The sequence below is a fragment of the Myxococcaceae bacterium JPH2 genome, assembly GCA_016458225.1.
Taxonomy (GTDB): Bacteria; Myxococcota; Myxococcia; order Myxococcales; family Myxococcaceae; genus Citreicoccus.
The window spans coordinates 226,193-340,917 of sequence record JAEMGR010000001.1 but is presented as its reverse complement, the minus strand read 5'-3'; the positions used below and the strand labels follow the sequence as shown (position 1 = coordinate 340,917).

General features: G+C 68.7%; 95 protein-coding genes and 1 pseudogene (2 of these 96 running past the window's edge). 51 read left to right on the top strand and 45 right to left on the bottom strand.

Annotated features, from left to right (window positions below; translation table 11 throughout):
- The 3 genes from JGU66_01490 to JGU66_01480 form a co-directional block, all read right to left on the bottom strand.
- Positions 1-1,478 carry the 5' portion of a serine protein kinase gene (locus JGU66_01490; protein MBJ6759415.1) on the bottom strand. The gene continues 586 nt to the left of window position 1, outside the view, so 1,478 of the gene's 2,064 nt are visible here — the first part of the coding sequence; it begins with the start codon at positions 1,476-1,478; the stop codon falls past the left edge of the window.
- Positions 1,479-1,804: 326 nt separating this feature from the next.
- Complete coding sequence (locus tag JGU66_01485) at positions 1,805-2,602, bottom strand: ABC transporter permease (protein ID MBJ6759414.1); 798 nt, start codon at positions 2,600-2,602, stop codon at positions 1,805-1,807.
- The gene (locus tag JGU66_01480; GenBank protein MBJ6759413.1) at positions 2,599-3,354 is read right to left on the bottom strand and encodes an ABC transporter ATP-binding protein; all 756 of its coding nucleotides are present in this window, start codon (positions 3,352-3,354) and stop codon (positions 2,599-2,601) included. Before JGU66_01480 ends, JGU66_01485 begins: the two co-directional genes overlap by 4 nt.
- Before the next feature lie 221 nt (positions 3,355-3,575).
- Between JGU66_01480 and JGU66_01475 the strand changes: the two genes are divergently transcribed.
- Positions 3,576-5,153 carry a glycosyltransferase family 39 protein gene (locus tag JGU66_01475; GenBank protein MBJ6759412.1) on the top strand — a complete coding sequence of 526 codons (1,578 nt, stop codon included), beginning with the start codon at positions 3,576-3,578 and terminating at the stop codon, positions 5,151-5,153.
- 74 nt (positions 5,154-5,227) lie between these two features.
- On the opposite strand, the gene mltG is transcribed toward JGU66_01475, so the two are convergent.
- Entirely contained in the window at positions 5,228-6,298 is a 1,071-nt protein-coding gene (mltG, locus tag JGU66_01470) for an endolytic transglycosylase MltG (protein MBJ6759411.1), read from the bottom strand.
- Positions 6,299-6,754, bottom strand: a complete 456-nt coding sequence (gene ruvX, locus JGU66_01465) for a Holliday junction resolvase RuvX (GenBank protein ID MBJ6759410.1) — start codon at positions 6,752-6,754, stop codon at positions 6,299-6,301.
- Positions 6,755-6,967: 213 nt separating this feature from the next.
- On the opposite strand from ruvX, the gene JGU66_01460 reads away from it, so the two are divergent.
- Together JGU66_01460 and JGU66_01455 are read left to right on the top strand one after the other, a co-directional pair.
- Positions 6,968-8,476, top strand: a complete 1,509-nt coding sequence (locus tag JGU66_01460) for a hypothetical protein (GenBank protein MBJ6759409.1) — start codon at positions 6,968-6,970, stop codon at positions 8,474-8,476.
- Between the two features lie 8 nt (positions 8,477-8,484).
- Positions 8,485-9,015 (top strand): tetratricopeptide repeat protein, encoded by a 531-nt coding sequence (locus JGU66_01455; protein ID MBJ6759408.1) that lies wholly within the window; start codon positions 8,485-8,487, stop codon positions 9,013-9,015.
- Between the two features lie 147 nt (positions 9,016-9,162).
- On the opposite strand, the gene JGU66_01450 is transcribed toward JGU66_01455, so the two are convergent.
- From JGU66_01450 to JGU66_01435, 4 genes are all read right to left on the bottom strand, one after another.
- Positions 9,163-10,356: a M48 family metalloprotease gene (locus JGU66_01450; GenBank protein MBJ6759407.1), complete on the bottom strand. Its 1,194-nt coding sequence runs from the start codon at positions 10,354-10,356 to the stop codon at positions 9,163-9,165.
- 48 nt (positions 10,357-10,404) lie between these two features.
- Positions 10,405-11,571 (bottom strand): tetratricopeptide repeat protein, encoded by a 1,167-nt coding sequence (locus tag JGU66_01445; GenBank protein MBJ6759406.1) that lies wholly within the window; start codon positions 11,569-11,571, stop codon positions 10,405-10,407.
- Positions 11,572-11,774: 203 nt separating this feature from the next.
- Positions 11,775-12,893 (bottom strand): ArsA family ATPase, encoded by a 1,119-nt coding sequence (locus JGU66_01440; GenBank protein MBJ6759405.1) that lies wholly within the window; start codon positions 12,891-12,893, stop codon positions 11,775-11,777.
- A complete protein-coding gene (locus JGU66_01435) occupies positions 12,890-13,804 on the bottom strand; it encodes an ArsA family ATPase (GenBank protein MBJ6759404.1) in 915 nt (304 codons plus the stop codon). Before JGU66_01435 ends, JGU66_01440 begins: the two co-directional genes overlap by 4 nt.
- Positions 13,805-13,977: 173 nt before the next feature.
- Here JGU66_01435 and JGU66_01430 point away from each other — a divergent pair, with 173 nt between their 5' ends.
- Positions 13,978-14,280: a hypothetical protein gene (locus tag JGU66_01430; GenBank protein ID MBJ6759403.1), complete on the top strand. Its 303-nt coding sequence runs from the start codon at positions 13,978-13,980 to the stop codon at positions 14,278-14,280.
- Positions 14,281-14,285: 5 nt separating this feature from the next.
- Positions 14,286-15,086, top strand: a complete 801-nt coding sequence (locus JGU66_01425; protein MBJ6759402.1) for a ParA family protein — start codon at positions 14,286-14,288, stop codon at positions 15,084-15,086.
- 6 nt (positions 15,087-15,092) lie between these two features.
- On the opposite strand, the gene JGU66_01420 is transcribed toward JGU66_01425, so the two are convergent.
- Complete coding sequence (locus tag JGU66_01420; protein MBJ6759401.1) at positions 15,093-15,758, bottom strand: transcriptional regulator; 666 nt, start codon at positions 15,756-15,758, stop codon at positions 15,093-15,095.
- Between the two features lie 165 nt (positions 15,759-15,923).
- On the opposite strand from JGU66_01420, the gene JGU66_01415 reads away from it, so the two are divergent.
- Entirely contained in the window at positions 15,924-17,648 is a 1,725-nt protein-coding gene (locus JGU66_01415) for a zinc-ribbon domain-containing protein (protein ID MBJ6759400.1), read from the top strand.
- A gap of 6 nt (positions 17,649-17,654) precedes the next feature.
- Positions 17,655-18,407, top strand: a complete 753-nt coding sequence (locus JGU66_01410; GenBank protein ID MBJ6759399.1) for a hypothetical protein — start codon at positions 17,655-17,657, stop codon at positions 18,405-18,407.
- A 3-nt stretch (positions 18,408-18,410) separates the two neighbouring features.
- Here JGU66_01410 and JGU66_01405 read toward each other — a convergent pair whose 3' ends face one another.
- A complete protein-coding gene (locus JGU66_01405) occupies positions 18,411-18,632 on the bottom strand; it encodes a twin-arginine translocase TatA/TatE family subunit (protein MBJ6759398.1) in 222 nt (73 codons plus the stop codon).
- Between the two features lie 116 nt (positions 18,633-18,748).
- Here JGU66_01405 and JGU66_01400 point away from each other — a divergent pair, with 116 nt between their 5' ends.
- Positions 18,749-19,471 carry a glycerophosphodiester phosphodiesterase gene (locus tag JGU66_01400; GenBank protein MBJ6759397.1) on the top strand — a complete coding sequence of 241 codons (723 nt, stop codon included), beginning with the start codon at positions 18,749-18,751 and terminating at the stop codon, positions 19,469-19,471.
- Here the strand turns inward: JGU66_01400 and JGU66_01395 are convergent.
- From JGU66_01395 to JGU66_01385, 3 genes are all read right to left on the bottom strand, one after another.
- On the bottom strand, positions 19,468-20,385 hold the full coding sequence (locus JGU66_01395) for a hypothetical protein (protein ID MBJ6759396.1): 918 nt from the start codon (positions 20,383-20,385) through the stop codon (positions 19,468-19,470). The genes JGU66_01400 and JGU66_01395 overlap by 4 nt on opposite strands.
- Positions 20,386-20,553: 168 nt before the next feature.
- A complete protein-coding gene (locus JGU66_01390) occupies positions 20,554-23,814 on the bottom strand; it encodes a PDZ domain-containing protein (protein MBJ6759395.1) in 3,261 nt (1,086 codons plus the stop codon).
- A gap of 213 nt (positions 23,815-24,027) precedes the next feature.
- Positions 24,028-24,855 carry an EI24 domain-containing protein gene (locus JGU66_01385; GenBank protein ID MBJ6759394.1) on the bottom strand — a complete coding sequence of 276 codons (828 nt, stop codon included), beginning with the start codon at positions 24,853-24,855 and terminating at the stop codon, positions 24,028-24,030.
- 59 nt (positions 24,856-24,914) lie between these two features.
- On the opposite strand from JGU66_01385, the gene JGU66_01380 reads away from it, so the two are divergent.
- On the top strand, positions 24,915-26,252 hold the full coding sequence (locus JGU66_01380) for a glutamate--cysteine ligase (GenBank protein ID MBJ6759393.1): 1,338 nt from the start codon (positions 24,915-24,917) through the stop codon (positions 26,250-26,252).
- 24 nt (positions 26,253-26,276) lie between these two features.
- Here JGU66_01380 and JGU66_01375 read toward each other — a convergent pair whose 3' ends face one another.
- From JGU66_01375 to alaS, 5 genes and pseudogenes are all read right to left on the bottom strand, one after another.
- Positions 26,277-26,903 carry a hypothetical protein gene (locus tag JGU66_01375; GenBank protein ID MBJ6759392.1) on the bottom strand — a complete coding sequence of 209 codons (627 nt, stop codon included), beginning with the start codon at positions 26,901-26,903 and terminating at the stop codon, positions 26,277-26,279.
- Positions 26,904-27,046: 143 nt separating this feature from the next.
- Positions 27,047-28,840, bottom strand: coding sequence for an Hsp70 family protein (locus JGU66_01370; GenBank protein ID MBJ6759391.1), 1,794 nt, complete (start codon positions 28,838-28,840; stop codon positions 27,047-27,049).
- A gap of 2,427 nt (positions 28,841-31,267) precedes the next feature.
- A pseudogene (locus JGU66_01365) lies at positions 31,268-31,720 on the bottom strand (TIGR02266 family protein).
- Complete coding sequence (locus tag JGU66_01360; GenBank protein ID MBJ6759390.1) at positions 31,717-32,373, bottom strand: hypothetical protein; 657 nt, start codon at positions 32,371-32,373, stop codon at positions 31,717-31,719. Before JGU66_01360 ends, JGU66_01365 begins: the two are co-directional and overlap by 4 nt.
- Positions 32,370-35,066, bottom strand: a complete 2,697-nt coding sequence (gene alaS, locus JGU66_01355; protein MBJ6759389.1) for an alanine--tRNA ligase — start codon at positions 35,064-35,066, stop codon at positions 32,370-32,372. Before alaS ends, JGU66_01360 begins: the two co-directional genes overlap by 4 nt.
- Before the next feature lie 219 nt (positions 35,067-35,285).
- Between alaS and JGU66_01350 the strand changes: the two genes are divergently transcribed.
- The 3 genes from JGU66_01350 to JGU66_01340 are packed head-to-tail and all read left to right on the top strand — an operon-like array spanning position 35,286 to position 37,812.
- Entirely contained in the window at positions 35,286-36,035 is a 750-nt protein-coding gene (locus tag JGU66_01350) for a HEAT repeat domain-containing protein (protein ID MBJ6759388.1), read from the top strand.
- On the top strand, positions 36,032-36,772 hold the full coding sequence (locus tag JGU66_01345) for a signal protein (GenBank protein ID MBJ6759387.1): 741 nt from the start codon (positions 36,032-36,034) through the stop codon (positions 36,770-36,772). Before JGU66_01350 ends, JGU66_01345 begins: the two co-directional genes overlap by 4 nt.
- The gene (locus tag JGU66_01340; protein MBJ6759386.1) at positions 36,769-37,812 is read left to right on the top strand and encodes a hypothetical protein; all 1,044 of its coding nucleotides are present in this window, start codon (positions 36,769-36,771) and stop codon (positions 37,810-37,812) included. The genes JGU66_01345 and JGU66_01340 overlap by 4 nt, the downstream gene beginning before the upstream one ends.
- Positions 37,813-37,815: 3 nt before the next feature.
- Here the strand turns inward: JGU66_01340 and JGU66_01335 are convergent, their stop codons facing one another.
- The 6 genes from JGU66_01335 to JGU66_01310 all read right to left on the bottom strand — a co-directional run bounded on the left by JGU66_01335 (position 37,816) and on the right by JGU66_01310 (position 44,774).
- Positions 37,816-40,737: an exonuclease gene (locus tag JGU66_01335; protein MBJ6759385.1), complete on the bottom strand. Its 2,922-nt coding sequence runs from the start codon at positions 40,735-40,737 to the stop codon at positions 37,816-37,818.
- Between the two features lie 55 nt (positions 40,738-40,792).
- Positions 40,793-41,218: a cupredoxin domain-containing protein gene (locus tag JGU66_01330; GenBank protein ID MBJ6759384.1), complete on the bottom strand. Its 426-nt coding sequence runs from the start codon at positions 41,216-41,218 to the stop codon at positions 40,793-40,795.
- 78 nt (positions 41,219-41,296) lie between these two features.
- A complete protein-coding gene (locus JGU66_01325; protein ID MBJ6759383.1) occupies positions 41,297-42,475 on the bottom strand; it encodes a hypothetical protein in 1,179 nt (392 codons plus the stop codon).
- A gap of 43 nt (positions 42,476-42,518) precedes the next feature.
- Entirely contained in the window at positions 42,519-42,953 is a 435-nt protein-coding gene (locus tag JGU66_01320) for a hypothetical protein (GenBank protein MBJ6759382.1), read from the bottom strand.
- A 40-nt stretch (positions 42,954-42,993) separates the two neighbouring features.
- The gene (locus JGU66_01315; GenBank protein ID MBJ6759381.1) at positions 42,994-44,046 is read right to left on the bottom strand and encodes a diguanylate cyclase; all 1,053 of its coding nucleotides are present in this window, start codon (positions 44,044-44,046) and stop codon (positions 42,994-42,996) included.
- A 107-nt stretch (positions 44,047-44,153) separates the two neighbouring features.
- Positions 44,154-44,774, bottom strand: coding sequence for a tRNA (guanine-N7)-methyltransferase (locus JGU66_01310; GenBank protein MBJ6759380.1), 621 nt, complete (start codon positions 44,772-44,774; stop codon positions 44,154-44,156).
- Between the two features lie 84 nt (positions 44,775-44,858).
- Here JGU66_01310 and JGU66_01305 point away from each other — a divergent pair, with 84 nt between their 5' ends.
- The 8 genes from JGU66_01305 to JGU66_01270 all read left to right on the top strand — a co-directional run bounded on the left by JGU66_01305 (position 44,859) and on the right by JGU66_01270 (position 54,459).
- Positions 44,859-45,785, top strand: coding sequence for a bifunctional riboflavin kinase/FAD synthetase (locus tag JGU66_01305; GenBank protein ID MBJ6759379.1), 927 nt, complete (start codon positions 44,859-44,861; stop codon positions 45,783-45,785).
- A 194-nt stretch (positions 45,786-45,979) separates the two neighbouring features.
- Positions 45,980-47,680 carry a type IV-A pilus assembly ATPase PilB gene (gene pilB, locus JGU66_01300; protein ID MBJ6759378.1) on the top strand — a complete coding sequence of 567 codons (1,701 nt, stop codon included), beginning with the start codon at positions 45,980-45,982 and terminating at the stop codon, positions 47,678-47,680.
- 42 nt (positions 47,681-47,722) lie between these two features.
- Entirely contained in the window at positions 47,723-48,844 is a 1,122-nt protein-coding gene (locus JGU66_01295; GenBank protein MBJ6759377.1) for a type IV pilus twitching motility protein PilT, read from the top strand.
- 55 nt (positions 48,845-48,899) lie between these two features.
- On the top strand, positions 48,900-50,156 hold the full coding sequence (locus JGU66_01290; GenBank protein ID MBJ6759376.1) for a type II secretion system F family protein: 1,257 nt from the start codon (positions 48,900-48,902) through the stop codon (positions 50,154-50,156).
- A gap of 58 nt (positions 50,157-50,214) precedes the next feature.
- Positions 50,215-51,747, top strand: coding sequence for a PAS domain-containing protein (locus JGU66_01285; GenBank protein MBJ6759375.1), 1,533 nt, complete (start codon positions 50,215-50,217; stop codon positions 51,745-51,747).
- Positions 51,748-51,764: 17 nt separating this feature from the next.
- Positions 51,765-53,207: a sigma-54-dependent Fis family transcriptional regulator gene (locus JGU66_01280; protein ID MBJ6759374.1), complete on the top strand. Its 1,443-nt coding sequence runs from the start codon at positions 51,765-51,767 to the stop codon at positions 53,205-53,207.
- Positions 53,204-53,755 (top strand): GNAT family N-acetyltransferase, encoded by a 552-nt coding sequence (locus JGU66_01275; GenBank protein ID MBJ6759373.1) that lies wholly within the window; start codon positions 53,204-53,206, stop codon positions 53,753-53,755. The genes JGU66_01280 and JGU66_01275 overlap by 4 nt, the downstream gene beginning before the upstream one ends.
- A gap of 53 nt (positions 53,756-53,808) precedes the next feature.
- A complete protein-coding gene (locus JGU66_01270) occupies positions 53,809-54,459 on the top strand; it encodes a WbqC family protein (protein MBJ6759372.1) in 651 nt (216 codons plus the stop codon).
- On the opposite strand, the gene JGU66_01265 is transcribed toward JGU66_01270, so the two are convergent.
- From JGU66_01265 to rffA, 4 genes are read right to left on the bottom strand one after another with little or no spacing between them, the layout of a single operon-like run.
- Positions 54,449-55,303 (bottom strand): class I SAM-dependent methyltransferase, encoded by an 855-nt coding sequence (locus JGU66_01265; GenBank protein MBJ6759371.1) that lies wholly within the window; start codon positions 55,301-55,303, stop codon positions 54,449-54,451. The genes JGU66_01270 and JGU66_01265 overlap by 11 nt on opposite strands.
- Positions 55,303-56,100, bottom strand: a complete 798-nt coding sequence (locus JGU66_01260) for a phytanoyl-CoA dioxygenase family protein (protein MBJ6759370.1) — start codon at positions 56,098-56,100, stop codon at positions 55,303-55,305. Before JGU66_01260 ends, JGU66_01265 begins: the two co-directional genes overlap by 1 nt.
- Positions 56,097-57,092, bottom strand: a complete 996-nt coding sequence (locus JGU66_01255) for a glycosyltransferase family 2 protein (GenBank protein ID MBJ6759369.1) — start codon at positions 57,090-57,092, stop codon at positions 56,097-56,099. Before JGU66_01255 ends, JGU66_01260 begins: the two co-directional genes overlap by 4 nt.
- Positions 57,089-58,243 (bottom strand): dTDP-4-amino-4,6-dideoxygalactose transaminase, encoded by a 1,155-nt coding sequence (gene rffA / locus JGU66_01250; protein MBJ6759368.1) that lies wholly within the window; start codon positions 58,241-58,243, stop codon positions 57,089-57,091. Before rffA ends, JGU66_01255 begins: the two co-directional genes overlap by 4 nt.
- Positions 58,244-58,371: 128 nt before the next feature.
- Here rffA and JGU66_01245 point away from each other — a divergent pair, with 128 nt between their 5' ends.
- Positions 58,372-60,108, top strand: coding sequence for a glycosyltransferase family 39 protein (locus JGU66_01245; GenBank protein ID MBJ6759367.1), 1,737 nt, complete (start codon positions 58,372-58,374; stop codon positions 60,106-60,108).
- 60 nt (positions 60,109-60,168) lie between these two features.
- Here JGU66_01245 and JGU66_01240 read toward each other — a convergent pair whose 3' ends face one another.
- Positions 60,169-61,932 carry a tetratricopeptide repeat protein gene (locus JGU66_01240; protein MBJ6759366.1) on the bottom strand — a complete coding sequence of 588 codons (1,764 nt, stop codon included), beginning with the start codon at positions 61,930-61,932 and terminating at the stop codon, positions 60,169-60,171.
- Positions 61,933-62,208: 276 nt separating this feature from the next.
- Between JGU66_01240 and JGU66_01235 the strand changes: the two genes are divergently transcribed.
- A complete protein-coding gene (locus JGU66_01235) occupies positions 62,209-63,933 on the top strand; it encodes a tetratricopeptide repeat protein (protein ID MBJ6759365.1) in 1,725 nt (574 codons plus the stop codon).
- Between the two features lie 8 nt (positions 63,934-63,941).
- Here JGU66_01235 and JGU66_01230 read toward each other — a convergent pair whose 3' ends face one another.
- The 4 genes from JGU66_01230 to JGU66_01215 all read right to left on the bottom strand — a co-directional run bounded on the left by JGU66_01230 (position 63,942) and on the right by JGU66_01215 (position 67,271).
- Positions 63,942-64,709, bottom strand: coding sequence for an ABC transporter permease subunit (locus JGU66_01230; protein ID MBJ6759364.1), 768 nt, complete (start codon positions 64,707-64,709; stop codon positions 63,942-63,944).
- Positions 64,706-65,686, bottom strand: coding sequence for an ABC transporter ATP-binding protein (locus tag JGU66_01225; protein MBJ6759363.1), 981 nt, complete (start codon positions 65,684-65,686; stop codon positions 64,706-64,708). The genes JGU66_01230 and JGU66_01225 overlap by 4 nt, the downstream gene beginning before the upstream one ends.
- Positions 65,667-66,593, bottom strand: coding sequence for a pilus assembly protein PilG (locus JGU66_01220; GenBank protein MBJ6759362.1), 927 nt, complete (start codon positions 66,591-66,593; stop codon positions 65,667-65,669). Before JGU66_01220 ends, JGU66_01225 begins: the two co-directional genes overlap by 20 nt.
- Before the next feature lie 93 nt (positions 66,594-66,686).
- Complete coding sequence (locus tag JGU66_01215; protein ID MBJ6759361.1) at positions 66,687-67,271, bottom strand: prepilin-type N-terminal cleavage/methylation domain-containing protein; 585 nt, start codon at positions 67,269-67,271, stop codon at positions 66,687-66,689.
- A 224-nt stretch (positions 67,272-67,495) separates the two neighbouring features.
- Here JGU66_01215 and JGU66_01210 point away from each other — a divergent pair, with 224 nt between their 5' ends.
- From JGU66_01210 to JGU66_01120, 19 genes are all read left to right on the top strand, one after another.
- Positions 67,496-68,533 carry a prepilin peptidase gene (locus JGU66_01210; GenBank protein MBJ6759360.1) on the top strand — a complete coding sequence of 346 codons (1,038 nt, stop codon included), beginning with the start codon at positions 67,496-67,498 and terminating at the stop codon, positions 68,531-68,533.
- Between the two features lie 13 nt (positions 68,534-68,546).
- Entirely contained in the window at positions 68,547-69,683 is a 1,137-nt protein-coding gene (locus JGU66_01205) for a two-component sensor histidine kinase (GenBank protein MBJ6759359.1), read from the top strand.
- 37 nt (positions 69,684-69,720) lie between these two features.
- Positions 69,721-71,139: a sigma-54-dependent Fis family transcriptional regulator gene (locus JGU66_01200; GenBank protein ID MBJ6759358.1), complete on the top strand. Its 1,419-nt coding sequence runs from the start codon at positions 69,721-69,723 to the stop codon at positions 71,137-71,139.
- Positions 71,140-71,345: 206 nt separating this feature from the next.
- Positions 71,346-72,428 carry a type IV pilus assembly protein PilM gene (gene pilM / locus JGU66_01195; GenBank protein ID MBJ6759357.1) on the top strand — a complete coding sequence of 361 codons (1,083 nt, stop codon included), beginning with the start codon at positions 71,346-71,348 and terminating at the stop codon, positions 72,426-72,428.
- 27 nt (positions 72,429-72,455) lie between these two features.
- Positions 72,456-73,133, top strand: a complete 678-nt coding sequence (locus JGU66_01190; GenBank protein MBJ6759356.1) for a PilN domain-containing protein — start codon at positions 72,456-72,458, stop codon at positions 73,131-73,133.
- 21 nt (positions 73,134-73,154) lie between these two features.
- Positions 73,155-73,739: a type 4a pilus biogenesis protein PilO gene (locus JGU66_01185; GenBank protein ID MBJ6759355.1), complete on the top strand. Its 585-nt coding sequence runs from the start codon at positions 73,155-73,157 to the stop codon at positions 73,737-73,739.
- A gap of 43 nt (positions 73,740-73,782) precedes the next feature.
- Positions 73,783-74,340, top strand: a complete 558-nt coding sequence (locus tag JGU66_01180) for a pilus assembly protein PilP (GenBank protein MBJ6759354.1) — start codon at positions 73,783-73,785, stop codon at positions 74,338-74,340.
- A gap of 55 nt (positions 74,341-74,395) precedes the next feature.
- Positions 74,396-77,287, top strand: coding sequence for a type IV pilus secretin PilQ (gene pilQ, locus JGU66_01175; protein ID MBJ6759353.1), 2,892 nt, complete (start codon positions 74,396-74,398; stop codon positions 77,285-77,287).
- A 38-nt stretch (positions 77,288-77,325) separates the two neighbouring features.
- Positions 77,326-78,012, top strand: a complete 687-nt coding sequence (locus JGU66_01170; protein MBJ6759352.1) for a hypothetical protein — start codon at positions 77,326-77,328, stop codon at positions 78,010-78,012.
- 40 nt (positions 78,013-78,052) lie between these two features.
- A complete protein-coding gene (locus JGU66_01165; protein ID MBJ6759351.1) occupies positions 78,053-78,418 on the top strand; it encodes a hypothetical protein in 366 nt (121 codons plus the stop codon).
- Positions 78,419-78,556: 138 nt separating this feature from the next.
- Positions 78,557-79,138 (top strand): elongation factor P, encoded by a 582-nt coding sequence (gene efp / locus JGU66_01160; protein ID MBJ6759350.1) that lies wholly within the window; start codon positions 78,557-78,559, stop codon positions 79,136-79,138.
- 38 nt (positions 79,139-79,176) lie between these two features.
- Entirely contained in the window at positions 79,177-79,761 is a 585-nt protein-coding gene (gene accB / locus JGU66_01155) for an acetyl-CoA carboxylase biotin carboxyl carrier protein (GenBank protein MBJ6759349.1), read from the top strand.
- Positions 79,762-79,824: 63 nt separating this feature from the next.
- Positions 79,825-81,210: an acetyl-CoA carboxylase biotin carboxylase subunit gene (accC, locus tag JGU66_01150; GenBank protein MBJ6759348.1), complete on the top strand. Its 1,386-nt coding sequence runs from the start codon at positions 79,825-79,827 to the stop codon at positions 81,208-81,210.
- Between the two features lie 192 nt (positions 81,211-81,402).
- Positions 81,403-84,474, top strand: a complete 3,072-nt coding sequence (locus tag JGU66_01145) for a tetratricopeptide repeat protein (protein ID MBJ6759347.1) — start codon at positions 81,403-81,405, stop codon at positions 84,472-84,474.
- 27 nt (positions 84,475-84,501) lie between these two features.
- On the top strand, positions 84,502-85,440 hold the full coding sequence (locus JGU66_01140; GenBank protein ID MBJ6759346.1) for an AAA family ATPase: 939 nt from the start codon (positions 84,502-84,504) through the stop codon (positions 85,438-85,440).
- A gap of 5 nt (positions 85,441-85,445) precedes the next feature.
- Complete coding sequence (locus tag JGU66_01135; protein MBJ6759345.1) at positions 85,446-89,366, top strand: translocation/assembly module TamB; 3,921 nt, start codon at positions 85,446-85,448, stop codon at positions 89,364-89,366.
- A gap of 14 nt (positions 89,367-89,380) precedes the next feature.
- Positions 89,381-92,443, top strand: coding sequence for a BamA/TamA family outer membrane protein (locus tag JGU66_01130; GenBank protein MBJ6759344.1), 3,063 nt, complete (start codon positions 89,381-89,383; stop codon positions 92,441-92,443).
- Positions 92,443-92,991, top strand: a complete 549-nt coding sequence (locus JGU66_01125) for a hypothetical protein (GenBank protein ID MBJ6759343.1) — start codon at positions 92,443-92,445, stop codon at positions 92,989-92,991. Before JGU66_01130 ends, JGU66_01125 begins: the two co-directional genes overlap by 1 nt.
- On the top strand, positions 92,988-94,043 hold the full coding sequence (locus tag JGU66_01120) for a hypothetical protein (GenBank protein MBJ6759342.1): 1,056 nt from the start codon (positions 92,988-92,990) through the stop codon (positions 94,041-94,043). The genes JGU66_01125 and JGU66_01120 overlap by 4 nt, the downstream gene beginning before the upstream one ends.
- 8 nt (positions 94,044-94,051) lie before the next feature.
- Here the strand turns inward: JGU66_01120 and JGU66_01115 are convergent, their stop codons facing one another.
- Positions 94,052-94,798: a sulfite exporter TauE/SafE family protein gene (locus JGU66_01115; protein ID MBJ6759341.1), complete on the bottom strand. Its 747-nt coding sequence runs from the start codon at positions 94,796-94,798 to the stop codon at positions 94,052-94,054.
- Positions 94,799-94,880: 82 nt separating this feature from the next.
- On the opposite strand from JGU66_01115, the gene JGU66_01110 reads away from it, so the two are divergent.
- The 3 genes from JGU66_01110 (at position 94,881) to JGU66_01100 (ending at position 98,016) form a co-directional block, all read left to right on the top strand.
- Positions 94,881-95,786 (top strand): LysR family transcriptional regulator, encoded by a 906-nt coding sequence (locus tag JGU66_01110; GenBank protein MBJ6759340.1) that lies wholly within the window; start codon positions 94,881-94,883, stop codon positions 95,784-95,786.
- Positions 95,787-95,995: 209 nt separating this feature from the next.
- A complete protein-coding gene (locus JGU66_01105) occupies positions 95,996-97,243 on the top strand; it encodes a M20/M25/M40 family metallo-hydrolase (GenBank protein MBJ6759339.1) in 1,248 nt (415 codons plus the stop codon).
- A gap of 89 nt (positions 97,244-97,332) precedes the next feature.
- Positions 97,333-98,016 carry a hypothetical protein gene (locus tag JGU66_01100; GenBank protein ID MBJ6759338.1) on the top strand — a complete coding sequence of 228 codons (684 nt, stop codon included), beginning with the start codon at positions 97,333-97,335 and terminating at the stop codon, positions 98,014-98,016.
- 57 nt (positions 98,017-98,073) lie between these two features.
- Here the strand turns inward: JGU66_01100 and JGU66_01095 are convergent, their stop codons facing one another.
- Positions 98,074-99,699 (bottom strand): hypothetical protein, encoded by a 1,626-nt coding sequence (locus JGU66_01095; protein ID MBJ6759337.1) that lies wholly within the window; start codon positions 99,697-99,699, stop codon positions 98,074-98,076.
- A 270-nt stretch (positions 99,700-99,969) separates the two neighbouring features.
- Here JGU66_01095 and JGU66_01090 point away from each other — a divergent pair, with 270 nt between their 5' ends.
- Positions 99,970-101,295 (top strand): 1-acyl-sn-glycerol-3-phosphate acyltransferase, encoded by a 1,326-nt coding sequence (locus JGU66_01090; protein MBJ6759336.1) that lies wholly within the window; start codon positions 99,970-99,972, stop codon positions 101,293-101,295.
- Here JGU66_01090 and JGU66_01085 read toward each other — a convergent pair.
- From JGU66_01085 to JGU66_01055, 7 genes are read right to left on the bottom strand one after another with little or no spacing between them, the layout of a single operon-like run.
- Positions 101,285-102,589, bottom strand: coding sequence for an MFS transporter (locus JGU66_01085; GenBank protein ID MBJ6759335.1), 1,305 nt, complete (start codon positions 102,587-102,589; stop codon positions 101,285-101,287). The genes JGU66_01090 and JGU66_01085 overlap by 11 nt on opposite strands.
- Positions 102,586-103,527: a Ppx/GppA family phosphatase gene (locus JGU66_01080; protein MBJ6759334.1), complete on the bottom strand. Its 942-nt coding sequence runs from the start codon at positions 103,525-103,527 to the stop codon at positions 102,586-102,588. Before JGU66_01080 ends, JGU66_01085 begins: the two co-directional genes overlap by 4 nt.
- Positions 103,528-103,541: 14 nt before the next feature.
- A complete protein-coding gene (locus JGU66_01075) occupies positions 103,542-104,726 on the bottom strand; it encodes an aminotransferase class V-fold PLP-dependent enzyme (GenBank protein MBJ6759333.1) in 1,185 nt (394 codons plus the stop codon).
- A gap of 51 nt (positions 104,727-104,777) precedes the next feature.
- On the bottom strand, positions 104,778-106,067 hold the full coding sequence (locus JGU66_01070) for a PD40 domain-containing protein (GenBank protein MBJ6759332.1): 1,290 nt from the start codon (positions 106,065-106,067) through the stop codon (positions 104,778-104,780).
- Positions 106,064-106,840: a TonB family protein gene (locus JGU66_01065; GenBank protein MBJ6759331.1), complete on the bottom strand. Its 777-nt coding sequence runs from the start codon at positions 106,838-106,840 to the stop codon at positions 106,064-106,066. The genes JGU66_01070 and JGU66_01065 overlap by 4 nt, the downstream gene beginning before the upstream one ends.
- 3 nt (positions 106,841-106,843) lie before the next feature.
- Complete coding sequence (gene tolR / locus JGU66_01060) at positions 106,844-107,311, bottom strand: protein TolR (protein ID MBJ6759330.1); 468 nt, start codon at positions 107,309-107,311, stop codon at positions 106,844-106,846.
- A 13-nt stretch (positions 107,312-107,324) separates the two neighbouring features.
- Complete coding sequence (locus JGU66_01055; protein ID MBJ6759329.1) at positions 107,325-108,035, bottom strand: MotA/TolQ/ExbB proton channel family protein; 711 nt, start codon at positions 108,033-108,035, stop codon at positions 107,325-107,327.
- A gap of 164 nt (positions 108,036-108,199) precedes the next feature.
- Here JGU66_01055 and JGU66_01050 point away from each other — a divergent pair, with 164 nt between their 5' ends.
- The 3 genes from JGU66_01050 to JGU66_01040 all read left to right on the top strand — a co-directional run bounded on the left by JGU66_01050 (position 108,200) and on the right by JGU66_01040 (position 111,342).
- The gene (locus tag JGU66_01050; GenBank protein ID MBJ6759328.1) at positions 108,200-109,225 is read left to right on the top strand and encodes a hypothetical protein; all 1,026 of its coding nucleotides are present in this window, start codon (positions 108,200-108,202) and stop codon (positions 109,223-109,225) included.
- Between the two features lie 111 nt (positions 109,226-109,336).
- The gene (locus tag JGU66_01045; protein MBJ6759327.1) at positions 109,337-110,152 is read left to right on the top strand and encodes a glutamate racemase; all 816 of its coding nucleotides are present in this window, start codon (positions 109,337-109,339) and stop codon (positions 110,150-110,152) included.
- Between the two features lie 224 nt (positions 110,153-110,376).
- Positions 110,377-111,342, top strand: a complete 966-nt coding sequence (locus JGU66_01040; protein MBJ6759326.1) for an IS630 family transposase — start codon at positions 110,377-110,379, stop codon at positions 111,340-111,342.
- Between the two features lie 47 nt (positions 111,343-111,389).
- Here the strand turns inward: JGU66_01040 and JGU66_01035 are convergent, their stop codons facing one another.
- The gene (locus JGU66_01035; GenBank protein MBJ6759325.1) at positions 111,390-112,244 is read right to left on the bottom strand and encodes a fatty acid desaturase family protein; all 855 of its coding nucleotides are present in this window, start codon (positions 112,242-112,244) and stop codon (positions 111,390-111,392) included.
- Between the two features lie 245 nt (positions 112,245-112,489).
- Between JGU66_01035 and JGU66_01030 the strand changes: the two genes are divergently transcribed.
- Positions 112,490-113,071 (top strand): hypothetical protein, encoded by a 582-nt coding sequence (locus JGU66_01030; GenBank protein ID MBJ6759324.1) that lies wholly within the window; start codon positions 112,490-112,492, stop codon positions 113,069-113,071.
- Between the two features lie 124 nt (positions 113,072-113,195).
- Positions 113,196-113,627, top strand: a complete 432-nt coding sequence (locus tag JGU66_01025; protein ID MBJ6759323.1) for a PAS domain-containing protein — start codon at positions 113,196-113,198, stop codon at positions 113,625-113,627.
- A 30-nt stretch (positions 113,628-113,657) separates the two neighbouring features.
- Here JGU66_01025 and JGU66_01020 read toward each other — a convergent pair whose 3' ends face one another.
- Entirely contained in the window at positions 113,658-114,386 is a 729-nt protein-coding gene (locus JGU66_01020; protein MBJ6759322.1) for an SDR family oxidoreductase, read from the bottom strand.
- A 141-nt stretch (positions 114,387-114,527) separates the two neighbouring features.
- Here JGU66_01020 and JGU66_01015 point away from each other — a divergent pair, with 141 nt between their 5' ends.
- Positions 114,528-114,725 carry the 5' end (the start) of a LysR family transcriptional regulator gene (locus JGU66_01015; GenBank protein MBJ6759321.1) on the top strand. Its footprint extends 810 nt past the window's final position, so the window shows 198 of its 1,008 coding nt (coding positions 1-198); it begins with the start codon at positions 114,528-114,530; the stop codon falls past the right edge of the window.

Genomic DNA, 114,725 nt, shown 5'->3' with positions numbered 1-114,725 from the left:
AGGCCGGCCTCCAACTCGTTGAGGACCATGAAGGGATTGATGCAGCCCTCGCCCTTGTCGCTCACCAGCGCGTTGGAAATCTTGTCCTGGATGTAGCGGGCGCTGATGCCTTCCAGGCCCTCGCGGACGCTCTCCTTGCGCAACTCCTTGATGTTGTCCTCGGTGAAGTTGGGGAGCGTCTTGCCGTTGTAGAGCTTGAGCTTCTGCAGGAGCGACAGGTTGTGCTTCTTGGGCTCCTCCAGGCGCGTGAGCACGGCCCACATGGCCGCCATCTCCAGGGTGTGCGGCGCGATGTGCTTGCCCTTGATGGCGCGGGAGTTGAAGTCCTTCTCGTAGATCTTCACCTCCTCGGTGAGCTTGGTGATGTACGGGATGTCAATCTTCACCGTGCGGTCGCGCAAGGCCTCCATGAACTCGTTGTTCTCGAGCTTCTTGTACTCGGGCTCGTTGGTGTGCCCGATGATGACCTCGTCGATGTCCGTCTGAGGGAACTTCTTCGGCTTGATTTTGTGTTCCTGCGACGCGCCGAGCAGGTCGTAGAGGAACGCGACGTCCAGCTTGAGCACCTCGACGAACTCGATGATGCCGCGGTTGGCGATGTTGAACTCGCCATCGAAGTTGAAGGCGCGCGGATCCGAGTCCGAGCCGTACTCGGCGATCTTCCGGTAGTTGATGTCGCCGGTCAGCTCGGTGGAGTCCTGGTTCTTTTCATCCTTGGGCTGGAAGGTGCCGATGCCCACGCGGTCCTTCTCGCTGAAGACGAGCCGGTGGACGCGCACGTGGTTCATCACCTTGCCGAAGTCGCCCCCGTACTGCGTCATCAAGTCCTTGAAGACGAAGCGGCAGGCGGGGCACAGCTCGCAGCCATCGGGGATGGTGTAGCCGCCCTCGGTGGAGGACAGCTCGCCGAACACCTTGGTGCGCCACTCGCGGGGCACCAGGTTGAGCGGCTCCTCGTTCATCGGGCAGCGCATCTTCTCCTTGCTGACCGAGCCGTCGGGCTGCTTCCTGTCCGTCACCCAGGAGAAGGTGTAGGCCGCGCCCTCGGGTGTCTTGGAATACTCCTCGATGCCCTTCTTGAGCAGGCGCGCGATGGTGGACTTGGACGAGCCCACGGGGCCATGAAGGAGGATGACGCGCTTCTCGGTGCCGTACCCCTGCGCCGCCGACTTGAAGACATTCACGAGCTTCATCAAGGGCACATCGAGCCCGAAGATGGCGTCCCGGCCGCCGAACTTCTCGTCACTGAAGAAGTGGTAGCGGATGAGCTTCTTCTTGTTGTCGATGTACTCCGACTTCCCGTGGCTGAGGATCATGTCGTAGATCCTCTGGAAGGCGGTGCGGGTGACCTTGGGGTTCTTGCGAACGATTTCGAGGTAGTCCTCGAACGAGCCCTCCCAGTTGAGCTCCGCGTAGGTCTTGATGTCCTGGAGTGCGGCAATCCTGGAGACCCACGAAACCTTCTCAGCGTCCTTCATGTCTCTCCCTCGGGGCCGCCCAGCGGGTGCGAAAAGTCGCCGCCGACAGGGGCCAAAATGGTGAACCTGAAGGGCTGGATAGCCATTCCACACCCACCCCAACGAGGTCCCAGGCACAGCGCCAGCCCTGTTGCCCCTTCGGGACCCCGCCGCGGAGTGGGACCGCGCGTCAGCTCGTGGAGGGGCAAGCGCATCCCCACCACGGGGTGAAAAGGCAGCCTGATTATAGGGAGCCTCGTCCAAGGGGGTAGGTCCCCCCTCACGAGGATGCGATTGGTGAACGCCCGCGCCACGCTGTCCACGTGACTAGTGGACGTTCGCTTCCCTCAACTGTGGGGCAGCGTCCCCGTCCGCTCCACATGTCGGCGCGCGGCGGCGAGTGCGAATGCGGCCAATGGCCACAACACGGCACTGAAAGCGAGCAGAACGCCCCAGGTGGAGAGCAGCTCAGGGATTCCCGCACCCTTCAGCGCGGCGGCTCGCAGCCCATGCAAGGCATGTGTGGCGGGGAGCAGGCGTGCGAGCGCATGCAATGTTGGAGGGAGGACGTCGGGTGGGTAGAGAACACCCGCGAACAGATAGCTGGCCATGTCCAGCGCATAGGCAAAGGGGTCGCCGCGCTTGAAGACGAGCACGAACGCGGCGGACAAGAGGCCCAGCGCGCCAAAGGACACGACGCTCAGGATGAGCGTCACGGCGAACCCCAGCGGGTTCAACGACAGACGCGCGCCGAACAGCAGCGTCCCCGCGGACAACAAGATGCCCGCGCGCACCAGACTCGCCGCCACGGGGCCCGCGGCCATCAAGGTCACGACCTGGACGGTGGGGAGCGGCGCGGCGAGCAAGGGTTCCAGCGAGCCATCGTTCTGCGCGGCGCGCACGGCCTCGCCAAAGCCTCGCTGAAGCGAGCGCAGCAGCGTGGCGGTGGCGAGCCCCACGAGCGCGAAGGAGTAATAGTCCCCGCCGTACCGGCCTTGGAGGGCCGCGGGCTGTCCCACCGCGCGGGCGAGGAAATAGAAGAGCGTGAGGGTGAACAGCCCACCCGTGGCGAGCAGCAAGGCGTTGAGGCGATAGGCGGTGGCGACCTGGAGGTCGCGCCGGAGGAAGGCGAGCAGCCGCCTCATGCGGAGTCCTCGGCGAGCGCGAACAGCGCTTGCGCGGCCGGGTGGACATCCGCGTAGGGACCCTGGGATGCGATGCGGCCCTGGTCCAGCAGCACCACGCGCGCGGCGACGGCTCGGACTTCTTCCAGGTCATGGCTGGCGAAGAGCACGGCGGTGCCGCGCGCCGCCGCCTCGCCGAGCACCCGGGTGCGCACGCGCCGCGCGGCCCCTGGGTCCAGCGAGCGAGTCACCTCGTCGAGGAGCAGCACGCGCGGCTGGTGGAGCATCGCGCGCATGAGCACCACGCGGGCCTTCTCCCCGGAGGACAGGGTGCGCACCTCCCGGTCCAGCAGGGGCTGGGCTTCCAGCATCCGCGCCAGCTCCTCGATGCGCGGGTCCACGTCGCGCGAGGGCACGTCGTAGAGCGCGGCGAAGAAGCGCAGGTTCTGTCGCGGGGTGAGCCGAGGGGACAGGCCCCGGTCATCGCTCAGGGCGGCGCCCACGTGACGGCGCACCTCGGGGCGTCCCTCGACGACATCGAGCCCCGCCACCCGCGCGTGTCCTCCGTCTGGGAGGAGGAGGCCGCAGAGGATGCGCAGCAGGGTGGACTTGCCCGCGCCGTTCGGTCCGATGAGCGCGACCACTTCGCCCGCGTCCACGTGGAAGGAGAGTCCGCGCAGCGCGGGTCGAGCCGTCGCGCGACGTCCGCGCGCCCACGAGAACGGTGGCGGCGGATATGTCTTCTCCAGGGAGACGACCTCGACCTGCGGCATCCGCGCATTGGAGCCGAAATCGCACCGGGTGTCTCCCTGCTGCCTCGGTGCGTGGGCTTCGCCCGCTCGCTCGTGGCGTCCGGCCCACGGATGGTGCGAGGGGCGTGTACGGGTGCTCCCAGGGCGGGCGAGCCTTGGCTCACTCGCAGATGAGCAAGCAGCTCACAAGAGCGCGGCGGCGGCTTGGTTTTGCGTACTTCCTGCGTATCCTCCCGCGCTCCATGGCGACTGCCCCCAGCTCCGCAACCGTTCCCCCCGCCACCGCGCCCGGCCTCGCGGCGGTGCCCGCGCCCGACGTCGAGCCGAGCACCCGGCTGCTCCTGGGCCTGTTGTTGCTCTTCGCGCTCGTGCCTCGGCTGGTGGTGTTCGCCGTCAACGAGAACTTCTACGGCGACGCGGTGGTCCGCACGGAGCTGGCCGAGCGGTGGTTGCAGTCTCCGCACGTCATCAAGTCCTACGGCGACGGGGCCTATCAGTTCGGGCCGCTGCACGTGTACGCGGTGGGCGCGGCGCTGTCGGTGATGGACCGGGAGGTCGCGGGGCGCGCGGTGAGCCTCCTGTTCGGCGTGCTGTCCGTGGTGCCGCTGTTCGCGTTGACGCGGCGGTTGTTCGGGTGGCGCGCGGGCATGGTGGCGGGGCTCGCGTTCGCCGCATGGGGCATGCACCTGCAGTTCTCCACCACGGCGGGCAGCGAGGCCGTGTCGCTCTTCTTCATGCTCGGCGTGTTCGCGCTCTACGCGGAGGCGGTGGACGAGAACCGCTTCTCGCCCTTGTTCTGGGCGGCGGTGCTGCTCAACTTCGCCTGTGCGACGCGCTACGACGCGTGGATGTACATCCCGCTGCTCACCGTGTCGCTCGTCTTCAGCAGCGAGGACAAGGTGGTGGCGCTGACGCGCGCGGTGGGCTTCGGGTTGGTGTGTCTGCCGTTCCCGCTGCTGTGGATGCAGGGCAACGAGATGGCGCACGGCGATCCGTTCTTCCCCATCAAGGCGGTGGAGAACTTCCACAAGCAGTGGGTGGCGGACTCGGGCGGCGGCTCCATTGGGTGGCGCCTGCAGCAGGTGGGGTTCTGGCCCGGGGTGGCGCTCTTCACGCTGACGCCCGGCGTGGCGCTGCTGGGCATCGTGGGCATGGTGAAGGCCTGGCGCGAGCGCCCGGAGACGCGCTGGCTGGTGGTGGCGGCGGTGGTGCCGGCCGCGTACTTCACCTTCCGCGCGGCGGTGCTGCTCAACTTCGTTCCGCTGGCGCGCTTCACGGTGACGCAGCTGGTGGTGCTGCCCGTCTTCGTGGCGCTGGGCTTCAGCGCGGTGGTGGCGGGCCGCGCGGCGTGGGTGCGGCAGGGCGTGTTGTGGCTGAGCGGCGTGCTCGCGGTGGCGTTGCCCGTGGCGCTGGGCCTGTTCACGTTTCGCGCGGAAGGGGGCCTGCGAGACTCGCTGCGGCCGGTGAGCCCCACGTCCACCAACCCGGTGGCGGTGATGCAGGTGGCGCGCTTCCTCAAGGACGAGGTGGCGGCGAAGGGTGGCGCGGCGGCCATCGACGATGACCCTGGCTACATGGACCTCCAGCTCGCCTTCTTCTCGGGCCTGCCCGAGATGCGGATGGCCCGCGTTCGCTGGGACACCTTCCGCCAGCGCCTGAAGGAGACGCAGCCGCAGGTGCTGGTGCGCTTCGACCAGGGCGCCCTGGTGAAGGACGCCGGAGTCCGGTTGGAGGGCCGCACGCTGGTGCTCGACGGCGTCACGTATGAGGAGCAGGACGGCTTCTCCGCGCCCCTCCACGTGTACCGCCGCCGGCCGTAGCCTCCGTGTGCGCAGGCGGACACGTGTGTCCGCCACTCCTCATCTCATCGGCGGACACGCGGGTCCGCCCGGGGTCACGGATGCGCGGTGTTCGCGCCCTGCTTCTGGGACTTGCGGAAGAACTCCACCTGCCACTTGCGCACGTTGGCCTCGTGGCACTCGTAGGTGGGGCAGAACAGGTGCGTGCCGTCGTTGCGTGAGACGAAGAAGAGGTCCTCGCAATCGATGGGATGCAGCGCGGCCTGGAGCGCGGCGGTGCCGGGGCTCGCGATGGGGCCCGGCGGCAGGCCCGCCACCTTGTAGGTGTTGTACGGGTGGAGCGTCTCCAGGTCCTTGCGCGTGATGTTCTTGTTGTACACGCCGCGCAAGAGCCGCATGGCGTAGATGACCGTGGGGTCGGTCTCCAACCGCATGCCCTTCTTGAGGCGGTTGTGGAACACGCAGGAGATGCGCGGGCGCTCCTGCGGCGCGCCGGTCTCCTTCTCCACGATGGAGGCCAGGGTGAAGGTCTGGAGCAGGTCCAGCTTCACGCCGTTCTTCCGGTCCGCGTCCGCGTGCTTGTACTCCTCGAGCGCGCGCGCGACCATCTTGGTCAGCACGGACTCCTCGGTGGCGTTGCGCGTGAACGTGTACGTGTCCGGGAAGAGGAATCCCTCGATGCTTTGCGTCGGGACGCCCGCCTTGCGCAGGAACGCGGGGCTCGCCGCGAGCGTCTCCAGCTTCTTGAGGTCGAGCTTCAGCTCGGACGCCGCGACGATGGGGAGGATCTCCTCGGCGCGCAGACCCTCGGGGACGGTGAAGCGGTACACCTTCACCTGGCCGGAGAGGATCTTCTCCAGGGCCTGCGTGGGCGTGAGGTCGCCGCTGAACTCGTACTCGCCGGCCTTGAGCTTGGGGCCCAGGTTCTCGCGGCGGATGTAGAGGTAGAGCAGCTCCGCGTCGGTCGTCACGTGCTGGTCGGTCAACAGCCGGGCGAGTGCGCGCGGACCGGTGCCCGAGGGGATGTCCACGGTGACGGGCGTGGCGAGGGTGACCGCGGTGGCGGCGAACTCGGTGATGCGCTGCTCGCGCAACTGGTACCAGCCGCCCGCGGCGGCGCCCGCGAGCAGCGCGAGGACGAGGAGGGCGAGGAGGACTTTCTTCACTTACGGCTCCGGGTCGTAGTCATCGGCGTGGAGATGGGTCTCGGGCGGCCGGTGGGCATCGAGCCAACCCTGAAGGATGAACTGCGCCGCGAGCTGGTCGATGACTTCCTTGCGGCGGGCGCGCGAGACGTCCGCCTCCAGCAGGGTGCGCGTGGCGGCCACGGTGGACAGGCGCTCGTCCCAGAGCTCCACGGGGATGGACAGGGCCTGCGACACCACGTCCGCGAACTTGCGCGAGGCCTCCGCGCGAGGGCCCTCGGAGCCGTCCATGTTGAGCGGCAGCCCGATGACCATGCGGCTCACCTCATGCTCCTGGGCCAGTCGGGCGAGCGCGGCGAGGTCCGCCTTGAGCGAGGTGCGCCGCACCGTGGTGACGGTCTGCGCGGTCAGGCCCAGGCCGTCCGAGACGGCCACGCCGATGGTCTTGGTTCCGTAGTCCAGGCCGAAGGTGCGCATGGGCGCGGGACTCTAACCGCAATCTCCCTCAGCGGACCGCTCCGTCCGCGGTCGGGGACGCGTCCTGGTTGGTCGCCGACCTAACTGGCGGATTTCGCTGGAGGGGCTCCCGGCGCGGTGCTCGGCACCCGTGCTGCAACCCTCACGGCCCGTCCGACAGACGGAGCGCGGCGTCCAGCGGCAACCACTCGAACCCGCCGCGCGGGAGTTTCCATGCTCGATGTTTTGAAAGGTGTGGCGAACCTGCTGGGCGGTCCCATGAGCAGCGTGGTGGACCTCGCCGGCAACGCCCTGGGCCTGCCACCTGTCGTCACGAACGCCGTGAAGACGGTGGGGGGCGTGATGACAGGCAACGTGATGATGGCGGCCAGCGGCGCCATCGGGGTGGCCGAGGAGCTGTCCAAGCATCCTCCCGCGAAGACGGAGTACCGAGCCCAGCAGGACACGTCCCGCGCCTGTGACGGCTATGCCCGCCCGTCCCCGCCCTCCACGACTTCAGGCAGTCCGCTGGACCCGAAGCTGCTCGACCACGAAGTGGCGCTCAAGACGGTCGAAGCGAACTTCAGCTACCTGGACCTGCTGGATGGGAAGAAGGACGGCTCGCTGTCCAAGGCGGACCTCCAGCGCGTCGCCGCGGACCGCGACGTGTCCCCCGCGTTGCGAGACGCCGCGCGCGTGCTGGTGTCGGACTCGGCCCGCTTCGAGCAATTGGAGACGACGCCGGGGCCCTCCGCGAATCCGTGGGCGGTGCTCACCTCGATGCGCGATGACGACCGCATCACGTTGCTCAACGTGCGCGGCGCGCTCGCGATGCTCTCCGCCGACTTCGCGAAGTACGGCCGTCCGGAGAAGCCGGGCGCCTCGCGCCCGTGTCCGCCATCCGAGCCTCCGCCCAAGGACGTCGACGCAACTCCGTCCACGCCGGGAGGCACCTCGGGCACGGGCTGTTCGCCCAAGCCGGGCGGAGGGTCGTCCTCGGCGGGAGGAACGTCGTCCTCGGGAGGGACGGGAGCAGGTACGGGCTCGTCGAAGGACGGCGCCATGGACCCCGACTTCGAGGGCTATCGCGATGCCCTGAAGGTGCTGTCGGGGAACTGGGACACCTTCGACACGGCGGTGGGGCGCAAGGACGACAAGCTCACGATGGCCAACTTCCACGCCATCCTCGAGGACAAGGCCGCATCCCCCACGCTCAAGCGCTGCGCGCAGTTCTTCGTGGACCACTCGGCGTACTTCAACCGGCTGGAGATGGCGGCTGGCATCGGCGGGCCAGATGGCACGGCGAGCCGCAAGGACCTGACGGCGGCGCTCCAGTCGGTCGCGGCGGTGCCGGAACCCGAACCCTCTACGAGCTCCTCCACGGGAAGTGGCAAGGCCGCGGGTGGTAGCAGCTCGAAGGTGCGGGACATCCTCGACAACCCGAACATGAGCATCGAGGAGAAGATCCAAGCCATCCTCATGGTCATCACCGAGGACACGGACGGCGAGCTGTTGTCGGTGATGAACGACATGGCGAGCGCGCGGGACGAGCGGGCGAAGCTCGGCACCGGTCAGAAGGACAAGGAGCGCGCCGCGAAGCTCGACACCAGCATGCAGGAGTTGGAGCTGCGCCTGCAGAAGCTGATGGAGAAGCGCAAGGCGATGTTCGACCTGATGAGCAACATGTCGTCCAAGTTCAACGAGATGGCGAAGACGGCGATCTCCAACCTGCGCAGCGCCTGAGGCTCGCCATGAGACGCATCATCAAGCACGGGGACGGCATGCAGCCGCGGATGGACGTGGGCACGGCGCGCAAGCTCAAGGCGTTCGCGCGGGGCGAGTCGACGTGGGCCGAGGTGGAGGGGATGACGTTCGAGGAGGCGAAGGCCATCGCGCAGGTGGGGTGCGAGCTGGCCGCGGCGGGGCGCCTGGACGAGGCGCGCATCCTGTTCGAAGGGCTCGTGGAGGGGAACCCTCGCGACTCGGCCGCGCGGGCCGCGCTGGGCACGGTGTACCAGAAGCTCGGGCGCCTCGATGAGGCCGTGGCCGAGTACAGCGCCGCGCTGGCGCGGGACGCGGCGAACCCGGTGGCGCTGGCCAATCGCGGCGAGCTGTACCTGCGCAAGGGCGAGCGTCAGGGCTTCACGGACCTCGCCAACGCGGTCGAGGTGGATCCTCACGGAGAGACGGCGGCGGGGCGTCGCGCGCGGGCGCTGGTGAAGGCCATCGCGTTGGTGGCGGTGGAGAAGTTGCGGGGGGACGCCGCGCCGTCGTCGGCGTGAGGGAGGTGGGCGCGACAGGGGGCGCGCCCACAGGAGGGGGAGTGCCACCGGTCTGAATGGGGGCAGGCCGGTGGCGGCTGCTGGTGGGTGGGCTCGGGCGGCGTGTTGTCGAGGGAGTTCAGGGGAGCCCGCCCGCCGGCTGCTTTTTCAAGGCACAGGGATGTCCGCGATTCGTTCGCCGATGGGGGGATGGCTCATCCCCTTGAGGACGACCCAGCGAGGGGGCTGGGGGTCCATCTTGTTGACCCGCGCGGCCTTCACCAGCATCCGCCGGAAGGATTGGGGATCGCCGGTCAGTCGCAGGCCATAGCGGTCCGCCTCGCGTTCGCGCTCACGCGAGAAGGCGCCGGAGATGGGGCTGGACAGGATGATGACGAAGAAGAGGAGCAGGGAGATGAGGGGGAGGGTGCGGATGTCGGCGAAGCGCGTGGCGCCCCACCAGGCGCGTGCATGAGCAAGCCGCAGCAGTCGGTCGATGGCGAACAAGAGGGCGAGCAAGGCCAGCGACGAGGCAATCCGTCCGGGCCAGCGGCTCTCGTTGACGTGGCCGGCTTCGTGGGCCACCGCCGCGAGAATCTCGTCCTCGCTCAGTTCGCGGACGATGACGTCGTTGAGGACGATGGTTCGCGTGGGGCCCTGGCCCGCGAAGTACGCGCCCACGCGGCGAGAGGCGACCGAGGTCTTCTCCACCACCACGTCCGCGAAGGCGATGTCCGCGCGGGCCATCAATCCCGTGATGCGCGTGCGCAGCGTTCCGGTGGGGAGGGGCGCCTGGTCGAAGTAGAGCCGGGCTCGGTAGGGATCCAACGCCGAGGCGACGAGCATCAGCACCGCCACCGGCACGCCGAGCACCAGCCACCACTGGCGCACGCGGCGAGCCAGTCCATACAGCCCGATGACGAGCGCCACCACTGCGGCGGCGCCCAGCAACGTGCCCTTCAACAAGTCCCAGGCGAAGGCGCCGGGCGTGTACGTGGACAGTCCGTGGCGATGCTCCAGGACGTAGGAGAACCAGACGTCCACCGGCAGGTAGAGCACCTTGATGAACAGGTCCACGCCGAGGGCGAAGAGGATGGCGGCGCCCCAACCGGACTCACCCCACAGCCGGTCCATGGCGTGGAAGAGGACGCGCAGGACAGGGGTCTCGCGCAGTGTGCTGAAGCGGTGTTCCAGGCCCGTCGCGGCGGCGCTGGCGCCTCGGTAGAGCGGGTGGACGAGCACACCCAGCATCAACGCGAGCAGGCCCAGGCTGACAAAGGGATCCACCGCGGCCCGGATGTAATAGGGCAGGTGGTACGCGTGAATGTCCGCGAGCTGCTCAGGAGTGAAGAGAGGCTCCATGTGCCGTCACGCTATGCCTGGAGCCCCTCCTGTGCCCAGCCAGGGCCGTCAGGAATGAGGTGCCGATGGGTTGGGTGGCGTGGGCACCGGCTCGCCCTCCGCGTCCGCGTCCGCGAGGAGCAGCTTCTTGACCTTCTCCAGGCTCTCGCGCGTGCGGTCGACGAACGCGCTCTGCGAGCCGATGCGCTCGGCGGCTTCCAGCGTGCGCTCGTAGATGTTGATGGACTTGGTGAGGAGCACGCGAACCTTCTTGCGCAGCTCCTGGCGGTAGACCTGGGCCTCCTCGGCGTTCAGCTCCGCGGGCGCCGGCGAGTTCACCATGTTGTCGTAGAGGTTCTCGTACAGCGCGCCAATCTGCGCGCCGGAGGCGGTGGCCCAGTAGCCGTTGCCCACGCGGATGGAGCGCAGGTAGTGGCCCTGTGCGGACAGCAGCAGCTCGGCCTTGTAGTTGAGGTCGTGCGCGAGCGCGTCGCTGCCCTTGGCCGGGTCCAGCTTCACGTCCTCGTAGTGCAGCCGATAAATCTCGCCGATGAAGAAGTGGGCCTGGGCGGGGAAGTAGTCGTCCACCTCGGCCTTGTCCTGCAGCGCCTCGTAGGTGCTGATGGACTTGCGCAGCGTGGTCTCGGCGTCCTCGGACTTGCCGGCCTCAAGCTGGCAGATGCCCTGCTGGACCTGGGCCTCCACCCGGCGGTTGATGCTCAGGTCCTGACGCGCGGCGATGGTGGCCAGCATCGTGGCGGCCTCGTCGAAGCGCTCCAGGTGATAGAGCGTTTCGGCCACGCGGAAGGCGGCGTCCAGCGCGTCATCCTGGCCGTGGGCCGCATCCGCGAGTTCGGAGAAGCGGTGCCATGCTTCTTCCCACTCCTTCAGTCGCTGGTGCGACAGGCCCGCGTTGTAGAGCGCCTGCCGGCGATGCGGGCTGTTGGGGTGGAAGTCCACCAGCCGCCCGAAGTAGCGCGCCGCCTGCTTGAAGTCGTTGGCGGCGAAGGCGGAGGTGCCTCCCGCGAAGAGCTCCTCGTCGTTGAGGCGGTCCAGCTCCAGGTCCGCCGTCACCGTCACCGGCTCGAACTCCAGGACCTGCTTGGTCACAGGCGGCGCGTCCGGCTTCACTGCCGTGCCCGTGGTGCGGCAGCCAGCGAGCCCCAGGCCCAGCAGGCCGAGCCATACCCAACGCCGGACGCCCTGGGCCCCGTGTGTCCTCTGACAACCGTTCACGCTGACATCCTCCTGGGCCGATGGACCGGCGCCCCTCCGGACAGCAGCGGGACGCCGCGGGTTCCCGCCTCCCGGTGGGGTGCGTGCAGCTTAATGCGTGCCGCGCGCTCCCGCCTCCCCGTCCGACAGGGGCCGAAAGCCTGATGGATGCATGGGACTGCACAAGTGCGCCCGGCGTGCAGCGGGCGGGCGAGCAGGGGCGCTCAGGCGAGCACGTCGTCGCCGAGCAGGTAGCGACCGGTGTTCCACAGGGCGGTGAGGTCGTGCACGTCCAGCCCGAAGCGGGGTACCTGGATGATGGGCGTACCGGGGCAGGCCTTCCTCAACAGGGCAATGCCCTGCAGGTCCTGCTCCGCGAGGACCTTAAGCTCGCGCAGCGTCTCCTCGACCTTCGTGCGGCGACTGGGGGCCAGCGCGGCGGCTTCGTCCCAGAGCGATGGGGCGGGCAGCGGGTGGACGCGGTTGACCACCAGCGCCAACACGTCCATGCGGTTTTGCTTCATCAAGGCGTGGAACTGGATGGCCTCGTCCAGCCGCTCCGGCGACGGACTTGTCACCAGCACGAAGCCTGTCCGCGCGTCTTCCAGCAGCGCGCGCACGCCGCGCGCCCGCTCGCGGAAGCCCTCATTCATGCTCGACATGGCGAGCATGAAGTTGGACAGCTCCTGGAGCATCTCCGCGCCGGTGAACTTCGCCAGCGCGCGTGTCACGTAGCTGCCGCCCAGGTTGAAGAGGGACAGGCCCACCTTGCCTGCCTTCAGCGCGGGCGTGAGCAGCCACTTCGCCGCCTCGTTGTCGAGGAAGTCCAGCACGCGGTTGGGCGCGTCGAGGAAGTCCATGGCGTGCGCCGTGGGGGGCGTGTCCAGGACGATGAGCTCGTAGTCGTCGCGGCGGCGCAGCTCCCAGACCTTCTCCATGGCGATGTATTCCTGGCTGCCCGCCAGCGCCGTGGAGAGGGACTGGTAGAAGCGATTGGCGAGGATGCGCTCGCGCTGCTCGGGCGGGGCCACGCGGGTGATGAGGTCATCCCACGTGGCCTTCATGTCGAGCATCATCGCGTGCAGCGAGGCCTTGGGGCGCACGCCCATGGGCTCCAGCACCGAGGCGGGGACCTCTGCCTCCGCGTTGCCCAGCGCGTTGAGCCCCAGGGAGTTGGCCAGTCGCTTCGCCGGGTCGATGGTGCACACCAGGCTGGAGCGCCCCTCCACCGCCGCACGCAGCGCGAGCGTGGCCGCCACCGTGGTCTTCCCCACGCCTCCCGAGCCGACGCAGATGAGGACGCGCTTGCTCGCGAGCGCGGGTCTGAGTGCCGTCGTGCTCACGTCTCTCCCGTCACCAGGGGCTCCAGGTGCCCCATCACCTGCTCCACCGCGTCGCGCCCGAAGCGAGGAACGAAGAGCCGAGGCACCGGATACACGGGCGCGTGCAGGTTGCGCTCCAGCTTGGTGCCCGCCAGCACCGCCAGCGCCGCCCGGTCATGATGCGCCTGGGCCACGCGCTGCAACTCTGGATGGCCCGCGAGGGCTTCCAGGTCCCCGTCCGTGAAGCGCTCGGGAAAGGACTGGTTCAGCACGGCCGCGTGCGTGCGGATGCGCACCTTGTCCTTCAGCGCGGCGTGCAGCTCCACCGCCTCGTTCACCGGCATCTCCTCGGGTAGCGCCACCAGCACCGCCGCCGTCACCGCGGGGTCCACGAGCAGGTCGCGCATCTTCAGCGCCTCGCGCGTCATGGGGCCGGGCGGCAGGGTCTGCAGCAGCACCTGCGGCACGCTCAGGAACGAGATGGCGTGGCCGGTGGCCGGCGCGTCCAGCACCACCGTGTCATAGCGCCACCGTCCATCCGGCAGCTTCTCCTGCAGGTGGAACATGATCTTCCCCAGCAGCACCAGCTCCTGCAGCGAGGGGACGAAGCGCAGGAAGTAGCGCACCAGCCGGTTCTCGAAGACCGTCTTGTAGAGGGTCTCGAAGCGCAGGACCATGATGCCGTACTCGCGCATGGCCTCCTGGGGACGCACGTCCACCGCCCAGAGGTTCTCTTCCAAGCGCTTCACGTCAGGGCCCGCGGGAGGACGCTCCAAGAGCCCGCTGATGCGCTCCTGCGTGTTCACCTCGCACACCAGGGTGCGGCGGCCCGCGCGGGCCGAGCGAAGCGCCAGCGCGGCGGCGATGGTGCTCTTGCCCACGCCTCCCTTGCCGGAGACGATCCACAGTCGTTTGTCGAGCAGTCCGGCCATAAAAAACGAGCGGCGAACCGTAGGGATGGGCCCCTCGGGAGTCAACGACCGTCCGCCGCGCGCCACGCTCAGTGTCACTTGGCTTGACACGCCGCGTTGGCGCCCCACAGAGTGCGGCGTCTCAATCCCGACTTCCCGAGGGCCGCGCGGGCCGTCGGGCGAAACGCACGGTCATGCTCAAGAACAACCCGGTGATGAAGAAGCTCGTCGAGACGGGCGAGGAGCGCGTTGGCAAGCTGGCGCAGCAACTGCTCTCGAACGAGAAGTTCGTCGCGGCGGTGCAGACGCTGGTGTCGCGCTCGCTGGCGGCGAAGGGGACGATGGACCAGACGCTGCGCACGGCGCTGTCGGCCATGAACCTGCCGTCCACGGCGGACCTGGAGCAGCTGCGCGCGAAGGTGGATGACCTGGAGCGCCTGCTCGCGTCCGTCGAGGGCAAGCTGGACGCGCTCGTCGCGGCGAAGTCGAAGAAGTAGTCGGCATGCGGCGCATCGCCTTCATCAACGAGAAGGGTGGCACCTGCAAGACGACGCTCGCGGTGAACACCGCGGCATGGCTCGCGCGGGAGCGAGGGCAGAAGGTGCTGCTGGTGGACCTGGATACCCAGGGCCACGCGGGCAAGGTGCTGGGCCTGGACGTGCGGCGGCTGCCTCGCAACGTCTTCCACCTGCTGACGGACGCGGCGGTGCGCTTCGAGGAGGTCGTTCAGCCCTCGCATGTCGAGGGGCTGGACGTGGTGCCGGCCTACAAGGAGATGGCGGACTTCCCCGTGGCGGTGGCGGCGGACGCGCGCCGAGCGCACCGGTTGGCCGAGCGCCTGAAGGCCGCGGAGGCGGCGGGCTACGACACGGTCGTGTTCGATGCGCCGCCCTCACTGGGCCTCACCACGCGCAACATCCTGGTCGCCTCCACCGAGGTGGTGGTGCCGGTGGCGCTGACCTACCTGGCGCTCGACGGCTGCGCGGAGGTGGCGGAGACGGTGCGGCAGGTGGGGGAGGCCGAGGGGTGTCCCGGGCTGCGCGTCACCAAGGTGGTGCCCACGCTCTACCGGAAGACAGCGCTCGCTACGGCCATCCTGGAGCGGCTCAAGGCGTACTTCCCGGACGCGCTGGCGGCCACGCCGCTCGGCTACAGCGTCAAGGTGGACGAGGCCCAGAGTCATGGGAAGACCATCTGGGAGTACGCGCCACGGAGCCCCGGCGCGCGGATGCTGGCGGCCATCGCTGCGGAAATCCACGGCGAGCCCGCCCCGAGGCGAGGGCGGGCAACGCGGCGCGCCTGACTGCGACTACGGCGCGCCCGGGTCCTTCTTCTCCAGCGACTCGAGCTTCTTCTCCAGCTCCTCCAGCCGCTGGGTGAGCGACTGCATGTCGCGGCCGAGCGCCGGCAGGTTGCCGGTGAGGTTCTCGACCACGTGCTTCACGCGCTCGTCAATCTTGCGCTGCCAGTCCTCGAAAGCGCGCTGGCTGGCCTTGAGCAGGTCCGCGGGATTGAGGCCCGCGCCGCTGGCGTCCGACGGGGGAGCGGCGTCCTCGGCCGGGGGCTCGGAGGGAGGAACCTCGTCCGGGCGGCGGCCGTCTTCGCGGCGCAGCAGCTTGTCCAGCCGGGACTCGGCCTCCTCGCGGATGGACGCCACGCGCGGCGTGACTTCCTTCTGGATGAAGCCGGAGATGGACTCGCCGGGGTGGCGGATGATCTCCCGCAGCACCGACAACGGCATCTGGTTCTTCTTCTTCTCCTCCTCGAAGATGATCTGCGCGAGCGTGACGGAGGTCAGGTCTTCCTTCGTGCGGTTATCAACAATCCGCACTTCGGTGCCTTCCTTGATCATCGCGGCGATTTCATCGAGCGTGACGTACCGGCTCTCCACGGTGTCGTAGAGCTTCCGATTCGTGTACCGCTTGATGATCTTCGGCTCCTTGCTTGGAGCGCCTGCTTGCTCGGCCTCGCTCATGTCTATCTCCGACCCAGACGGCTGGATGCGTCTTGACTGTGCCACGCCTGAGTCTCGAAGGGGCGGATCTCGTACCAGAGGGGTTGGGAGCGAGCAAGCCGCCCGAACCGTGCTCGCCGTGTTCGCCCGGTATGCCTATACTCATGTCCCCTGCCGGGCCTGCTGATGATCGTCAAGTGTGAGCGGTGCCAGACGCGGTTCAAGATCCCCGACGAGAAAGTCACCGAGAAGGGGGTCAAGGTCCGCTGCACCAAGTGTCAGAACACGTTTCGCGTCGCGCGTGAGCCCGCGGCGGACCCGAGCGCCCTCGTGGCTGCCCAGGAGCCATCCGGGCAGGTCGACCCCTTCCTGGACTTCGGGGTCGCGCCTGACCCCAAGGGCGTGGAAATCACGCGCCCGGGGTTCTACGGCGCGGGCGTCGAGGCCACGCGTCCGTTGCCAGCGGCTTCCTCCTGGAACGACGTGGACATCGATGTGGACATCGATGGCTCCGAGGAGACCACGCGCACGGTGACGCTGCCCGCCGGCGTGTATCCGCCAGCCCTGGCTGGAGCGCGGCCGGGCCCGGAGAGCATGTCGGGCGAGGATCCGTTCTCGGACTTCATGACCGCGCCGGCCACCGCGCCGCTGACCAGTGACTTCGACCTGGGCGCGGAGGAGATGGGCGCGACGCCTGCGCCTCCCGTGGCGGCGCCTCCGCGTGCGCCGACCCCTGCTGCGCCTCCGCGCGCCGTGGCTCCCGCTGGCGCGATGCCCGTGGCACCGGCCGTGCCGAAGGCGCCTGTGCCGTCCGCCGCGCCTGCACCCGCTCGGGCCGAGTCACTCCTTCGGGCCGCAAGCGCGCCCACCTCCGCCCCCGCTGCGGCCAGTCCCCTGGGGCCCATGCGGACCGCCAGCGCGCCCGCGCCGGCTGCTTTCGAGGAAGAGGACCCCTTCGCCTCGCTGGACCTCGATGCGCCGTCGCCGGTGGCACCTCCGCCCGTGGAGGAGCCCGAGTCGACGGTGCAGGACACCGTGCCGACGGAGAACCTGGGCGACCTGTTCGACTTCTCGGGCGGTGCCTCGGGAGAGGAGGGACTTGGTCCGACGGACACCGGCCGCGCGGCGCTGCTCGGTCACGAGCCCCCGGCCGCGCCTCCCGCCGAGCCACCGGGTGTGTCGCTGCTCGGAGACCTGCCGGCGCTGGACGCGTCGGATGCGCCCACGGGCGTGTGGCGCGACGTGGTGGACCTCCAGGACGTCCCGGCCAGCGCGGGGCCCGCCGTGTCCGTGGCGAAGCCGTCCGCGCGGCCCGAGGACGTGGGCATTCCCCAGCGCAGCGGCTCCAGCCGAGCGCGCAGGGTGACCGCGCTCGTCGCCAACCTCGCCGTCGCAACCGTGCTCGTGGTGGGCTTGGGCGCGGTGGGCCATGTCTACCTGAGCGAAGGCCGGGTCGACCTGTCCGCCCTGTCTCCCGAGCGCCTGCGCGCGCTCGTCATGCCGGCGGCGTCTCGTCCCCTCCAGGCGCGTGACGTGTCCAATGGGCTGTACGAGACGCGCGAGGGTCAGCAGCTCTTCCTGGTGCGCGGCGAGGTGCGGAGCACGGCGACCGCCGCTTCGCGCGTTCGCGTGCGTGCCGCGCTGTACGACGGAGATCAGCGCGTGCGCTCCACGGAGGGACTGGCCGGAGCGCTGCCCACGCCCGAGGAGTTGTTCAGCCTCTCCAACGCCGAGTCCGTCTCCGCGCTGCGCCAGCGACTGGACGCGGCCGCCACGGTGGTGTCACCCGGCGGCGCCGTGCCCTTCCTCGTCCTGTTCCACGAGTACCCAGCGGACCTCGCCAGCTTCCGGCTGGAGGTGACGCTCGAGGAAGCCCCGGCCGCCGCGCCGCCGGCCCCGAAGGCGGAGTAGCAGGGCATGGCCACGCTGGACGAGGCTCGGACCACCGCGCGCAACCTGCACGCCCTCGCGGGTGGCCCGGGAGTGCGCCGCAAGGCCGCCGCGCGCGAGCTGGCTCGGAGGGATCCGCTCGACGCCAACGAACTCATCGGCCAGCTGCTCCTGCTCTCGCGCGAGGGCTGGGAGCCGGCCACCTGCGTGCTGCCGGACTTCATGGCCGCGCTCGCCGAGGAGTCGGAGCACATTCCGCACGTGGCCGCGCTCAAGCGCCTGGCGCACGTGCAGTCCCTGGAGTCGGTGGCGGACCTGTTCGCGAAGGGCCCGGCTCGACGCGAGTTCGATGCGGATGCGGCGGCGCGCTCGGATGCGCTGGCCTTCAGTCAGCCGCTCGGGCACCTCAAGCAGCAAGCCCGCCTGACGCGCGACCCGGATGTGCTCTCGCGACTCGCCACGGTGAGCGACCCCTCCGTGCTGCGCAACGTGCTCATCAACCCGCGCCTCACCGAGGAGCTGGTGGTGCGCATCGCCGCGCGGCGTCCCGCGCGCCCCGAGCCCCTGGTGGAAATCTGGAGGTCGCCGCGCTGGTCCGTCCGCCACGCCGTGCGGCGCGCGCTCGTCTTCAATCCCTACTTGCCGGTGGATATCGGCGCCAAGCTCGTCCCGCTGCTCAACGCGGCGGACCTGCGCGAGCTGGCCGGAGACACGAGCGTGCACTCGGCGCTGCGCGAGCAGGCGACCCGGTTGCTCACCGAGGTCCCGCTCGGGCGCTAGCACCTACGGGCGGCGGTCCTTCGAGCCTTCGGTGAACTCGGCGTCGGTGGAGCCGCGGCGACTGCCGGGCAGGTGCTTGGCATCCACCAGGTCCTGACCGCGCGAGGCCTTGCGGAACGAGTAGACGAACTTGCCCACGGCGTTGCCGAGCTGCCCCATCCTCGACGCCGAGAAGACGACCAGCAGGATGAATCCGAGAACGATGAGCTCGCCGAGGCCCAGCATGATGCGGGGCACACTGCAGCAAAGGGCGAGGGGAGGCAAGCCGCGCGTCCAGCGGCCAACGCGCCACCTCACAAGAGGCTGCCCGCCCCGTGGGATTCCGGCGCAGACTGCCCGCCATGCTCCTGCTCGCCCACCGAGGTGCCAGCGCTGACGCCCCCGAGAACACCCTGGAGGCGTTCGAGGAGGCCGTGCGCCAGGGCGCGGATGGCGTCGAGTTGGACGCGATGGTGTGTGCCTCCGGCGAGGTGGTGGTGTGCCATGACGAGCGGCTGGAGCGGCTCGCGGGGCAGCCCTGGGAGGTGCGCGACACGCCGTGGTGGAAGCTCCAGCGCGCGGACGTGGGCTCCTCGCTGGGCTTCGCGCCGGCGCGCATCCCGCTGCTGGAGGAGGTGCTGGACGCGCTGCCCGGCCACTTCCTGGTCAACATCGAGCTGAAGTGCGACCGCTTCGAGGATGGCGGGCTCGCGCGTCGCGTCGCGGAGCTGGTGCGCGCGCGGGACATGGCCGAGCGCGTGGTGGTCTCCAGCTTCAACCCGCTGTGCCTCTTCCGGCTCGCGGCGGCGGATGCCTCCTTGCGGCGAGGCTTCCTCATCGACCCGGACAAGTCGTGGACACCGCAGGCCCATGTGTTGAGCCCGCTGGTGTCCTCGCACTCGGTGCACCCGTACCACGAGGCCTGCACACGGGAGCGCGTGGCGGCGTGGCACGCGGCGGGGCTGCGCGTGGCGGCGTGGACAGTGGACTCGCCCGAGCGCGCCCAGGAGCTGGACGCGCTGGGCATCTCCTACCTCATCACCAACCGCCCGGGAGTGATGCGTACGGCGCTGCGCGGCGCCTAGAAGTCCAGGCCCAGCGTGGTGTTGACGGAGAAGACCGCGGGGAGGCCCCGGCTCTCCGTCACGGACGGGTCCGCGGCCGTGGGCATGTCCACGCTGCCCGTGCGCGTGAGCGACAGCTCCACGCCCAGTTGGAGCGCGCCGCCGATGAAGCGCGCGCCGCCGTAGAGGCGCTGGTTCATGTTGTCGCCGAAAGAGACCTTCTGGTACGCGGCGGCGTTCACCAGCGCGGCGCGCGAGTTGTCCGCGAGCGAGTCATCCATCGTCTGGCCCGTGTCGAACTGGAGCGTGCGCGAGGTGGCGCCCACCATCACGAAGTCCAGGCCGCCGTAGGGCGTCAGCGTCACCATGCCGCCGATGGGGAACTGCTTGCCGATGCCAATGTCCACGCCGAGCGTGGTCAGGTCCAGGTCATGCGCGCCGAAGAGCTTCGTCACGTGCCCGCGCACGCCGACGTCGGGCAGGTAGGTGAAGCCCTCGTTGACGGCCCACTTCACCTCGCCCGTGGCCGTCACCATCCGGCTCTTCTCCACCCAGCCCACGCGCCCGCCCAGCTCCAGTGAGAAGGGCAGGCCCTTGCGCACGTGGAGCGAGGGCACCAGCACCGTGCCCGGCTGCGCCTTCTCCGTGGGGATGCGGACCGAGTCCGGCAGCGACACCACGGACAGCTCCATGTTGAGCGCGTAGCCCGAGTGCCCCGTCGTCTGCGGAGGCATCAGGTTGGTGGACGTCATCACCGCCGCGAAGGTGCGGGCGAACGCGCGGAAGTCCGCGTTGGCGGTCGCGCTCCCGTTGACGACGCCCTCTCCCGTGCGCGGGTTGCCGAACTGCGAGATGTGCAGGTCGTTGTCATCCGCGTACGCGGTCATTCCCGACAACACCGTCGCGAGCGCAATCCACCGACTGAACGTCCGCATCTGGGGTCACCGCCTCCCGGGCGCGCGCGGCCCGGAGGCGCCCACCGCGCCGGACGCTAGACCCGGCCCACCTGGAGCGTCAACAAAACGGGCGGCCTCCCTCCAGCACCCCGGTGGGGAAGCTGGAGCAAGGCCGCCCGAGTCAGGCGGACCGCGGTGTCCCGCGGGCTACTGCGGCTTCACCGGCGTGGCGGTGGCCGGGGTCGGCGCACTCACCTTCTGCGCCACCTCCGCCTGCCGGCGGCGGATGACGAGCGTGCGGCGGCTGGCGAACTCCGTGCTCTCCCGAGCCACCACCAGCACGTTGTTGTTGCCCTCCTTGAGCTGGAAGTCCGTGGAGAACTTCAGCGTGTTGGGCTCGCCGCCCTTGGGGTCCACCGCCTTGAAGTAGACCTTCTGGTCGTTCACCAGGACGTACACGTCGAGCAGGCCGTTCGGATCCTTCACCGCGCCAGAAAGCGTGAACTTGTCACCATTCGTGACGAGCCCCCCGTGCGACGGGTCCGCGTCCAGCTTGATCTCCGGCGGCTGGTGCGTGGTGGCCCAGGCGATGCTCTTGGGCGGCGTGGCGCGGCCCGTCTTCACCTCGCGGGCATCCTGCGTGCGCACGAAGCCCACCCGGTCCTTGTCCAGCTCGACCTTGTAGTAGCCCTTCGTCACCGCCGTGGAGGTCAGCACGGTGCCCTGGGGCAGCCGGGCCACCGGACGCGCGTCCGACGTGGGCGCGCCGAGGATCTCCGCCTTGTCCGCCACTCGCACCAGGCCCTTCTTGGCCTCCAGCGTGGCGACGGGCGCGTCCTTCACCGGCAACTGGAGCTTCTCCAGCACGAACTCCTCCAGCGGCTCGTCGAGGATGGCCAGCTTCAGCGGGAAGGTGTCGCCCTTGAAGCCCTTCTTCACCTCGAGCTGGAAGCGCGCCGTCTTCGTCTCGCCGGACTTCAGCTCGCCCAGCTTGAAGCGACCCTTCTCGATGAAGATGTTCGCGTCGCCGCCATTCTTGATTTGAGCGAACGAGTCCAGCGCCGGGCCCGTGCCCGTGTTGGTGACGTCCAGAATCACCGAGACGTCCTCGCCGCGCTGGACCACGCCGTCGCCGTTGCACTCGGCGCAGTCGTCCACCACCTGCCAGTTGAAGGCGAACGACGGGCGGGGCAGCTCCAGGAAGCTCAGCTCGGACACGAGCGTCTCGGGCAGCGGGCCGTTGTCGTCCACGAACTTCACCTTCACCTCGTCGCGGCGGCTGGTGAGGTCCTTGGGCAGACGCACCTGCACCTTCCAGGACTTCTTCTCGCCCGGGTTGAGCGCGCCGAAGACGAACTCGCGGCGGTCCAGGATGGCGTTGTCGCTGTCCGTCCACGCGCGCACGCGCTTGAGCGGCTCGGTGCCCTTGTTCTCGGCCGTCAGCACCATCTCCAGCATCTCGCCGGCCAGCACCTTCTGGTCCGCGCCCGGCGAGAAGCTCGCGTCGAGCTTCACGTTCTTGGGCGTGGGGCCCGCGCTCCAATCCACCCCGAGCGCGCCGATGGCGCCATTGATGCGCTGCTCCTCTTCCTGCCGACGCTGCTCGATGAACGCCTTGCCCTGCGCGAGCTGCTGCGGGCGGGTGTTCGCCGGCACGCGGAGCACGAAGTCCCGCGCGAACTGGACCTCGAAGTCCTCCTTGATCTCCTCCTGGGACTCCGCGTCGAGCTGGTCATCCAGGTCCTCGCCCTGGCCGGCCACGTCCACGTCCAGCAGCGGATCATGCTCGCCGTGGGTGCGCTTGTCCTTCGCGTCCTTGGCGTCCTTCGCGGCCACCTTGGGCTCGGCCTTCTTCGCCGCCTCTTCCTTCTTGGCGATGGCGGCCTGCTGCGCCTTCTCGTCGATCTTCAGGTACTTGATGCTCTCCCACGGCTTCTCGCGGTCCAGCACGTCCTCGCGCTTCTTGGCCGCGGTGGTGGAGTCCGGGTTGCTGAAGTGCTGATCCAGGTCCGCCTCGCCCATGCTCTTGCGCGGCGCGAACACGTCCAGGCGCTCCGCGGTGACGCGCGTGGGAACGAGCTGGATGTCCGGGACGATGCCCACCTCCTGGATGGAGACGTCGCCGGGCGTCAGGTACTTGGCGATGGTCAGCTTGAGCGCGCTGTCATCCGGGAAGTCGTACAGCACCTGCACGCTGCCCTTGCCGAACGTCTGCCGCCCGATGATGACCGCGCGGTTGAGGTTCTTCATCGCGCCCGCGACGATTTCAGACGCCGAGGCGCTGCCCGCGTTCACCAGCACCGCGATGGGGTAGTTCTCCTCGCCCTCGGTGGGGTGCGCGCGCTTCTCCTCGCGCAGCTTGTCCGACAGGCCCACCGTCGCGACGATGGTGCCGTTGGACACGAACGTGTCCGACACCAGGATGGCCTGCTCCAGGAGGCCGCCGGGGTTGCCGCGCAGGTCGAGCACCAGGCCCTTGAAGCCGCCCTTGGCCTCGGCCACCCGCCGCATGTCCGTCAGCGCCGCCTCGAGGTCGCGCGTGGTGTTGCCCTGGAAGTTCTTCAGCCGCACGTAGCCCACGCCACCGGCCAGGAGCTTGTGCTGCACGCTCTCGATGGAGATCATCGCGCGCGCCAGCGTCATGACGCGCGGCTTGTCCCAGCCCTCGCGCTCCACGGTGATGGTGATCTTGCTGTCCACCGGACCGCGCAGCTTGGACACGGCCTCGTTGAGGTCCATGTTGACGGTGGACTCCTCGCCAATCTTCTTGATGCGGTCGTCCTTCTGGATGCCGGCGCGCGCCGCGGGCGTCTTGGGCAGCACCTTCACCACGGTGAGGTTGCCCTCCTTCATCTGGATGACGAAGCCCAGGCCGCCGAACTCACCCTTGGTGGACAGCTTCATCTCCCGGTACAGCTCCGGGCGCAGCAGCACCGAGTGCGGATCCAACGTGGACAGCATGCCGTTGACGGCCGCGTATTCGATGTCCCGCGTGTCCTCGATGGGACGCATGTTCTTGGACAGGAAGTCGAAGACGTCCTTCAGCGCGAAGGACATCTTCCACAGGGAGTCCACGTGGGAGATGTCGAACTCGCGCGTCTTGCCGTTGACGTTGACGGTGAGCTTGCCGGCGTCGGCGTTGCCATCCACCAGCACGTCCGGGACGCTCTTCTCCACGTACTCCAGCGAGGAGATCATCATCTCCTTGGGCTTCACCCGCTTGGGGTCGACGTAGTTCTCCTTGACGTACAGGATGACCTTCGTGAGCACGCGGAGGCTGTTGAGGTCGTGCGGGGCCTTCTCACCCTTGCCCTGGGAAGGCAGTGCCCCGTCCCAGGAGCCTTGCCCCGCCTCGGCAGCTCCCAGGGTGAGCGGCAAGGGCGCGCGGTCGCTGCCCGCGAAGGCCCAGGCGCCAAGGAGCACGGCGACGGCGATGATCCGGCGGAAAATGCGCGGCATTTGATTCATCCAAGCTGGAGCGGTTTTCGGCGCCCCGGGTTGATGCGAGAAAGCCTTGTGAATCCGAAAGGTTGACGGCGAAAAGCAGGCACTGGGGGCAGCCGGCCAAGCCTAATCACGGGTTCCCGGTGCTTCAAGGCATCGCCCGCTGCCGAGGATCGAGAACGTCTTCGGCGGGCAATGCGTTCCCGCCCGCTGTGCCCAGACACGTGGAGCGCCCCTTTATTTCATGGGGAGCGAGTGTGCCGGGCCCGCATCGGGGGGCGGAGGCAGCGCGCCAGCCGCGCGCAGGCCCCGGTACAGGAGCGTCCCGCCGATGATGGCCACCGGCAGGAAGAAGGTGTTGAGGATGGGCACCCAGAGCAGGACGTAGACGCCCGCTCCGAAGCCCAGGCACAGGGCCGCTCGCTCGCGCAGCATGCGGCGCACCTGGGCGAAGGGGTAGAGGTGGCGCGTCATGGGCGCGGCCAGGTGTTCGCCAGCCATCCACAGCATGGTCCACAGGCTGGCGAGCACCGTGAACGCGATGCTGCCCGCGCCCGGCAACAGGTGGAGGGGCAACAGGACGAGCAGCCCCAGCATCAGGAAGGCGACCCGCGCCAGGGTATGGAGCACCCCGGTGACGGTGCCTCGGACGAAGCCCGCCAGGGTGAAGGGCGGGGCGGCCTCGTCGCCGCACTCGGCCTCGGTGGCCTCCGACAGCGGGTCCTGGAGGGGGGCGAGCAGCAGCGGTGGCACCACGTTGGCGCCCACCACCCAGGCGACGAGGGCCGTCAACCCCAGCACGAGGTACCAGCCTACGCGGCCGTACCAGGACTCGGGCTTGGTCCAGAGTGACTCCAGGAGCCCGGGGGCGTAGCGGAAGAGGACGATGGCCGTCCCCACCAGCGCGACGGCCGTGATGACGGCGCAGGTGGCGGACAGGAGGAAGAGTCGCCGGGAGCTGAACGCGAGCCGGAAGGCGCGTCCGAGAAGCCCCAGCCCCTGGAAGAAATCCGACAGGCGGGCCTGGGGGGCAATGGCGGGGACAACGGAGGAAGGGGGGCTCATGTCGCGAGAATGCTCAATTGAGGGCGAGGGCCAGTCCCCCCGTTATATAGGGCGCCCACATGTCCCTCGACCTCAAGCGCGCGACCTCCGAGCCCATCACCTCCGTCGACATGCTCGTGGACGGCTTCCGGAGTGCGGAAAAGCCCCGGTCCGAGCATCGGCTGGGCCTGGAGCACGAGAAGTTCGTCTACCCCGCAGCGTCGGCCCAGCCCGTGCCCTATGAGGGCTCCTCGGGGATTGGCGCCCTGCTCGGTCGGATGGAACCGGCGGGGTACCAGCCGTTCCGCGAGACGCCGGAGTCTCCTGTCATTGCGTTGCAGCGCGGCATGGCCGCCATCTCGCTGGAGCCGGGCGGGCAGCTGGAGCTCTCCGGCAGTCCCTTCCGCACGGCCCGCGAGGCGCACGCGGAGAACCTGGGCCACCTCGCCGAGGCCAAGGCCGCGGCCCAGTCGCTGGGCCTGCGCCTGGTGGCGCTGGGCTATCGCCCCACGGGCACGACGGCGGAGATGCCGTGGATGCCCAAGACGCGCTACCTCGTCATGCGGCGCACGCTGCCGGAGCGCGGCCGGCTGGCGCTGAACATGATGCTGATGACGTCCACCGGACAGGTGTCGCTGGACTGGGCGGACGAGGCGGACTGTGTCCGCAAGACCGTGACGGTGGCGCGGCTGGCGCCGTTGCTGGTCGGGCTCTACGCGAACAGCCCGCTCCTGGAGGGCAAGCCCTCGGGGTACATGTCGTTCCGCAGTCGCGTTTGGGAAGAGGTGGACCCCACGCGCTGTGGCTACCTGCCGTCGTGGTTCGATGGCTCGTTCTCGTACAAGGCCTATGTCGACTGGGCCATCGATGCGCCGCTGCTCTTCCTGCGCCGCAACGGGCAGTACCTCTACCCCAAGCTCACCTTCCGTCAGCTCTTGAAGGAGGGCTACGAGGGGCAGCCGCCGGACCTGGGCGACTGGACGGACCACCTGTCCACGCTCTTCCCCGAGGTGCGGTTGAAGAAGGTGCTGGAGGTGCGCGGCGCGGACTGCGCCAGCGCGGCGATGACGGGCGCTTTGGGCGCGTTGTGGCGCGGCATCCTGTACGACGCCACCGCGCTGGATGAGGCCGAGCGCCTCCTGCCGAAGCTCACCTTCGCGCAGCACCTGGCGTTCCACGACACCGCGCGCCGCGAGGGGCTCGAGGGCAAGCTGGGGACGCAGTCGCTGAGCACGCTGGCCGGGGAGATGGTGGCCATCGCGAAGCGCGGCCTGGAGCGGTTGGACCCCGCGGACGCTCCGTTGCTCGCGCCGCTGGAGGAGGTGGCCGCGTCGGGCCGCTCTCCCGCGCGTGCGGTGCTGGATGCGTGGACGCAGGACCCGCGGCCGGAGTCGTTGCTGTCGCGCTTCGTGCTGTAGCGCCGCTCGGAGTGGCGGCCGCTGTCAGAAGTGGCCGCCCACCGCGAGGTTGCCGTTGAAGAGCCCACCGCGAGACTCGTTCTGGGTGCCGGGGATGAGGGTGAGGCCCTCGCCCCCGACGAAGCGGTAGGTGGCGCGCACGCCCGCGAAGATGTGGCCGACCCGGTAGTCCACGCCCGCGGCGACTGGGAACTCTGTCTGCACGTCCGTCGAGTAGACGCCTCGCGTGTCATCCGAGGGGTTGAGGTAGCTCAGGCCGAAGCCCGCTCCGATGAAGGGCCGCCAGTTGCGCTTGAGCAGCGGGCCGAACTTGCCGAGCAGCGTTCCGTTGTGGCGCCAGAGCGAGGCGTCCGCGGGCACGCGCAGGTCATCGATGGGCAGGCGCTGGCCCTCGTAGCCCAGCTCCACTCCGACGAGCGACCAGGGCTGGGCCAAGGCGTTGATGCCGAAGGTGGGGCCCACGTCCGTGCGCGTCCCCAAGTCACCCGTGAAGGCGCCAATGCCCATGCGCACGTCGAAGCCGACCTCGACGTGGCGCGCGTGGAAGTCGAAGGCCTTCGCCACCTGCGTGGCGTCCGCCGCGAGCGCGGGGCTCGCCATGGCGCAGGTGCCCGCGACCAGGAAGCGTCTCGCCACTGCCTGCCATTCCATGCGCCGTCCTCCCGGGCTTCTGTTGGCTGGCGAAAGGATGGGCACCTGGGTGCCATGCCGCACGCGCGGCCCGGCGAGCGGTGGGCGTCTTGCTCCCTCTGGGTCCGAGTTGCGCACCGCTTGGGTGGCGCGGCCCGTGGGACTCAGCGCCGGCCGAAGAGCTTCTTCAGGCCGGAGAGGAGGCCGGCGGGGCGCGGCTCGGGAGCGGTGGCGAGGGGCGAGCGAGTGATGATGGCGTCGCGGGCTGCGTCGTCCAGGTCCTCGGTGGACAGGGCGACGGGCTGGCGCTTGCCGTGGGGCAGGGTGGCTTCCATCGAGAGCGCGCCATCGGCGGACAGGTGGAAGTGCAGCTCCGCGTCTCCCGGGCGCTCGACGACGAGGGACAAGCGGCCCAGGTATTCGTTCTCCGCGGCGGTGGTGGCCGTCCCTTGGAAGAGGGTGAGCTCCAGCGGGCCGGGGAGGACGGGCAGCACCAGCGTCTTCGTGGCGGGGAGTCGGGTGTTGCGCTCCAGGACTCGGCGCAGCGTGCCGCCTTGCTCGGCCACGCCGATGGGCAGGGAGAGCACCTCCGAGATGGTGGCCGCGGGACGGCCTGCCTCGGCGAGCAGCAACGCCTGGCCCAGCAGCGCGGCACCTCGGGCGACCGCGCCACGCGGATCCGCCTCCTCGCGCACAGGGACGCCGAGGCTCTCCTCGAGACGCCGCCGCACCAAGGGCGCACGCGACTGGCCGCCCACGAGCACCACCGCGTCGAGGCCTTGTGGCGACAACGCGTTGGACTCGAGGACCTCGCGCGTGACGGACACCACGCGCTGAGCGAGGTCCGCGGTCAGTGCCTCTGCGCGCTCGCGCGTGAGGGGCGGAACGGTGCCGGAGGGCAGGGAGACCTCGGTCTGCTCGCGCTCGGTGAGGGCGAGCTTGGTGGTCTCGGCGGCGACGCGCAGCGGGCCCCAGTCGAGGAGCTGCTCGGGGCGGGGGACACCTTGCTCGGAGAGGTCACTGACGAGCGCCTCGGCGATGCGGGCATCGAAGTCCAGTCCACCGAGCGTGGGGTCCGCGCCCGTGGTGATGACCTCCAGGTCATCGCCGGTGACCTGGACGACGCAGACCTCGAGCCCACCGCCGCCGAGGTCCACGACGAGCACGCGCTTGCGAGCGAGCCCTCGGCCATGCCCGTAGGCGAGCGCCGCGGCGGCCCCGTTGGTGAGGACGCGAGGGACGTCGAGTCCCACGATGCCGGCCGCCTCGCGCAGGACCGCGCGCTGGCGCTCGGTGAAGTGAGCGGGGGCGCAGATCACCGCGCGCGTCACATTGCGACCGACGAAGGTCGAGGCCGCATGGCGAAGCTCGCGCAGCAACATCGCCGCGAAAACCGTGGGCGCGACGACGCGTCCGCCGAGGTCCACGCCCGCATCACCGCGCGAGTCCGTGGCCACGGCGAAAGGAAGCTGAGGTCCGAGCCAGCGCAGCAGCGGAGAGCGGGCGCGCAGGCCCAGCAGGCGCTTCAGTGCGCCGGTCGCGCGGCGAGGGGTGCGTGAGCCCTCGACGAGCGCGGCGGTGCCCACGAGCAACTCTCCACCGCCGTCGACAGCGAGCATGGCGGGGAGGTGGGGCTCATCCAAGCCGGGCAAGGGAACGAGCCTGGCGACACCGTCATGAAAGACAGCGACCCGAGCATGCGAAGTGCCGAGGTCGATGCCGAGGACCACCTCGGGAGCCGTGGGCGTGGGGCCCGAGACCGGGACCTCCAGCAGGGCACGGCGCCGATTGCGAGAGAGCGTCGAGTCGGAGTCGACAGCGGGCTCGCTGCGAGGAATCGCCGGGGAGGAGTCCGCGCCGGGCTGAGTCTGTGCGCGGGCCGCGTCCGAAGTGCGGGAGGTGTCCGCCGCCCGTGGTTCCGCCGAAGGTGTGTCAGCGAGTGGTGCAGGCTCGGACAACGAGGCGTTGATGGGCGCCTGAGTCACTTCAGGAATCGTCACGACCGACGCACGAGCAGCGCCCAACTCGGACTGCACCGAGTCGCGCGATGACCGAGGACCCTCGGCACTGGCCTGTGTCGTCTCTTCGCTCGCTGCGGGCGACTTGGCCGCAGCGCCGTCACTGGGCGTCGTTGAGTCGACGCGCGACTGAGGTGCCTCAGCGCTCTGCGCGGGTGGCTCGCTCGAGGAACTGTCGCTGGGCAGCTCCGAATCAAGCTGTGAGAGGGGAGCCTTGGCAGCAACTTGCGGTGCTCCGACGTTCGTCGCGCGCGACGCGGTCGCTGAGCCGTCCCCTGGAGGCGTTGAGTCGAGTGGCGACCGAGGGGCATCCGTCGGGTGCTGTCCTTCTGTTTCGCTGGCAGCCGGATGCGCTGCACGCGCGATGACAGGGTCGGAAGGTGCGGACCCGATGGTCGACGACGATTCCTCGGCCACGCCTCGTGCATTGCCTGAGTGCGCCAGTGGGGAAGAACCCACGGCAGCAGGGTCGGCAGGTGCTGCGTCGATAGCCGGTTGCGAATCCTTGGCCTCGCTCCATGCGGCGTTTGCGCTTACTGAGGCATGGCTGACAGGTGCTGCTGTGAGAGGCGACGGTGATTCCTGGGGCGCGAACTGTTTTGCTGCCGTGCCTGCTGCGGCCGGTGTGTCCTCAACGGTCCGGTCGGAGGATGCCGAATCGAGAGGTGACGGCGATTCACCCGCAGCGGGCTGCCGCGCTCCCCCGGCCGTTGTGGCGGTGGTGTCGAGGAGAAAGCCTGAGTCGAGAGTCGACTGCGAGGTCTCTGCGTTCGTAGTGACCGGCGCATCCGTAGCGACATGGCCGGAGCCTGCCGAGTCAAGCGGCGAACGAGACGTCGCGGGCTCGAAGCCCAGCGACTCCTCAGCTGGCTCAAGGGTGGAGTCCGTCGTGGCTCGGCTGAACTGGTCCGAGTCGAGTGAGGACCCCGATACCTCGGGCGACGAGTGCGTCAGCTTCGTGTTGCCCAAGAAGGCCGAGTCAATCGCTGGGCTGCTGGCCTCCTGCGCATCAAGTCGAGCCGCGGGTCCCTCGGGGGGCGGACGCGTTGGCTCCGAGGTGTGCGTTGAGTCGCTGCTCCCCGACTGCTCGACTTGATCCGACGCCGCGAGAGATGACGCGCGTGCGTCGCTGGGACGGGATGCCGACTCGAACGCCGCTGCGAAGGCATTATCTTCCGAGTCATCAGTGTCCGTCGCCGCGCCCTCATTCTGCGTGTGCGTCGACGGGCTGTCTGTGGGGGCGGTCGCACCGTCGCGAACCAACTGGGCAACAGCCTCAGGGGGCTCCGTTACTCCTCCGCTCGACGATTCGTCGATGTCCTCGGCCTCGGAGGGATTCGTGCGCGCGACTGGCTGTTGCGTTGATACGCCGCTCTGTTCGTCGAGCGTGTCCGAGCTGACCGTCGAGGCGAGTATCGACTCGGGAACTGGCCCTATCGCGGATGCGCCGGTGAGCGCTTCGCTGTGAGACGCGGCCTCAGGCGATACGTCCGTGATGCTCGGATGCGCAGTCTGAGAGAGGGACCCCGCGTCGAGGCCTTCGGCTTGAGTGGGCGCCTCTGCGGGGTCCTCGGCAATTGCGAACTCGGACGTGAAAGGAAGCGCATCCGGCCTGTTCGGGGCCGCTCCTTCGGCATTGCCCTCAATCAGAGCGGTGGCGGAATCAGGGACAGGGGCAATGTGAGCCGCCGCGCCTGCGGAACGCGCGCTGGAGTCAGCGCCGTTCAGGTCTGAACCCGCCGAATCGGAACCGTTCGAGTCCTCCCAGGCGGGACGTGCTTCGTCTGCGGTCGACGACAGTCCCTCGATTGCCTCCGAGGACGTGCTGCTCGGTTGTGTCAGCGGCGCCGTTTCCCTCGACTCCTCCGAGGTCGGCGTTGCTGGCAGTGTCCCGACACCATGACTCGACTCCGAACGTGTCGGAGCTTCGGGCTGGCGGTTCGCTGGTGGCAGTGGAGAGGCATTTGGAGCGCCGAGCTGCGTGGTCCCGAGCTTGGCGGTGAACGCTCGCGGGTCGTTGCTGGGCGCATCCGGGGCTTGATACCAAGATGGCGTCTCCGCGCCTGGGACCTCCACATGCGGCGCCGCGCGCTGCGTGTCCTCGCTGCGAACGGGCGCGGAGCGCGAGAGCCCCTCCGTGGCCGTTGAGGCACGCTGCGAGTCCTCAACGTGTGCAGTGGAACGGACGAGCTCGGTGTGCGTCGCGCGCTGCTCGGCCTCGGGATGGGTCGCCTGTCCCAGCGGATCCGCAGGAATCCACGCGTCCAGTCGGTGCGTCTTCGCACCCTCTTCAGGGGCGGGCGCGATGAAGTCCGATCCGCGAGGTGGCTCCAAGAAGGACGGATTGACGTCGATATCGAAGTCGTCAGGCTCCGGCGCTGGAGGAGGGGGCGCAGGGCGGGGCGCTGGTGCTTGAGGTGGACTCGGTTGCGGCGCCGGAGCAGTTCGTCGCACGAGTCCCGGAGGCAGTGCCGCACTGTCCTTCAGCGGTGCGTCCGCGCCGCCTCGCTTCGCGACCACGCGGTCGATGAGCGCCTTGCTCGCAGCGTCGAGCTTCACGAAGCGCACCTTCATCCCGGTGCGACCGCTGCCCGCCTCGGACTGCGCCTTCATCACCACGCCTTCGCCACGCAGCAGGCGAGTGCCATCCGCGAGCACGAACTCGAAGGCCAGCCCCGTGCCCTCGGGCTTCAGCGCACGCGTGGCGACGAAGACGCCCGCACGCGCCACGTTCGAGCCGTACTTCTCGATGAACTCCTCTTCCGTCGTGTACGGGAGCCGGATGCGCAGCGGCAGGAGCTTGGGGGTCTGCCCGCTCATCGCAAGGGTATCCGCACATCCCCGCCAGAGCCCTGGACCACTAGGTTCAAGCTGCCATCTTGTTGCAGGGTTGCCTGCGGCACTTCGAACAGCAGGACGAGGTCCGAGCGCTCTTCCGGAGGATAGCTGCGCGTCATCGGACGCGTGCCCGCCACGGCCTGCGCATCGCGCGCGAGTGGGTACACCTGGCCCTGCGCATCCTCGAGTCGCGCGCCGTCCAGGGACAGCGTGACGGCGGCCGCGCCCACGTTCTGCGTGACGAGCTGCACGCGCAGGAACAGGTCCTCCGTGGTGAGCCCCAGCTTCCCATTGCCCTTGAGCGAATGAGAGGACTCCATCGCCGTGAGCTTCATCGCCACGGTGTCGACGTGCACCGTGTCGGTGCGCTCGGGGAGGGTGATCCGGTGTTTGCCCCCCTCGTCACCCACCGCCGCGAGGTCCGCCAACGTGCCGCGAGGTGGAGCCACGGCGTCGGGGGGCGCGGCGGGCGCGCCTCCCTTGCGGACCCGGTCCGCCTCCGCGCGCAGCTTCTGGAGCGTGCGGTCCTCGGCGCCCGGGGCCTCGCTGGGCGAGGCGTCATCCTTCGTGCAGCCCCCCACGAGGAGGGCTGCCGCCAGGCACGCCACGGGCAAGTGCGAGGACCGAGTGCTCACGCCGGGCCCGCGCCCTTCACCAGCTCGTACAGCTTGTCGAGCGCCGCGGGCAGCTTGGACGGATCCGGACCGCCGGCCTGAGCCATGTCCGCCTTGCCGCCGCCCTTGCCGCCCACTTCCTTGGCCATCTCGCGCACGAGGTCACCCGCGCTGATGCCCCGGGCCACCACGTCCTTGGTCGCCGCCACCAGGATGATGGCGCGGCCATCCTTCTCGCCGCCGATGGCCACCACGCCCGAGCGGATGCGGTCGCGGAGCTGATCCGCCATGCCGCGGAAGACCTTGTCGTCCGCCGGATCCACGCGCGTGGCCAGCACCTTCATGCCGTTCACTTCGCGCGCTTGCTCCAACAGGTCCTTGCTGCCGGCCGTCTGCGCCTTGACGGAGACCTCCTCCACCTTGCGCTCCAGCTCCTTCGCCCGCTTCTGCGTCGCCTCGATGCGCTTGGCGATGTCCTTGGGCGAGGTCTTCAGCAGCTCGGCGGCCTTGCGCAGCTCGTGCTCCTGCTCGCGCACGTGCTGGAGCGCGCCCACGCCCGTGACGGCCACGATGCGCCGCACGCCCGAGGCCACGCCGCTCTCGCTCACCACCTTGAACAGTCCGATGTCGCCGCTGCGCCGCACGTGCGTACCGCCGCACAGCTCGGTGGACTCCGGATGCACGGTGACGACGCGCACCGTGTCGCCGTACTTCTCACCGAACATCGCCACCGCGCCGGACTTCTTCGCGTCCTCGATCGCCATGATGCGCGTCTGCGCCTCGGCGTTGTCGCGGATCCAGCTGTTGACCAGGTCCTCGACCTGCTCGAGCTGCTCCATCGTGGCGGGCGAGAAGTTGGAGAAGTCGAAGCGCAGCGACTCCGGGGCAACCACCGAGCCGGCCTGCTTCACGTGCTCGCCCAGGACGAGCTTGAGCGCCTTGTGCAGCAGGTGCGTGGCGGAGTGGTTCGCGCGGATGGCCTTGCGGCGCTCCACGTCCACCGACGTCTGCACCATGTCGCCGACCTTGAGCGTGCCCTCGGCGACCTCGGTCGAGTGGACGATGAGGCCCTGCACCGGGCGCTGCGCGTCCAGCACGCGGGCCACTGCCTTGCCGCCATGCCCCACGATGCGGCCGGTGTCGCCCACCTGACCGCCGGACTCGCCGTAGAAGGGCGTGCGGTCGATGATGATCTCGACCTTCGCGCCAGCCGACGCCTGCATCACCTCCACGCCGTCCTGCACGATGGCGCGGATGCTGCCCTCGCCCTCGTGGCCCTCGCCGGTGTAGCCGAGGAACTCGGTGGGGCCCAGGTTCGCCAGCAGCTTCTGGTAGACCTCGCCGACCGCCTTCTGTCCCGAGCCCGAGAAGCCTGATCGGCTGGCCTCTTCCTCGGCCTCCTTCTTGTAACCCTCGAGGTCCACGTCGTAGCCGCGCTCGCGCGCGATGATCTGCGTGAGGTCCCACGGGAAGCCGTAGGTGCCGTGCAGCAGGAAGACGACCTTGCCGGAGAGCACCGTCTCGCCGCGTTGCTGCAGCCGACCCAGCTCCTCGTCGATGAGCTTCAGACCGCGGTGGAGCGTCTTGCGGAAGCCCTCCTCCTCGTGCTTCGTGACCTCGAGGATGAAGCTGCGGCTCTCGCGCAGCTCCGGGTAGGTATCACCCATCACCTCGATGACGCGCTCCACGACCTTGTAGAAGAACAGCTCCTTCAGGCCGAGCTGAGTGTCGCCGTGGCGTATCGCGCGGCGCATGATGCGGCGCAGGACATAGCCGCGGCCCTCGTTGAAGGGCTGGACGCCATCGGCCACCAGGAACGCCGTGGCGCGCGCGTGGTCCGCTACCACGCGCATGGAGGCGCCGCCCTCTTGCGTGTACGCGGTGCCCGTCAGGCTGCTGACGGTGGAGATGATGCTCTGGAAGAGGTCGGTGTCGTAGTTGGAGCGCTTGCCCTGCACGACCGAGGCGATGCGCTCCAGGCCGGCGCCCGTGTCGATGGACGGCTTAGGCAGCGGGATGAGCGGGGCGTCCTTCTCCTTGCGCTCGAACTGCATGAACACGAGGTTCCAGATTTCGAGCCACCGGTCGCAGTCACACGCGACGCCCTGGCACTTGTTGCCCTGGGCCTCCTCCACGCAGGGGATGTCATCGCCCTGGTGGTAGTGGATTTCAGAGCACGGGCCGCACGGGCCAGTCTCGCCCATGGCCCAGAAGTTGTCCTTGAGCCCGAGCTTGTAGATGCGGTCGCGCGCGACGCCCTGCTTGGCCCATAGCTCATAGGCCTCTTCGTCCCACGGGATGCCGCCCTCGCCGTTGAACACGGTGACGGCGAGCCGCGCCGTCGAGAGGCCCAGCGTCTTCGTCACGAACTCCCAGCCGTACGCGATGGCGTCGGCCTTGAAGTAGTCGCCGAAGGAGAAGTTGCCGAGCATCTCGAAGAACGTGTGGTGCCGGGCGGTGTAGCCCACGTTGTCGAGGTCGTTGTGCTTGCCGCCCGCGCGCACGCACTTCTGCGACGTGGTGGCGCGGCTGTAGTCGCGCTTCTCGCGGCCGGTGAAGACGTCCTTGAACTGCACCATGCCGGCGTTGGTGAAGAGCAGGGTCGGATCGTTGGCGGGCACCAGCGAAGAGGAGGCCACTCGGCGGTGGCCCCGCTCTTCGAAGAACGCGAGGAACGCCTCGCGAATCTGGGAGGCGGTGAGGGCGGAAGGCATGGTGTGGGTATATGCCACAAGATGGCGCGGCGCAGCAGTTCCTGGCCTCGGGCGGGGAGGGGGACAGGGGCTCTGGACCGAGGGGGGCGGGTCCTCCCGCGGGTGCACGGGTGTGCAGCGTCGGGTGGGTGACGCTCGGGTGTCGGACCGGGGGAGCGTCCGGGCGGCCCCCCGCTGTTCGGCGAAGCGTGCGCGGGGCTACACTCCAAGCCCCCCACCATGTGGCCGTCCACCGCCTTTCTTCTCTGTCTCCTGCTCGCGCCGTGGGCCGCCTCCGCGCAGACGGACACGCGCATCGCCTTCCTCGGGCGCCAGCTCGGGCAGGGAAAGGACCCCCGTACCCGTTCGCAGGCGGCCCTCGTGCTGGGCGCCACGGAGGACCCCGAGGCGGTGCCGGTGCTCTGCTCGGGGCTTCATGATCCGAGTGAGCTGGTGCGCTCGGCGGTGGCCAAGGGGCTCGGGGCGCTGCTGGAGCCGGCGGGCCTGACGTGCCTCCAGGATCACAAGGGCGAGGCGGACGCGGGAGTGCAAGCCGTGGTGGCGGACGCCATCCAGGCCCTGAAGACCTATCAAGCGCGCGCGCCTCGCCTGTACCTGGCGGTGGACGCGGTGAAGGACCGGACGGGCACGCTGTCCGCGGACCTGGTGAAGGTCACGGAGACGCGCCTGCGCTCCCGGCTGATGCGCAAAGGGGCATGGTTGGCGCCTGCGCGCGAGGCCAAGGCGGCGGCCAAGGGCATCCTGAAGAAGTGGGGCGTGCACGGCTACCGCATCACCGCCGAGATCCAAGCAACGGAGAACGGCGGGCTGAGAATCGGCATTGTCTGCATGAGCTATCCCGAGCTGACGTTGATGGGGCAGGTAGAGGTCCATGCCGCGGGTGCGCCGGCCGCGGATCTCCTCAAGGCGCTCATCCCGAAAGCCATCGAGGAAGCGGCGGACACCTTCGAGTGGAGCAGCGAGACATGACGACGACGAGCACCGCGCCCGGTGCACCCCCCCGGCGGCGCTGGCGCAACTATCTCCTCGACGCGAGCTTCCAGCTCAAGCTCACCGCGTACATCGTCGGGGTGTCCCTGGTGCTGGCGGCGCTCTTGGGCGTGTTCCTGGTGCGCGCGGCCAACTCGCTGATGCGAGAGACGTCCACGGCGGTCGAGGCGCGCTCGCGCGCGGCGGAGGTGAGCCGCGAGCTGTCCGGCGCGACGCTGTCCAACGAGCTGCTGACGCACATGGCTGACCCCTCCTTCGAGGCGAAGTTCCGCGAGCAGGCGCGGCTCATCGATGCCAGCTACGAAGCTGAGCGGTCCGCCATCGTCGCCCAGCGCGCCGAGCTGGAGCACCACCAGCGGATGACCTGGTGGGTGTTGGGCGGCTGCCTGCTGGGCTTCATCGTGGTGGTGGCCATGGGCACCATCGTCGTGACGCACCGGGTGGCCGGCCCCTTGTTCCGCATCAAGCGCATGGTGGGCGACGTGGCCGACGGCCGCCTGCGTCCGCCACCCTACGGCCTGCGTGATGGTGACGAGCTGCGAGACGTGTTCGACGCCACGCTCGGCATGGTGCAGCGCCTGCGCACCTTGCAGGAGGAGGACGCGCGGGTGCTGGCGCACGCGCTGGCTCAGGCGCGCAAGTCCGGTGCGTCGGGTGAGTGGGTGGATGCACTGAGCGCGCTGGAGGCGCGTTACCGGGAACGGCTGGCGCGGTGAAGCGACCGAGCGGTGCCTCGGAGGACGTGCGTGAGCTGCGCGATGCGCTGGAGGTGGCCCAGGCGGAGCTGCGCCGCACGCGTGAGCACCTGGACAAACTGAGGGAGCATCACACCAAGGAGCGCGACGGACTTCAGGAGGCGCTGGAAGAGGCGCGTCGCGAGGCGGTTCGCCAGCGGGCTCGCGCGGAGCAGGCCGAGGCTCGCGAGGGCGAGCTGCGGCGGTCGCGCGAAGTCGCTGCTCGGCCCCGGGCACCTGCGGCGCTCTGGCCTTCACCGGAGTCCGGGTCGGGGGCCTCGGCGGAGCGACCTCTTCGCCCGGCGAACACCCTCGTCGCGCTGCCGCGTCCTCCGGGGGTGACGGAGGAGGTGGTGCGCGCGCTCGCGGAGGTGCTGAAGCTGTCGGCGGTGGACATCCGGTTGCGACTCTCCCAGCCGCCACCCGTCCTGCTGGCGAGGGTGAACGAGGCGGCCGCGGCCACGCTCGTCGAAGCCCTGCGCGCGGCGAGCTTCACCCCGGTGGTGTGCGAGCTGGCGTCTCGCGCCGCGCTCCGGCTGCCTCGGGTTCGCGCGTTCGCTCTGGATGTCGATCGCCTGCACCTCACGACGGAGCTGTCCGTGCCGTTGGAGGTCTCGACCACGGACGTCCGATTGGTGGTGCGAGGTCAGCGCGCGCGTGTGGAGCCGGCGCCTGAGCTGATTCCCATCTTCCCCCAGTCCCCCCGCTGGCGGACGACACCGGCCGAGGCGAAGCACACGTCCACCGAGCACTTCCTATGGGTCTTCGGCGAGGGTTTCCGCGCGTCCTTCGACGAGAGCACCGACCTCCGCGGCCTGGGAGAGACTCGTCGCGCCCCGACGCACTTCGCGGGACTCCAGGCCCTGATGGAGGCACTGCGCTGGCGCGCTCCGCACGCCGTGGTGGATGACCGGCTGCTGCGCATGCCGAGGCTGACGCTGCCCTTCGTGGACGAGGACTTGGGGCAGGAGGTGTTCGCGGACCTGCTGTTCCAGTCCGTTCGCGCGGGCCTCTGGCCGTGAGCCTCACACGCGCGTGCTGTCGGCGGTGAGGCCCATCTCCTTCAACTCCGTGTGCAGCAGCAGTCGCGCCTGGGCCCACGGCAGCGCTTCCACGCGGTAGCCCGACAGGGCCTGCATCAGGTGCGGGCGATAGCTGGCGTGGCCCGGGTCCGCCACGATGACGATGCCTCGGTCCGAGGCCGAGCGGATCAGCCGCCCCACGCCTTGCCGCAGCAGGAGCAGCGCGCGCGGCAGTCGGTAGTGGAGGAAGCCCAGGTACTCGTTGCCCTTGGCGATGGGCTCCTCGCGCGCGGCCACCAGCGGACGGGTGGCGGGCTCCAGCGGGAGCTTGTCGATGAAGACGCAGCCCACGCCGCGCCCGGGGATGTCCACGCCCTGCCAGAAGCTCTTGGTGCCCAGCAGCACCGTGCCCGTGTCCCGCTCCTGACGCGCCGCGAGCGAGCGACTGTGGCCACGCGACTGGCGCATGACCTCGATGCCGTGGGGCTCCAGTCGCGACTGGACCTCGCGGGCCACACGCTCCAGTCGCCGCGTGGAGGCGAAGAGTCCCAGGAGTCGGCCTCCCATCACCTGGGCCAGTCCAGAAACGCGGCCCGCGGCCCAGTCGATGAACGGCTCTTCGTGCGCGCGCGGCGCGTCCGTGACGAGCACCACGAGCGCCTGCTCGCGCAACTGGAAGGGCGTGCTCGCGCGCAAGAGGCGCGGGGCCGGTGCCTCGTTGCGCCCGTCCAGTCCGAGCCGCCGCAACACGAACGGGAAACCCTCGCCGGTGCCCAGCGTGGCGGAGGCCATGACGAGCGTGCGCTTGCTCGCCGCGAAGTCGCGAGACACGTAGCCGGAGACGTCCACGGGCTGCGCGCCCACGCTCCATCGCTGGCGGCGAGGCTCCGCCGTGGCGGCGTAGCAGCGCCCATCCACGGCCTCGCCCGAGAGTTCCCCTGCGAGCACCGTCAGCTCCTGCAGCTCCGTGTTGGCGCCGGACAGCTCGCGCTCCAGTGAAGGCATGCGCGCCGCGAGTTCCGGCAGGGCCTCCAGCATGCGCACGGACAGCAACAGGTGCAGCCGTTGCAGCGCGCCGCGCACGGCCTGGAGCCCATCCTGGACAGGAGCCCAAGCAGGCAGGGCGCGCACGGTGGCGGTGATGCGCAGCTCGGGGGCGTAGGCACCTTCCTCGGCGTCCTCGCCTGGAACGGCGGAGGCCGGCTCGCACAGGGACGTGATGCGCTCGCCCAGGTCGCGCGCTTCGACGAGCAGGGCCTGGAGTGCGCTCTCGACCTCGCCCATCACCGTTTTCGAGTCCGCGCGTCGCGTGGTGCTCAAGGCCCGGCGCAGCTCGGCGAACAGGCCGTGTCGTCCGTCTCGGCCGTGGAGTCGCTCGGTGAGTCGGAAGAAGGCGGAGTCGGACAGCTCCACGGCGAGCGCCGTGGTGGCCACGTCCTCCACTTCGTGCGCCTCGTCGAGGACCAGGTGCTCCAGCTTCGGATAGCGAGCGGGCCAGGCGAACGCGAGCGACTGGTTGATGACGAGGACATCCGCCTCGCGCGCCTGCGCCACCGCCGAGTGGTAGAAGCAGCGGTGGTGATGCGGGCACTTCTCGCCCAGCGTCGTCGCCGCCTCGGAGCGAACCGCGGGCACCAGTCCCAACAGCACCGGGAAGCGCTCGCGGAACCAGTGGCTCAGCTTGTCCAGGTCTCCATCGCCGCTGCGGCGCAGGTACGCGCGCAGGTACGCCCGAGGCGCGCGAGCCGCATGGCGCATCCCCGGCTCCACGCGCGTGGCCTCCAGCGCGCGCCGCCGGCACAGGTAGTTCGACTGGCCCTTCAGCAGCGCGTATCCGAACGCGCCACCGGTGGCGCGGTGAAGGCGCGGCAGGTCCTTGTCGAGGAGCTGGTCCTGAAGTGTCTTCGTGTGCGGCGCGACGCCCACCTTGCGGCCATTGCGCGCGGCGAACAGCGCGGCGGGCGTGAGGTACGCGAGCGACTTGCCCGTGCCCGTGCCGGCCTCGACCGCCAGGTGCCCGCCGTCCGACAGCGCGCGCGCCACCGCGTGCGCCACGTCGAGCTGCGCGGGGCGACTGAGGAAGCCATCGCCGCGCTTCTCCATCGCGCCCTCGGGACCGAGCACGGCGGTGACCTCGTCGAGGTGGACAGGCAGCACCGGCGTATCCGGCTCCGGCTCCGGGCGGGCCGTGGGGCCTCCGACGCGCAGCCGCTCGGGCTTCGCGCGCAGGAACCCTTGGGTCTCCAGCGCGAGGGGCGCGGGCCGCTGGCGACACATGTCGCGCAAGCCCGTGAGCAGCTCCAGCAGCGGGCGCTCCTCCTCGTCGAACGGCGTCGCATCCCCGGTGCGCCGCGTGGCCACGCGAGGATCCAACGTGGAGAGCAGATCCGCGATGTCATCGCCACGCCCGCCCGCGATGCACGCGTCCATCACCTGCACGAGCACCGCGTGCACGGCTTCGCAGTCATGCAGCGCGCGATGTGGCTGGCGTACCCCCAGCTTCGCCCAGCGCAGCAGCGACTCCAGCGAGTGGCTGGGCAGCTCCGGATGCAGGTAGTGCATCAGCTCGCACGAGTCGAGCACTGGCGCCTGGATGGGACCCAGCACGTCCGGGAGGAACCCCTTCTCGAAGGGCGCGTTGTGCGCCACCACCGTCCACCCGGCGAGCCGCTCGCGCAGCTCCGCCGCGTCCGTGCCGAAGCGAGGGTGTCCCGCGAGGTCCGCATCGCTCAGGCCCGTGAGCCGGCGGATGGTGAGGTTCAGAGGACGAGAGGCGGCGTACAAGCGCCCGAGGCGCTCCACCTCGCGGCCTTGCTCGAAGAAGATGCAGCCGACCTCGATGATCTCGTCGACGCGGGGATCGAGTCCCGTCGTTTCGAGGTCGAGGAAGACATGTCGGGTGAAGAGCTCCGCCGCGCCGCCCATGAAGGGCTGGCAGCCTACCTGCCCCGGTGCGGCGCGCCAGTCCTCACCAACCTGCTCAGTCCACCAGGAAGGTGCCGGAGACCATCTTCCCCATCGCGCAGCCGTACACCAGCTTGCCGGACTTGCTCGGAGTGAAGGAGATCTCCACCGGCGTGTCGAGCGGGAGCTTGGTGTCGATGTGGTACTCGTCCATCACCAGCTCGGTGGCGCACGTCTGGTCCGTCTTGCGCGTCACCACCAGCTTCACGGGCTCGCCCTGCTTGAGCGTCACGGGGCTGGGCTCGAAGCCGTGCTCGTTCACGGTGAGGTCCACCACGCGCACGCCGTTCTCGCGCTTCTCGGGCACTTTCGGCTGACTCGGCTTCTCCGCCGTGCCGGACTCCTTGGTGCAACCCTGCTGCGAGGCGCCCAGCGCCGCGATGGTGGCCGCCGCGGCGACCGCCAGCCACGGCTTGATGATGCGAGAGAAGAAGGGGCGCATGGGGGACCTCGGACAGCGCGGACAGAGGGACAGCGCGGACGGACGCCCCAGCGCGGGACGCCCGTCCTTCAGCGGGCTTCAGGCCTCGGGCGTGGCCACGGGCTCGAAGCGGAGCAGGGCGTGCAGCGGGACGAACAGCTCGTGTCCCGGCTCACCCAACAGCAGGTCGAAGCGCCCCACGTGCATGATGGGCGCCTGCACCGTGATGCCGTTGCGCAGCACCAGCTTCACCTCGTCGCCCAGGTGAGGCAGGAACGGACGCGGATCCGAGAAGGGCCGCTTGTCCGGCTGCCGCGCCACCTGCGCCGGCTTCTGCGTGAGCTTCGCGTCGCGCTCCACGGCCGGCAGCAACCGCTCCCAGTCCGCGCGCCGCGCGATGAGCACCACCTGGAGCTTCTCCATCCGGCCTGTGCGCTCCAGCGTCAGCGCGATGGCCTCTTCCGTCACCAGGGTGTCCAGAAGTGAACGCTCGGCCAGCACGACGGACAGCTCGGCCTTCTGCTGCATGAGTGTGGACAGGAAGTCCGACACGGTGGCGTTGTCCACCTCGCCGCGCGCCTGCTTGATGGCGGCCTTGCGCTGCGTGCGCTCCTTGCGCGCCATGAACTCGGCCACGGTCAGGCCGCTCTGCAGCACGCCGAAGGCATCGCCCAGCGACAGCGCCGAGTTCTGGCCCATCAGCTCGTAGACCTGATCGAACCGCTTGGCCTCCTCGGCGTGGAGCTTGCGCCAGATGCGGCACTTCATCTTGCCCTCGAGCTCGCCCTTGGCGATGCGCGCGGGCACGTGCTCGCGCGTGGCCAGCGCGAGAATCTGCTCGGGCGTGGGCGGCGGACGGGGCGTGCTGGGCCGAGGCGCGAAGCGGCCTCCACCAAAGCCTCCCGGACGCGGCCCGGACGGAGCGGCACCGGGCGGGCGCGGACTCATCGGCCGAGGCGCCGCGCCGGTCAGAGGCCGAGGCGTGGGGCGCGCCGCTGCCTGCGCGGACGTGTCCTCCACCACGGGCACGGGCTCCGAGGACGCCGCTGGGGCGGCCGGGGCCACGGGCTGCGGCGGCCTTGGCGTGGGAGCCACGCCCGTGGGTCGCGGGACGGGCGAGGGAGTGGGCGACGCGCCCACGGGCCGAGGAGTCGGCGTGGGCCGCGGCGAGGGCGAAGGGGTCGCGGGTGGAGTCGTCGAAGCGCCTCCGGGCGTCGTGCCCGGGCGCCGGATGACTTCGACTGCGGGGACCACCCGCCGTGTCTTCCGATCGTTCACGGTTGTACGTTACCTGATGCGCGCGGGCCGGGCATGCCCGGACTCACGGCTGGAGGGATGCTGAGAGGTCGACTTTCCATCCGGACGGCTCCCTCACCATCCGAACCTCGCTCGTGCCACCCGATGAGCGAACGAGCACGGTGGCTTCGTCGCCCTCCTGGCGCACCAGCGAGACCTCCGTAACATCGGGAGGCGGGGGGACATTCGCGAAGAAGAGCGCGAGCGGTTCGGGCTTCACCGTCCCACCCGAGGCTTCGCTCACCTGCTGCGCGCGCTTCGCCAGCGTCTGCTGAGTCCCTTGTGACAGCGCAGCGTATGCCTTCTGCAAGTCTTGCTCATCGCGCTGGCTCAAGCCGCGCTGCGCGTGCCCGTGGAAGGTCCGGTAGGCCTTCATGGGCGTGTCGGGCTGACCCACGCTGCAGCCGCCCAGGGCGAGCAGGACCAGCAACAGACAGGTCGTTGTGGAGGTCGCGCGCATGAATCCCGGTATTAGGTCAAAGCGTCGCCGGGGGAAAGCCTCAGGTGAGGCCGCCCGGATGCTGGTGGACGCGATTGCGGCCCGCGCCCTTGGCTTCGTAGAGGCTCGCGTCGGCGGCGCGCAGCAGCGTCTCCGCACTGGGCAGGTCCGTGGCGGGCACGGTCGCCAGCCCCAGGGATGCGGTCAGGCGGACGCTCTGTCGCGTCCCGTCCGCGCTCGGGTGCACGACCTCCAGGTTCTCGATGGCCTCGCGCACGCGCTCGCACGCGCGCAGGGCATCGGTGGGAGCGGCCTCGGGGAGCAGGGCGATGAACTCCTCGCCGCCATAGCGCGCCAGCAGATCCACCTCGCGCAGCCGCGAGCGCGCCGTCTGGGCCACGGCCTTGAGCACCTCATCTCCGAAGGGGTGCCCGAAGGTGTCGTTGATGCGCTTGAAGTGGTCGATGTCCAGCATCACCAGCGACAGGTGGGACTGGTAGCGCCGCGCGCGGAGGAACTCCTCGTTCATCCGCTCCTCGAAATATCGCCGGTTGAACAGGCCCGTGAGCGCGTCCGTGCGGCTGAGCGCGAGCAACTCCTCGCGCTTGCGCGCCAGCTCCTTGTTGGCCTTGTCCAACTCGCGGTTCTTCTCCACCAGCGCGTCCTGCAGCACCTTCAGGCGCAGCATGGACTTCACCCGCGCGCCCAGCTCCAGCATGTCGAAGGGCTTCACCAGGTAGTCGTCCGCGCCCAGCTCCAGCCCCTCCACCTTGCCGGCCGCCTGCCGCGCCGTCATCAGGATGATGGGGATGAAGCCGAAGCCGCCCTCGCCCGCGTTCGCCTTGACGATGCGGCACACCTCCACGCCGCCCAGCCCGGGCATCTCCACGTCCATCAGGATGAGGTCGGGCCGGCTCTCGCGGATGGCGGACAGCGCCTGGGCGCCGTTGTTCGCCTCGCGAAAGGTGTAGCCGTAGGGGGACAGGCCGTCGCGGACATGGGCGAGCTGGGCCGGGTCATCGTCCACCAGCAACACGGTGCGACCCATGAACTCGTTGCCGGGCGGTGATCGACGGGTGACCTCCTGCGTCTTCTTCCTGTCGCCGTCTCCCATGCTGAGTCGCCCCCGGTGCCGTCCTCCCGCCGAGCGGGAGCCCGGACGATTCTCACCCGGCGTGTCATGGAAGCCAAGAGGTCCCGAGAGGGCGCTCGTCCCAAGGGTCAGCCGGGCTTCACCAGCCGTGCCCTGTAGACGGGCTCCCCGCTCGCCAGATAGCGCCGCTCGCGCGTCGAGGGCACCTCCTCCGGGTCATAAGGATGGAAAACGCCGGAACCCAAGGGGTTCTGGAATCCTGAGGATTCCAGGATGGAGAGCATGGTGACCCCGCGGTCCTGGACGTCGGTGCGCATGTCGAAGCGGCCGCCGGGGGCGAGCTTGTCCAGGAGGAGCTGGGTGAACTCGGGCTGGATGACGGCGCGCTTGGCATGCGAGCGCTTCCACCAGGGGTCCGGGAACTGGAGGTGGATGCAGGACAGGGAGCCGGACGCGAAGATGCGCGGGACGACGAAGCGGGCGTCGGACTCGATGACGCGCAGGTTCTTCAGGCCGAGCTTCTCGCCGCGGGACTGGGTGTCGCGCGCGTACTTCTTGCGCCACTCGAAGGCGACGAAGCGCACGGTGGGATTGCGGCGGCAGTACTCCAGCGCGTGCCCTCCGGCGCCCGAGCCAATCTCCAGCTCCAGGGGGCCGGTGAAGCCGAACTCGGCATCCCAGTCCGGGGGGGTGTCCAGGGTGACGAACTTGAGTCCGACCGGGTCGGGCAGCAGAGGAGGGCGGGGCATGGCGGGCGCGAGGGGGCGCCTCTAAACATGGAGGCGCGGCGGTTGACCAGGGCAAAAGCGCTGGCGGTGGTATACCGAGGAGCCATGAAGGTCTTCCACTCGGTGCCGGAGGCCGGGCACCAGCTCGCTGGGCAGGCGCTCGCGCTGGGCAACTTCGATGGCGTCCACCTGGGCCACCAGGCGCTCTTCGCGGAGGCGCGCCGGCAGGGTCCCGCCGCGGCGCTCACCTTCCTGCCCCATCCTGGCAAGGTGCTGCAGCCGGAGCTGGCGCCCAAGCTCATCACCCTGTTGCCGCGCAAGCTGGAGCTGTTCGAGGCGTGCGGCTTGTCCGCGGCCGTGGTCCAGCCTTTCTCGCGCGAGTATGCGCGGGTATCCCCCTCGGACTTCGAGGCGGCGCTGTTGGATGGGCTGAAGGTCTCGCACCTGGTGGTCGGGGGTGACTTCACGTACGGCGCCGCGCGAGGCGGAACGGTGGCCACGCTGCGCGAGGCGGCCGCGCGCCGAGGTGCCCAGGTCCACGTGGTCCCGGTGGTGAATGTGGACGGCGTGGTGGCCTCGTCGTCCAAGGTGCGCGAGTACATCCTGGAGGGTCGGGTGAGCGCCGCGCGTCGGCTGCTCGGCCGCCCGTTCGACCTGGACGGCACGGTCGTCTCGGGCGCCGGGCGGGGGCGCACCATTGGCTTCCCCACCGCCAACGTGGACACTCAGAACGAGCTGCGCCCCGCGCCGGGGGTGTACGCCATCCGTGTGCGCCTGACGGCGGAACCCAACGGTCCCTGGCGCCCGGGCGCGGCGAACATCGGTGTGAAGCCCACCTTCGGCGGCTCCGAGGTGACGATCGAAGCGCACCTGCTGGACTTCAGTGGGGACCTGTACGGCCAGGAGCTGCGCGTGCAGTTCCTGGAGCGGCTGCGCCCCGAGCAGCGCTTCGGCTCCGCCGCGGAGTTGGTGGGGCAGATCAAGCGCGATGTCGAGGCCGCACGCGCCGTGATTGCCCGCGCCGACGGCTGACGAATTCCCGTGTTCCTTCAATGGGTTGGCGTGACCTCAGGGGCACGGGGGCGCCTTGACAGTCCTCGGGTCCGTTTCCTCTAATCCCGAGGGAATCGTGCCAAGGTGAAGACCCACTGAAGCACATCCCCGTCGCGCTCCGGGCGCGGTGGGGAGCTGGTCCGTTTTCTCCATCCGCTCAAGAGGCTTCAAGAATGTCCGGTCGACTCGGTGAACTGCTGGTGCGCGAGAACCTCATCTCCGTCCAGCAGCTGCGCAAGGCCCAGGAGGAGCAGCAGAAGAGCGGCACGCGCATCGGCACCGCGCTCATCAAGACGGGCGCCATCGAGGAGTCGAAGCTCACGGACTTCCTGTCGAAGCAGTACGGCGTGCCGGCCATCAACCTGAAGGACTTCGACATCGACCCGGACATCATCAAGCTGGTTCCCAAGGAGGTGGCCGAGAAGCATCTGGTCATCCCGGTGAACCGCGCCGGGCCGTCGCTCATCGTCGCCATGTGCGATCCGTCGAACATCTTCGCGGTGGACGACCTGAAGTTCCTCACCGGCTACAACATCGAGACGGTGGTGGCCTCGGAGGTCTCCATCCGCGAGTCCATCGAGCGCTACTACGCGGAGAAGGGCCCCTCGCTCGAGGACATCGTCGGCGACGTGGGCGACGACATCGAGCTGGCCAAGGAGGAGCACGAGAACCTCGAGGAGATGGCCAAGGCCGCGGATGACGCGCCGGTCGTCAAGCTCGTGAACCTCATCCTCATGGACGCCATCAAGAAGCGCGCGTCCGATATCCACATCGAGCCGTACGAGAAGGACTTCCGGGTCCGCTTCCGCATCGACGGCGTGATGTACGAGGTGATGCGCCCGCCGATGAAGCTGCGCAACGCCATCACCAGCCGCTTGAAGATCATGGCCTCGCTCGACATCTCCGAGCGCCGCCTGCCGCAGGACGGCCGCATCAAGATCAAGATGGGCGGCGGCAAGGAGATGGACTTCCGCGTGAGCGTGTGTCCCACGCTCTTCGGCGAGAAGGTCGTCATGCGTCTGCTCGACAAGAGCAACCTCCAGCTCGACATGACCAAGCTGGGGTTCGATCCGAAGCCGCTGGCGGACTTCAAGGAAGCCATCGACCGGCCCTACGGCATGGTGCTGGTGACGGGACCCACGGGCTCCGGCAAGACGACGACGCTGTATTCCGCGCTGTCGTCGCTCAATGACGTGGGCACCAACATCTCCACCGCGGAAGACCCCGTCGAGTTCAACTTCGGCGGCATCAACCAGGTGCAGATGCATGACGACATCGGCCTGAACTTCGCCGCCGCGCTGCGCTCGTTCCTCCGCCAGGACCCCGACATCATCATGATCGGTGAGATCCGCGACTTCGAGACGGCGGAAATCGGCGTGAAGGCGGCGCTCACCGGCCACCTGGTGCTCTCCACGCTGCACACCAACGACGCCCCGGGCACGGTCAGCCGTCTGCTCAACATGGGCATCGAGCCGTTCCTCGTGACGGCCTCGCTCAACCTCATCCTCGCCCAGCGTCTGGCGCGCCGCCTGTGCCCGGCCTGCAAGAAGCCCGCGGACAAGGTGGACGAGCAGGCCCTCATCGACGCCGGCGTCCCGCCGGACAAGCTGGGCTCCTTCACCATGTACGAGAAGGTCGGCTGCCGCGACTGCAACGACCGTGGCTACCGTGGCCGCGTGGCCATCTACGAGGTCATGCCCTTCTGGGACGGCCTCAAGGAGCTGGTCATCAACGGCGCGTCCGCCGCCGAGCTGAAGCAGGAGGCGATCCGGCTGGGCATGAGCAGCCTGCGCATGAGCGGTTTGCGCAAGATGATGGATGGCCTCACCACGCTCGAAGAGGTGGTGGGCAACACCGCGCCGGACCGCTTCTAGTCACCGCTTCTCCTCCCTACCCCCGAGACAGGACACGCATCCGTGGCCAACCTGCACCAGCTCCTGAAGGCGATGGTCGAGAAGGGCGCCTCCGACCTCCACATCACCACCGGCTCTCCGCCGCAGCTGCGCGTGGACGGCGAGCTGGTGCCGCTCAAGACGGCACCGCTCACGCCGGTGGAGACCAAGCAGCTCTGCTACTCCATCCTCACCGACGCGCAGAAGCACAAGTTCGAGGAGGAGAACGAGCTGGACCTGTCGTTCGGCGTGAAGGGGCTCTCGCGCTTCCGCGCGAACATCTTCATGCAGCGTGGCGCGGTGGCCGGCGCGTTCCGGACCATTCCGTTCAAGATCCTCACCTTCCAGGAGCTGGGCCTGCCGCCGGTGGTGGCCGAGCTGGTGAAGAAGCCGCGCGGCCTCATCCTGGTGACGGGACCCACGGGGTCGGGCAAGTCCACCACGCTGGCCTCGATGATCGACAAGATCAACACCGAGCGTCATGAGCACATCATGACCATCGAGGACCCCATCGAGTATCTGCATCCGCACAAGAACTGCCTCGTCAATCAGCGCGAGGTGGGTGCGGACACGCGGAACTTCAAGACGGCCCTCAAGTACATCCTCCGCCAGGATCCGGACGTGGTGCTGGTCGGTGAGTTGCGCGACCTGGAGACCATCGAGGCGGCGCTCACCATCGCGGAGACGGGCCACATCTGCTACGCGACGCTCCACACCAACAGCGCGGTGCAGACCATCAACCGCGTGCTGGACGTGTTCCCGCCGTACCAGCAGCCGCAGGTTCGCGCCCAGCTCTCCTTCGTGCTGGAGGGCGTGATGAGCCAGTCCCTGCTGTCACGCGCGGGCAGCCCGGGCCGCGTGCTGGCGCTGGAAGTGATGGTGCCCAACCCCGCCATCCGGAACCTCATCCGTGAGGACAAGGTCCACCAGATCTACTCGTCCATGCAGGTCGGTCAGGCCAAGTACGGCATGCAGACCTTCAACCAGGCCCTGGCGGCGCTGCTGAGCCGGCGCCTCATCTCCCAGGACGAAGCCTTTGGCCGGTCGAGTGATCCGGACGAGCTGCGCAACATCCTGTCCACGAGTGGCGCCTCCGGGCCGGGACCTGGTGGCCAGCGGCCGGCCGGCGGTACGGGCGCTCGTTAGTTTTCGGGAATGAAGACCACGGGGTAGAGTCGCCCCCCTCCGCGGAGGTCCAGGTATGGCAGCACCGGCAGTGCAACAGAAGGCGGCGGCGCCCAAGAAGAACACGGCCCAGTTCCTCTGGGAGGCGAAGACCAAGAGCGGAGAGACGAAGAAGGGCGAGATGGAGGCCATGGACGTGGAGGCGGTCAATGCCCGCCTCAAGTCCCTCGGCCTCAACCCCACGAAGGTGCGCAAGAAGAGCGCCCTCGACGGGGAGATCTCCCTGCCCGGCATGGGCGGGGTGACGGGCAAGGACATCCTCATCTTCACGCGTCAGTTCGCGACGATGATCGACGCGGGTCTCCCGCTGGTGCAGTGTCTGGACATCCTCGCCAGCCAGATGGACAACCCCGCCTTCAAGAAGGTGGTGTTCGCCATCAAGGGCAAGGTGGAGCAGGGCAGCACCTTCGCGGATGCCCTGAAGGACCACCCCAAGGTCTTCGACGAGCTGTACATCCAGCTGTGCGCGGCCGGTGAGGTCGGCGGTATCCTCGATACCATCCTCAACCGTCTGGCGGCCTACCGCGAGAAGAGCGAGAAGCTGAAGCGCAAGGTCAAGGGCGCGATGACCTATCCGGCCATCGTCATCCTCGTGGCCATCGGCGTGACGGCGCTGCTGCTCCTCAAGGTGACGCCGGTGTTCGCCAAGATGTTCGCGGACTTCGGCCAGAAGCTGCCGGCGCCCACCCAGATGGTGGTGGACATCTCGGAGATCGCGCAGGCGTACTACCTGCACGCCATCATCACCATCGCGGTGCTGGTGTTCTCCTTCAACTACAGCTACCGGCAGCCCAAGGGCCGCAAGTTCTGGGACCGGGCCTTCCTGTCCGCGCCGCTGTTCGGCAACGTGCTCCGCAAGGTGGCCGTGGCGCGCTTCACCCGCACGCTGGGCACGATGATCTCCTCTGGCGTCCCCATCCTGGACGCGCTGGACGTGACGGCGAAGACAGCCGGTAACCGCACGGTGGAAGAGGCCATCTACTACGTGCGCGGGAAGATCTCCGAGGGCAAGAACATCGCGGGCCCGCTGCTGGAGACCAAGGTGTTCCCGTCCATGGTAGTGCAGATGATCGGCGTGGGCGAGGCCACGGGCGCCATGGACACGATGCTCAACAAGATCGCCGACTTCTACGATGACGAGGTGGATACCGCCGTCAGCGCGCTCACGTCGATGATCGAGCCGTTGCTCATGGTGTTCCTCGGCGGCGTGGTCGGTGGCTTCCTCATCGCCATGTACCTGCCCATCTTCTCCATTGCCGGTGCCATCAAGTAGTCCCGCGGAGGTCGGCGCGCGCACGCAGTCCAGTGGACTGGGCACGCGCCTGGTGTGGTTGGTGTCGTTCCGGACCGTGTCGGCGAGCCTCTCGCTCGTCATCACGGTGGCGCGGCTGCTTGCGCATCCCTTGCAGGAACCCAGTCGCGCGGACTCGTGGTTCTTCGCTGTCATCGTCGGTGCGTACATCTCCACCGTCGTTTCGGGCCTGCGGCTGCGCCGCGGCACGGCGGGCAAGGGGGATGCCGCCGGTCAGGTGGTGAGCGACGTCATCATCGCCACGGGACTGGTGTACCTGAGCGGTGGGGCGGACTCTCCGCTCACCTTCCTCTACAGCCTGGCGGTGATGGGCGCGGCCGCAGTGCTCGACCGGCGCGGCGCGCTGTGGGCGGCTGCGGGTTCGATACTCGCCTTTACGGCCATGCTGGTCGGTGGGCGGATCGCCGCGGCGGAAGGAGGGGCCCTCGTCACGGGCCGCCTCCTCTTCGTCCTCGGCGGCAACGCGCTGGCGCTCGGGCTCATCGCGGTGCTGTCGGGCTACCTGTCGCGGCAGCTCTTCGCGGCGGGCGGTGCCCTGTCACAGAGCGAGGCGGACCTGCGGCGGCTGGGGCGGCTCCAGCAGCAGATCCTCTCGTCGATGCCCTCGGGACTGGTGACGTGCAGTGCCCAGCGCCGCATCACCTTCGTCAACGCGGCGGGCAGCCTCATCCTTCATGCGGAGCCGGCCGCGTGCGTGGGGCAGCCCCTGGAGAACGTGATGCCCGGGGCCTCCGCGCTGGCGCCGCGCGCGTCGCGTGGCGAGCTGTCGGTGGAGACGCCTGGAGGCCGCAGGACCTTGGGCCTGTCGGTGACGCCCCTGGATGGTGAGCCCGGCGCGCTCCTCATCGTCTTCCAGGACCTCACCGAGTTGCGGCGCATGGAGGAGGACCTGCGTCGAGCAGATCGCCTGGCCAGCCTGGGCGCGCTGTCGGCGCAGCTCGCGCACGAGCTGCGCAATCCGCTGGCGGCGATGCGTGGCTCGGCGCAGCTCTTGTCCCAGGAGTACGCGCGCGACGCGATGGTGCAGAAGCTCACCGGTATCCTCGTGCGCGAGGCGGACCGGCTGGCGCGGCTGGTGGAGGACTTCCTTCGCTTCGCGAGGCCGCCTGAGCCCCAGCGTCGCCCGGTGGCGCTGGAGGCGCTGCTGGTGGAGACGGTGGACATGCTTCGCGCGGATCCGCTGGCGCGCGAGGTCAAGGTGGAGGTGTCCGCTCCGGACCGACTGACGGCGCCGGTGGATCCGGATCAGCTCCGGCAGGTGCTCATCAACCTCGTGCGCAATGGCGTGCAGGCGGCGGGGCCTCGGGGCGCGGTGCGGGTGGCGCTGTCGCAGGCGGAGCGTGAGGCGCAGATTCGCGTGTGGGACTCGGCGGGCAGCATCACGGAGGAGATGATGGGGCACCTGTTCGAGCCATTCTTCACCACCCGGGATGGCGGCACGGGCCTGGGCCTGTCCACCGCGCACTCCATCGTCCGAGCGCACGGGGGCAGCATCCGGGTGCGTTCGCATCCCGCCGAGGGCACGGAGTTCATCGTGGGGTTGCCGCTGTGAGCGCGACGACAGGAGACATGGGGCTGCGCGGGCACATCCTCGTGGTGGACGACGAACTGTCCATGCGCGAGTACCTGGAGGTGTTGCTCATCCGCGAGGGCTACTCGGTGACGAGCGTGGCGGGCGTGAAGCCCGCGCGCGAAGCGCTCTCTCGCGAGAGCGTGGACCTGGTCATCTCCGACATGAAGCTCGGCACGGGCAGCGGGCTGGACGTGCTGCGCGAGGCTCGGAGTCGACGCGAGCCTCCCGAGGTGGTGCTCATCACCGCCTTCGGCACGCCGTCCGCCGCCGTGGAGGCCATGCGCGAGGGCGCGTACGACTACCTCTGCAAGCCCTTCGACAACGAGGAGCTGCGGCTGCTGGTGCAGAAGGCGCTGGAGAAGCGCGCCCTGCGGCAGGAGAACACCAACCTGAAGGCGCGGCTGTTGCCGGGGCTGGGCGGGCTCCTGGTGGGGCAGAGCGCGCGCATGCAGTCGGTGTGGCAGCTCGTGGAGAAGGTGGCGCCCAGTCGCAGCACGGTGCTCATCGCGGGCGAGAGCGGCACGGGCAAGGAGCTGGTGGCCAAGGCCATCCACCTGCGCAGCCAGCGCGCGACACAGCCGTTCCTGCCGTTCAACTGCGCGGCGCTCAACGAGGGCGTGCTGGAGAGCGAGCTGTTCGGCCACGTGAAGGGCGCCTTCACCGGCGCCACGCACGACCGTCAGGGCCTGTTGGCCTCTGCGGGCGAGGGCACGGTGATGCTGGACGAGGTCGGGGAGATGCCCCTGGCCACCCAGGTGAAGCTGCTGCGCGTGTTGCAGGAGCGCAAGGTGAAGCCAGTGGGCAGCGCGGCGGAGGTGCCCTTCGTGGCGCGGGTCATCGCCGCGACGAATCGCCGACTGGAGGCCGAGGTTCAGGCGGGGCGCTTCCGCGAGGACCTCTTCTATCGCCTCAACGTCATCACCGTGGAGCTGCCGCCGCTGCGAGACCGCGTGGGAGACATCGCGGTGCTGGCGAACCACTTCCTGTCGCGCATGGCGGAGGAGCTGGGGCGTCCGGGCCTCCGCTTCGCACAGGAGACACTGGGGCTGCTGGAGCACTACGCGTTTCCGGGCAACGTGCGGCAGCTCCAGAACATGGTGGAGCGGGCCGCCACGCTGTCGGACTCGGATCTGCTTGGACCTGCGACGCTGCCTCCCGCGGTGCGAGGCGAGGCCGAGCCGGCGGCCCGCCACGCCGAGGCGGGGGAGCCTTCGCTGGGGTCAGGATTCAACCTGGAGCGCCACCTGGACGACAGCGAGCGGCGCTATCTGTTGTCCGCGCTCAAGCAAGCCGGGGGCGTGAAGACGCGGGCCGCGGAGTTGCTCGGATTGTCGTTCCGCTCGTTCCGCTACCGGCTGGCCAAGCACGGCCTCACGGATGACCTGGACGAGCCTCACGCTTCGTCGGGGCGAAGCTCGGGGAGCGGGAGCGGGGCATGAGCGCGGGAGTCGCCGCGAGCGACGTTCGACTGGCGCCTCTGGCCCTGGAGCACGCGCCGGCGATGCTCCGTTGGATGCGAGAGCCCTCGGTGCGCTGGGGCGTGGGCGTGCGCTCCGAGCCCTCGATGGAGCGCACGGTCGAGTGGATCCACCGCGCCCTGTCGCCCGACAGCGGCGTGCACGCGTTCGCCATCCATTTGTCCGGGCAGCACGTGGGCAACGTGGTCCTGGACCGGGTGGATGCATGGCTGGGGACCGCGCGGCTCTCCATCTACGTGGGCGAGTCGACCCACCGAGGCCGTGGCGTGGGGCGCGCGGCCGTCCGCCTGGTGCTGCGTCACGCGTTCCGGACCCTGGGCCTCTTCAAGGTCTGGCTCGTCGTGCACGAGGAGAACGCGGCGGCGCGGCGCACCTATGCCTCGCTGGGCTTCGTGGAGGAGGGACGCCTGCGCGGCGAGTTCTTGCTCGGGGAGCGGCGTGTGGACGCGCTGTACATGGGGGTGCTCGCCTCGGAGATGCCCCTCGTGGACGATGAGGTGACGACGTGAAGGTCGCGGTGCTCCAGTCCAACTACCTGCCGTGGAAGGGGTACTTCGACCTGATGCGCTCGGTGGACCTGTTCGTCTTCTACGACGACGTCCAGTTCACCAAGAACGACTGGCGCCACCGCAATCGAATCAAGACACCGCGAGGGCCCGAGTGGTTGTCCCTCCCTGTGGGTGCGAAGATCCACCGGCTCATCTGCGAGGTGACCTTCACCGAGAGCACCTGGGCCGCGCGTCACTACGACATCCTTCGGCAGAACTACCGGCACGCCGCCTTCTGGCCACGCTACGGGCCGCTCTTGAAGGAGGCGTTGCTCGGGCGCGAATGGACTCACCTGTCCGCGCTGAACCAGCACCTCATCCTCCTCCTGGCGAAGGAGTTGGGCCTCACCACCGCGTTCCGCGACTCGCGCGAGTTCACGCTGACGGGCCACAAGGGCGAGCGGCTGATGGATCTGCTGACGCAGCTCGGGACGACGGAGTACGTGTCCGGTCCCGCCGCGTCCGCCTATCTGGACCCCGCCGCGTTCACCGCCGCGGGCATCCAGCTCACGTACTTCAGCTACCGGGGCTACCCCGAGTACCCGCAGCTCCATCCCCCCTTTGTTCACGAAGTGAGCGTGGTGGACCTGCTGTTCAACCAGGGGCCCGACGCGCCCCAGTCCATCTGGGGCTGGCGGGAGCGCGCCTCGGGCATCACTCCTTGATGGCCGTGAATCCCACGTACTTGTAGAGGGGGCGCGACAGGGGCAGCGCGGCCTTGAGCGTCTCGTCAACCATCGCGGCGTTGCTCTGGCGCACGTCGGGAGCGACGCCGGGAGCATTCACGAGGGAGGCCTGGCCGAGGAACCAGTAGTAGTGGAAGTCGACCTGGCCGAAGCCCACGCGCTGGAGCTGCTCGCGCAGCACCTCCTCGCGGAATCCGCCGAGGAAGTCCTTGCCATACTCGGCATGGCTGAAGGTCTCGGCGTCGATGCCGTAGGTGCGCTGCATCTCCTCGTCTTTGTACGCGACCGCTTCGATCTCCCGACGCAGCACCGGAGCGTAGTTACCACCGCGCTCCAGCGACTCCACCTGCTGCCAGAAATAGAAGTTGGGATCGAGGTCCGCGTAGAAACACCCGCCCGTCCGCAGCGCGCGCGCAGCGGTCTGCAGCGTGGGTTCGACCTCATAGAGATGGTGAAGGAACGAGTAGGCGGTGACGAGGTCGAAGGCACCGGGCTCGGCGGGGAAGGTCCCCGTGTCGTGCTGGTGCAGGGTGATGCGCGAGGGGCCTGTCCGGTCCACCTGCTCGAGCATGGCGGCAGTGACGTCCACGCCATGAATCTCGGGAACGAAGTGCTTCGCGATGCGGATGACGAACCCGGTGCCGCACCCCAGGTCGAGCATGCGCTTCGCTTGGGTGCGCGCGGCCAGCTCCCGCAGGCGCCCTTCCACGAAGCGCACATTCTCCGGGCGGAAATGAGGCTCCGTCTTCTCGTAGATGGCTGCCAGTCGCGAGTGGACTTCGATGTTGGCGGCAATCACCTGGTCATTCTTGGCCGTGGTCACTACTCGGTCTCCTGCTGGAACTTCCGCAGCGCGGGGGGGACGTAGTACTCGTCGAGCGACGCGGGCACCTGCGCCAGGAATCCTAGCTTCTGCCGCGCGCGGGGGGACATGGACGACAGGTCCATCTGCGCCATGGCGCGTGGAATGTCGATGCGTTGCTTCATGTAGGGGCGGCACATGTTGAGCGTGAGCGCGTGGCGCCAATCCGCCGTCCGGTTCACTCCGCCCGCGTGCCACAGTCGTGCGTTGAAGAAGAAGCCGCTGCCCGCGGGCGCGATGACGCGTCGGGCTCGCGCGAAGAACTCCTCCTCGGACGGGGCCTCGGCCTGAGTGTGGGACCTGGGCAGCAGCCAGGTCGCGCCGTTCTCCTCGGTGAAGTCATTGAGGAGCAGCGTGGCGCCCATGTTGGTGACGTACCCGGGAATGAGGCGAGGGCAGTCGACGTGAATGCGCGTCGAGTAGTTGTTGCCCTGGGGCGGCATTGACGAGGACGTGTAGGCGTACACGATGCAGCCCGGGCCCATGACCGCCTCGAAGGGGCGCATGACGGCCTCCTGGTCGAAGAGCGTCCAGAAGGCGCCGCCGTACATCGAGCACACCAGGACCATGTTCTCGTCGCGGTAGGCACGTCCTTGGTGCCACGCCTTCTCCTGCGCTACCGCCCGCGCGAGGTCCTCGCGCGCCTGGGCGATATAGGCGGGGGGCATCACGCCTCCGACCACGGCGTATCCGTCGGTGGCGATGCGCTCGCGGAGTTGCTCGGGCGTGGGGTTCGTCAGCACCTCGGCGGCACTCATCGCTGGGCCTCGTGGACTTCCCGCACGACATAGAGCGGGCGGTTCTGCACCTCGCGCAGGATGCGTCCGATGTAGAGGCTGGCCAGTCCCACGACGAGAATCTGCACGCCGCCCAGGAAGACCGTGATGGAGATGGTGGAGGTGTAGCCGGCCTGATAGTCCACGAAGAACAGCTTGCTGATGACGAGGAAGAGCACCATCAGCAGGCCGACGAGCGCGATCCCCATGCCGAGCGCCGCCGCCATCTTCAGGGGCAGGTCCGAGAAGGAGATGATGGTCTCCAAGGCCATGCGCAGGCGACGGCGGAAGTTGTAGCTGGAGCTGCCTCGCGTGCGCCGTTGGTGCCGCATGGGTTGGTAGGCATGACGGAAGCCGAGCCAGAACTCCAGCCCCGGGATGTAGCGACTCTTCTCCGTGAGCGAGTTGTACGCGTCCACGAAGCGCCGATTCATGATGCGCAGCGTGGCGCTGTTCTGCGGCACGGCATAGCCCGTGAGCCGGTTGAGCACCGAGTTGAAGGCATGAGAGGTCATCCGGTTGAGCCAGGTGACGTCCCTCATTTCGTAGAGGCCGTGGACGATGTCCGCCTCTCCGCGCTCCAGGTGCGCGAGCAGCGCGGGAATCTGGTCGGGCGGATCCTCCATGTCGACGTTGAGCATGCCGACGTACTGTCCGCGCGCGTGCTGGTAGCCACAGGACAGCGCGATGTGCTGGCCGAAGTTTCGGCTCAGCTCGATGACGCGCACGAACTTGAAGCGCGGCAGCACGTCGTTCAAGAGCACGTGGACGGAGGCGTTGCGGCTTCCGTCGTCCACGAAGATGAGTTCGGCGTGCTCGTCGATTCGCTCCTGCCCGAGGTGTCGCTGGAAGACGCGCTCGAACTCGGCGGCGAAGTCCGCGGCCAACTCGCCGTCGTTGTAGATGGGGACCACGAAGGAATAGCGCAGGCCCTCGCGGGAGGATTGGGTTCGGGTGTCCGGCGCGAGGCTCACGACCTGCGCGCCCCTTGCTCGATGCCGCGAATGAGTGCGGCGGCGGCATGGTCCACGTCTTCCAGATTCATTCCCCCATGGAGGGGGAGCCGGAGGAGCCGGGGGGCGAGGGCCTCGGTCTCGGGAAGCTCGGGCGTGGGCGCTCCCTCGGTTCTCGCGCGGGTCTGGAGCGGCGACAGGTGCAGCGGCTCGTAGTGGGACGCGACGCGGACCTGGTCGCCGGCCATGCGCTGGATGAGCGCCGCGCGGTCGACGTGGGCAGGGAGCCGGAGTGCGAACAGGTGGGCCGGATGCTGCGTCCCCGCGGGCGTGGCCTGGAGCTGGAGGCCGAGTCGGCCCTGCTGCTCCTCGAAGCGCTCATGGTAGCGATTCCACAAAGCCATCCGGTGGCGCTGCGACTCCTCGGCGTGTTCGAGCTGCGCCGCGAGGACCGCGGCGAGCACATCCGCCAGCAGCCAGCTGCTGCCCGCCTCCTGCCACGTGTACTTGTCCACCTCGCCGCGCAGGAAGCGCGAGCGGTCCGTGCCCTTCTCGCGGAGGATCTCCGCGCGCACGGCCAGCGCGGGGTCGGTGATGAGCAGCGCGCCGCCCTCGCCGCACGAGACGTTCTTGCTGCGATGGAACGAGAGGGCCGAGAGCTGCCCGAAGCTGCCCAGCGGTCTGCCGCTCGTGGAGGCGAAGAGCGCATGGGCAGCGTCCTCCACCAGGCGGATCCCGCGTGCGGCGCACATGCGCGCGATGCGCTCGGTGTCCTGGCTCACGCCTCCATACGGCATGGTCACCACCACCGTGGTGCGAGGCGTCAAGGCGGCCTCGAGCTGCGCGGCTTCCATGCTGAAGGTGTGAGGATCGACGTCGGCCCAGCGCAGGCGAGCGCCGCGCAGAGCGAATGCATTGGCCGTGGAGGAGAAGGTGTACGAGGGCAGGACGACCTCGTCCTGGGGCCCCACGTCGAGCGTGAGCGCAGCCAGCTCAAGGGCATGCGTTCCCGACGGAGTCAACAGGACCCGGGCCCCTGCCGTCCGCTCGCTCAGCATGCGGCTCGCCATCCGGGTGAATGGCCCATCGCCTTCGGTGTGGCCCGAGGCGAGTGACTCGCTGACGTAGCGGGTCTCGTTCGGCGCGGAGCAATGACGGGTGAAGAGAATCAATGAGCACCGGGGGGAAGAGGGGCTGCGCGAGGAAGCATGATGAATGAGGACCGCACCCGTCAACGCGCGCGCGGGTGACTCATGTCACCTCGTGCGGTCGCCGCACGGGCTGGTAGGCTGGGACCCACATGACCACGCGACATCGGGTCGGCCTGCTGCTCTGCGGCGTTACCCTGTATGGCTGTTTCTTCGGGCTCACGCAGACCGCGCCGGGCATGTTCGTCAGCTACCAGCCCCCTTGGACGCAGGTGAGTCCGGGCGAGGCCTATCTCTGGCTCGGCACGCTGTTGCTCGCGCTTCCTGGCGCAGGCCTGATGGGCATTGCCTTGGCGCCGTGGATCTCCCGCGTGCTCGCGGCAGTGAGCGCACGCGTGGAGCGGATGACGCCCGCGGAACAGCGGATGGGGGCGGTCATGGGTGCGTGTCTCGCCTTCGGTCTGGCGCGCGTGGGCCACGCCTTCTTCCTGCGAGACTTTCCCTTCACCGACGACGAGTGGGCCGCCCGCTTCGGTGGGCAGGTGCTCGCGTTGGGGAAGGTGGCACTTCCTCGTCCCACGCAGGTCGGGGCGTTCTCGGACCTGTTCCTCTATGCGCATGGCGGGCAGTGGGCCGGGTTGGATTGGTTGGGCGTTCAGCTCGCTTGGGCTACGGCGGAGTTGACGGGGCTTGGGCCCGGAGTCTTCGCGCTGGCCGCCGCGCTGGGCGTGCTGGGAGTGATTGGCTGGGGCGCGCGGCGCCATGGCCCGACGGGGGCACTGCTAGCGGTCGCGCTGTACCTCGCCTCGCCAATGGTGGAGCTGTTGTCCTTCACCACGCACGCGCACGTGCTCTCGCGCGCGGGGCTGGCGTTGGGGCTGTGGGCGTTCGTGATCGCGATGGAGAAGCGGACGGCCAGGGCGTGGTTCTGGACAGGGCTGGCGCTGGGCGGCGCGGCGATGACACGGCCCTTCGAGATCGTGGCGCTGACGGCTCCCCTGATCCTCACAGAGGTGGTGGCCTCGGTCCGGCGGAAGGAGGGAGGGCGCATGGTGGGAGGACTCGCCCTGGGCCTCGCCATCCCGCTCGCCGCGACGGCGATTCACGCCCTGGTCGTGACAGGAGGAATCATCCCGCCGCGGCTCGCCTCGAACAACGAGGTGATTCATCCCTACCTCGCGCACTTCAAGGGCGTGTGGAGCCCCGAGCGGTTCTGGGAACGGTTCGGCGCCAACTTCAGCTACAACTTGGTGATGCTGGCGCTGTGGTTCCTGGGGCCCGTGGGGCTGGTGCTGGTGGCGAGTGGGTGGGTTCTGGATCCGCTGTCGCGACGGCTGGGGTGGGGTGTCGTGGCCAGTCTCGCCGTGGCGCTCATCCATGATGACCATGGCCTTCACATGGTGGGCCCCATCCACTACTCGGACGCGGCGGTGCCGCTGACGTTCATGGCGGTGGCGGGAACCGTGAAGTTGTTGGAGCTGCTTCGCGAGCGCGCGTTGCCCACGACCGCGCTCGTGGGTGCGCTCTCCTTGAGCCTGTTCCTGGCCATGGGCACCTTCACGGTCTGGAATGGGCTCGCCCTGCGACGGCAGGCGGAGATTCATGAGCAGCTGTACTCGGTGGTAGATGACCCCGCCCTCGAAGATGCGGTGGTGCTGGCGCCGAGATACAGCCAGGTGTGGCTCTCGTTTCCGCGCTTCAAACAGCAGGGCTCCTTCGTGTTTGAGTGGCGGCGCCCCCATCCGGATCTGAGCGACCGGGTGCTCGTGGTGCACGATGGCCCAGGCGTCGAAGCCGCGCTCCGAGCCCTCATGCCCGAGCGGCGGTTCTATCGACTCCGCCGAGATGCGGCGGGACAGGTTGGACTGACCCCGCTGACCCCTGGCTGAGTCTATTCGGGGCGCCCTCGCGGCGTCCGGGAGTCTTGTGGCTGCGAGCCGCGCTGCGAGTCAGGGGACGCCGGACTCGGAGGTGGAGCCGTTCTCCGCAGGGACAGGCGTTTGCCGTGCGCGCTGCCACGCTTGCTGGACCGCGGGAGAGTTCTGCGAGAGTGCCCGTGCCTCGTCGAAAGCGGACTGCGCGGCGGAGATCTGACCCAGCGTCAACAGGGCCTCGCCGAGTGACACGCGGGCGTCGGTGCTGCGGGGGTCGAGCCTCGCGGCCTCGCGAAACGATTGGGCCGCGCCCGGGAGATCACCCAGCGCACGCTTCGCTTCGCCCAGGCGGAAGTGGAACGAGGGAAGGGTGGGCGCGCTGGGGATGGCTGCCTCCAGGAGTTCGCGCGCGCGAGCAGCCTGTCCGCTCTGGAGTAGGGCCTGCGCCAGGGCCTCGACCGCGGGCGAGTACGTCGGGCGCATCACCACGGCATGGTCCAGGACAGGGAGTGCTCTCTCAGCTTCGCCTTCACGGAGCAGCGTGGCTCCCAGCTGATAGGCGGGGACAGGAGACGCGGGCTCCACGTCCACCGCGTTCGCCCACAGGCTGACTTCGTCCTGCCACACGAGGACCTGGGTGGAGGTCTTCGCCGTCGCGACCACGAGGACGCCGATGCCCACGAGCAGGGCGACCGAGCGTTGACGGCCCCCCTGCTCCCATGCGTTCCAGGCCATGGCCAACAGGATGCAGAGGCCTGCTGAAGGGAGATAGGCATACCGTTCGGCCACCGGGCTTTCTCCGAGCGCACGCAGATGGAGTGCGGGCAGCAACGGAAGGATGACCCAGAGCAGCCCCAGCCAGGCGAGCGGCACGCGTGTTCGCAGCCGCGCGAGCGCGACGAGGAGGGTCACCACGACCAGCGCTCCGAGCACCACCGGGCCCTCCGTGATGGATGTCGAGGGCTCGAAGTGATGGAAGATGCTCAGCCCGGACGGGATGGTGAGCAGGCGTGCGTAGCTTGCGAGCAGGGGGAGGGTATTGAGCCACGCGATGCTCGGGGGCACGGCCGCCCATCCCGAGTTCGCCACGGCCCACCCCACCGCGTTCCATCTCATCGCCAGATAGAGCCCACCGGCCACGCCGAGCGCCCCATAGCGCCACACAAGCTCGCGGCGCGGACGAGGGTCCTGTGTATCCATGACCTCCCAGGCGAGCAGCATGAGCGGAACGAGCGCGGCGACCTCCTTGAAGAGCAACGCGACCAGCCACAGCGCCGCTCCCGCCACGGCGCGCCGAGGTCTCAGGCCGCGTGTCGCGAGCATCCACAGCGCGCCGAGTCCCGCCGTGGTGGTGGCCACATCCATGAGACCGCTGATCCACGCAACGGCCTCTGCGTGCACCGGATGCACCGCGAAGAGCAAACCCGCAGCCAGTGCCACGTTGGGGCGGAGTGCTCCCGCCAATCGTCGCGTCAGGGACGACAGCGTGACCGAGGCCACCGCGTGCAACAGCACAGGGAGCAAGTGGTAGGCCCAGGGCCTCACGCCCGCCAGGAGGTGGATGGCGAGCAGCGCCACATGGGTGAGCGGGCGGTAGAACGCGGCGCTCGCAGTGGCTGTAGGATTGAAACCGAAGAGCTGGTGCCGGAAGACCTCACCGAGCCAGACCGGGGACTGGATCCACGGGTTCGCGTCAACGAGTGCATAGTCGTCGTAGACGAAGCCTCCCGTCAGCGCTGGGACGTACACCGCCATGGCGACAAGCGCCACGCTCAATCCCTGGATCCGCGACCTGCGCGCACTCGTCGCGGACTCCTGCTCGTCGAAGGAAGGGCTCACGGCAGGCTGCTCCGCAGTGGAGATGCGCAAGGGTGGATGGGGTTGGATGGCAGGACCACGCTGGCACGATACCAATCCATCTGGGTTGTCACAGGCGCATGCGCTTCACGCGCGCTCAGCGGTCTCGCGTGTGGCGAGCGTGCGTGGGGCCGAGGGGCAGGTGGGGAGGCGCCGGGTGTCCTTGCTGCGGCGGTGGTACATTGCCGACCTCCGTTCATGGATTTCGACCTGCCTTCTCCTGGTTCTCCACGCTCATTGGTCCAGGCCCTCTGGGTCGTGTTCCTTGCGCTCCTCGTGTATGCGGGCGCGCTCGCCAATGGCTTCGTCTACGACGACGTATCGCTGTTGCTGGAGAACCCGTGGATACGCTCGCTGGACGGGCTGAGGACGGCTTGGGGCCAGTCACTCTTCGGGTTCGCGGAGGATCCGACCGAGGTGCAGGTGGGCGCAGGCTATTACCGCCCCCTGGCTCACGTGACGTTCTTCATGCTGCGCGCAGTGTTCGGCACCAGCCCCTGGGGATACCACTTGCTGCTCGTGCTCGCGCACGCGGCGGCCTCGGTGCTCGTGTGGTGGCTGCTGCGCTTCTGCCTTCGCCGAGGTCAGCCGAGCGCCCCGGCGGAGTGGGCTGCCGTCGTGGGCGCTTCGCTCTTCGCGGTGCATCCGGTGCACGTGGAGGCCGTCGCGTGGATCAGCGGCTGGATGGACCTGGGGGCGACGTTGGCGGTGCTCATCGCCGTGCGTCTGCTCTTCCCGGCGCCGGTGTCCTGGGGGCGCTCGTGCTGGGCGGCGGTGGCCTGGCTGGCGGGACTCCTCCTGAAAGAGACAGCCATCATCCTGCCCGTGCTGGTGTGGAGCCTCGAGTTGCTCGCGGCGGAAGGTGAATCGCGAGGCCTTCGCGTGCGACTGCGGCGTTACGGGCCGCTCGCGCTGGCGCTGGGGCTGTACGCGACGTTGCGTCTGAACGCCTTGGGATGGGTGCTGCCTCGGACGAGCCACCACATGGCTCAGGGCTCGGCGAGCGGGCTGGACGCCTTGGCGCTGGTGACGGAGCTGGGCGGGAAGCTGTTCTGGCCGCATCCGCTCGTGGCGGTGCCGCCGTCGACCTGGGTGCGCTCAGTCTGGGAGCCGCGAGTGTTGATGGGCGGCCTCACCGTCGCTGCGCTGGTGGGACTGCTGCTCCTCTCGCGAAGGCTCGGGTCGCGCGCGCTGGGGGCTGGATTGGTCTGGTGGTGGGTTCCGCTGCTTCCAGTCCTGGTGCTCCAGGCTGGTGGCGTTGAGGCCTACGCGGAGCGCTACCTCTACTTGCCCTCTGTGGGATTCATCGTGGTCTTCGCGGTGGCTCTCCGCGAGGTGCTCACGCGATGGCCCCGGGGCACCCGCGCAGCGATGGTCGCCTCTGTGGGGATGATGGTCATCGCGGCCCTGCTGACGGGACTGCGCGTGCCGGTGTGGCATGACGCAGTCTCGCTCTGGGAGGACACCGTGAGCCGAGCACCTGGACGTGCTCTGGCCCATGCGTGGCTCGGGGCCGCTTATCTCCATGCGCGCCGCGTGGAAGACGCCCTTCCTCACCTGGAGGTCGCCGCGAAGTCCTTGCCGGGCGAGTTCCGGGTGCGAAGCGATCTCGCGGTGGCGTATGCGCAGCTCGGGCACTTCGATAAGGCGATTCGTGAGTTGGAGGCGGCGGTCCGCCTGAAGCCCGGAAGTGCCACGCCTCGCCACAACCTGGGACTTGCATTGCGGCGGGCCAAGCGAATGGATGATGCGTTGGTCGCATTCCGCGAGGCATCCCAGCTGGATCCCGAGTTCGCGGACGCTCGCCTGGAGTTGGGTCGGACGTTGTTGCAACTCGGCCGCGCGGGGGAGGCTGTGCAACCCTTAGAGGATGCCCTGCGATTGCGCCCGGACTCAGAGCCCGCGCGCCGAGCCCTGTCCTCGGCGCGGGCCGCGCTCACGGCGGGCGCCGCGAGCACAGCCCCAGTCCCCACCCAGCCCTGAGGGCGCCGCTACCGGAAGTCGCGGCGCTCGAAGATGAAGACGGCGATGGCGGTGAAGACCGCCGCCCAGGCCACGCCATACGCCGCGGCAGACAGGAACGTTCCCGCGTCTATGGCGAGCGCGTAGGTCGCGCGCGGCCGGAAGTTCATCCGCTCCAGGTTGGGCAGCGCGTAATAGATGACCCTGCCCAGCGTCTGGACGAACGTGCTCTCCGAGCGGCTCGCAATCTCATACAGGTCTCCCGCCAGATGTCCCGCGAAGTACAGGCCCGTGGTGCAGATGGCGGAGACAGCCGGCCCCGAGAAGCTGGAGAACAGGATGCCCGCGCTGCTGAGCACCAGCAGCTCGAACCAGAGCCCCGCCGCGGCGAGGAGCTGCGTGGAGGTGATGGCCGCGCCGAACATCAGGAGCTGGCTGAGGAAGATGAGCGTCATCGCGGCCACGAGCACTGCGAGCGTCAGCATGTTGCCCGCGAGCCGAGCCACCAGGAATTGCGTGCGAGACACCGGCTTGCTCACCATGAGGAAGATGGTGCGCCGTTCAATCTCTCGGCTTAGCAGTCCGCTGGAGAGGAAGATGGTGAGGAACGCGAGGATGAGGCTCATCGTCCCGAGTCCGAAGTCCGTCAACACACGGTCGAACGTGCTGACCGTGACCTCTGTCACCAGCGTGGAGGAGAGCAGAACGACCGCGGCGAAGGCACCTACGACGACCGTCACCTTGTTGCGGCGCGCCTCGCGGAAGCCGTTCCACGCCATCGCAGTGAACGCGTTCATGTGTTGATCTCCCCGCCCACGCTCGTGACCCGGCCCGATTCCTTCAGGGCATCCATGAAGAGTTGCTCCAGCGAGAACCGCGCGGGCTGTACCCGGTTCACGCGGCCCCCCGCGCCGAGCACGCCACCGAGCAGTCGCTGGCTGTTCGCGTCCGACACCTGGAGCAGGACACGCCCGTCGAGTGCTTGTGCCGACTCCAGCGGCACACCGAGCTGCTGCACCTGATCCAACTTGAGGTTCTCCACCACCATCTCGACGGTGGGGACCTGCGCGGACACCAACTCCTGCACGCTGCCCTCGCGAACGCGGCGGCCACCCACGAGCACGGCGAGGCGATCGCACAGCGCCTCGACGTCCGGGATGATGTGGCTGCAGAACAGGACGGTGGTGCCCTTGTCGCGCTCCGCGAGGATGAGGTCGCGCATCTGCCGGCGCCCGAGCGGATCCAATCCACTCGTGGGCTCGTCGAGGATGAGCAGCTTGGGGCGCCCCACCAAGGCCTGCGCGAGCGCCACGCGCTGGACCATGCCCTTCGAGTACCGGCGAATCTGGAGCTTCTCCGCGCCGGCCATCTCCACCGCGCCGAGCACCTCCGTCACGCGGCGATCCAGGTCGTGGCCACTGAGTCCGGACAGGCGCCCCGCCAGGGTCACGAACTCGCGTCCCGTCAGATAGTCATAGGGCGAGGGATTCTCAGGCAGGAACCCCACGAGCCGTCGCGTGGCGGCATTCTCCACCGGACGCCCGTACAGCAGCGCGGTGCCGCTGCTCGGACGCACGAGGTTCATGAGGATCTTGATGGTGGTCGACTTGCCTGCCCCGTTGGGCCCGAGCAGCCCATAGATCTGCCCCGCGCCCACCTGGAGATCCAAGCCCTGGAGCGCCCGCACGGTGCGGTTGAGCCAGAAGCCGACCTTGTATGTCTTGGAGAGGCCCTGGGCCTGGATGGGAGGAGCGTCAGGGGGTACCGGTTGCATGACCGTCCGTCTCCGAAGTGTGGGGGTGGGGAACGATGCGGGTGCCGTCGGCGGCCCGCTCGTCGTAGATGACTTCCAGGCGGAACTTCGATGCCGTGGAGTACGGCCGCCCGTCATCCGCCAGATAGAAGTGTCCGCCGAGCGGATCTTCCGGGAGCTGGGTCAGGAGCCCCGGCTCGACGAGTGCTTCCACGGTGGCGGGCAGCTTGCCATGGTGCTCACGGTACTGAGCCACCGCGCTGTCGAGCTGCCGGAGCACGCGCTCCTGGAGAATCTCCTGGATGCGGCGTTCGAAGTAGGCGCGAGTCTCGTCGTCCTCGGCGCTGTCGCGCATCATCTCGGCGAGCGACATGCTCGTGTCGAAGTCGCCGGACTGGGCATACAGCCGCGTGGCCAATGCGGAGTACCAGGGAAGGGCGTCAGGGCGTCTCGACAGCGCCGAGATGATGTCGCCCGCTTCCTTGTACTGGTGATGGAAGAACATCAGGTTGTAGGCGAGCTGGAACTGCGTGCGTTCGTCCTCCGGAACGTGAAGGACGCCCTTGCGCAAGAGCTGGGTCGACTCGTTCGCGTTGGCGTAGTGCTCGCGGCCCAGATGGATGGGGATGTTGATCCCCGCGAAGGTGTAGACCTTCGCGAAGCGCGGATCGAGATCCGTCGCGAGGTCCGCGTAATAGTAGATGTCGCGGTGATCTAGGGCCGAGCGCGAGATGCCCACCCGGTTGATGGTGAGGACCCAGAAGTAGTCGGCGACCAGCCCCAACTGTCCCCGGAAGAGCGCGCGCAGCAAACCGGGGCGCGGCAGCAAGGGGCTGTCTCCCGAACGCAGCGCGGACGCGGGAGGAGCCGAGAGCAGGCACAAGGACAGCAGTCCAGCGGGCAACACCAGGGCAGGCAGCTTGCTCATGGGCTTGTCTGAAACGCACACGGGGCTCTCGGTCTTCCCGAGAGCCCCGCTGGGGATGCAATGCCTCCCTTGCTCAACAGGAGGCGGATGACATCACGGGCAGCTCACGTCGTTGTACGCGTTGCCCGGCTCGCCGCCGGAGATGGCGGTCGCGTCGTTGCCGCAGGTGCCGGTCAGCGTGATCGTCGTGGTGGACGAGGTGATGGCCCACGTGTCCGCGTTGTCGTCGTTGTCGACGTTGCCAACGGCGGAGGCGTTGAAGTCACAGCTCGGGCAGGTGCCGACCACGCCAACGGTGCCGACGGGATCTGCAGCCGTACCCGGCGCGGTGGGGAACCGGGCGACGTCCTGCTCAATGCAGCCGGTGGTATAGGCTCGGCCGGTGACCGCGGCGGCAGCCTTGCAGGCCGGCGCCAGGCCGTAGCTGTAACGGTTGCCAGCCTCAGGCGTGAAGCCCAGGGTCTTGAAGTTGGTGAGGTACTTGTCCTTCTCGCCGAAGTACGCCTTCTGCGAGGTGTACAGCGCCTTCAGGTTGGTCTTCGCCTCAGACTGCTTGGACTTGGCCTGGAAGCGGATGAAGTTCGGGATGGCGATGGCGGCCAGGATGCCGATGATGGCGACCACGATCATCAGCTCGATCAGGGTGAAGCCACCCTTCTTCCGGAAGAAACGGATCATGTGCTTGGGACTCCGCGAGAAGGCGCAGGGGGTTGTTGAGGGACGACCCGCGGACAAGTAGCACGAACGGTGCCACAGCGGCCAGGGGGCCATCCCTCGAATATTCCCATGGAAGTGCGCGCCCGGGATGCTTCCTGGGCAGGCGGGCTGCCAAAAATTGTCACCCGCGTTGACGGAATTCGTCGATCGCGCACACGCAGCGGGCGGGTAGGATGGACGGCTCCGTGACCTTCTCGTCCGCGCCGGGCTGGGCCGAGTCCCTCTTCTTCCTCTACTTGTTCGTGCTCGGACTGTGCGTGGGGAGCTTCCTCAACGTCGTCATCGCACGCGTCCCGGAAGAGCTGAGCATCGTCCGCCCTCGCTCGCGCTGCCCGAAGTGCGGCCACGTGCTGGCCTGGTATGAGAACATCCCTGTTGCTTCATGGCTCTGGCTGAGGGCGAAGTGCCAAGCCTGCCGCGCGCCCATCTCCCCGCGCTACGTCTTGGTGGAATTGCTCACGGGCCTGCTGTTCCTCGCGTGCCAGCGCCGGTTTGGTTGGACCTATGAGTTGGTGCCGGCGCTCGTGCTCGTGATGCTGCTGGTCCCGCTCACGTTCATTGATCTGGAGCATTGGATCCTCCCGTTCTCGCTGACGCTGCCGGGCATCGCGGCGGGCGTGTTGCTCGCGATTCCGCGTGGGATGGATGTCGTGCGGGACGCTGCGGTGGGCGCGCTGGTGGGATTCCTCGCGTTCCGGCTCATGGAGTACCTGGGCTGGAAGGTGTTCAAGAAGGAGGCGCTCGGAGGAGGGGACAAGTTTCTCGTGGCGCTGCTGGGGGCGTTCCTGAGCTGGCGCGCGCTGCTGGGCATCCTCTTCTTCTCATCGTTGCAGGGCGCGGTGGTGGGGGTCGCGTTGCTCGCGCTCACTGGACGGGCGGGACCCAGAGGAGAGCCGGCTCCGGAGTCGGCGGCCGATGCGCCTCCTCCAGAGGGTGAAGAGCCCGAAGCCGAGCCTGAACTCAAGATGACCTGGGAGTTCACCCGGCCGGGTCTGTCCTGGGGCAAGCGGCTGTTGCTCATCCCCTGGTGCCTTGTGTTCCAGCCCATCCCAGACGCGCCCGTGGACGAGGCGGGGGAAGAAGAAGACTGGGTCCCGGGGCCGACCAACATTCCCTTCGGGCCCTGGCTCGCGGTGGCGGGCCTCGAGCTGATGCTCCTGGGGCCTTGGCTCGCGACGGTGCTTCCTCGCGAGCTGTGGCTGCTCCTCGGAGGTGTGCGGTGAGTCGGGGACGCGGGTGAAGTGGCGCATCGCCAGCGTCGCGTTCCTGTTGGGGTCGCTCTCCACGGGGCTGACCTGGCTGACGCTGCAGCCGGTGCTGATCCGCTTGCTGGAGATCGCGCGGCGCTTCGCGCTTCCCGGCACCGCCGAGGCAGAGGGGCTGGCGCGCGTGCGCGGGTTCCTGCCGCTGGCGCTCGGGTTGGATCTCGTCGCGCTGTCGGTGCTCGCATACCTGGTGCTCGACACCACGGTGGGACGTCCGCTGCGCGCCACCGAAGAGTCTGTCGAACAGCTCGGGAGGTTGGAGCTCGACCTGCCCTTGTCCTCACAGGGCGGGCCGTTGATGTCGCGCATCCAGCGTGCGCTGCAGCGAATGGCGGACGCGCTGCGCCAGGAGCAGGCCCTCACGCGCAGCCAGTTGGAGGAACTGCGGCAGACGAACGCGCGGCTGGCTCATGCGCAGACGGAGTTGGTCGCCGCGGAGCGGTTGGCCACCGTGGGCCGGCTCGCGGCGGGTGTGGCGCACGAGGTGGGCAACCCCCTGTCCGGTATCCTCGGGTATCTGTCCCTGGCCCGTGCCCGGGCCCAGACACCCGAGCTGCGTGACTACCTGGGTCACATCGATCAGGAAGTGCTGCGGATCGATCGGATCATCCGTGGCCTGCTTGACTTGGGCCGCCCGGCGGCCTCGGTGTCGACTCCGGTGGATGTGGGGCAGGTAGTGGAGACGTGCACGCGGCTCGTGCGCGCGGGCCCGGAGCTGTCCGGCGTGGAGGTGGCCTTCGACCTGGCGCCGGGCGTGTTGGCTCGCGCGGATTCAGGTCCGCTGTCCCAGATTGTCATCAACCTGTTGCTCAACGCCGCTCAGGCAATGGGCGGGCAGGGGCGCGTGCGCGTCACGTCCCGACGCGAGGGCGATGCGGTTCGCGTGGATGTGGAGGACTCCGGCCCTGGCATTCCGAGCGAGGTGATGCCGCGCCTCTTCGAGCCCTTCTTCACGACGAAAGGGCGCCAGGGGACTGGCCTGGGGTTGGCGGTGTCCTTGCGACTGGTTCAGGGGATGGGAGGTCGGCTGACCGCCGAGAACGCGCCCGGAGGGGGGGCTCGCTTCTCGGTGTTCCTGCCCGCCTTCCTTCGTGGTCCGGAAGTGTGAGTGATGACGCCGGAGCGGCTAGGATGCGCGCACGCCCATGCCCGTGTTCCGCTCGATTCTCGTCGCCGACGACGAGCCCTCCATTCGCCACGTCCTGACCCTCGTCCTGACGGACCGGGGATACGACGTCCGCGCCGTTGCTGACGGGGACGAGGCACTGCGCGAGCTGGCTGCGCGCCCCTACGACGTCCTGCTGTGCGATGTCCGCATGCCGAAGAAGGATGGCCTGTCCGTGCTGCGGCAGGCGCTGGCGGATCATCCCTCGCTGACGGTCGTGGTGATGAGCGCCTATGGCTCCCAGGAGCAGGCGCTGGAGGCCGTGGCCGCGGGGGCCTACGACTACGTCCAGAAGCCCTTCAAGCCGGAGGAGATCGCCTTCGTCTTACGCAAGGCGGAGGAGCGGGAGCGGCTCGTTCGCGAGAACCGGCGCCTCCACGACACCCAGAACCCGCTCGCGCCGCTCGGCCTCATCCTGGGTGAGAGCGGCTCTCTTCATGCCGTGCTCAAGCAGGTGGCGAAGCTCGCGCCCGTGGACACCACGGTGCTCATCTCCGGCGAGAGCGGCACGGGCAAGGAACTCATCGCGCGCGAGCTGCATGCGCGCAGCCGTCGCGCGGCCATGCCCTTCGTGGCCGTCAACTGCGGCGCCATCCCCGCGGGCCTCATCGAGAGCGAACTCTTCGGCCACGCCAAGGGCGCCTTCACGGACGCCCGCACGGCTCGACACGGACTCTTCTCCGAGGCGGATGGCGGGACGCTGTTCCTCGATGAAGTGGGGGAACTGCCGCTGTCCGCGCAGGTGAAGCTGCTGCGCGTGCTTCAGGAGGGCGAGCTGCGCCCGGTGGGCGAGAACCGCGTGGAGAAGGTGGACGTGCGCGTTGTGGCCGCCACGCTCCGAGACCTGGGCAAGCTGGTGGAGAAGGGCGAGTTCCGCGAGGACCTCTACTACCGCCTCAACGTGGTGAACCTCCGAATGCCGCCGCTGCGCGAGCGTCGAGAGGACATCACCCTGCTCGCGAGCGCCTTCATCGGGCGCTTCAACCGCGAGCTGAACCGGGATCCCCCCGTGCAGGGGATGTCGCCCGAGGCGGAGGCGCTGCTCACGGCCTACGGTTGGCCAGGCAACGTCCGCGAGTTGGAGAACGCGATGGAGCGCGCGGTGCTGCTGGCCGAGGACGCCCTCATCCAGCCCGCCAATCTCCCCGAGCGCCTGTGGACCGCGCCGGTGCCCACCCCCAGTGACCCTGGTGCCAACAGGATGCAACAGGTTGGAACGGACCTGTCGCTCAAGCGGGCCATCCGAGAGTTGGAGGAGTCGTACATTCGCGCGGCCCTCCGTCGCACGAAGGGGAACCGCACCCGGGCCGCCGAGGTCCTGGACATCAGCCACCGAGCCCTCCTCTATAAAATCAAGGAGTACGGCATCGATCCGGATGCCGAGGCCGAGCGGGGTTGAGGGCCGGACCGTCACGTTGTACGGCCGTGCATTTGACGAGACCCCTCCGGGGCCGGAAAATCGGGCCTCCGCGGCGGCAGTGTGGGGAGCCCGCGATTCAAGTAATCCTGGCTCTCCCCCGACCGCAGGGCAGGCGGGCTCCAGGCACTTTTTAGGAGGGGATGCAAGCCGGTGCTACGCTGGCTTCCTCTCCGACGGAGTCAAGCATGGCGAAGGGCAGACTGGCACTGGGCCTCGATATCGGATCGACGTCGATCAAGATGATCATGCTCAAGGAGCAGCGCAAGCGCGGCGAGGTCGGCTTCGCGTTGCAGAGCTTCGGCATGAAGCCCTTGCCTCCCGAGGCCATCGTCGACGGCGCCCTGATGAACTCGACGGCCATCGTGCAGGCCGTGCAGGAGCTGATGTCCGAGCTGAAGGTGAAGGGCAAGGAGGTCGCCATCGGCGTCTCCGGTCACTCGGTCATCATCAAGAAGATCCAGATGCCTCGCATGAGCCAGGAAGAGCTCGAGGAGAGCATCCAGTGGGAGGCGGAGCAGTACATCCCCTTCGACGTGAAGGACGTGAACATCGACACGCAGATCCTCGACGGCGGCGGCAATGACGCCACCGGGCAGATGGATGTGCTGCTGGTCGCCGCCAAGAAGGACATGATCAACGACTACACCACCGTCGTCTCGGAGGCCGGGCTCGCCCCGGTGGTGGTGGACGTGGACGCCTTCGCGGTCCAGAACATGTTCTCCACGAACTACGATCTCCCGGAGAAGGAGACGGTGGTGCTCATCAACGCGGGCGCCTCGGTGGTGAACATCAACATCATCGCCAACGGCGTGACGGTGTTCACGCGCGACGTCACCATCGGTGGCAACCAGTTCACCGAGGAGATCCAGAAGCAGCTCAACGTCTCCTACGAGGAGGCGGAAGCGCTGAAGATCGGTGGCAACCGCGCGGACGCGGACGCCGTCGTTCCGCAGGAAGTCGAGCGCGTGCTCTCCAGCGTCGCCGAGCAGGTGGCCGGAGAGATCCAGCGCTCGCTGGACTTCTACGCCGGCACCGCCGCCGACTCGAACTTCACCAAGGTGTACCTGTCCGGCGGCACCGCGAAGATTCCCGCGCTGTTCAAGACCATTGAGGCCCGCACGGGTGTGCCCGTGGAGATCCTCAACCCGTTCCGCAAGATCGAAGTGGACAACCGCAAGTTCGACCCCGCGTTCATCATGGACGTGGCGCCCATGGCCGCGGTGGCAGTGGGACTAGCGCTCCGGCGTCCGGGCGACAAGTTGGGCTGAGCCGCTGGCCACGAGGAGACGACTCACATGATGATCCGCATCAACCTCCTGCCCGTCCGGGCAGTCAAGAAGCGGGAGATGGGCCGGCAGATCCTGGTCCTCTTCGCGGTGGTCCTCATCGGCGCGCTGGTGGGCAACTACCTCTGGTACTCCAATCGCGATGACGAGCTGCAGCGCGCCCGGAAGGGCATTGCGGACACTCGCGCGAAAATCGCCGCCCTGGAGAAGGTGATCGGCGAGGTGAAGAACATCAACGCGCGCAAGCTCGAGGTCGAGAAGAAGCTCGCCGTCCTGGACTCGCTGCGTAAAGGCCGCAACGGGCCGGTTCGCATGATGGACGCGCTCGCTTCCGCGACGCCCAAGAAGGTGTGGCTCAACGGCTTCACCGAGAGCGCCAACGCGGTCAGCATCACCGGCTCGGCCACCAGCCATGACGAGGTCGCCGAGTTCATGCGCGGCCTGGGCAGCATGGTCTGGACGCCCAAGGGGATGGGGCGCCTGGTGGAGCAGCGGCGCGAAGCGAAGACCTCGCGTGTGGAGCTGCTGTCCGCCGAGGTCGCGGTGGAGGAGTTCCCGGTGGGCGACATCAAGCCCTTCTTCGCGAACATCGACCTGACGAGCGCGGTCCAGTCGAAGCCGACCCAGCCGGGCGTGCCCGCCGTGGTCGACTTCAACATCACGCTCACCGCCGACTACGCCATCTGAGCGACGAAGGAACGACTCGCCATGGAAAAATACCTGGATCAGCTCGCGAAGGCGTCACCGGCGGCCAAGTTCGGTGGTCTCGCGTTCGCCGTCATCCTCATCACCGCGCTCAACTTCTTCCTCGCCATCCAGCCGACGGAAGAGGAGATCACCCGCCGCGAGGCCGAGCGCCGTACGCTCGACCTGGAGCTGGCTGAGAAGAGCGAGATTGCCCAGAACCTCAACGAGCGCCGGCGCGAGATGGACGTGCTGGAGCAGAAGCTCGCCGAGGCGCTGACCGAGCTGCCCGAGCGGCGAGATGTCGAGGAGCTGCTCGCGCAGATCAACGACATCGGCAAGAAGTCCGGCCTGGAGATCTCCCGCGTCGAGCCCGACAAGGAGTACGTGGGCGGCGGCGAGTTCTTCGCCCGCATCCCCATCCGGATGACCGTCAGCGGCAACTACCACGAGATCGCCATGTTCCTGCAGGAGATGGCGAGCATGCGCCGCATCGTGAACGTCAACAACATCCGGCTCGGCGAGCCGACGATGAAGAACGAGAAGGTCGTGCTCCAGAGCAACTTCCTGGCGACGACGTTCCGGTTCATCGACACGAAGAGCAACTAGAAACTTGATCCGCCTGGCAACTAGGGCGACAAGGGATCCGAGGATGAAGACGTTCAAGGCCACGATAACTGCTGCGATGCTGACGCTGGCGCTGTCCGCCTGCGAGTCCAGCCCGCGGCCGCCTCCTGCTCCGCCGCCGCCTCCCAAGGCAGTGGCGGCAGCGCCAGAGCCCAAGGCCGAGGTTCCGGCTGCTCCGGCGTTCGTCTACACCTACAGCCCGGTGGGCAAGCGGGATCCTTTCCGCAGTCCGCTGAGCGAGCTGGGCCCCATCCAGCGCGATCAGCCCGAGCACACCTGCAACGAGCCGCTGTGCGCGTTCGACATCGACCAGTTGAAGCTGGTGGCGGTCGTCACGGGCGATGCCAGTCCCGTCGCGATGGTGGAAGACCCCTTGGGACGCGGTCACATCGTGCGTCGCAACACCCGCATGGGGCGGCAGGGCGGCAAGGTGACACAGATTCTCCGGGACTCGGTCACTGTGACCGAGGTCTTCACGGGGGCCAAGGGCGAGCTCATCTCCAATCCGGTGAGCATGCAGCTCAAGGCCGACGCGAAGCTGGACCCCGCCTACAACCTGATGACGGGCAAGAACTGGGAGTAGCGCCCCTAGGCGCGCCCGCGGGCAGCTGCCCGCTTCCAACTTGTTGAGGGGACGCATGCTCGAGAAGAGCGCTGTGACGAGGGGCAAGTGGATCGTGGCGGCCGCATGGGCGGTCGTCCTTGTTGGCGCCACGGTGAATGGCGCTGAACTGAATACGCTGCGCGACTTGCAGGTCGCGCGCACGGGAGCTGGCGCCCAGGTGGTGGTCACTGGGAACCGGCCGCCGACCTTCACCGTCTTCCGGCTGAGTGGGCCGGAGCGGTTGGTGGTCGACCTCTCGTCCGCGGATGCCACGGGCATCAAGGGGCACCATGATGGCACCGGCCCGGTGACGGGCGTGGTGGCGTCCCAGTTCTCCGATGAGCGGGCCAGCGTGGGCCGCGTCCTCGTGGCGCTCGACAAGGCGTCCCAGTATGACGTTCGCGCGGACGGCAACCGCGTGGTCATCTCCGTGGATGGCGCCACCGAGACGCCCGCGGTGCAGACCGCGGCCGTCGCGCCCAAGCCGGCCGAGGTGAAGACCGCCGCCGCGCCGGTCAAGGCCGCCGTGGCCGAGGCTTCCACCGCTCCGGTGGTGAAGCCCGCGGTCGTGCTCGCTTCCGCCAAGGCCCCTGAGGCCGTCACTCCGGCGAAGGCCGTGGTGGCCGAGCCCGTGAAGGTGGCCGAGGTGGTCCCGGCTGCCAAGGAGCCCGTGAAGGTCGCCGAGCCGGTCGCGCCCGCGAAGGCCGCGCCCGTGGTCGTCGCCGAGGCTGCTCCAGTCGCCAAGGAGCCTGCGAAGGCGCCGCTGCCCGAGAACGTGGTCGCCGCCGAGGCGGACGAGCGCGAGGTGGCGAACCCCGCGCACCACATCACCCAGCTCGCCCTCAACAAGGACACGCTGCGCGTGGGCACTGATGGCGACATCGCTCGCTACGAGGTCCTGGAGCTGGCGGATCCGCCGCGCCTCGCGGTCGACGTGTACGGCGTGGGCATGGCGACGAAGGCTCCGCGCGTGAAGGGTGGGGTGCTCGACTCCCTGCGCGTTGGCGCTCACTCGGACAAGGTTCGCCTGGTGCTGGTGGCGCGGGGCGCGATGCCCGCGTACCGCGTGGACCGCACGCAGAACGGCCTGGAAGTGGTGCTCGGCGAGTCCGTTGCTCGCAGGCCGGCGCCGAAGGCCGAGGCCAACGCGATGGTCGCGGAGATCTCCGAGACCGAGCCGATGCGCTCGACCCCGATTCCCACCCCGGCCGCCGCGCCGCAGGTCGCGATGGTCGACGTGAAGGACCTGTCCTTCGACGAGAGCCCCACGGGTGGTCGCATCCAGCTCAAGCTCTCCGGTCCAGTGGTGTGGAAGGTGGACCGCCCGGATCCCCGCAGCGCGGTGCTGACCCTGGACAACGCGAAGCTGCCGCGCAAGTTCGAGCGCAGCCTGGACACCAGCGCGCTGGAGACGCCGGTGAAGATGATCAGCGCCTTCACGGTGCCCGGTGAGGGCCGCAAGGTGCGCCTGGTGGTGGCCGCGGACGGCGCCATCGAGGAGAACGTCTCGCAGGCTTCCAACACGCTGAGCTGGCGCCTGGACGTCAAGGGCGTGAAGACGGAGGAGGTGGCCGTCGCCCAGCGTACGGCTGGCTTCACCGCCGAGGCTCCGGCCTACGCCGCGGAAGGCGCCCCGCAGCAGTCGCGCTACAAGGGCAAGCGCGTGTCCTTCGAGTTCAAGGACATCGACATCCAGAACCTCCTGCGCGTCATCGCGGAGATCTCCAAGCGCAACATCGTCGTCGCCGACGACGTGTCGGGCCGGGTGACCATCCGCCTGCGCAATGTTCCCTGGGACCAGGCGCTCGACCTCATCCTGCGCACCAAGCAGCTGGGCAAGGAAGACCTGGGCAACATCATCCGCATCGCGCCGCTGAAGACGTTGGAGGAGGAGGCGCGGCTTCGCCAGGAGCGCAAGAAGTCGCTCCAGCAGCAGGAGGAACTGCTCGTGAACCTCCTGCCCGTCAACTACGCGGTGGCCGGCGACATGGCGGCGCGTGTGAAGGACGTGCTCAGCGACCGTGGCTCCGTGACGGTGGACACGCGCACCAACGTGCTCATCGTGAAGGACATCCGCTCGCACGTGGAGAAGGCCCGCACGCTCGTGCGCAGCCTTGATACGCAGACGCCGCAGGTGCTCATCGAGAGCCGTATCGTCGAGGCCTCCACGACGTTCAGCCGTTCGCTCGGCGTGCAGTGGGGTGGTCAGGCTCGGATGAGCGCGGCCACGGGTAACTCGACGGGGCTCATCTTCCCGAACTCGGTGGGCGTCACGGGTGGCGCGGGTGGTACGGCGATTGGCGTGGCGGGCACGCCGAACTTCGCGGTGAACCTGCCGGCCGCAGTGGGTGAAGGCGCCGGCGGTGCCCTGGGCTTCGTGTTCGGCTCCGCGGGTGGCGCGCTCCAGCTCAACCTGCGCCTGTCCGCGGCGGAGAATGAAGGAACGGTGAAGACCATCTCCGCTCCCAAGGTCACCACGCTGGACAACAGCCTCGCTCGCATCAGCCAGGGTCTGTCCATCCCGTTCAGCCAGACGTCCGCGACCGGCGTGAACACGACCTTCGTCGAGGCTCGCCTGTCGCTCGAGGTGACGCCGCACATCACCCAGGATGGCAGCATCCTGATGTCCATCAACGCGCAGAACAACCAGCCTGACGCGTCCAACACGGGTGCCAACGGTCAGCCTGCCATCCAGCGCAAGGAGGCCAATACCCAGGTGCTCGTGAAGGACGGCGACACCACGGTCATCGGTGGCATCTACGTGCGCCGCGGTTCCACGGCCTCGCAGCGGGTCCCGTTCTTCTCGAAGATTCCCGTCCTGGGTCTGCTCTTCAAGCGGCAGACCGAGAGCGATGAACGTCAGGAACTGCTCATCTTCATCACGCCTCGTATCCTCAACCGCCAGTCGATCGCGCAGAGCCTTTGATTCGGCTGCCGCGTCCTCTCACAGGAGAGCGTCTCTCTATGAAGCGCGTCTTTTTCGCCGCGGCTGTGCTGGCCCTGGGTCTGGGGGCCTGTGTCGACTCGCCGCCTGAGATCCAGATCTTCGATGTGAAGCAGTTGGATGTGGAGTGCAAGGTTGATGCAACCAATCCGAGCATCCTGGCCGGCACGCTCAACCTGAACTACGCAGCCGGCTACATCGCGGCGTTCATGGTGAACTCCAGCCTCAGCGCGGGCAAGGTCGTCATCGGGAGTGACACGGTCACCGGCACGTCGGATCCGGATGCTGTCTACATCGATCGGCTGGCAGTGACGTACACGGCGACCCTGCTGGATTCCACGGTTGGGGGCACCTCGGGGGCGAACATCAACCTCGGCTCGGAGGACGTGCCGGTCCTCCTCGCGGTCCGAGGGTCGACGAAGGACAACATCGTCGCGCTCAACCTCATCACCGTGGCGGCCTACAACAAGCTGAAGGCTGCTGTATCCGGTGCCCAGTACGCGCAGGTGCTCGTGACCCTCAAGATGAAGGGGAAGACGGCTGGCGGCGCGAACGCGGAGTCGAACGAGGTCACGTTCCCGCTCAGCATCAACAACGCGCCCGTGCCCATTCCAGCGTGTGGGACTGGCGTGCTCTTCAAGCCGGCCGGGCCGTGCGGCACCTTCGGGGGCCAGGACGGCATCTACCCGGAGTGCGTGAACCCGTAGTCTCCTCGGTCCCGTCGCGGGTCCTCCACGAGCGCTTGCCATGTCCTTCCGCACACACCTCGAATCGGTGGTCAACCAGGTCGACGGGGCCCTTGCCTGCAGCGTGATGGGCTTCGACGGCATCTCCGTCGAGACGTTCCAGAAGGATGAGGCGGTCGAGGACCTGGACCTGTCCGGGGCCTGGGTGGAGTACGCCAACCTCCTCACGCAGTTGAAGAACGCCGCCGAAGCGCTGAAGACAGGCGCGGTGACGGAGGTGAGCATCAACAGCGAGAAGGTGCTCACCATCATGCGGCTGGTGTCCCCGGAGTACTTCCTCGTGCTCGCCCTGGGCGCCGAGGGGAACTACGGCAAGGGGCGTTACGTCCTGCGCGTGACGGCTCCCAAGGTTCGCGCCGAGTTGTAGCCGGGGGGCCCGAGGGCCTCCCATGCCGGTCAGGCGACGCACGGCACGCAGTGCTCCTTTCCTCTTTTCAGGAACTGGGGCATGGGCTAGACACCCCGGACTTTTCGCAGCTTTCGTAAGTCCGAAGGAGTCGGTCCCATGGCCGGTGTCATTGACACGTCCGAGTTTCGCAACGGGTTGAAGATCGAGATCGACGGCGAGCCGTTCGTCATCGAACATTTCCAGCACGTGAAGCCGGGCAAGGGTTCGGCGTTCGTGCGGACCAAGATCCGCAGCCTGATCAGCGGTCGTGTGCTCGAGCCGACGATGAAGTCCGGCGACAAGGTCGGCCGGCCCGACATCGAAGAGAAGAGCATGGAGTACCTGTATGCTCAGGGCGATGACTTCTACTTCATGGACAAGCACAACTACGAGCAGACCTTCCTCACCAAGGATGTGCTCGGAGAGGCGCGCAACTTCCTGAAGGAGAACATCGCCGTCGACGTGCTCTTCTACAATGGCAAGGCCATTGGCGTGACGCTGCCGAACTCGGTGGACTTGAAGGTCACCACGTGTGACCCGGGCGTCCGAGGCGACACCGTGTCCGGCGCGATGAAGCCGGCGACGCTGGAGACGGGCTTCACCGTCAACGTTCCGCTCTTCATCAACGAGGGCGACGTGCTCAAGATCGACACGCGTGATGGCGGCAAGTACCTGACGCGCGTGGCCACCGCGGGATAGTCGTCCGCATCGCGGCGACTTCGGAGGGAGTGGACGTAATGGCAACGAAGCGCAAGGCAGTCCGGGCGGCCGCGCCCGCCACCGAAACGCGTCAGGCGGGGACGACGTCCCTCGACGTCGAGGCCCTCCGGCAGATTGTGGAGATCCTCGAGGCCTCCGACGTGACGCGGCTGGTGTGGACGCGCGGCGACGAGAAGCTGTTCATCCGCCGTGGCCATGCTCCGGAGACCACCATCGTTCATCACGCGGCGCCCACCGGGCCGAGTGTGACGGTGGCGCCGCCGACGGAGTACGCGGCCCCCGCGGCGCCGCGTGCGCTGGCGGCTTCCGCGCCGGCCTCGGCGCCGGCAGCGGCTGCCCCGGAGAAGGCAGCGGAGAAGCCGGGGCTCGTGATTTCGAGCCCGTTCGTGGGGACGTTCTACCGGACGCCCGCCCCGGATCAGCCCGCGTTCGTGGACGTGGGCTCGGTGGTGAAGAAGGGGCAGATTCTCTGCATCGTCGAGGCCATGAAGCTGATGAACGAGATCGAGTCTGAGGTCTCGGGTCGCGTGGCGGAGATCCTCGTCGAGAACGGTCGCCCGGTGGAGTTCGGCCAGTCGCTGTTCCGCATCGAGCCGGTCTGAGCCTGAGGTGCGGGTGCCCGGCATGTCCCGGGCGCCCCTCCAGGCACACTCAAGGAGCACGGCGTGTTCAAGAAGGTGCTGGTTGCCAACCGTGGGGAGATTGCCCTGCGGGTCATCCGTGCCTGCCGCGAGTTGGGTATCGCCACCGTGGCGGTGCACTCCACGGCGGATGCCAACGCGCTGCACGTGCGCTTCGCCGACGAGGCGGTGTGCATCGGGCCGCCGGCTTCCAAGGAAAGCTATCTCAACGTCCCGCAGTTGCTCTCCGCGGCGGAGATTACCCGCGCGGACGCCATCCACCCGGGCTACGGCTTCCTGTCTGAGAACGCCGAGTTCGCGGAGGTGTGCGAGAACTGCAAGATTCGCTTCATCGGGCCTCGGCCGGAGATGCTGCGGCTGATGGGCAACAAGGTGCGCGCGCGCGCCGCTGCCCGTGAGGCTGGCATGCCGCTGCTGCCTGGCAGCCCTGGCACGGTGAAGGACCCGAAGGAGGCCGAGGCCTTCGCGCGGGAGATTGGCTTCCCGGTCATCCTCAAGGCCGCCGCCGGTGGTGGTGGCAAGGGCATGAAGATCGTCCGCGATCCGAGCGCGCTCGCCCAGGCGTTCGCCACGGCGCAGGCCGAGGCCGTGGCCAGCTTCTCCAACGGCGATCTCTACATCGAGCGATACGTGGAGAAGCCGCGCCACATCGAGATCCAGATCGTCGCGGATGAGCACGGCAACATCATCCACCTCAATGAGCGCGAGTGCTCGGTGCAGCGCCGGCACCAGAAGCTCATTGAGGAGTGCCCGTCGCCCGCGCTGTCGCCCGAGCTGCGCAAGAAGATGGGCGAGGTGTCCGTCGCGGCGATGCGCAAGCTTCGCTACAACAACGTGGGCACCATCGAGTACCTGCTCGACGAGCGCGGGCAGTTCTACTTCATGGAGATGAACACCCGCATCCAGGTGGAGCACCCCGTGACGGAGCTGGTCATGGGAATCGACCTGGTGCGCGAGCAGATCCGCATGGCCTACGGGCACCCCCTGCGTCTCAAGCAGGAGGACGTGCAGATTCGCGGGCACGCCATCGAGTGCCGCGTCAACGCCGAGGACCCCATCACCTTCGCGCCGTGGCCGGGGAAGATCACCGGCTACAGCGTGCCCGGTGGCTACGGCGTGCGCGTGGACTCGGCGGCTTACGAGAACTACACGGTGCTGCCGTACTACGACAGCCTCCTGGCCAAGCTCATCGTGCACGCGGAGGACCGCGAGACGGCCATCCGACGCATGCAGCGGGCGCTGTCCGAGTACGTGGTGGAAGGGATTCGCACCAACATCCCGTTCCACCGCGCGGCCCTGGTGGAGGATGCGTTCCTGGAAGGCAACTACGACACCCGCTTCGTGGAGCGGCTCCTGGCCAGCGAGACGGGAACCCACCGGCTGAAGAAGGCCGTGGAAGAGACGCCCTAGGCGCTGGTGCGCTGGGCGTGTGACGCCTGCCTGGTGGCCAGCCACTCAGGCGGGTGATCCGGCCCCGGGGGGGCGCCGGGCTGTTTCTTGACCCGCATCGGAGGATTCCGTTAGCCTCCGACATCCCCCTCAGTTGAGGACAGAAACCCCCGAAGTTCCTCGGGGTTTTGGCCTGCCGGAAGCCCACGCTCGATGGACAAGAACAAGATCATCGAAGCTGCCGCGAAACTCGTCGCGAAGGGTGCCTACGACAAGGCCATCAAGGAGTACCAGAAGGTTCTGGAAGTCGACCCGAAGGACATCCGGGTCCTCCAGAAGATGGGCGAGCTGTACCAGAAGAAGAACGACAACCCCCAGGCGGCGCACTTCTTCACGAAGGTGGCCGAGAGCTACTCCTCGGACGGGTTCTTCCTCAAGGCGGTCGCCCTCTACAAGCAGGTCCTCAAGCTCAACCCCAACCTGCTCGAGGTGAACCTCAAGCTGGCGGAGCTGCACCAGCAGCTCGGGTTGATGTCCGAGGCGATGGCCTACTTCCAGATTGTCGCCAATCACTACGACAAGGCGGGCGATACCAAGGCCTCGCTCGACACTCTGAAGAAGATGGTGGATCTCGACCCCGAGAACGTGGCGTCGAAGATCAAGCTCGCGGAGCTGTATGCGCGCGAGAACATGGCCAAGGAGGCGCTGCAGGAGTTCAAGCGCGCCGCCGAGTACCTCAAGCGCAACTCCCGCATGGATGACTGGCTCCGCGTCGCGGAGCGGTTGTCCTCGCTCGAGCCCGACAACCTCTCGCTGGCCAAGGAGCTGGCGGCGGCTTATCTCCAGCGCGCGGATCAGAAGCGCGCGCTCGCGAAGCTGCAGGTGTGCTTCAAGGCGGATGGTCGCGACGTCGAGACGCTGACCCTGCTGGCCCAGGCGTTCCAGGGGCTGGGCCAGACGTCGAAGACGGTCTCCGTCTACAAGGAACTCGCGAAGATTCATCAGGAGCGCGGCCGCGCGACGGAATCCGAGGCGGTCTGGACGCAGATCGAAGTGTTGGATCCGCAGGACCCGGATCTGCTCGCCCGGCGCGCGCCCCTGGAGGAGCCTCCCGCGCCGGCCCCGACGCCGCAGCCCGCCGCACCCGTGGCCGCTGCTCCGCGTCCCTCCGCGGCTCCCGCTCCCGTCGCGCAGCCCGCCCCCGCGCCAGTCCAGGCGCCTGCCGCGCCGCAGGGCATGGGCCGGGAGCAGCTCTCCAAGCTGCTGACCGAGACCGACGTCTACGTGAAGTACGGGCTCCACGACAAAGCGCTGGAGCACCTGCGCAAGGTCTTCTCCGTCGACCCGGAGAACCTGGACGCGCACGAGAAGGCGTACCACATCTACGTCGCCGCCAATAACGTCGCGCAGGCCTCCGAGCAGCTGTTGAACGTGCTGCGCCTGTGCACGCGTCGCGCGGACGTGCAGCGCGCGCAGCCGTACCTCCTGAACATCCTGCAGGAGAACCCGGCGCATCCCGAGGTGCCGGCGTTCCTGGCGGTGCTGCGCTCCGACACCGCGGTGGCGGCCCCGGTCGCCAGCCCGATGATGGTGGAGTCGCTGGGCGAGGACGCCATCCTGGTGGACTCGAACGACGATGAGATCCTCGTCGCGGAGCCGCCGGACGATGCGCTCGCGCAGCCTCCCGGGGATGAGCTGGCCCTGGCAGCGCTGAGCCATGGCACGGACTCGGACGAGGTCATCGACGACGGCGCCGACAGCACCGTCGTCAGCGAGGAGGCCCTGGTCGGCGAGCCCATCACCTCGAACGAGAATGAAGTGTTCGAGGACTCGCCCGCGCCGGAGGACCTCGCGGCGGCTGCGATGTCGGATGCGTTGGTGTCCGACGATGGGTTGATGTTGACGGACGAGCCCGGCCTGTCGTCGATGCAGGACGATGAGCCGCTCGTGTCGGGTGGAGAGGACGAGACGTCCTTCGCGGACATGTCGTCCGACGAAGACATGGTCGCTCCCGACGACGACCTGGGCGCGATGGCCCTGGGCGACGAGGAGGACGCACCGCCCACGCGCATCCTGTCTCCGTCTCGCGCGCTCCTGGAAGAAGCGGCGCCGGACACGCTGCAGCTCCCCGCGCTTGCGGATGATGAGCCCGCCGAACTGGGGGGCTCCGCTTTCGAAGAGGACGAAGTTCCCACGCGCGTGGGCATCGCCGCGCTGAGCAGCAGCGACTTCGACGCGCCGGGCCTGGGCGAGGAAGACGACGCACCCACGGCCGCGCATTCGATCGCGGTGGCGGTGGCGGATGTGACTCCGCTGGAGGACGACACCGAGGCGACGGCTGTGGCCGAGGTCGAGGCCATGCCCGAGGCGGAGGCGGAACTCGAGGATGAGCCCGCCGCCGAGGAGTGCGACGAGGCGTCCTTCTTCCTCGACCAGGGCTTGCTCGAGGAGGCGCGGGAGATCCTCGAGACGGTGGCGATCGCCTTCCCGGGCCATGTGCGCGCTGGCGAGCTGATGGCCCGCCTGGAGGCGCTGGAGGCGCAAGGCAACGCGTCCCAGGACGAGGCGCCCGCCGAGCCGCTCTCCGTGCCCAGCGTGCAGCCCGTCACCGAGTCCTCGGGGGAACGCGATGCGTTCGACCTCGCGGCGGAGCTGGCGGGGGAGATCGACGGCCTCGGTGGCGAGGAGCTGGCGGAAGCGCCGCCGGCGGAGGACGACTTCCAGTACTCGGTCGATGAGGTCTTCGCCGAGTTCAAGAAGGGCCTCGCGAAGGTGGTGAAGCCCGAGGACGTGGACACGCACTACGACCTGGGCATCGCCTACAAGGAAATGGGCCTGCTGGACGACGCGGTCCACGAGTTCGAAGTGGCCCGCCAGGGCTGCGTGGGCACGAAGCGCGAGCTGGACTGCCTGACGATGACCGGCATGCTCCACACCATGCGCGGCCAGCCCGCCGAGTCCGTGCGCGTCTTCAAGGACGGACTGGCGAGCCCGCTGGCGGTGGGCGAGGTGGGCAAGGCCCTCGGCTTCGAGCTTGCCAGCGCGTACGAGGCGTTGGGCGAGGCGGGCAAGGCGCTGTTCCATTACCAGCGCGTGGCCGCGCAGGACGCGAAGTATCGCGAGGTGTCGGCGCACGTGTCGCGGTTGGCGGCGACGACGTCTCCCGAGAGCGACGAGGCTCCTGCGGCCGCGAAGGGCGCCGCCGGAGCAAAGGGCCCGAGCGCCGCTTCCACCCAGGTGCCAGCCGCTGGCGCGCCCAAGGCGCGCAAAGTCGGCTACGTGTAGTTTGCTGCCACGAGGTCCGGCGAACCGATGACGACCTACCTCGATTTCTTCGAACTCACCCAGGAGCCGTTCTCCAACGCTCCGGTGAGTCGCTTCTATTACAACTCGGCGCAGCACTCGCAGGCGCTGACGCGGCTGATGCATGCCGTGGGCTACATGAAGGGCCTGTCCATCCTCATCGGGGACATCGGCGCGGGCAAGACGACGCTCGCCCGGCGCATGCTCGACTCGCTGCCTGAGTCCGAGTACGAGGCCGCGCTGCTGGTCATCATCCACTCGGGCATCACCGCCCACTGGCTGCTGCGGCGAATCGCGCTGCAGTTGGGCGTGGAGAATCCCGCGCAGGAGAAGCTGGCGCTCCTGTCCCAGCTCTACCAGCGCCTGCTGCAGATTCACGAGTCCGGCAAGAAGGCCGTCGTCCTCATCGACGAGGCCCAGATGCTGGAGACGCGGGAGATCATGGAGGAGTTCCGGGGGCTGCTGAACCTGGAGGTCCCCGAGCGCAAGCTCATCTCGTTCGTCTTCTTCGGCCTGCCGGAGATCGAGAAGAACCTCAAGCTGGACCCGCCGCTCGCCCAGCGCGTGGCGCTTCGCTACAAGCTCGAGCCCTTCACGGCGGAGTCCACCGAGGCCTACATCAAGCACCGCCTGCGGTTGGCGGGCTGCCCGCGCATGCCCTTCACGGCCGAGGCGCTGCTGGCCGTGCATGCGCACTCGGGGGGAACCCCCCGCGTCATCAACACCTTGTGCGACAACGCCCTCTTCGAGGCGTTCCTGGCCCGGCAGGAGAGCATTGGCGCCGAGCTGGTGAATCGCATCGGGCAGAACCTGGGACTCCAGGGTGGCGCGGCCGCCTCGTCGGCGAGCGAGCAGGCGGCTCCGGCCACTTCGCTGCCTCGCACGGCGAAATCCAAGATCGATTTGGCGGAGATCGACCGCTACCTCGAGGGGCTCGGTAAGCTGTAGCGGTCTTGGCATCCCAGGGCCGCAACGGTGCGCGCAAGGCGCTGCTCGTGGTGCTCCTCGTTCTCTCGGGGAGCATCCTGGTCCTGCGCACCCAGGCCGCATGGGATGCGACGTGCACGCTGGCGCGGCGCCATCTCCCGGGCGTGCTGGGGATGGACGTCGGCATCGGGCGATGCGAGTTGGATCCGCTGGGCTCGCGCGTGCTGCTGCATGGCGTGTCGCTCTTCCTGCCCGGCTCGGACACGCCGTTGTTCGCGGCAGATACCGCGGAGGTGCGCTTCGGCTTCTTCGGGCCGTTGGGTCGGCGCTTCACGTTGGGGCAGGTGCGTGTGCGGCATCCGCGCGTCAACCTGGACCTGTCTCAACCCGCGCCCGCGACGCCGCGCGAACCGGGGACGTGCTTCCTGGCGCCGTTGGATCGGCTGCGCATCGCGAAGTTGGACATCACGGGCGCGGAGGTGCGGCTCGCGCTGCCTCGCGGCCGTCGGGTGGACATCACCAACCTGGACGTGGGGTGGGTGGAGCGCTGGGGCGTCATGGAGTTCGACGTCGAGGCGCGCAGCGGACTCGTGCGCCTGGGCGCGGACGGCGGCGAGCTGACGCTGGGCCGGCTGGTGTTCACCGGCGCGTTGGATCCCACCGAGGCGCAGCTCGACGTGGAGCGCGCCGAGGTCACGCTCGACGACTTCACCACCACGCTGTCCGGTCGCGTGGAGACGCTCTGTCAGCCGCAGCTCGCGCTGGATGCCCAGGTGTTCCTGCCGCTGCAGACCCTGCATCGCGCGCACCTGTTGCCCAAGCCCGCCACGGGACATCTGTGGTCTCGCCTCTCCGTCACGGGCAAGCCCTCCGCGCTCGCGGTGTCCGCGGACGTGTCCGCCAGCAACCTCGCTTACGAGAAGTACGGACCCGTGAGCCTCACCGCGCGGCTGGCATACGTGGGGGACCGCGTTCGGGTGGAGCAGTTGGCGATCCCCATGGGCAGTGGGCGCGTGAAGGTGACGGGCTCGCTGCGGCTGACGCCCGAGCTTCCGGTGGAGGTGGCGCTCACCACCGAGGAGGCCTCGCTCGGACGAATCCTGGAGCGCGCGGGCATCGCGGGGGCGTGGGTGGACTTCCCCGCGAGCGCGACCGCGCATCTGTCCGGCACGCTGCTGCCGCGTCCCAACATCTCCGGGCCTCTGGATTTGCGCGCCGGGCGCTTCGTGCTCGCCACGCGCCCGTATGACGCGCCCGAGTCCCTAGGCAAGACGCTGCTCGAGTTCGACCGGGCTCGCGCCCAGACGCTCGTGAAGCTGCTGCCGGATCGCGTGACGTTCGCGAACATCACCGCGGACTCGGGGCGCTCGCGCGTGCGCGGCGACGTGACGCTCTTCTATGACAAGGCGCGGGGCCTGGACATCCGCGGCGGTGGAGACCTGGAGCTGGCGGACTTCGGTCACATCGCGAAGCTGCCCTGGTCCGGCCGCGGCTCGGCCACCTACGTCATCACGGGGCCGTACTCGGACGTGAAGGTGGACTCGAGCCTGTCGCTGCGCGACTTCGTCTTCTGGAACCTCGGCCTGGGCGTGGTGCAGGGCAAGCTGACGTACTCGGGGGGCGTGTTGGCCTTCCCCTCGCTCACCGGACAGAAGGGGCGCACGCAGTACTTCGGCAAGGGCGCGCTGACGTTCGGGCGTGTCTTGCACGCGCGCCTCGACGTGAACGTGCCGCAGGGGCGCACCGAGGACCTGGTGGACGTGGTGGCCGGGCTGAGTTCCTCGCTCGCGGTGATGCAGGGGGCGCTGACGGGCACGGCCTCGGGGCGCGTGGAGATCGACAGCCCCGTGGAGAAGCTGGAGGGGCTGGTGGTCTTCGACATGAAGGACACCCGCTATTACGGGCGGCGCCTCGGCGCGGGCTCGGCGCGGCTGCGTTTCGTGGAGGGCAAGGAGATGGTGCTGGAGCGCACCGTGTTGGAGGGCCCGCTGGGACGGCTGTGGGCCGAGGGCACCTTGGCATTCGCGGGCGGGCTGGACTACCGCTTTGGTGGAGACCACCTGTCGTTGACGGAAGCCGTGGGGCCGGACGTCGGCGAGCGCATGGGCATCCAGGGGCTGCTCGAGCTGGATGGGCGCGTGACGGGCAACGGGGAGCTGCCGGTGGTGGAGGCCTCGCTCAAGGGGCCCCACGTGACGTTCGCTTCGCGAGACCTGGGCGCCATGGATCTCCAACTGCGCCAGGTGGGCAAGGACCTGCGCGTGGACGGTCATCCGTTCCGGGACGCGGAGGGCTGGATGACGATGAAGGTGAAGGCGCCCTATGGCTTCGACTCCTCCATCGCGCTCCAGCTCCCGGAGATCCGCCCGCTGTTGCCGCAAGCGTCGTACCTCCAGGGTGTGTCCGGCTCGCTCGCGGGGCGTGTGTCCGCGCAGGGGCCCTTGCTGGACCCCTCGTCCTACGAGGCCACCGCGCAGGTGCAGAAGCTGGTGCTCACCCGAGGCGACCTGCGCGCGGACAACAAGGGACCCATCTCGCTGTCCTATCGCGCGGGGACGCTGGAGGTGTTGCCGTTCCGCTTCAGCGGGACCTCGCTGGACGTGACGCTGGGCGGCTCGGTGAGTGGCCGGGGAATGGCCGTGAGCCTCCGTGACGGCAGCATGGACGTGCGCCTCTTGGAGCCCTTCCTGCCTGGGGTGGAGCGCGCGAGCGGCCTCTTGCGAGTGGACGCCGAAGCGACGGGCACGCTGGACGACCCGTCACTGGTCGGCTCCGCCGAGCTGTCCGATGTGCGCATCACGATGCGCGACCTGCCCGTCAACGTGCGCGGCGTGTCGGGGCGGCTCGAACTCACGGGCCAGCGCGTGCTGCTGGAGCACTTGCAGGGGCAGCTCAACGACGGGCACGTGTCCGCGCGCGGCGATGTGCGGTTGGATCGCTTCAAGCCGAAGCGCTTGGGGCTGACGCTGCAACTCGACGAGGTGCCGTACCGGCTGACGGAGGACCTGCCCATCACCGTGTCCGGGCTGCTCCAGGTGATTGGTCCGCCGGATGGGCTCACCGTCACGGGTGGCCTGGACATCGTCAAGCTGCGCTACCAGAAGTCGGTGGACGTGGAGTCGCTGCTCAAGGGGCTTCAGCGCCGGACGGCCCTGGTGGGCGGGCTGCCTGGCGAGCGGGCACGCGACCCGTTCGTCACCTGGGACGTGAACGTGCACTTCGGTGACGTGCGCGTGGAGAACAACCTGGCCAAGGCGCGGCTGCTCGGGGATGTGCGCCTGACGGGCACGGACGTGCGGCCAGGACTGCTGGGGCGCGTGGAGGCGGCCGAGGGCAGTCAGGCGTTCTTCCGCAACAACCCCTTCGCCATCAACCAGGGGCAGGTGGAGTTCCGCGATCCAACGGGGATCGACCCGGTGTTCGAGGTGCAGGCCCAGACGCAGGTGCGCGAGTACGTGGTGCGGCTGCACGCCTTCGGCAAGCCGGCGGACCCGCAAATCATCTTGTCGTCCGAGCCCGCGCTGACGGAGGGGGACGTCCTGTCGCTCTTGACCCTGGGCGTGACGAGTTCGGACAAGGACACGGCGGCCTCGGCCAGCGCCGGGCTGGCGGCCGAGGCCCTCTTCAATGTGTCCGGTCTGGACCGGCAGCTCCGGCGCTTCCTGCCGAGCAACCCCGTCCTGCGCGACCTGTCCCTTCAGATCTCCACGACCTACAACGACGCCACGCGGCAGGCGGAGCCCACCGCACAACTGGAGTCGAAGTTCCTGTCGGAGAAGCTTAAGATCGGCATGACACAACCGGTGAGCGGTCGCGGGACGCGGGCGCGGGCCGAATATCGATTCGACGACCGACTTTCCGCGCAGGCCCAGTGGGACAACGAGAACAGCGAAGCCTCGTTTGGAAACCTCGGGCTCGAGCTGAAGCTGGGCTGGGAGGTCGAGTAGCCGCGTGGCTCGCGCTGGTGCTCGTGTGGGCGAGCGCCCTGGGGCCTTGGCCGGCGCGCGCCGAGGACGCTCCCGAGGTGGTCTCGGTGGAGCTGCACCTGCCGGGCGGCACGGACGCCGAGGGGCTCTCCTCGCTCGTCGCCGTGCGCAAGGGACAGGCGCTCTCGCCAAGCGCGGTGCGCCGCTCGGTGGAGCGGCTGTGGGCCACGGGGCGTTTCTCGGACGTGGTGGCGCGCAAGGAGGACGTGCCCGGAGGTGTGCGGCTCGTCTTCCAGCTCACGCCCTTGCTGCGGCTCTCGTCCGTCACGGTTCACGGCAATCAGGTCCTCACGACCGGCGAAGTGCTGGAGGCCAGCAACCTGCTGGAGGGCGGCCCGCTGGATCCGGAGGAGCTGGAGTCCGCGGTCGGCGCGGTGCAGGAGGCCTATCGGGCTCGCGGCTATGACGCGGTGAAGGTGGACGTGTCGCAGGCGCCCGTGCCGGGGGGCGGGGTGGCTGTGACGCTGCGCCTGGAGGAGGGCCTTCCCACGCGCGTGCGGCAGGTGACGTTCCTCGGGGCGTCGGATCTCCCGCTGCCGCGACTGATGGACACGCTCGGCATGCGTCCTGGGGATGTCTTTGACCGGGGCAGCTTGGAGGCCGGGCTGGAGCGACTGCGCGTGTCTCTGCGCGAGGAGCATCGCTGGCGGGCTCGCGTGGGCGTGCCCACCGTGACGGTGGCGGAGGGCGGGGCGACGGTGGCCGTGCCGTTGAGCGCGGGGCCTCGCTTCACGATGCGCTTCCGGGGCAATCACCGCATGCCCGATGTCCTCCTGGCGCGTGTCGCCTCCTACGAGGGGGAGGACACGCTGGATGACGTGGTGGAGGCGCGGCTCGCGCGCAAGCTGGAGGCCTTCTACCGACAGCGCGGCTTCCATTCGGCGCGCGTGCGTGCGCACTCGGTGGAGCGAGAGGACGGGGCGGTCGCCGCGCTCACGTTCGACGTGGAGGAAGGCCATCCCCTGCGCGTGACCGAGGTGCGCTTCCACGGCAACACGGCGGTGTCCAGCCGGGCCCTGCGTGCACAGCTCACCGCGCGCGTCGCGGCGTGCGAGACGCGGCCCGAGCTGGACCTGCCCCTGCGCGATGACCCGCTGTCGATGGAGGGCCGCCACGCGCCGGACATTCAGGGCGTGGAGCCGCCGCCGGATCCCTCCACGGTCTACGTGGAAGAGGCGTGGTTGGACGCGGCGGACGGCATGACGACGGCCTATCGCGAGCAGGGCTTCTCCTCCGCGATGGTGACCTTCCGGGGCCTGACGATGGACACCGTCCAGCACACGGCGGTGGCGGACTTCGACGTGGAGGAAGGGCCGCGAGCGCTCGTGCGCGACGTGCGTTTCGAGGGCATGCCCGCGGACGTCCACTCGGAATGGACCCGCGCGATGTTGCGCCAAGGCACGCCGCTGAGCTTCGAGCGCGTGGAGCAGGTGCGCGCCGCGACCGAGCGCGGCTTGGGGCGCGAGGGCTACCTGTTCGCGCACGTCGCCAACAAGGTCACCGTGGACGGCGAGGGCAAGGCCGCGAGCGTGGTCTACGAGGTGGATGCGGGGCCTCGGGTGCACGTGGGCAAGGTGCTCATCCAGGGGCTGACGCGCACGGATCCGGATGTGGTGCTGGCCTACCTGGACCTGAAGGAAGGCGCGCCGCTGTCGATGGAGGACCTGGCGGAAGGGCAGCGTCGGCTGGCGCGCCTGGGCCTCTTCAAGCAGGCCGAGGTGTCGCTCGCGGATCCCAATCGGCGCGAGGGCTCCAAGGATGTCCTCGTGTCGGTGCAGGAGCGGGCGCGGTTGGATGGCGAGGTGTCCGGCGGCTACTTCCTGGTCGACGGTCCTCGCGTCACGTTGGACACGGCCTGGCGCAACGTGGATGGCAAGGGCCTCAACGTGCTCGCGCGCGGCAAGGTGAACTACGCGGGATGGAGTGCGCAGGCGCTGGGCTCGGACCGGAGGCCCGCGGGATGTGACTCGGGGTTGGCGCAGGGCGCGGCGTGTGACTCGGACCTGGATGGTCTCAGCGGGCTCGGGGGGCGTGGCAACCTGGCGCTGTCTCAGTCGCGGCTCTACTTCCTCTCTCCGCTGGAAGTGGGCGCGCGGTTGGACCTGATTGGCGAGCGCGTGCACCGTCCTTCGTACCTGTCCACGCGGTTCGCCGCGGTGGCGGGCCTGGACTGGGCCGTGTCGTCGTGGCTGAACCTGTCGCTTCAGTACGAGGTGGAGAACAACCGGCTGCGTTCGCGCGCGGGCGTGCTGGAGCTAGTGAACCGGGCGGACCAGGAGCGGCTGCGCTACCCGTTCGGTGACTTCGCGCTGCACTCGCTGCGCCCGGCGGCGACGCTCGACTTCCGTGATGACCCCGCCAACCCACGGCGCGGCATGGTGCTGACCACGAGCGCCGAGTTCATGCGCGGGCTCAGCGTGCGGCCCACGGACGTGGCGGGTGACCGCGTGCCGGCGTTCCCCATCAACAGCGTGAAGCTCGCGGGCAACCTCAGTGTGTACGCACCGCTGGGGCGCCGTGCGAGCGTGGCGCTGAGTGCACGCGCGGGCACCATCGTGCCGTTGACGGAGGGCGCGCAGAACATCGGCTCGAAGCTGTTCTACCTGGGCGGCTCGTCGAGCCTCCGAGGCTTCCGCGAGGATGGCGTCCTGCCGCAGGACGTACGGCAGGCGTTGCACCAGCGATTGAGCGATTGCCGCTCGCTGATTACGCCCTCGGGCTGCTCGGAGGATTTGAAGGCCGTGCTCGCGGGACAGTTCCCCACGAGTCAGGGCGGTGAGCTCTACACGCTGGGCAAGGCGGAGCTGCGCGTGCCCGCGCTCGCGGCGCTGGACCTGGGCCTCTTCTTCGAGGCGGGCAACCTGTGGCAGGACCGCACGTTGTTCGACCCCACGGAGCTGCGTTACTCGGCGGGCGTGGGGTTGCGCTACGTGACGCCGGTCGGTCCGCTCGCGTTCGACGTGGGGTTCAACCTGGACCGCGACGAGGCCGTCAACGAGGCTCCCACGCAGTTCCACTTCAGCATCGGGGCGTTCTGATGACCGGGCCTCTGGCAGGACGCGCGTCCTGGCGCCGAGGTGTGTTGGGGCTGAGCGTCCTGGCGATGCTTGGGGCGTGGGTCGGGTGCGGGCACGCGGCGCCGGTGGAGGTGAAGCCCGAGCGGCCCAAGTGGATGCCTCCGGATGGAGACTGTCCCAAGGGCTCGCAGCTCCAGATGCAGCGGCTGGGGCTGAAGGCGGGGGACCGCATCCCCGTCATCGTGGACAGCATCCAGGACCACCCCGGCCCGGCTCGATACAACTACAGCTTCGTCATCGCGACGCCCCGCGCGGACGGCGAGAAGATGCTGCCGGGCGCGCGCATTGGCGGGCGCTTGTTCGTGACGAAGCATCGGGTGTTCGGTCGGTACGACCGCATCTTCGTCCCCGAGAGTGGCGCGCTGTCGGTTCCGTTCTGTGGCGTCCTCTTGGACTCGCGCTGGGACCGGGACGGTGAGGGGCTCATCGCGTATCCGAGCCCCATGAAGGGCTTCTCCGTGGTGCAGGACAACACCGGGGTCATCCTCGTGGTGGATCGCTACCCGTGAGCCATCCGCTCGATGCATGGACAGCGCGGCTCGGCGGTTCGGATCCGCGCGAAGTGTCGCGGGCGCTGGAGGCGATGGGGGCGGCGCTCGAGTCCGAGGATGACCGAGCGCGAGAGCGGGCCGCGATTCTCCTGCTGGAGGCCCTGCCATGTGCGCGGTCGACCTCGCGGGCCGACATTCTCGCGCTGCTCCAGTCTTCGTGGTGGCCGCCTCAAGTCTCCTTGGCGGAGCAGGCATTCGGCGCCGTGGTCGCGGCGCTGTCGCGCGCCGACGTTGCCTCTCCGGAAGTGGTGGACGCGGCGATGGTGCTGGCCCACGTGTGTCGCGTGGCGCCTGAGCAGGTTCCCTCGCTGGAGGCCGCGCTGTCTCACGCTTCGCCCGCGGTGAGGCGCGCGGCCGCGAGCGCGGTGGGGAGGGTGGGCGTGCCCGCGCTGTCGCTGCTTCCCGCGTTGCTCCCTTGCTTGGACGAAGAGGGCGAGGTCGGGGACACGGCGTTGGAGGCCTTCGTCTCGCTTGCGCCCTCGGCACCGAACAGCACGGCCCCGGTGATGCTCGCGTTGATTCAGCGGACCGAGGGCGCGCGGCGCTATCTGGCGCTGGCGTCGCTGCGAGGACTCTTGGAGGAACTGCATCGGCAGCGGCTCCCATTGCCTGCCCTGGCGGACTTGGAGCCGGTGCTGCTTCAAGTCTGGGAGGACGCGGAGCCCACCGCGGGCGTCGAGGCGCTCGTGATGTTGGGGCTCGCCGAGAGTCCCTCGTCGCGTGCGGTGAGCGCGCTGCTGCAAGCCCTGCGAGCGGACCGCGCCGAAGTCGCCGCGACCGCTGCCTGTGCCTTGCTGCGAAGAGGGTTGGCGACAGGAGAGGCCTTGGGCGTGCTCAGCGCGCAGCTCGTCTCAGACATGCTCGATACGCAGGGTGCCGCGCTGACGGCGCTGGAGTCGCTGGAGAGCGAGGCGTTGGGGCGGGCCCGGAGTGTCCTGGAGTCCTCCGCGCGCACGGCGAGCCCGCTGACGCGTGATGCGCTGCGGGCCCTGCTCGCGCGCGCACGCTGACCGAGCGCCTACGGGTGCCGCAGGAAGAACGCGAGCGTCACGAGGAGGGAGAGCGCCGAGACGCAGCGGCGTAAGCCACGCGCATCCAGGCTCCGCGCGAGGCGAGCAGCCCCGTAGCCTCCCACCATCGCGGACCCGAGGAGCACGAGCGTCTGCGGCCACCACACCTTGTCCGCGACGATGAAGCAGAGCACCGCGACCGCGTTCGTCGCGGCGACCAGCAATGTCTTGGCGGGGTTCGCGGCCCGAAGGTCCATGGCGCCGAGCAGCCCCCAGACCGCCATCATCATGATGCCCACCGCGCCACCGAAGTATCCGCCGTAGATGGCGAGCACGAACTGCGTAGCGAGCACGCCTCGCGGCCTGAACTGGACGTGCCTTCTCATCCAAGTCCCCACGAAAGGGCCCGCGACGAACGCGAGTGTGGCGAGCAGCAGCAGCCACGGGATGAAGGCATCGAACGCGCGGCTCGGGGTGAGCAGGAGCAGCAGCGCGCCCACCAGTCCTCCCGCGACGCTGGTGACGAACAGTGTCCGGAGCGGGAGTCCCTTCAGGGACGTGAGGTCCTCGCGATAGGCCCACGTGCTGGCCAGGCTGCCGGGCAGCAGGGCGACGGTGCTGGATGCATTCGCGCAGACCGAAGGTACGCCCGCCCAGAGGAGCACGGGGAGGGTGACGAAGCTGCCCCCACCCGCGACGGCATTCATGGCTCCCGCGAGAATCCCCGCGAGGCAGAGCAGGACGAAGGTGTTCATGCCCCGAGGCTTCCTCGGCGGCCCGCGCTGGACAATGCGCCATTCCCAGAGGGAGCCTTCGGAAGTTCCGAAGGCTGGGCTCATGCGCTTTGACCTGACCGACCTGCGACTGTTCCTCCACGTCATCGACCAAGGCAGCATCACCCGGGGCGCCGAGCGCTCTCATCTCGCCTTGGCGTCCGCGAGCGCGCGCATCCGCGCGATGGAAGATGAGCTGCGCGTGCCCCTCCTCGAAAGGGAGCGACGGGGGATTCGGCCCACGGAGGCGGGGCGGGCCTTGGCGCACCATGCGCGCGCGGTGTTGCAACAGGTGGAGCACTTGCGCGGGGACCTCGCCACCTTCGCGAGCGGTCTGAAAGGACAGGTGCGCCTGCTGACCAACACGGCGGCCCTCACCGAGCTCCTTCCGGAGAGGCTCGGTGCCTTCCTCTCCGCGCACCCTCACGTGGATGTGGACCTGGAGGAGCGCTCCAGCTCGGAGATTGTCCTGGCGGTGGCGGAAGGTCGCGCGGAGGTGGGCCTCGTTGCCGACACCGTGGACCTGGGGCGACTCCAGACGTTCCCCCTTCAGGTGGATCGCCTCGTCCTGGTGACCGCGCGTGGGCACGCGCTGGCGACGCGGCGGAGCGCGCGCTTCGAGGACATCCTGGAGGAGCCCTTGATTGGATTGGAGGAGGGCAGCGCGCTCCAGGAGCACCTGGGGTTGCATGCGGCTCGCTTGGGCCGGCGCCTGCGGTATCGGGTGCGGCTGCGAAGCTTCGACGCCGTCTGCCGGATGGTCGCGCACGGCGTGGGCGTGGGTGTGGTTCCTGAGTCCGCCGCCATGCGCTGTCAGCGCTCACTCGCCTTGCGCAAGGTGGTCCTGGAGGAGCCCTGGGCCGTGCGCCAGTTGTCGCTGTGCGTACGCCAGTACGACGCGCTGTCCACGAACGCGCGCCTGCTGGTCGACTCGCTGCGCGGGAGGCCCCCTACCGACCGGGTTCGATGAGGTGAACCGCACCCCTGTCGCAGGAGGACGCTGTTCCAGGTGGTTGTCTTGTTCAGACTCCCTCCGTGTCTGGGATTGACGTGACCCGCGGAGCAGTGTCCAGAACCGTGCACTCCGAGCCTGCCCCGCAGGGCAATCCCGATGCACGCCGTCGCCATTGGTCTCATAAAGCAGCATTTCGCGACAATCGCGAAATAGCTGGAGGAGTGATGACGACGCTGAAGCTGGGAGTGTTGACCCTGTCGCTGATGCTCGCCACCCCGGTGCTCGCGGGAGCGGCGGAGCCGGATGTCTGGATAACGATTGGTTCGGATGCGCTGGCGCCCGCGCGTGACTCGTTCCAGGGGCAGGGATTGGAGCTGCCCTCGGTGGTGCGTGAGAAGGATGGCGTGGCGATGCTGCGCGTCCCCGCGTCGCAGGTGGAGAAGCTGGCCGAGGTCATGCACTCCAAGCTGAATCGTTGCGCGGGCTTCATCGCCCATGACTCCGAGGCGCAGGCCCTGGCCGCGGTGGAGGCGGGGGCCACGCCGCGCGTCGCGCCTACGCTGGTGAGCTACACGCTGGACAACGCGGCGACGGTGAATGCGCTGCTCCCCCAGGTGGCGGAGAGCAGCCTGCGCAGCACCATCACCTCGCTCTCCACGTCATGGACCTCGCGCCGCTACAACCAGCAGGGCGGCCTGGATGCGGCCAACTGGCTGAAGAGCCGCTGGACGACGCTGGCGGCGGGGCGCTCGGACATCTCCGTGGCGTTCTTCACGCACCCTGCCTCCACGTCGCCGCAGCCCTCGGTCATCCTCACCATCCAGGGGACTTCGCTCCCCAGCGAGGTGGTGGTGCTGGGCGCGCACCTGGACTCCATCAACGTCAATGGCTCCTCACTGAGCGCGCCCGGCGCGGATGATGATGCCTCCGGCGTGGCCACGCTCACCGAGGTCATCCGCGTGGCCGTGGCGAAGGGCTACCGGCCGCTGCGCACCGTCCAGTTCATCGCCTACGCGGCCGAGGAGATTGGGCTGAAGGGCTCGGCCGCCATCGCGGCCCAGTACAAGAGCAGCGGGAAGAACGTGGTGGGCGTGCTCCAACTGGACATGACCAACTATCGCGGCTCCAGCTACGACATCGTCCTGGTGTCTGACTACACCACGGCCGCGCAGAACACGTTCCTCACCAACCTCATCAAGCAATACATGCCGGGCGTGACGAGCACGTCCACGCGCTGCGGCTACGCCTGCTCGGACCACGCCTCCTGGTACAACCAGGGCTACGCCAGCTCCATCCCCTTCGAGGCGCTGATGGGCCAGGACAATCCCTACATCCACACGGTCAATGACACGCTGACCCAGACCGCCGGCTCGGCCCAGAACTCGGTCAAGTTCGCCAAGCTCGCCGCGGCCTACGTGGCGGAACTGGCCAAGGGCACCGCTTCGTCCGCGCTGGACGACGCGCATCCCTGAGGTAAGGGCAAGGCCCGCGTGGCCATTCCCTTGACGCGCGGGGCTCGCTCGGTCGAGCCTCCGCGCTCCACTGTTGGAAGGGGGATGCCATGCGTCACATTGCCGCGAAGGGAATGCTTGTCTTGGTGGTGCTGCTGGCCAGCACGGGATGCAGCCACTTCTTTGTCCAGAAGGATGCCTATCTGGCCGTGAAGAAGGTCGCAGTCGTCCAGCACGCCATCAATCCGCACCTGCTTCTGGGCTCCGCCAACGTCCCGGAGGCGAAGACCCAGACCGCGGAGGCGAATGTGAAGACGTTCGTTCAAGTCTTCACGGGCGGCCGCTATGAGGTCGTCCCGCTCGACGTGTTGAAGGCCCAGGCGGCCTATGCGGCGGCGGGCCTGCCGTCGCTGGATGGGTACTACACCGCCCCGGGGATGCGCTTCGTGACCGGGCCCCAGGCGGTCGAGTCCGCCACGCTCACCCCAGACCTGGCCAAGAAGCTGGCGGAGGACCTGGGCGTGGACGCGGTCGCGGTTGTCTATGAGAGCTGGGGTCTGGCGCCCTATGCGCTGGGGTTCAAGGCCAAGTCGCTCTCCACCTTCGTCATCAACATGTATGACCGCAACGGGGTGCGCGTCTGGGGTGACGTGGCGAGCGGTGAGTCCGACGAGGGCATGGCGACGCCCGGTGGCATCATCGCCACCGAGTTGACGAACCTGGTCCTCAACTTCAACCAGAGCTATTCGGTGGCGCTGACCACGATGAAGAACCGGCTGGCCTCCGTTCAGTAGTCTGAGCGGGAGGCGCGCGCCGCCGGAGTCATCCAGGCGGCGCGCGTGTGGTGATGGCTATTCCGCGTAATAGAACGCGTTGCCCCACTTGAAGGCAGTGGTCCCGGTGGGCGCGGTCATGATGTAGCAGTTGGCGCCATCATAGACACCCTCGCTGCACGAGTGCCCTGGGCCCGCCGAGACGTAATAGCTGTTGTTCCAGATGAAGGGCGTGCCCGACGACGGGAAGCGCTTGATGTAGCAATTGGCGCCGTCATACCAGGGCGTGAGGTAGGTGCCGTTGTGATAGCGCACCTGGGCGCTGCACGGACGGTCGGGATCCGTCACGCGCGCCAGCCGCATCTCCGTGTTCGCGCCACCCCAGACCATGGAGTGGATGAGCAGGCGGATGTTGCCGGTGTTGTCATAGCTGAACGAGTTGGCGTTGCTGCTGTCCTCGTCGTCGATGTGGATGTAGCCCGCTTGGCGCCAGTTGGCCGAAGCGTGGTCCGACGCGGCGAACACGCCGTATTCGACGCCCAGCCAGGGGAAGCTCCGCATCCCGCTGCGCGTCGTGGCCATGAACAGACAGAAGTTGAGGGACGTGTTGCGGTTGGACACGTTGGGCCAGATGTTGCCCGTGAAGCTGTTGCGGTTGTTCTTGTCCTCGTCGTCCATGTTCCGCGTGAAGGGAATCCCGCCCGGCGGGCACCGGGAGCCCAGCCGCAGCACCGAGTAGGTGGCCATGGCGAGGTCGCGGTTCCAGACATCCACGAGGTTGGTGAAGAGCGTGCCGTCCACCCGGCAGAATCCCAGCCGCGTGCCCGCGCTGTTCTGTCGCGTCGCGCCCACCCAGCCCCAGGTGTAGTTGTCATTCCGGCTGTCTTCATCGTCCGTGTAGAACTCGATGTACTCGCTGCCGCTCGGACAGGCCCATGGACGGCGAGGAATCACGCCCACGTCGTAGGGGCCCAGCGCGGTGGCCAGACGCCTGGCTTCCTGCGGCGCGGGCGTGAAGGCGCAGTTCATCTTCGAGATGGCCGAGTCTTCCGGATAGCAACCCTTCGCGTCGCAGTAGCTGCCTTCCTTGCAGTACGTCGGCTCCTGGATGGGAGAGGCCACGCACTGCTCCAGCGTGGCGCCCCGACACATGGCGCGCGAGATGTCGGCCTCGGGCTTGAAGCACTGTCCGGACTCGCTCGCCGCGTTCTCGCAGTAGCCGCCGTCCACGCACTCGCCCAGACCGAACCGCGTCTCGGCCAGCTTGCACTCGCACAGGGCCTGAGAGGCCGCGGACTCGCGCGGCTGGCAGCCGCAGCTGTCGCAGTAGGCCGCGTCCTCGCAGCGGCCCACGCCGCAGCCACCCGCGGGCAGCTCGCACGTGGGGCTCATCTTCTCGCCCGCGCACATCACCCGGGAGATGGGCGAGTTCGTCGGATGACAGCGCGCCGTCTCTCCGCAGGCGCTGCCGTCGCAGTATTCGCCTTCCACGCACTTGCCCACGCCACACGTCGGGTCGAGCAGGCCGCAGCTGCAGGCCAGCAACGACTGGGGCGCGTCTTCCTCGTAGCACTTCGTCCCATCGCAGTAGCGCTTCTCGACACAGCCTTCGGGAATGGGCTCGTCATCCTGCGCCCAGGCGGGTGAGCTTCCGAGCAACGCGAGCGCGAGCAGGGGAGTCAGCAAAGACAGTCCAGGTTTCATGGCGGGGCTCCGAGGGGTGGGTGAGCCGCGACGGCCCGACCCTCGCCTCGGGCCGCCGAGCGGGTCGCCAGGACGGGCGGCTTCGCTCGCGGCCTGGATGAGCACGCGTCATGCCAGGAAAGGCTGGACATCCAAGACAGGTGCGGAGGACTGGGCGTGACGTGGCATGCCACAGTGCGCGGGCCGGCGTGACGCCTGAAGCTACAGCGCGCAGTGACAGTGTCCGCTGGGGTCCAGTGGACCCCGGAGGGTCCGGTATAGAGTCCGGGCGTGTTCTACGCGTTCGTGCGAGCCGTCGTGTCGCTGGCCCTTCGCCTCTTCTACCGGGTGCGGGTGAATGCCCCCGTCGAGGAGGGGGAGGGGCCGGTGCTCTTCGTGGGCAACCACCCCAACGGGCTCATCGACCCGGCGCTGGTGTTCATCCTCACGCGGCGGCGAGTCACGTTCCTGGCCAAGGCGCCGCTGTTCAAGATGCCTGTCATTGGCACGCTCTTGCGCGGGCTGGATGCGCTGCCGGTGTACCGCAAGCAGGACGACCCGGCGCAGATGGGCCGGAACGAGGGGACGCTGGAGGCGGCGCGCGGCGCGCTGCTGGCGGGGCGCGCCCTCACCATCTTCCCCGAGGGCAAGAGCCACTCGGAGCCGATGCTGGCGGAGCTGAAGACGGGCGCGGCGCGCATCGCCCTGGGCGCGGCGCGTGAGGGGGCTCGGGTGCGCATCGTTCCGGTGGGCCTGACGTACGCGCGCAAGAACGTGTTCCGCAGCGAGGTGCTCATCGACGTGGGCGCCGCCATCGACGTCCTGCCGTACCTGCCCTCGGACGCGGCGGGAGAGCCGGACGCGGTGCGCGCGCTGACCGAGCGCGTCGCCGAGGGGCTGCGCGCCGTCACGCTGAACCTGGAGGAGTGGGCGGACCTGCCGTTGATTCAGCTGGCGGAGCAGCTCTTCGCGTTGAAGCGCGGCGCCCCGCTCGACGCGGAGCGGCTGCGGCTGTGGGCTCGCGGCATCCAGATGTTCCGAGGAGAGGCGCCCGAGCGCTTCGAGCGCATTCGCGATGACCTGTCGTCATTCAGCCACCGGCTGGAACTCGTGCGCGCGGCGGGGCCCGCGGACCTGGCGCTGGAGTACCGGGAAGAAGCCCTGGTGCCCTTCGTGGTGAAGAACCTCCTGTCGCTGGTGTGCGGCCTGCCCGTGTTCGTGCTCGGCCTGGCGCTCTTCGGGTTGCCCTATCAGGTGCCCCGTCTGGTCAGCCGCAAGGCGGAGCTGGACGTGCAGGCCACGATGAAGTTCCTCACGTCGCTGGTGCTCGCGCTCGCGTGGTGGGCCGGGCTGACGGTCGCCGCCACGCTGTGGCGAGGCTGGCCGTGGGGCGTGGTGACCTTCGTCGGGGTGCCGCCGCTGGCCCTCTTCACGCTCTACTTCGCGGAGCGCTGGAAGGCGCTGCGCCGCGACCTGGGCGTGTTCTTCATCCTGGGCAATCGCCAGCGACTGCGCTCGCTCCTGCTCACGGAGGGCGAGCGGCTGACCACCGAGGTGGAGCGGCTGGCGGAGGAGTACCGGCCGAGGCTGGACGCCTCGGCCACGGTCACGCGGTAGCGCGCCCGCGCGGCACCGCATCGCGGAACAGCTTGGCGCCGAGCAGCAGCGCCAGTCCGCCGAACAGCACGGGGATGGCGTTGACCTCGATGGCCGTCTTCAGGCTGGCCGCGTCGGCGATTCCGCCGATGAGCACGGGCGAGATGGCATCCCCGAGCAGGTGGATGCAGAGCACGTTGAGGCCCATGGCGAAGGCGCGGAACGCGGGCGGCACGCAGTTGACGATGGCCGCGTTGATGGGGCCGCTGTTGAAGAACACGAGGAACTGCGCCACGCCGATGGCGATGAAGGTGAGCGTCGTGCCCCGAAGATTCACCGCCAGGTACATGCACGGGGCGGCGAGCAGCAGGCCCAGGCCGGACAGCCACAGGCCACCGCCCTCGCGCCGACGGTCCAGCTTGTCTCCGAGCCACCCGCCCGTCAGCGTGCCCGTGAGGCCCGCCACCGCCGTGATGGCGCCGAACACGATGCCCGTGGTGTTGCCGGGCATGCCCCGCTCGCGCTCCAGGTAGGTGGGCATCCAGAAGCCCAGGCCGCCAATGGAGAACGTCATGAGCGTGTAGCCCGTGGTGGTCGCCCAGAAGGCCGCGTTGCGTCCCAGGCCCTTGAGGCCCTCCATGAAGGGCAGCTTCACGGGCGCGTCGGGGCCGTCCATGGCGCCGCGCTGGGGCTCGGGCATGAAGAACGCGAGGGTGCCCAGGATGAGGCCAGGGACGCCGCCCGCGTAGAAGGCCCAGTGCCAGGAGAAGCTGTTCGTCATCCACGCGCCCAGCCCGTAGCCCATGGCCGCGCCCACCGGGATGGCGATGTAGAAGAACGACAGCATCCGCGTGCGCAGCTCGCGCGGGTAGAGGTCCGAGATGATGGAAGGCGCCACGGCGCCGTAGCCGGCCTCGCCAATGCCAATCACGCCGCGGGCGATGAGCAGCGCGATGAACGAGGTGGCCGCTCCGCTGGCGCCCGTGGCGAGGCTCCACAGGAGCACGCCGCCCGCGACCAGCAGCTTGCGCGGCATGCGGTCCCCCAGGAAGCCGCCCAGGGGCGAGGCCAGCATGAACACGATGATGAACACCGTGCCCAGCCAGCCGGACTGCGTGTCGTTGATGCCGAACTCGTGCTGAATGGCCGGCAGCGCGACCGCGATGATGTAGCGGTCGAGGTAGTTGATGAGGTTGATGAGGGTGAGGATGAACAGCGCGTAGCGCGCCCCCGAGGCGGGCGAGACAGGCGGGGGCGTCACGGGCATGAGGGGCGCTCCAGCTCCGGCGGGCTCCGACAGCGGCGTGGCGTTCATGAAGGCACCCCTCCCGCGCCGAAGCGATGCGCGAGCAGTCCCCATCGGAGTCCTCGGTCACTCACACGGCATCCGTCGAGGCCCAATGCCTTCACGGCCTCGAGGAGGATGAGCGCTCCGGCGGGGATGACGTCGGCGCGCTTGGGCTGGAGCCCGGGCAGCTTGCGACGCTCCTCCAGCGAGAGCTGACAGAGGCGGTCGGCCAGTGCCTTCAGCTCACCCAGCGACAGCGTGCCGCCATGCACGCGCGTGGCGTCATACGGGTCGATGGCGTGCTGGATGGCGTAGAGCGTGGTGACGGTGCCCGCCACGCCCACCAGCACCGAGCCCGGGGGCGCGGGCGGATGCGGATGCGCGGTGAAGGTCTCCCGGAGCGCGGCCTCGATGCGCGCGCGGTCCTCGGCGGTCATCGGATCCGCGCGCACGAAGCGCTCGGTGAGCCGCACCGCGCCCACGTCGTAGCTGTGTCGGAACTCCACGTTGCCCGCGCGGTTGCCGAAGATGAGCTCGGTGGAGCCTCCGCCGATGTCCACCACCAGCAGGGGGCCAGCCGCCTCGGTCGCGAAGTCCGAGTACACCGCGGCGAACGAGAGCTGCGCCTCCAGCGCGCCGGAGATGATCTCCACGGTGACGCCCGCGCGCTGGCGGGCGGCCTCGAGGAACTCGGCGCCGTTCTGGGCGTCGCGCGCGGCGCTGGTGGCGGACACCGCGATGCCCTCGGCACCGAGGGCGCGGGCCTCGTCCGCGAAGCGCGTCAGCACCTCGAGCGTGGCCTCCATTCCCTCGGGCGACAGGCGGCGACTCTGGTCCACCCCGCGCCCGAGTCGGGTGATTTCCGCCCGCTCCAACACGGGCTCGAAGCGCCCGTCCGGTGCGCGCTCGGCGACGAGCAGCAGCACCGAATTGGTTCCCACATCGATGGTGGCGAAACGAGACATTCGCGGCAGCCTACTCAACGCAGGAGCGCTTCCAAAGCCTCCGCGAGCCGCTGGTAGTCCGCCATCGTGTTGTAGAGCTGGGCCGACACGCGAATGTGGCGCTCTGGCGCGCGAGGCCATGGGACGACCGGGACCTCGATGCGGTATCGGTCGAAGAGCTGGACGTGCAGCGGATCCAACCCGAGCGGGCTCAGGGCATGCGCACCCGTCCCCGCGGGCAGCGCCACCGTGGCCATGCTGCCCACCATCTCGTCGGGGCAGTGGGGCGCGACGCCCAGGCGCTCGCACAGCAGCGCGCGCGCGGCCAGGACCTTGGCGTGGTTGGAGGCCATCACCTCGGGCCAGCCTCCGGGGAGCATGCCGCCCATGACGCGCAGCGCCTCGGGGACGCAGAGGAACGCGGAAGGGTCGTGCGTGCCGGTCCAGTCGAAGTCCAGCCGGAACTGCGAGCGGTCCGTACGGGCCGCGTTGTGGCCGTGGCTGATGACCAGGGGTTTGATGCCCGGCTGCAGGTCTCGGCGCACGTGGAGGAAGGCGGCGCCCTTGGGCGCGCACAGCCACTTGTGGCAGTTGCCCGTGTAGTACCCGGCGCCCAGTGAGCGCAGGGAGAGGGGCAGCATGCCCGGCGCGTGTGCGCCGTCCACGAGGGTCTCCACGCCACGCTCACGCAGGGCGCGCACCAGCTCCGGCACCGGCATGATGAGCGCCGTCTGGCTGCTGACGTGGTCGATGAGCAACAGCCGCGTGCGCGGCGTCACGCGCGCGAGCACCGCGTCCACCAGCTCCTGCTTGGAGGCCACGGGCCACGGCAGCGTCGCCACCACCACGCGAGCGCCCCAGTGGCTGGCGGCGAAGTCCAGCGCGTTGCGGGACGCGTTGTATTCGTGGTCGGTGGTGAGCAGCTCGTCCCCGGGCTCGAAGCGCAGCGAGCGCAGCACCGTGTTCACGCCCGTGGTGGCGTTCGTGACGAAGCCGAGGTCATCCCCATCCGCGTCCAGGAACGCGCCGAGCGCGTGACGAGCGGCGTCGAGCAGCGGCTCGATTTCGCGGTGCAGGAAGCGGACGGGCTCGGACTCCAGCCGGGCGCGCAGCTCCGTTTGGCGGCGCAGCACCTCGGTGGGACAGGCTCCGAACGAGCCATGATTGAGGAACGTAACGTCGGGATCGAGCCCCCAGTGGGAGCGAAAGGTCGCGCTCATGGCCCACGGAATGGACCCGAGCGCGACCGCGCTGTCAACGCCGGCCCGAACTCACGGCGAGGCGGGAGCAGCGCCCCAGTCAGGCGTCAGCCAGCTCCCCTTGTCCATGGGCAGCGGAAGCTGGTTGCCGCCATCCGACGTCATGACCCACAGGAAGGGCGTGCCGTTGCGGTTCGAGCTGAAGAGGATGAGGCGCCCGTTGGGAGAGAACGTGGGCTCCTCGTTGTTGCCCTGGTCCTGCGTGAGGCGCGTCACCTTGCCGGAGTCCACGTTCACGGTGAACAGGTCGAACGCGTTGCGCTCGTCGCGCGCGGTGAACGCGATGAGGTCTCCGCGCGGCGACCAGTCCGGCGTCTGGTTGTAGTTGCCCTGGAAGGTGAGGCGCCGCACGCCGGAGCCATCCGCGCCCATGACGTAGACCTGCGGGCTGCCGCCCCGGTTGGACACGAAGGCGATGCGCTTGCCGTCCGGCGACCACGAGGGGCTGGTGTTGAGCCCGTAGGGCGTGTCGGTGATGGCCTTCGCGCCGCTGCCGTCGGCGTTGGCCACGTAGATCTGCGCGCTCTCGCCCTCGGCCAGCGCGTACGCGAGCCGCTTGCCGTCCGGCGAGTACGCCGCGCCCGTGGCCATCTGTCCCTCGGTCACCAGGGGCTTCGCCTCGCCGCCCGGCGTCTGGACCCAGATGTCGGGACGGTTCTTGCGATACGACGTGTAGGCCACCTGCCCGCTGGGCCCCAGCGTAGGGAGGATGTTGGTGCCGCCCTGCGTGAGCGCCTGGGCGTTGTTGCCGTCCCAGTCCGCCACGAACACGTCGCGGTTGGAGCCGGCCTTGCGCGCGTAGGTGATGCGGGTGAGGAACGGGCTGGGCTCGTGGGTGAAGTGCCGGTAGAGCGCGTCCGCCAGCGCGTGCGCCAGCTTGCGCGGCTGATCCGCCGGCGCGTCCTTGGCCACCTTGAGGTCCTCGCGGCCCGTGGCCACGTTGAACAGCCGCAGCTCGGCGCGCAGCGAGCCACCGTCCTGCGCGAGCGACACCTTGACGAGCGACTCAGCGCCCACGTCCGCCCAGCGGCTGAAGTTGATGCTGCCGGCGGTCATGCCTTCCTTGGCGTCCGCGGTGAAGCTCGCGCGGTCCAACACCTGGAAGATGCCCGAGGCGGACAGGTCATAGCCGAGCGCCGCGTCGAAGGGCGCGACCAGCTTCTTGGCGCCCGGGTCCTGCGCCACGGGCGCGGGATTGGCCAGCGGCAGCGGGCGGAAGTTGGCGCCGGAGATTTCGATGACGGGCGCCTGGGCGAGCGCCGCGAGCGGGACCAGCAGGAGCGAGAGCAGGAGGGCTTTCATGGGCTGAACACCAGGACGACGCCGCTCTTCTGGAGCGAGTCGCGAAGCGCATCGGGAGGAGGAGAGTAGGGGGATGCCTTGCGCACGGCCGCGAGCACGGCCGAGTCGAACAGGTCGTTGCCACTGGACTTCGCCAGGCTCACGTCCAGCACCTCGCCGGAGCGGCCCAGCCGCACCGCCACCTGAGCCTTGAGGTACATCCGCTCGGCGTCGGGAATGGTGTCCGCCACGTTGTAGTGGCGGCGCACCTGGGACTTCAGCAGGCCGTAGTAGCGCTCGCCCTCGGCGGTGGCGGAGTCGCCATCCGGGTCACCATCCTCGGCGCCTTCCAGGTCCTCGGCGGGCTGCGGCTTGGCCGTCTTGTCGAACGCGCCGAACAGCCGCTTGCGGCGGTCCTCCGCGCTCTTGTCGCCCTTCTGCGGCGTGGGCTGCGCGGCGGGCTCGGGCTTCACGCCGGGCACCGGCACGGCGACCTTGGCGGGCTCGGGCTGCGGCGCCTGGGGCGTGGCCACGGGCTTCGCCTCGACTTCCTTGGGAGGCGGCGGCAGCTGCTCCTTGCGCGGCAGGAGCTTGGGGTCGCGCGGCTTGCCCAGGCGCACGAGTGACGCCTTGATGGGCTCGGGGTTCAGGTCCACGGGCGGCCGCGCGGCGAGGCGCGCGTAGAGCACCGCCGCGAGCAGCACGCCCACGTGCCCCACCACGGAGAAGACGAGGAAGCGCGACAGCCGAGAGGGTCGCGTCAACAGCAGGCTGTGGCTCACCGCGGGGTGCATGGCCTAGCGCTTCGCCTCCTTGGGCTTGGCTGCCGGAGCCTTGGACGCCCGACCCCCGCCGGACGGGTCCGTGATCATCCCCACGTTGTGGATGCCCGCGTGCTGCGCGGCGGCCATCACCTCGACCACGACGCCGTAGGGCACCTCGCGGTCCGCGTGGAGATAGACCTCCTTGTCCGCCTGGGCCTTGGCGTTGGCGGCGAGCTTCGCCTCCAACTCGTCCAGGGAGACCTCCGCGTCGCCGATGTAGACCTTGCGCGCGGCGTCGATGGACAGCACCAGCTTCTTGTCGCTGGCCTCGACGGGGGTGGCCTTCGTCTCCGGCAGGTTCACCTTCACGCCCTGCTGGATGAGGGGCGCGGTGACCATGAAGATGATGAGCAGCACCAGCATCACGTCCACCATGGGCGTGACGTTGATCTCGCTCATGGTGGTGCGGCCACCGCCTCGGTTGCCTCCGCCCATTCCCATGGCCGTGCGCTCCCTAGCGGAAGAAGTGCCGCTTGATGATGTTGAGGAAGTCCGCGGAGAAGTTGGACATCTCCGTGTCGAACACCTTGATGCGGCTGACGAACGAGTTGTAGGCGACCACCGCCGGGATGGCCGCGAAGAGCCCCGCCGCCGTGGCGAACAGCGCGTTGCCCACCGGCGCGGCCACCGTGGCCAGCGTGGCGTTGCCCTTCTCGGCGATCTCGTTGAACGCGCTGAGGATGCCAATGACCGTTCCGAACAGGCCCACGAAAGGGGACGCCGCGCCCACCGTGCCGAGGAACGACACGCGCGCCTCCAGCTCGGTGATTTGCGCGGTGGCGGCGCGGTTGAGCGCGCGCTCCACGTTCTCGATGCCGCCCAGCTTCGCGCTCATGGCGTCCTCGGCGGCGCCCTCCTTCGTCTGCGCGAGCTTGCTCAGCTCCTCGTAGCCGGCGCAGAACACCTTGGAGAGCGGCGAGCCCTCCAGCTTCTGGGCCGACTGGTAGATGGCCTCCAGGCGAGAGGCCTTCCAGAACATGTCGAGGAAGGTGAGGGACTGTGCTCGTGCGCGCGACAGCTGCGAGGCCTTCATCGCGATGAGGGCCCAGGACGCGACGGACACGCCCATCAGGAGGAGAAGCACCGCCAGCTCGATGAAGGACGCGTCGCGGATGATCTCCACGTAGTTCATGGCGGCGAGCGCCAGGGGCAAGTGGGGTATCATTGGACTTCAGCGCCTAACATTCACGGTCCGGACGGTCAAACAAACGCGGCGCGCCTGCCCGCCTGTGCGGTGAGGTCCGGCGCCCATGAATAATTCCCGATCGAGGGCGTCCACAGGCGCATACCGCGGGCCGACGACCTCAAACCCGACGTACGGATGCCCTCATGAACTCCCGACTGCTTGCCGCCCTTCTCTGTCTCGTCGCCGTTACCTCCGGCTGCGTCATCCACGACAACGGCTGCGACACCTGTGAGGTTCAGGGCTCCCCGGGGGATGTGCGCTTCATGTGGACCTTTGGAGGCAAGCGCTGCTCCGACGACCCCAGCATCAAGGGCGTGAACATCTCCATCCCGGGTGAAGACCTGGCCAACGGCGGTTACTACCCGTGCAACGCCAATGGCTTCGACGGAATCATCCTCCATGACTTCGTGCCGGGGACGTACGCGTTCGACATCGAGGCGGTGAACTACAGCGACCAGCGCGTCTACGTGGGCAGCGGGCGCTTCACCGTCAACGGCAACGTGAGCGTGAACATCGACCTCACGCCGCTCGGCCAGCCGACCTCCTATGCGTACGTGAACTGGCTCTTCCCCACCCAGGCGGGCAGCTCCTATCCCTCCTGCGGCCAGGCGGGCATCGCGTACGTGGATGCCCGGGTGGATGACAGCAACTGGAAGCGCTTCAACTGCAGCGAGGGCAGCGGCGGCAACAGCGTGCAGTCGCCCTACCTGGATCCGGGGCAGCACTACCTGGAGGTCGTCGCCCTCGATTCGCAGATTCGCCCGGTCTACTACTACGGCGGTGGGTTCGTTTCGCAGAACGGCACGCCGGTCTCCGTCACCGCCGAGACGTGGGAGATTGGCGGGGCCTCGGTGCGGTGGGACCTCTATGACGGCAACACGCGGCTGACGTGCTCGCAGGCCGGGGTCTCGCAGGTGAGCATCAACTTCCAGGACAAGTTCACCGGCAAGTGGGTGTACGGCCTCACGGGTGAGTTCTACGGGTGTGGCCAGGCGCCGGTGGTGTTCGAGTTCCTCCGCCCGGGCAGCTACTACGTGTCCATCATCGCCACCGGGTCCAACGGCCGCGTGTACCGCTCCCCGGCGAACCTGCCCGCCATCGACGTGATTGCCCACCAGTTCCCGGGCCCGAACAGCGCGCTGACGGTGCCGGTCGCGCGCACCAACTGAGCGCGGGACAAGCTGGGAAGTGAGCGGCGGGTCGGGACCCTGGGGGCCCGGCCCGCTGTGTCTTTCGTGCCGCACCTGACGCTGGCATCAAACGTGATAGGCAGTCCGCGCATGCGGCATGACAGCCACGGACCCATTGGAGTCTTCGACTCCGGCATCGGCGGCCTCACGGTCCTCAAGACGTTGATGGCCCACCTCCCCCAGGAGAGCACCCTGTATCTGGGGGACACCGCGCGGGTGCCCTATGGCACCAAGTCCAGCGAGGTGGTGACGAAGTACTCGCTGAAGAACGCGCAGTTCCTCCAGGCGCGAGGCATCAAGCTGCTGGTCGTGGCGTGCAACACCGCGTCCGCCGCGGCCCTGCCGGCCCTGGCCGCGACGCTCCCCATCCCCGTGGTGGGCGTCATCGAGCCCGGCGCTCGCGCGGCGCTGGCGCGGACCTCGGGCGGCGGCGTGGGCGTGATTGGAACGCCCGGCACCATCCGCTCGGGGGCCTACCAGCGGGCGCTGGAGGCAGGGGGCCGCGCGGTGCGCGTCAAGGCCCGCGCCTGTCCGCTCTTCGTGCCGCTGGTGGAGGAGGGGTGGACGACGGGGGACGTGCCCATGCTCGTCGCGCGCGAGTACCTGTCCGAGTTCGCCCGCGATGGCGTGGACACCCTGGTGCTGGGCTGCACCCACTACCCGCTGCTCAAGGGCGTCATCGCCGAGGTCGTGGGGCCGCAGGTGACGCTGGTGGACTCGGCGGAGGCCACCGCGCAGGCGGTGGTCGAGCTGCTCGCGGCGAAGGACCTGATGGCGCCCGCGGGCGGCCCGCCGCCCTCGCACCACTTCTTCGTCACCGACGTGCCGGAGGTCTTCGCGGACGTGGGCGCGCGCTTCCTCGGGCGGCCCATTCCTTCGGCGGAGCTGGTGGACCTGTCGTTCTAAACCGAGGGTCGTGATTCGCGATCAGGTTGAGGGGCAGGCAAGCGCGAGACGAGCGGGAAGAAAGAGCAGGGGCACCTCTCGTTCGGCTCTGTGTGCGCAGAAGACCTGAGAGCGAGAAGGCCCTGCCCCAGGGCAAAGGTAGGCAGTGGTTGAACAGAAAGCGGCGGCAAGCGCTGCTTCGGTGGGCCGCCCGGAGCAGCTGCCCACTCACCTACCGCAGATGCATGGCAGTAGCGGCCGTGGGACGAGGGGCTTCGTGCCACGCCGTCGCCCGGGCCCTGGAGTGCGCGACTTCGACGGTGGTGGGCGCGGTGCGCCGCTACCGAGAAGGAGGGCGACAGGCACTGCGAGACAGGAGGGAGAGCAACGGCCGCCCCAAGGTAGACAGCACGTTCCGCGAGCGGTTGGCGCGAGTACTGGCGGGCACGCCCGAGGATTGGGGCTGGTGTCGTCCGACGTGGACGCGGGAGTTGCTGTGCCAGGAGATGGCGCGCCGAGGCCTGGTTCGCGTGTCGGTGGCCACCATGGGACGTGCACTCGCCTCCCTGGGGGCGCGGCTCAAGGCGGCCAAACCCATCGTCGAGTGTCCTTGGCCCGGGTGGAAGCGACGCCGTCGACTCCACGAGTTGAGGTGTCTCGCGGTGCATGGCCCTGACAAGGAGCCTGTTCTCCACGTGGACGAGGTCGACATCCATCTCAACCCCAAGGTGGGACGCGACTGGTGTCTACCTGGGCACAGACGCGTGGTGGTGACGCCGGGCAACAACCAGAAGCGCTACCTCGCGGGCGCTCTCAATGTCCGCACGGGAAAGCTGACGTGGGTGGAGGGACGGAGCAAAGCCAGCGCACTCTTCATTCAGCTTCTCTGGCGTCTGGCGAGTGACTATCGGCGCGCACGCCACATCCACCTCGTCCTCGACAACGCCGCCGTCCACTCCAGCAGGAAGACGCGCAAGGTGCTCGCGCAGCTCGGCGAGCGATTCGTCCTCCACTTCCTGCCGCCCTACTGCCCCCAGGGCAATCGCATCGAGCGTGTGTGGCTCGACTTGCATGCCAATGTCACCCGAAATCACCGCTGCCGCACCATGGCTCGACTCATGGCCCGGGTGCATGCCTACCTCGCCGCTCGCTCCGCCCAGCGCTTCGCCAGTCCATTCCTGCGCCGCACCGATCTCAGGCGCACCGCCTGAGGCCGGACGAGAATTACTATCCTTGGTTTAGGTCCCCTGGGCGGCGCTCAGGTCGAGGGGCGGGTAGGGACCGGGGGATTCTCCTCGGTCGTTGCCTTCAAGAGCTCGCGAGCCGCCTGCACCACGGGGGCGTCGGTGGTGACGTTGGCCTCCACGATGGCCTGGGCGGCCTCGGCGCCGATGTCGTCCTGACGGGGCAGCAGGCCGGTGACCCGGGTGATGATCCGCTCCAGCGTGGGGAAGAAGTGCACCATCTGGAGCGGCCGGTTCAGCCAGCCCACGGTGATGCAGTAGTACTTGTTGAAGGGCGCCGTGTGGTGGATGCGGTGGTGCGCGGGCGGCAGGATGAGGTGCACGCGCTGCATGAAGCCGATGATCGCCGGCGGCGAGTCCGTGTGCGACCACTTGTGGAACTGGTTGGTCGCCATGACCCAGAAGATCATCGCGCCCAGGAAGCTGGCCATGAACACCCAGCCCGGGCTCGTCATGGGCAGGGCCACGGCGATGGCCGCGACCGGCAGGGACACCAGGCAGTTGTTGCCGTTGGTCTCCACGAAGTCGTGCCGGGTGATGGCCTTCTCGTCGACGTGGTGCTCCCGGAATGGGCGGATGAACGCCTTGCCGAGCACCGGCATGTCGGTGGAGCCCCACGTGTCGCCCATCCAGTGGACGAACCCGGAGACGAAGTCCGCGGCCATGTAGCCCAGCAGGACCGCGCTCAGGAGCATCCACGGGCCATGGTGGGGTGACCCGGAGAGCCGGTACGCGAGGAAGGCCTCCAGCCCGATGAATCCGACGATGGCGCTGATCTCCATCGCGCGGATGGCGGGCGAGTATCCCTCGGCCAGCGCCTGGGCGTCCTGCAGGCGCACCTTGTTGGTGAGCGCTTTGTCCTTCGTCATCCGTGGCTCCCTGGGTGCCTTCCGCGTGGGTAACGGGTCCCGGCTGGTTGTACGTACCCCAGCCGCTTTTAGCTTTTCAATGCGCGTGCCGCTGGCCCGCTTGCTGGACGACAGGGCAGTCCGCGCAGTGCCGCCGCGTGGCGCGGACGGAAGGGAGGGGCGGGCAGGCTCGCGACGCGCGCGAAATGCGCGTGATGCTTACCTTGTGCCGTCACACCCCCGCTGCTACGGTGCCCCCCTCGGCAATGGCGAAAACCTTCGAGAAAGCCGTCACCGGCTTCAACCACAACATCAAGCACAAGGGGAAGGTCTACCACGTCCAGACCGAGGACTCGGGTGTCAACAACCCGCACATCATCACCCACCTGTTCGTGGGTGGAAACATCCTCGCGTCGAAGAAGACCTCCTACGCCGACATCCTCAATGCGGAGAATCTGGCGGAGGTCGTTCGTGAGTTGATGGAGGAGCAGCACAAGGAGATGCTGCGCAACCTCATCAACGGGGTTTACGACAGCTACGAGTCCACGGCGCGGCACTACCAGCCGGGGCAACTCGCCAGCGAGGCGGATCAAGCGCAGGCCCGGCTCCCGCCTGCTCCCGTTCCGCCTCCCAAGCCTCAACCGCCTCCGCCTCCGCAGGTCCAGCCGGTTGCTCCCGCTGCGCCCGTGTTCTTGCTGCCTCCCGAGGTCGCCGCGGCGCGTGCCCTCAAGGAGAAGCCGAAGATCAACGAGGTGGGCGTGGAGACGCTCTTCGGCGAGGACCTCATCTCCGAGAAGAGCCTCGACGAGGTCATCCTGAGCTATCTCGCCGGAGAGGGCGAGCAGTAGTCCTCGAGTCGCGCGCGGCCCAGGCGTTGGCCGCGCGCGGCGGATGTCCGGTTCTGGGCGAAGCGCGTGGGCCGGCTTTGACCGGTCGCCTGCGGTCGCCGCGATAATCGCGGGCATGTCGCGCATGACGACAACTCCCGGCACTGCCCCCGAGGCGGCTGCGCAGGGCGGGCCCCGCGTGGTCGACGCCGATTCACTGACGGAGGCCGTCCTCCGGGGCATGTCGGAGTCGGACTTCAATCGGCTGCCCTTCGGCGCCATCAAGCTGGATGCGCAGGGCCGAGTGGTGGCCTTCAACGCGGCCGAGGCCGCGCAGGCCCGTCGCTCGCCGCAGCGCACCTTGGGACGTCGCTTCTTCGAGGAGGTGGCGCCCTGCACGAACGTCGCCGCCTTTCGAGGGCGGCTGGACGCGCTCGCGGCCCAGGGCGGCGAGGTGACGGAGAGCTTCGACTTCCGCTTCGAGTTCGAGTGGGGCCGGCGCGACGTGCGCATCCGGTTGATGGTGCTGCGCGACGGCGCCCGCTGGGTGTTCATCACCGCGGTGGGGCGCGGCTGAGCCTTCCGTCTCCTCGCGGGGGCGTGTGGCTCAGACGATGCCGCCGTTGGCGCCCACGACCTGTCCGGTCACCCACCCGGCCTCGCGGGAGGCGAGGAAGCCGACGACGTTCGCGATGTCCTCGGGACGGGCGACGCGGCCCAGCGGAATCTCGCTGGCCGCCGCGTCGCGGTGCGCGGGGACGAGCATGTCCGTGTCGGTGGCGCCCGGCGCGACCGCGTTCACGGTGATGCGGCGCGGCCCCAGCTCCTTGGCGAGCACCATCACGAACTGCTCCACCGCCGCCTTGCTGGCCTGGTAGAGGCTGAAGCCGGGCTTGGCCCGCTTCGTGAGGTTCGTGGACACGCCGATGATGCGTCCGCCCTCGCGCAGGCGGCGGGATGCCTCCAGGAACACGTGGAAGGTGCCGCGCGTGTTGACCGAGAAGCCCGTCTCGAAGTCCTCGGCCTTCATCTCCACGAAGGGGCGCACGAGGAGGGTGCCCGCGTTCGCCACCACGATGGTCGCGGGGCCGAGCTGCGCCTCCGCGTCGTCGAAGAATCGCCGCACGTCCTCGTGCCGCGTGACATCCACGGGCAACGCCACGGCCTTTCCTCCCCGAGACCGGATCTCGGTGACGAGTTCCTCGGCCGGTGCCCGATTCGCGTGGTAGCCCACCGCCACCGCAGCGCCGTCGTGGGCCAGCCGCTCCGCGATGGCGCGGCCGATGCCTCGCGAAGCTCCCGTCACCAGCGCCACCTGTCCCGTCAGTCGTTCCATCGCGTGCTCTCTCCTGGCAAGGCCGCGTCCGTGTGGAGCGGCCCGGTTGATGGAGAAGGAATGCGCGATGCGTGGCGGGTTGATAACTGGGACCGCGTTGGAAGGACTCTTCAGCCTTCCTGAAAGCCGGGCGGAGGCGCGATGGACCGCATGACGAGCATGGCGGTGTTCACCAAGGTGGTCGCGAGCGGGAGCCTCTCGCAAGCGGCGCGCGAGCTGGGCTTGTCTCCCGCGGGCGTCAGTCATCACCTCACCACGCTGGAGGACTGGCTGGGCGCGCGGCTGCTCCACCGCACCACGCGGAAGTTGAGCCTCACGGAGGTCGGCGCGGGCTTCCAC

Excerpts from the sequence above, each read along its gene's own strand:
- JGU66_01215 (MBJ6759361.1), bottom strand. The coding sequence starts at position 67,271 with ATGATCCGTTTCTTCCGGAAGAAGGGTGGCTTCACCCTGATCGAGCTG.
- JGU66_01125 (MBJ6759343.1), top strand. The coding sequence starts at position 92,443 with ATGACCGGGCCTCTGGCAGGACGCGCGTCCTGGCGCCGAGGTGTGTTG.
- JGU66_01450 (MBJ6759407.1), bottom strand. The coding sequence starts at position 10,356 with ATGGAGCCTCTCTTCACTCCTGAGCAGCTCGCGGACATTCACGCGTAC.
- JGU66_01485 (MBJ6759414.1), bottom strand. The coding sequence starts at position 2,602 with ATGAGGCGGCTGCTCGCCTTCCTCCGGCGCGACCTCCAGGTCGCCACC.
- JGU66_01480 (MBJ6759413.1), bottom strand. The coding sequence starts at position 3,354 with ATGCCGCAGGTCGAGGTCGTCTCCCTGGAGAAGACATATCCGCCGCCA.
- JGU66_01420 (MBJ6759401.1), bottom strand. The coding sequence starts at position 15,758 with ATGAGCGAGGCCGAGCAAGCAGGCGCTCCAAGCAAGGAGCCGAAGATC.
- JGU66_01310 (MBJ6759380.1), bottom strand. The coding sequence starts at position 44,774 with ATGCCCCGCCCTCCTCTGCTGCCCGACCCGGTCGGACTCAAGTTCGTC.
- JGU66_01055 (MBJ6759329.1), bottom strand. The coding sequence starts at position 108,035 with ATGATACCCCACTTGCCCCTGGCGCTCGCCGCCATGAACTACGTGGAG.
- JGU66_01185 (MBJ6759355.1), top strand. The coding sequence starts at position 73,155 with ATGGAAAAATACCTGGATCAGCTCGCGAAGGCGTCACCGGCGGCCAAG.
- JGU66_01115 (MBJ6759341.1), bottom strand. The coding sequence starts at position 94,798 with ATGAACACCTTCGTCCTGCTCTGCCTCGCGGGGATTCTCGCGGGAGCC.
- JGU66_01245 (MBJ6759367.1), top strand. The coding sequence starts at position 58,372 with ATGACCACGCGACATCGGGTCGGCCTGCTGCTCTGCGGCGTTACCCTG.
- JGU66_01395 (MBJ6759396.1), bottom strand. The coding sequence starts at position 20,385 with ATGCGGACGTTCAGTCGGTGGATTGCGCTCGCGACGGTGTTGTCGGGA.
- JGU66_01380 (MBJ6759393.1), top strand. The coding sequence starts at position 24,915 with ATGTCCCTCGACCTCAAGCGCGCGACCTCCGAGCCCATCACCTCCGTC.
- JGU66_01435 (MBJ6759404.1), bottom strand. The coding sequence starts at position 13,804 with ATGGCCGGACTGCTCGACAAACGACTGTGGATCGTCTCCGGCAAGGGA.
- ruvX (MBJ6759410.1), bottom strand. The coding sequence starts at position 6,754 with ATGCGCACCTTCGGCCTGGACTACGGAACCAAGACCATCGGCGTGGCC.
- JGU66_01050 (MBJ6759328.1), top strand. The coding sequence starts at position 108,200 with ATGAACTCCCGACTGCTTGCCGCCCTTCTCTGTCTCGTCGCCGTTACC.
- JGU66_01145 (MBJ6759347.1), top strand. The coding sequence starts at position 81,403 with ATGGACAAGAACAAGATCATCGAAGCTGCCGCGAAACTCGTCGCGAAG.
- JGU66_01400 (MBJ6759397.1), top strand. The coding sequence starts at position 18,749 with ATGCTCCTGCTCGCCCACCGAGGTGCCAGCGCTGACGCCCCCGAGAAC.
- JGU66_01320 (MBJ6759382.1), bottom strand. The coding sequence starts at position 42,953 with ATGCGCGCGACCTCCACAACGACCTGTCTGTTGCTGGTCCTGCTCGCC.
- JGU66_01045 (MBJ6759327.1), top strand. The coding sequence starts at position 109,337 with ATGCGGCATGACAGCCACGGACCCATTGGAGTCTTCGACTCCGGCATC.
- JGU66_01020 (MBJ6759322.1), bottom strand. The coding sequence starts at position 114,386 with ATGGAACGACTGACGGGACAGGTGGCGCTGGTGACGGGAGCTTCGCGA.
- JGU66_01025 (MBJ6759323.1), top strand. The coding sequence starts at position 113,196 with ATGACGACAACTCCCGGCACTGCCCCCGAGGCGGCTGCGCAGGGCGGG.
- JGU66_01110 (MBJ6759340.1), top strand. The coding sequence starts at position 94,881 with ATGCGCTTTGACCTGACCGACCTGCGACTGTTCCTCCACGTCATCGAC.
- JGU66_01410 (MBJ6759399.1), top strand. The coding sequence starts at position 17,655 with ATGGCCACGCTGGACGAGGCTCGGACCACCGCGCGCAACCTGCACGCC.
- JGU66_01460 (MBJ6759409.1), top strand. The coding sequence starts at position 6,968 with ATGCTCGATGTTTTGAAAGGTGTGGCGAACCTGCTGGGCGGTCCCATG.
- JGU66_01165 (MBJ6759351.1), top strand. The coding sequence starts at position 78,053 with ATGTCCTTCCGCACACACCTCGAATCGGTGGTCAACCAGGTCGACGGG.
- JGU66_01080 (MBJ6759334.1), bottom strand. The coding sequence starts at position 103,527 with ATGTCTCGTTTCGCCACCATCGATGTGGGAACCAATTCGGTGCTGCTG.
- pilB (MBJ6759378.1), top strand. The coding sequence starts at position 45,980 with ATGTCCGGTCGACTCGGTGAACTGCTGGTGCGCGAGAACCTCATCTCC.
- JGU66_01030 (MBJ6759324.1), top strand. The coding sequence starts at position 112,490 with ATGGCGAAAACCTTCGAGAAAGCCGTCACCGGCTTCAACCACAACATC.
- JGU66_01275 (MBJ6759373.1), top strand. The coding sequence starts at position 53,204 with ATGAGCGCGGGAGTCGCCGCGAGCGACGTTCGACTGGCGCCTCTGGCC.
- tolR (MBJ6759330.1), bottom strand. The coding sequence starts at position 107,311 with ATGGGAATGGGCGGAGGCAACCGAGGCGGTGGCCGCACCACCATGAGC.
- JGU66_01405 (MBJ6759398.1), bottom strand. The coding sequence starts at position 18,632 with ATGCTGGGCCTCGGCGAGCTCATCGTTCTCGGATTCATCCTGCTGGTC.
- JGU66_01375 (MBJ6759392.1), bottom strand. The coding sequence starts at position 26,903 with ATGGAATGGCAGGCAGTGGCGAGACGCTTCCTGGTCGCGGGCACCTGC.
- JGU66_01040 (MBJ6759326.1), top strand. The coding sequence starts at position 110,377 with ATGGCAGTAGCGGCCGTGGGACGAGGGGCTTCGTGCCACGCCGTCGCC.
- JGU66_01305 (MBJ6759379.1), top strand. The coding sequence starts at position 44,859 with ATGAAGGTCTTCCACTCGGTGCCGGAGGCCGGGCACCAGCTCGCTGGG.
- JGU66_01390 (MBJ6759395.1), bottom strand. The coding sequence starts at position 23,814 with ATGAATCAAATGCCGCGCATTTTCCGCCGGATCATCGCCGTCGCCGTG.
- JGU66_01200 (MBJ6759358.1), top strand. The coding sequence starts at position 69,721 with ATGCCCGTGTTCCGCTCGATTCTCGTCGCCGACGACGAGCCCTCCATT.
- pilM (MBJ6759357.1), top strand. The coding sequence starts at position 71,346 with ATGGCGAAGGGCAGACTGGCACTGGGCCTCGATATCGGATCGACGTCG.
- JGU66_01035 (MBJ6759325.1), bottom strand. The coding sequence starts at position 112,244 with ATGACGAAGGACAAAGCGCTCACCAACAAGGTGCGCCTGCAGGACGCC.
- JGU66_01385 (MBJ6759394.1), bottom strand. The coding sequence starts at position 24,855 with ATGAGCCCCCCTTCCTCCGTTGTCCCCGCCATTGCCCCCCAGGCCCGC.
- JGU66_01220 (MBJ6759362.1), bottom strand. The coding sequence starts at position 66,593 with ATGAGCAAGCTGCCTGCCCTGGTGTTGCCCGCTGGACTGCTGTCCTTG.
- JGU66_01425 (MBJ6759402.1), top strand. The coding sequence starts at position 14,286 with ATGCGGCGCATCGCCTTCATCAACGAGAAGGGTGGCACCTGCAAGACG.
- pilQ (MBJ6759353.1), top strand. The coding sequence starts at position 74,396 with ATGCTCGAGAAGAGCGCTGTGACGAGGGGCAAGTGGATCGTGGCGGCC.
- JGU66_01190 (MBJ6759356.1), top strand. The coding sequence starts at position 72,456 with ATGATGATCCGCATCAACCTCCTGCCCGTCCGGGCAGTCAAGAAGCGG.
- JGU66_01415 (MBJ6759400.1), top strand. The coding sequence starts at position 15,924 with ATGATCGTCAAGTGTGAGCGGTGCCAGACGCGGTTCAAGATCCCCGAC.
- JGU66_01475 (MBJ6759412.1), top strand. The coding sequence starts at position 3,576 with ATGGCGACTGCCCCCAGCTCCGCAACCGTTCCCCCCGCCACCGCGCCC.
- JGU66_01230 (MBJ6759364.1), bottom strand. The coding sequence starts at position 64,709 with ATGAACGCGTTCACTGCGATGGCGTGGAACGGCTTCCGCGAGGCGCGC.
- JGU66_01070 (MBJ6759332.1), bottom strand. The coding sequence starts at position 106,067 with ATGAAAGCCCTCCTGCTCTCGCTCCTGCTGGTCCCGCTCGCGGCGCTC.
- JGU66_01455 (MBJ6759408.1), top strand. The coding sequence starts at position 8,485 with ATGAGACGCATCATCAAGCACGGGGACGGCATGCAGCCGCGGATGGAC.
- JGU66_01140 (MBJ6759346.1), top strand. The coding sequence starts at position 84,502 with ATGACGACCTACCTCGATTTCTTCGAACTCACCCAGGAGCCGTTCTCC.
- JGU66_01065 (MBJ6759331.1), bottom strand. The coding sequence starts at position 106,840 with ATGCACCCCGCGGTGAGCCACAGCCTGCTGTTGACGCGACCCTCTCGG.
- JGU66_01095 (MBJ6759337.1), bottom strand. The coding sequence starts at position 99,699 with ATGAAACCTGGACTGTCTTTGCTGACTCCCCTGCTCGCGCTCGCGTTG.
- JGU66_01290 (MBJ6759376.1), top strand. The coding sequence starts at position 48,900 with ATGGCAGCACCGGCAGTGCAACAGAAGGCGGCGGCGCCCAAGAAGAAC.
- JGU66_01085 (MBJ6759335.1), bottom strand. The coding sequence starts at position 102,589 with ATGAACGCCACGCCGCTGTCGGAGCCCGCCGGAGCTGGAGCGCCCCTC.
- JGU66_01100 (MBJ6759338.1), top strand. The coding sequence starts at position 97,333 with ATGCGTCACATTGCCGCGAAGGGAATGCTTGTCTTGGTGGTGCTGCTG.
- JGU66_01170 (MBJ6759352.1), top strand. The coding sequence starts at position 77,326 with ATGAAGCGCGTCTTTTTCGCCGCGGCTGTGCTGGCCCTGGGTCTGGGG.
- efp (MBJ6759350.1), top strand. The coding sequence starts at position 78,557 with ATGGCCGGTGTCATTGACACGTCCGAGTTTCGCAACGGGTTGAAGATC.
- JGU66_01350 (MBJ6759388.1), top strand. The coding sequence starts at position 35,286 with ATGTGGCCGTCCACCGCCTTTCTTCTCTGTCTCCTGCTCGCGCCGTGG.
- JGU66_01345 (MBJ6759387.1), top strand. The coding sequence starts at position 36,032 with ATGACGACGACGAGCACCGCGCCCGGTGCACCCCCCCGGCGGCGCTGG.
- JGU66_01075 (MBJ6759333.1), bottom strand. The coding sequence starts at position 104,726 with ATGAGCGCGACCTTTCGCTCCCACTGGGGGCTCGATCCCGACGTTACG.
- JGU66_01330 (MBJ6759384.1), bottom strand. The coding sequence starts at position 41,218 with ATGCGCCCCTTCTTCTCTCGCATCATCAAGCCGTGGCTGGCGGTCGCC.
- JGU66_01430 (MBJ6759403.1), top strand. The coding sequence starts at position 13,978 with ATGCTCAAGAACAACCCGGTGATGAAGAAGCTCGTCGAGACGGGCGAG.
- alaS (MBJ6759389.1), bottom strand. The coding sequence starts at position 35,066 with ATGCCTTCCGCCCTCACCGCCTCCCAGATTCGCGAGGCGTTCCTCGCG.
- JGU66_01260 (MBJ6759370.1), bottom strand. The coding sequence starts at position 56,100 with ATGAGTGCCGCCGAGGTGCTGACGAACCCCACGCCCGAGCAACTCCGC.
- JGU66_01180 (MBJ6759354.1), top strand. The coding sequence starts at position 73,783 with ATGAAGACGTTCAAGGCCACGATAACTGCTGCGATGCTGACGCTGGCG.
- JGU66_01225 (MBJ6759363.1), bottom strand. The coding sequence starts at position 65,686 with ATGCAACCGGTACCCCCTGACGCTCCTCCCATCCAGGCCCAGGGCCTC.
- JGU66_01105 (MBJ6759339.1), top strand. The coding sequence starts at position 95,996 with ATGACGACGCTGAAGCTGGGAGTGTTGACCCTGTCGCTGATGCTCGCC.
- JGU66_01315 (MBJ6759381.1), bottom strand. The coding sequence starts at position 44,046 with ATGGGAGACGGCGACAGGAAGAAGACGCAGGAGGTCACCCGTCGATCA.
- JGU66_01270 (MBJ6759372.1), top strand. The coding sequence starts at position 53,809 with ATGCGCTCGGTGGACCTGTTCGTCTTCTACGACGACGTCCAGTTCACC.
- accB (MBJ6759349.1), top strand. The coding sequence starts at position 79,177 with ATGGCAACGAAGCGCAAGGCAGTCCGGGCGGCCGCGCCCGCCACCGAA.
- JGU66_01335 (MBJ6759385.1), bottom strand. The coding sequence starts at position 40,737 with ATGGGCGGCGCGGCGGAGCTCTTCACCCGACATGTCTTCCTCGACCTC.
- JGU66_01280 (MBJ6759374.1), top strand. The coding sequence starts at position 51,765 with ATGGGGCTGCGCGGGCACATCCTCGTGGTGGACGACGAACTGTCCATG.